This window comes from Streptomyces sp. DH24 (assembly GCF_029813775.1).
GTDB lineage: Bacteria > Actinomycetota > Actinomycetes > Streptomycetales > Streptomycetaceae > Streptomyces.
The window spans coordinates 1-107,314 of sequence record NZ_JARVKW010000027.1 but is presented as its reverse complement, the minus strand read 5'-3'; the positions used below and the strand labels follow the sequence as shown (position 1 = coordinate 107,314).

87 protein-coding genes, 2 tRNA genes and 2 pseudogenes are annotated in these 107,314 nt (G+C 72.7%); 26 read left to right on the top strand and 65 right to left on the bottom strand.

What is annotated here, in order from left to right; all coding sequences use genetic code 11:
• Positions 1-60: 60 nt before the first annotated feature.
• The gene (gene dusB, locus QC282_RS21840; protein ID WP_279551219.1) at positions 61-1,215 is read right to left on the bottom strand and encodes a tRNA dihydrouridine synthase DusB; all 1,155 of its coding nucleotides are present in this window, start codon (positions 1,213-1,215) and stop codon (positions 61-63) included.
• Between the two features lie 92 nt (positions 1,216-1,307).
• On the opposite strand from dusB, the gene QC282_RS21835 reads away from it, so the two are divergent.
• The 3 genes from QC282_RS21835 to QC282_RS21825 all read left to right on the top strand — a co-directional run bounded on the left by QC282_RS21835 (position 1,308) and on the right by QC282_RS21825 (position 3,977).
• Positions 1,308-2,750 (top strand): MFS transporter, encoded by a 1,443-nt coding sequence (locus QC282_RS21835; protein WP_279551218.1) that lies wholly within the window; start codon positions 1,308-1,310, stop codon positions 2,748-2,750.
• Positions 2,751-3,066: 316 nt separating this feature from the next.
• Entirely contained in the window at positions 3,067-3,273 is a 207-nt protein-coding gene (locus tag QC282_RS21830; RefSeq protein WP_279551217.1) for a hypothetical protein, read from the top strand.
• 71 nt (positions 3,274-3,344) lie between these two features.
• A complete protein-coding gene (locus QC282_RS21825; RefSeq protein ID WP_279551216.1) occupies positions 3,345-3,977 on the top strand; it encodes an N-acetyltransferase in 633 nt (210 codons plus the stop codon).
• A gap of 297 nt (positions 3,978-4,274) precedes the next feature.
• Here QC282_RS21825 and QC282_RS21820 read toward each other — a convergent pair whose 3' ends face one another.
• Positions 4,275-5,657 carry a glycine--tRNA ligase gene (locus QC282_RS21820; protein ID WP_279551215.1) on the bottom strand — a complete coding sequence of 461 codons (1,383 nt, stop codon included), beginning with the start codon at positions 5,655-5,657 and terminating at the stop codon, positions 4,275-4,277.
• A gap of 149 nt (positions 5,658-5,806) precedes the next feature.
• Here QC282_RS21820 and QC282_RS21815 point away from each other — a divergent pair, with 149 nt between their 5' ends.
• From QC282_RS21815 to QC282_RS21800, 4 genes are read left to right on the top strand one after another with little or no spacing between them, the layout of a single operon-like run.
• The gene (locus QC282_RS21815; RefSeq protein ID WP_279551214.1) at positions 5,807-6,787 is read left to right on the top strand and encodes a metal ABC transporter substrate-binding protein; all 981 of its coding nucleotides are present in this window, start codon (positions 5,807-5,809) and stop codon (positions 6,785-6,787) included.
• Between the two features lie 17 nt (positions 6,788-6,804).
• A complete protein-coding gene (locus tag QC282_RS21810) occupies positions 6,805-7,572 on the top strand; it encodes a metal ABC transporter ATP-binding protein (protein ID WP_279551213.1) in 768 nt (255 codons plus the stop codon).
• A complete protein-coding gene (locus QC282_RS21805; RefSeq protein ID WP_279551212.1) occupies positions 7,572-8,474 on the top strand; it encodes a metal ABC transporter permease in 903 nt (300 codons plus the stop codon). Before QC282_RS21810 ends, QC282_RS21805 begins: the two co-directional genes overlap by 1 nt.
• A gap of 60 nt (positions 8,475-8,534) precedes the next feature.
• Complete coding sequence (locus tag QC282_RS21800) at positions 8,535-8,957, top strand: transcriptional repressor (RefSeq protein WP_279551211.1); 423 nt, start codon at positions 8,535-8,537, stop codon at positions 8,955-8,957.
• Between the two features lie 95 nt (positions 8,958-9,052).
• Here the strand turns inward: QC282_RS21800 and QC282_RS21795 are convergent, their stop codons facing one another.
• The 3 genes from QC282_RS21795 to QC282_RS21785 form a co-directional block, all read right to left on the bottom strand.
• Positions 9,053-9,886 (bottom strand): isoprenyl transferase, encoded by an 834-nt coding sequence (locus tag QC282_RS21795; RefSeq protein ID WP_279551210.1) that lies wholly within the window; start codon positions 9,884-9,886, stop codon positions 9,053-9,055.
• A 22-nt stretch (positions 9,887-9,908) separates the two neighbouring features.
• Positions 9,909-10,655, bottom strand: coding sequence for a DNA repair protein RecO (recO, locus tag QC282_RS21790; RefSeq protein WP_279551209.1), 747 nt, complete (start codon positions 10,653-10,655; stop codon positions 9,909-9,911).
• A gap of 73 nt (positions 10,656-10,728) precedes the next feature.
• Positions 10,729-11,442, bottom strand: coding sequence for a FadR/GntR family transcriptional regulator (locus tag QC282_RS21785; protein ID WP_279551208.1), 714 nt, complete (start codon positions 11,440-11,442; stop codon positions 10,729-10,731).
• Between the two features lie 293 nt (positions 11,443-11,735).
• Here QC282_RS21785 and QC282_RS21780 point away from each other — a divergent pair, with 293 nt between their 5' ends.
• The 5 genes from QC282_RS21780 to QC282_RS21760 all read left to right on the top strand — a co-directional run bounded on the left by QC282_RS21780 (position 11,736) and on the right by QC282_RS21760 (position 18,540).
• A complete protein-coding gene (locus QC282_RS21780; RefSeq protein ID WP_279551207.1) occupies positions 11,736-13,367 on the top strand; it encodes an ABC transporter substrate-binding protein in 1,632 nt (543 codons plus the stop codon).
• Positions 13,368-13,389: 22 nt separating this feature from the next.
• Positions 13,390-14,349: an ABC transporter permease gene (locus tag QC282_RS21775; protein WP_279551206.1), complete on the top strand. Its 960-nt coding sequence runs from the start codon at positions 13,390-13,392 to the stop codon at positions 14,347-14,349.
• Positions 14,346-16,319, top strand: coding sequence for a dipeptide/oligopeptide/nickel ABC transporter permease/ATP-binding protein (locus QC282_RS21770; RefSeq protein ID WP_279551205.1), 1,974 nt, complete (start codon positions 14,346-14,348; stop codon positions 16,317-16,319). Before QC282_RS21775 ends, QC282_RS21770 begins: the two co-directional genes overlap by 4 nt.
• 281 nt (positions 16,320-16,600) lie before the next feature.
• Positions 16,601-17,608: an ABC transporter ATP-binding protein gene (locus QC282_RS21765; protein WP_279551224.1), complete on the top strand. Its 1,008-nt coding sequence runs from the start codon at positions 16,601-16,603 to the stop codon at positions 17,606-17,608.
• Positions 17,605-18,540, top strand: a complete 936-nt coding sequence (locus QC282_RS21760) for a dihydrodipicolinate synthase family protein (protein WP_279551204.1) — start codon at positions 17,605-17,607, stop codon at positions 18,538-18,540. Before QC282_RS21765 ends, QC282_RS21760 begins: the two co-directional genes overlap by 4 nt.
• Here the strand turns inward: QC282_RS21760 and QC282_RS21755 are convergent.
• From QC282_RS21755 to leuA, 6 genes are all read right to left on the bottom strand, one after another.
• Entirely contained in the window at positions 18,537-19,721 is a 1,185-nt protein-coding gene (locus tag QC282_RS21755) for a sialidase family protein (protein WP_279551203.1), read from the bottom strand. The two genes, QC282_RS21760 and QC282_RS21755, sit on opposite strands and share 4 nt — an antisense overlap.
• Before the next feature lie 76 nt (positions 19,722-19,797).
• Positions 19,798-20,457: a response regulator transcription factor gene (locus tag QC282_RS21750; RefSeq protein ID WP_279551202.1), complete on the bottom strand. Its 660-nt coding sequence runs from the start codon at positions 20,455-20,457 to the stop codon at positions 19,798-19,800.
• Complete coding sequence (locus QC282_RS21745; protein WP_279551223.1) at positions 20,454-21,626, bottom strand: sensor histidine kinase; 1,173 nt, start codon at positions 21,624-21,626, stop codon at positions 20,454-20,456. Before QC282_RS21745 ends, QC282_RS21750 begins: the two co-directional genes overlap by 4 nt.
• A gap of 336 nt (positions 21,627-21,962) precedes the next feature.
• Positions 21,963-24,047 carry an MMPL family transporter gene (locus QC282_RS21740; RefSeq protein ID WP_279551201.1) on the bottom strand — a complete coding sequence of 695 codons (2,085 nt, stop codon included), beginning with the start codon at positions 24,045-24,047 and terminating at the stop codon, positions 21,963-21,965.
• A gap of 191 nt (positions 24,048-24,238) precedes the next feature.
• On the bottom strand, positions 24,239-24,934 hold the full coding sequence (locus tag QC282_RS21735) for a TerB family tellurite resistance protein (protein ID WP_279551200.1): 696 nt from the start codon (positions 24,932-24,934) through the stop codon (positions 24,239-24,241).
• Between the two features lie 233 nt (positions 24,935-25,167).
• Positions 25,168-26,889: a 2-isopropylmalate synthase gene (leuA, locus tag QC282_RS21730; protein WP_279551199.1), complete on the bottom strand. Its 1,722-nt coding sequence runs from the start codon at positions 26,887-26,889 to the stop codon at positions 25,168-25,170.
• Positions 26,890-27,208: 319 nt separating this feature from the next.
• On the opposite strand from leuA, the pseudogene QC282_RS21725 reads away from it, so the two are divergent.
• Together QC282_RS21725 and QC282_RS21720 are read left to right on the top strand one after the other, a co-directional pair.
• Positions 27,209-28,281, top strand: a pseudogene (locus QC282_RS21725) (M4 family metallopeptidase).
• Between the two features lie 21 nt (positions 28,282-28,302).
• Complete coding sequence (locus QC282_RS21720; protein WP_279551198.1) at positions 28,303-28,569, top strand: protealysin inhibitor emfourin; 267 nt, start codon at positions 28,303-28,305, stop codon at positions 28,567-28,569.
• Positions 28,570-28,649: 80 nt separating this feature from the next.
• Here QC282_RS21720 and era read toward each other — a convergent pair whose 3' ends face one another.
• The 9 genes from era to QC282_RS21675 all read right to left on the bottom strand — a co-directional run bounded on the left by era (position 28,650) and on the right by QC282_RS21675 (position 37,355).
• Entirely contained in the window at positions 28,650-29,609 is a 960-nt protein-coding gene (era, locus tag QC282_RS21715) for a GTPase Era (protein WP_279551197.1), read from the bottom strand.
• Positions 29,610-29,757: 148 nt separating this feature from the next.
• Entirely contained in the window at positions 29,758-30,111 is a 354-nt protein-coding gene (locus QC282_RS21710; RefSeq protein WP_279551196.1) for a cytidine deaminase, read from the bottom strand.
• Between the two features lie 33 nt (positions 30,112-30,144).
• The gene (locus tag QC282_RS21705; protein WP_279551195.1) at positions 30,145-30,504 is read right to left on the bottom strand and encodes an MmcQ/YjbR family DNA-binding protein; all 360 of its coding nucleotides are present in this window, start codon (positions 30,502-30,504) and stop codon (positions 30,145-30,147) included.
• Positions 30,501-31,802, bottom strand: a complete 1,302-nt coding sequence (locus tag QC282_RS21700; protein WP_279551194.1) for a hemolysin family protein — start codon at positions 31,800-31,802, stop codon at positions 30,501-30,503. Before QC282_RS21700 ends, QC282_RS21705 begins: the two co-directional genes overlap by 4 nt.
• Positions 31,799-32,296, bottom strand: coding sequence for an rRNA maturation RNase YbeY (gene ybeY, locus QC282_RS21695; protein ID WP_279551193.1), 498 nt, complete (start codon positions 32,294-32,296; stop codon positions 31,799-31,801). The genes QC282_RS21700 and ybeY overlap by 4 nt, the downstream gene beginning before the upstream one ends.
• Before the next feature lie 12 nt (positions 32,297-32,308).
• Positions 32,309-33,382, bottom strand: a complete 1,074-nt coding sequence (locus tag QC282_RS21690; protein ID WP_279551192.1) for a PhoH family protein — start codon at positions 33,380-33,382, stop codon at positions 32,309-32,311.
• Positions 33,383-33,592: 210 nt separating this feature from the next.
• Positions 33,593-34,717, bottom strand: coding sequence for a carbohydrate kinase family protein (locus tag QC282_RS21685; protein WP_279551191.1), 1,125 nt, complete (start codon positions 34,715-34,717; stop codon positions 33,593-33,595).
• A gap of 449 nt (positions 34,718-35,166) precedes the next feature.
• A complete protein-coding gene (locus tag QC282_RS21680; RefSeq protein WP_279551190.1) occupies positions 35,167-36,462 on the bottom strand; it encodes a glucarate dehydratase family protein in 1,296 nt (431 codons plus the stop codon).
• Complete coding sequence (locus QC282_RS21675; RefSeq protein ID WP_279551222.1) at positions 36,459-37,355, bottom strand: 5-dehydro-4-deoxyglucarate dehydratase; 897 nt, start codon at positions 37,353-37,355, stop codon at positions 36,459-36,461. The genes QC282_RS21680 and QC282_RS21675 overlap by 4 nt, the downstream gene beginning before the upstream one ends.
• A gap of 159 nt (positions 37,356-37,514) precedes the next feature.
• On the opposite strand from QC282_RS21675, the gene QC282_RS21670 reads away from it, so the two are divergent.
• Positions 37,515-38,300, top strand: coding sequence for an IclR family transcriptional regulator (locus tag QC282_RS21670; protein WP_279551189.1), 786 nt, complete (start codon positions 37,515-37,517; stop codon positions 38,298-38,300).
• 258 nt (positions 38,301-38,558) lie between these two features.
• Positions 38,559-39,878, top strand: coding sequence for an MFS transporter (locus QC282_RS21665; RefSeq protein WP_279551188.1), 1,320 nt, complete (start codon positions 38,559-38,561; stop codon positions 39,876-39,878).
• A gap of 58 nt (positions 39,879-39,936) precedes the next feature.
• On the opposite strand, the gene QC282_RS21660 is transcribed toward QC282_RS21665, so the two are convergent.
• From QC282_RS21660 to QC282_RS21640, 5 genes are all read right to left on the bottom strand, one after another.
• Complete coding sequence (locus QC282_RS21660) at positions 39,937-40,929, bottom strand: adenosine deaminase (protein ID WP_279551187.1); 993 nt, start codon at positions 40,927-40,929, stop codon at positions 39,937-39,939.
• A gap of 20 nt (positions 40,930-40,949) precedes the next feature.
• A complete protein-coding gene (locus tag QC282_RS21655; RefSeq protein ID WP_279551186.1) occupies positions 40,950-41,855 on the bottom strand; it encodes a ribonuclease Z in 906 nt (301 codons plus the stop codon).
• 6 nt (positions 41,856-41,861) lie between these two features.
• Entirely contained in the window at positions 41,862-42,215 is a 354-nt protein-coding gene (locus tag QC282_RS21650) for a histidine triad nucleotide-binding protein (protein ID WP_279551185.1), read from the bottom strand.
• A 65-nt stretch (positions 42,216-42,280) separates the two neighbouring features.
• Entirely contained in the window at positions 42,281-45,547 is a 3,267-nt protein-coding gene (locus tag QC282_RS21645) for a S41 family peptidase (protein WP_279551184.1), read from the bottom strand.
• Positions 45,548-45,627: 80 nt separating this feature from the next.
• A complete protein-coding gene (locus QC282_RS21640) occupies positions 45,628-46,203 on the bottom strand; it encodes a hypothetical protein (RefSeq protein ID WP_279551183.1) in 576 nt (191 codons plus the stop codon).
• A 112-nt stretch (positions 46,204-46,315) separates the two neighbouring features.
• Between QC282_RS21640 and QC282_RS21635 the strand changes: the two genes are divergently transcribed.
• On the top strand, positions 46,316-47,980 hold the full coding sequence (locus QC282_RS21635) for a hypothetical protein (protein WP_279551182.1): 1,665 nt from the start codon (positions 46,316-46,318) through the stop codon (positions 47,978-47,980).
• Between the two features lie 30 nt (positions 47,981-48,010).
• Here the strand turns inward: QC282_RS21635 and QC282_RS21630 are convergent, their stop codons facing one another.
• Genes QC282_RS21630 through hrcA form a run of 4 tightly spaced genes read right to left on the bottom strand, consistent with a single transcriptional unit; the run spans position 48,011 to position 52,027 of the window.
• Complete coding sequence (locus QC282_RS21630; RefSeq protein ID WP_279551181.1) at positions 48,011-48,751, bottom strand: 16S rRNA (uracil(1498)-N(3))-methyltransferase; 741 nt, start codon at positions 48,749-48,751, stop codon at positions 48,011-48,013.
• The gene (locus QC282_RS21625; protein ID WP_279551180.1) at positions 48,748-49,818 is read right to left on the bottom strand and encodes a nitronate monooxygenase; all 1,071 of its coding nucleotides are present in this window, start codon (positions 49,816-49,818) and stop codon (positions 48,748-48,750) included. Before QC282_RS21625 ends, QC282_RS21630 begins: the two co-directional genes overlap by 4 nt.
• A gap of 55 nt (positions 49,819-49,873) precedes the next feature.
• Positions 49,874-51,010 carry a molecular chaperone DnaJ gene (dnaJ, locus tag QC282_RS21620; RefSeq protein WP_279551179.1) on the bottom strand — a complete coding sequence of 379 codons (1,137 nt, stop codon included), beginning with the start codon at positions 51,008-51,010 and terminating at the stop codon, positions 49,874-49,876.
• Positions 51,011-52,027 carry a heat-inducible transcriptional repressor HrcA gene (gene hrcA, locus QC282_RS21615; RefSeq protein ID WP_279551178.1) on the bottom strand — a complete coding sequence of 339 codons (1,017 nt, stop codon included), beginning with the start codon at positions 52,025-52,027 and terminating at the stop codon, positions 51,011-51,013.
• 159 nt (positions 52,028-52,186) lie between these two features.
• On the opposite strand from hrcA, the gene QC282_RS21610 reads away from it, so the two are divergent.
• Both QC282_RS21610 and QC282_RS21605 read left to right on the top strand, forming a co-directional pair.
• Complete coding sequence (locus tag QC282_RS21610) at positions 52,187-52,912, top strand: MBL fold metallo-hydrolase (protein ID WP_279551177.1); 726 nt, start codon at positions 52,187-52,189, stop codon at positions 52,910-52,912.
• A gap of 34 nt (positions 52,913-52,946) precedes the next feature.
• Positions 52,947-53,804 carry a DUF3097 domain-containing protein gene (locus QC282_RS21605; protein ID WP_279551176.1) on the top strand — a complete coding sequence of 286 codons (858 nt, stop codon included), beginning with the start codon at positions 52,947-52,949 and terminating at the stop codon, positions 53,802-53,804.
• Between the two features lie 127 nt (positions 53,805-53,931).
• Here QC282_RS21605 and hemW read toward each other — a convergent pair whose 3' ends face one another.
• The 4 genes from hemW to lepA form a co-directional block, all read right to left on the bottom strand.
• A complete protein-coding gene (hemW, locus tag QC282_RS21600) occupies positions 53,932-55,164 on the bottom strand; it encodes a radical SAM family heme chaperone HemW (protein WP_279551175.1) in 1,233 nt (410 codons plus the stop codon).
• 546 nt (positions 55,165-55,710) lie between these two features.
• On the bottom strand, positions 55,711-57,624 hold the full coding sequence (locus tag QC282_RS21595) for a SpoIIE family protein phosphatase (protein WP_279551174.1): 1,914 nt from the start codon (positions 57,622-57,624) through the stop codon (positions 55,711-55,713).
• A 256-nt stretch (positions 57,625-57,880) separates the two neighbouring features.
• Complete coding sequence (locus QC282_RS21590; protein ID WP_279551173.1) at positions 57,881-59,755, bottom strand: AMP-dependent synthetase/ligase; 1,875 nt, start codon at positions 59,753-59,755, stop codon at positions 57,881-57,883.
• A gap of 248 nt (positions 59,756-60,003) precedes the next feature.
• Positions 60,004-61,872 carry a translation elongation factor 4 gene (gene lepA, locus QC282_RS21585; protein ID WP_279551172.1) on the bottom strand — a complete coding sequence of 623 codons (1,869 nt, stop codon included), beginning with the start codon at positions 61,870-61,872 and terminating at the stop codon, positions 60,004-60,006.
• A gap of 253 nt (positions 61,873-62,125) precedes the next feature.
• Here lepA and rpsT point away from each other — a divergent pair, with 253 nt between their 5' ends.
• Entirely contained in the window at positions 62,126-62,392 is a 267-nt protein-coding gene (rpsT, locus tag QC282_RS21580) for a 30S ribosomal protein S20 (protein WP_279551171.1), read from the top strand.
• A gap of 293 nt (positions 62,393-62,685) precedes the next feature.
• On the opposite strand, the gene holA is transcribed toward rpsT, so the two are convergent.
• The 8 genes from holA to leuS form a co-directional block, all read right to left on the bottom strand.
• The gene (holA, locus tag QC282_RS21575; protein ID WP_279551169.1) at positions 62,686-63,675 is read right to left on the bottom strand and encodes a DNA polymerase III subunit delta; all 990 of its coding nucleotides are present in this window, start codon (positions 63,673-63,675) and stop codon (positions 62,686-62,688) included.
• An 88-nt stretch (positions 63,676-63,763) separates the two neighbouring features.
• A complete protein-coding gene (locus tag QC282_RS21570) occupies positions 63,764-64,009 on the bottom strand; it encodes a hypothetical protein (protein WP_279551168.1) in 246 nt (81 codons plus the stop codon).
• Between the two features lie 118 nt (positions 64,010-64,127).
• Complete coding sequence (locus QC282_RS21565) at positions 64,128-64,967, bottom strand: arylamine N-acetyltransferase (RefSeq protein WP_279551167.1); 840 nt, start codon at positions 64,965-64,967, stop codon at positions 64,128-64,130.
• Positions 64,968-64,971: 4 nt separating this feature from the next.
• Entirely contained in the window at positions 64,972-67,821 is a 2,850-nt protein-coding gene (locus QC282_RS21560; RefSeq protein WP_279551166.1) for a ComEC/Rec2 family competence protein, read from the bottom strand.
• Entirely contained in the window at positions 67,818-69,032 is a 1,215-nt protein-coding gene (locus tag QC282_RS21555) for a ComEA family DNA-binding protein (protein WP_279551165.1), read from the bottom strand. Before QC282_RS21555 ends, QC282_RS21560 begins: the two co-directional genes overlap by 4 nt.
• Before the next feature lie 113 nt (positions 69,033-69,145).
• Positions 69,146-69,991 carry a DegV family protein gene (locus tag QC282_RS21550; protein WP_279551164.1) on the bottom strand — a complete coding sequence of 282 codons (846 nt, stop codon included), beginning with the start codon at positions 69,989-69,991 and terminating at the stop codon, positions 69,146-69,148.
• 60 nt (positions 69,992-70,051) lie between these two features.
• Positions 70,052-70,789, bottom strand: a complete 738-nt coding sequence (locus QC282_RS21545; RefSeq protein ID WP_279551163.1) for a hypothetical protein — start codon at positions 70,787-70,789, stop codon at positions 70,052-70,054.
• Between the two features lie 139 nt (positions 70,790-70,928).
• Positions 70,929-73,820: a leucine--tRNA ligase gene (gene leuS, locus QC282_RS21540; RefSeq protein WP_279551162.1), complete on the bottom strand. Its 2,892-nt coding sequence runs from the start codon at positions 73,818-73,820 to the stop codon at positions 70,929-70,931.
• 393 nt (positions 73,821-74,213) lie between these two features.
• Here leuS and QC282_RS21535 point away from each other — a divergent pair, with 393 nt between their 5' ends.
• Positions 74,214-75,521, top strand: coding sequence for a cytochrome b/b6 domain-containing protein (locus QC282_RS21535; RefSeq protein ID WP_279551161.1), 1,308 nt, complete (start codon positions 74,214-74,216; stop codon positions 75,519-75,521).
• Positions 75,518-77,128: an NADH-quinone oxidoreductase subunit NuoF family protein gene (locus QC282_RS21530; protein ID WP_279551160.1), complete on the top strand. Its 1,611-nt coding sequence runs from the start codon at positions 75,518-75,520 to the stop codon at positions 77,126-77,128. Before QC282_RS21535 ends, QC282_RS21530 begins: the two co-directional genes overlap by 4 nt.
• Before the next feature lie 135 nt (positions 77,129-77,263).
• Here QC282_RS21530 and QC282_RS21525 read toward each other — a convergent pair.
• Positions 77,264-77,336 (bottom strand) — tRNA-Ala (locus QC282_RS21525).
• A gap of 101 nt (positions 77,337-77,437) precedes the next feature.
• On the opposite strand from QC282_RS21525, the gene QC282_RS21520 reads away from it, so the two are divergent.
• Entirely contained in the window at positions 77,438-78,658 is a 1,221-nt protein-coding gene (locus QC282_RS21520) for a glycosyltransferase 87 family protein (RefSeq protein WP_279551159.1), read from the top strand.
• On the opposite strand, the gene QC282_RS21515 is transcribed toward QC282_RS21520, so the two are convergent.
• The 9 genes from QC282_RS21515 to QC282_RS21475 form a co-directional block, all read right to left on the bottom strand.
• Positions 78,637-78,870 (bottom strand): hypothetical protein, encoded by a 234-nt coding sequence (locus QC282_RS21515; protein WP_006136074.1) that lies wholly within the window; start codon positions 78,868-78,870, stop codon positions 78,637-78,639. The genes QC282_RS21520 and QC282_RS21515 overlap by 22 nt on opposite strands.
• Before the next feature lie 3 nt (positions 78,871-78,873).
• Positions 78,874-79,047 carry a hypothetical protein gene (locus QC282_RS21510; RefSeq protein ID WP_279551158.1) on the bottom strand — a complete coding sequence of 58 codons (174 nt, stop codon included), beginning with the start codon at positions 79,045-79,047 and terminating at the stop codon, positions 78,874-78,876.
• Between the two features lie 234 nt (positions 79,048-79,281).
• Positions 79,282-79,354, bottom strand: a tRNA-Ala gene (locus QC282_RS21505).
• A gap of 128 nt (positions 79,355-79,482) precedes the next feature.
• Positions 79,483-80,145 carry a histidine phosphatase family protein gene (locus QC282_RS21500; protein ID WP_279551157.1) on the bottom strand — a complete coding sequence of 221 codons (663 nt, stop codon included), beginning with the start codon at positions 80,143-80,145 and terminating at the stop codon, positions 79,483-79,485.
• Positions 80,142-80,585: a ribosome silencing factor gene (gene rsfS, locus QC282_RS21495; protein ID WP_279551156.1), complete on the bottom strand. Its 444-nt coding sequence runs from the start codon at positions 80,583-80,585 to the stop codon at positions 80,142-80,144. The genes QC282_RS21500 and rsfS overlap by 4 nt, the downstream gene beginning before the upstream one ends.
• Positions 80,586-80,631: 46 nt before the next feature.
• The gene (locus QC282_RS21490; RefSeq protein ID WP_279551155.1) at positions 80,632-82,392 is read right to left on the bottom strand and encodes an LCP family protein; all 1,761 of its coding nucleotides are present in this window, start codon (positions 82,390-82,392) and stop codon (positions 80,632-80,634) included.
• A gap of 16 nt (positions 82,393-82,408) precedes the next feature.
• Positions 82,409-83,056, bottom strand: a complete 648-nt coding sequence (gene nadD / locus QC282_RS21485; protein ID WP_279551154.1) for a nicotinate-nucleotide adenylyltransferase — start codon at positions 83,054-83,056, stop codon at positions 82,409-82,411.
• Positions 83,057-83,120: 64 nt separating this feature from the next.
• Entirely contained in the window at positions 83,121-83,285 is a 165-nt protein-coding gene (locus QC282_RS21480) for a hypothetical protein (RefSeq protein WP_279551153.1), read from the bottom strand.
• A gap of 110 nt (positions 83,286-83,395) precedes the next feature.
• Complete coding sequence (locus tag QC282_RS21475; protein WP_279551152.1) at positions 83,396-83,557, bottom strand: hypothetical protein; 162 nt, start codon at positions 83,555-83,557, stop codon at positions 83,396-83,398.
• A gap of 151 nt (positions 83,558-83,708) precedes the next feature.
• Here QC282_RS21475 and QC282_RS21470 point away from each other — a divergent pair, with 151 nt between their 5' ends.
• On the top strand, positions 83,709-84,854 hold the full coding sequence (locus QC282_RS21470; protein ID WP_279551151.1) for a M48 family metallopeptidase: 1,146 nt from the start codon (positions 83,709-83,711) through the stop codon (positions 84,852-84,854).
• Positions 84,855-84,904: 50 nt separating this feature from the next.
• Here the strand turns inward: QC282_RS21470 and QC282_RS21465 are convergent, their stop codons facing one another.
• The 5 genes from QC282_RS21465 to proB form a co-directional block, all read right to left on the bottom strand.
• Entirely contained in the window at positions 84,905-85,978 is a 1,074-nt protein-coding gene (locus tag QC282_RS21465; RefSeq protein ID WP_279551150.1) for a hypothetical protein, read from the bottom strand.
• A 133-nt stretch (positions 85,979-86,111) separates the two neighbouring features.
• The gene (locus tag QC282_RS21460; RefSeq protein ID WP_279551149.1) at positions 86,112-86,690 is read right to left on the bottom strand and encodes a hypothetical protein; all 579 of its coding nucleotides are present in this window, start codon (positions 86,688-86,690) and stop codon (positions 86,112-86,114) included.
• 75 nt (positions 86,691-86,765) lie between these two features.
• A complete protein-coding gene (locus QC282_RS21455; RefSeq protein WP_279551148.1) occupies positions 86,766-88,052 on the bottom strand; it encodes a glutamate-5-semialdehyde dehydrogenase in 1,287 nt (428 codons plus the stop codon).
• Positions 88,053-88,133: 81 nt separating this feature from the next.
• On the bottom strand, positions 88,134-88,589 hold the full coding sequence (locus tag QC282_RS21450) for a hypothetical protein (RefSeq protein ID WP_279551221.1): 456 nt from the start codon (positions 88,587-88,589) through the stop codon (positions 88,134-88,136).
• Positions 88,590-88,793: 204 nt separating this feature from the next.
• Entirely contained in the window at positions 88,794-89,975 is a 1,182-nt protein-coding gene (proB, locus tag QC282_RS21445) for a glutamate 5-kinase (protein WP_279551147.1), read from the bottom strand.
• Between the two features lie 191 nt (positions 89,976-90,166).
• On the opposite strand from proB, the gene QC282_RS21440 reads away from it, so the two are divergent.
• Together QC282_RS21440 and QC282_RS21435 are read left to right on the top strand one after the other, a co-directional pair.
• Positions 90,167-91,600, top strand: coding sequence for a polysaccharide pyruvyl transferase family protein (locus QC282_RS21440; protein WP_279551146.1), 1,434 nt, complete (start codon positions 90,167-90,169; stop codon positions 91,598-91,600).
• A gap of 253 nt (positions 91,601-91,853) precedes the next feature.
• Positions 91,854-93,893, top strand: coding sequence for a hypothetical protein (locus QC282_RS21435; RefSeq protein ID WP_279551220.1), 2,040 nt, complete (start codon positions 91,854-91,856; stop codon positions 93,891-93,893).
• On the opposite strand, the pseudogene QC282_RS21430 reads toward QC282_RS21435, so the two are convergent.
• The 9 genes and pseudogenes from QC282_RS21430 to QC282_RS21390 form a co-directional block, all read right to left on the bottom strand.
• A pseudogene (locus QC282_RS21430) lies at positions 93,862-94,692 on the bottom strand (glycosyltransferase family 2 protein); the annotation flags it as partial. The gene QC282_RS21435 and the pseudogene QC282_RS21430 overlap by 32 nt on opposite strands.
• Before the next feature lie 129 nt (positions 94,693-94,821).
• On the bottom strand, positions 94,822-96,927 hold the full coding sequence (locus QC282_RS21425; protein WP_279551145.1) for a hypothetical protein: 2,106 nt from the start codon (positions 96,925-96,927) through the stop codon (positions 94,822-94,824).
• A 159-nt stretch (positions 96,928-97,086) separates the two neighbouring features.
• Entirely contained in the window at positions 97,087-98,586 is a 1,500-nt protein-coding gene (locus QC282_RS21420) for a bifunctional cytidylyltransferase/SDR family oxidoreductase (RefSeq protein WP_279551144.1), read from the bottom strand.
• Between the two features lie 751 nt (positions 98,587-99,337).
• Positions 99,338-100,888 carry an alkaline phosphatase gene (locus QC282_RS21415; protein ID WP_279551143.1) on the bottom strand — a complete coding sequence of 517 codons (1,551 nt, stop codon included), beginning with the start codon at positions 100,886-100,888 and terminating at the stop codon, positions 99,338-99,340.
• 206 nt (positions 100,889-101,094) lie between these two features.
• A complete protein-coding gene (locus QC282_RS21410) occupies positions 101,095-101,496 on the bottom strand; it encodes an FG-GAP repeat protein (RefSeq protein ID WP_279551142.1) in 402 nt (133 codons plus the stop codon).
• 224 nt (positions 101,497-101,720) lie between these two features.
• On the bottom strand, positions 101,721-103,157 hold the full coding sequence (gene obgE, locus QC282_RS21405) for a GTPase ObgE (RefSeq protein ID WP_279551141.1): 1,437 nt from the start codon (positions 103,155-103,157) through the stop codon (positions 101,721-101,723).
• Positions 103,158-103,261: 104 nt separating this feature from the next.
• Entirely contained in the window at positions 103,262-103,516 is a 255-nt protein-coding gene (gene rpmA / locus QC282_RS21400) for a 50S ribosomal protein L27 (RefSeq protein ID WP_010041940.1), read from the bottom strand.
• Positions 103,517-103,530: 14 nt separating this feature from the next.
• Positions 103,531-103,851 (bottom strand): 50S ribosomal protein L21, encoded by a 321-nt coding sequence (gene rplU, locus QC282_RS21395; protein WP_004931419.1) that lies wholly within the window; start codon positions 103,849-103,851, stop codon positions 103,531-103,533.
• Between the two features lie 255 nt (positions 103,852-104,106).
• A partial coding sequence (locus QC282_RS21390; RefSeq protein WP_279551140.1) for an Rne/Rng family ribonuclease occupies positions 104,107-107,314 on the bottom strand: 3,208 nt, incomplete at its 5' end.

The window sequence follows — 107,314 nt, the reverse complement described above, 5'->3', positions numbered from 1 at the left end:
CGGTACGGCGGCGGGCCCGTCCCCCACCGGGTCCGCCACCCGCGGCTTCGCCGGGGCCGGTCAGCCGCCGGAGGTGTCCAGTTCGGCGTCCTCGCCGACACCCGCGCAGTCGTACGGGTCCTTGAGCCAGCCGTCCGGCAGCACCACGCGGTTGTTGCCGGACGTACGGCCGCGGGGCCCGTCGGCTCCGGCGGGCCAGGGCTGGTCGAGGTCCAGCTCGTCGAGCCCGGCGCGCAGTTCGGCCAGCGAGGACGTGACGGCGAGCCGCTTGCGCATCTCGGAGCCGACGGCGAAGCCCTTCAGGTACCAGGCGACGTGCTTGCGGAAGTCGATGACGCCGCGCGACTCGTCGCCGATCCACTCGCCGAGCAGCGTCGCGTGCCGCACCATCACGTCGGCGACCTCGCGCAGGGGCGGCCGGGCGATGTCCTCGGTGCGGCCCTCGAAGGCGGCCACGAGGTCGGAGAACAGCCACGGCCGGCCCAGGCAGCCGCGGCCCACGACCACGCCGTCGCAGCCGGTCTCGCGCACCATGCGCAGCGCGTCCTCCGCCGACCAGATGTCGCCGTTGCCGAGCACGGGGATCTCCGGGACGTGCTCCTTGAGGCGGGCGATGGCGTCCCAGTCGGCGGTGCCGCCGTAGTGCTGGGCGGCGGTGCGGCCGTGCAGGGCGATGGCGGTGACGCCCTCCTCGACGGCGATGCGGCCGGCGTCGAGGTAGGTGATGTGGTCGTCGTCGATGCCCTTGCGCATCTTCATCGTCACCGGCAGGTCGCCGGCGCCGCTGACGGCCTCGCGCAGGATGGCCCGCAGCAGGTTCCGCTTGAAGGGCAGGGCGGAGCCGCCGCCCTTGCGCGTGACCTTCGGCACGGGGCAGCCGAAGTTCAGGTCGATGTGGTCGGCGAGACCCTCGTCGGCGATCATGCGGACGGCCTTGCCGACGGTCGCCGGGTCGACGCCGTACAGCTGGATCGAGCGGGGCCGCTCGCTCGCGTCGAACTTGATCAGCTGCATGGTCTTGTCGTTGCGCTCGACCAGCGCCCTGGTGGTGATCATCTCGCTGACGAACAGGCCCTTGCCACCGCTGAACTCCCGGCACAGCGTGCGGAAGGGCGCGTTGGTGATGCCGGCCATCGGGGCCAGCACGACCGGCGGCCGCACCGGGTGGGGGCCGATGGTCAGGGTCGAGGTCGTCGTCGGTGTCGGCGTGGGCATTCCCCCATTGTCACGCATGCGGCGGGGTACCCGCGCAGATGATCGTGTAACGGTCATTAGTTAACCGCACTATCGACGCTACGATGTGAGCCATGCCTGAGCTGAGCCACCGCCGACGGCTGCTGGTGCTCGCGATCTGCTGCATGAGCCTGCTGATCGTGAGCATCGACAACACCGTGCTCAACGTCGCCCTGCCCGCGATGCAGCGGGAGTTCCACGCGAGCACCTCCGGCCTGCAGTGGACGATCGACGCCTACACGCTGGTCCTCGCCTCGCTGCTGATGCTCGCCGGTTCCACGGCCGACCGGATCGGCCGCAGACGCGTCTTCATGGCGGGCCTGGTCGTCTTCACGATCGGCTCCGCGCTGTGCTCCGTCGCGCCGAACCTTCCGGCGCTGGTCGCGTTCCGGATGGTGCAGGCGGTCGGCGGCTCGATGCTCAACCCGGTCGCCATGTCGATCATCACCAACACCTTCACCGACCCGCGCGAGAGGGCCCGCGCGATAGGCGCCTGGGGCGCGGTCGTCGGCATCTCGATGGCCGCGGGCCCGCTGGTCGGCGGGCTGCTCGTGGAGTCGGTGGGCTGGCGGGCGATCTTCTGGATCAACCTGCCCGTGGGCCTCGCCGCGCTGCTGCTCACCCGGCGGTTCGTCCCCGAGTCCCGGGCGGCGAAGGCCCGCCGCCCCGACCCGTTCGGGCAGTTGCTGGTGATCGCCCTGTTCGGCGGCCTGACGTACGCGATCATCGAGGCGCCGAACGCGGGCCTCACGGCGGTACTGCCCTTCGCCGCACTCGCCGCCGCCGCCCTCGCCGCCCTGCTGTGGTACGAGCCGCGCCGCGCCGAACCCCTCGTCGACCTGCGGTTCTTCCGCTCCGCACCCTTCAGCGGGGCCACCGTGATCGCGGTCGCCTCCTTCGCGTCGATGAGCGGCTTCCTCTTCCTGTCCACGCTCTACCTGCAGAACGTGCGCGGGCTGAGCGCCCTGGACGCCGGGCTGTGGATGCTGCCCATGGCCGTCCCGACGTTCCTGTGCGCGCCGGTGTCCGGCCGGCTGGTGGGCGCGCGGGGCCCGCGGCTGCCCCTGGTGATCGCGGGCTGCGCGATGACGGCCGGCGGGCTGCTGTTCGCCCTGTTCGAGGCCGAGACGGCGAACGCCACGCTGTTCGCCGGATACGTCCTGTTCGGCATCGGCTTCGGCTTCGTCAACGCGCCCATCACCAACACCGCCGTGTCCGGCATGCCCCGTGCGCAGGCCGGGGTGGCCGCCGCCGTGGCCTCCACCAGCAGGCAGCTCGGCCAGGCCCTCGGTGTCACGGTGGTCGGCGCGGTGCTGGCCTCGGGCGTGGGTTCGGCGCCGTACCGGGACGTGTTCGTGGCGGCGGCGCGGCCGGGCTGGTGGATCCTCGCGGCGTGCGGGCTCGCGGTCCTGGTGCTGGGCGCGGTGACGACCGGACGCTGGGCCCGGCGCACGGCGGAACGGACGGCGGAGCGGCTGGAGTCGGCGGAGATCCGCGAGGCGGCGGGCGTGACGTGAACGCGAGACGACGGGCGTGAGGTGAGCGGCCGTCGGCGGAGACCCGCAAGGTGGCGGGCGTGACGTGAACGCGAGACGACGGGCGTGAGGTGAGCGGCCGTCGGCGGAGATCCGCGAGGCGGCGAGCGTGACGTGAACGGCAGTCGGCGGACGCCGGGGCCGTGCGGGCCGGGTGCCGCCGAGGGCCTGCCCTTGCCGGGCACGCCGACGGCACGACGCGGCCACGGCTCGGTCAACTCGCCCGGGCGGTTTCCCTGTTGATGTTGGTCTTGGGGCACACTCCTTCTCGTCCTTGTCCGCGGAAGCCGGAGGCGTCATGCCCCAGATCGACACGAGCAAGGTGAGCCGCTGGGACCAGCACGGCAGACAGCACGTGGTCCACGTCCGGCGCGCGGGGGTGCAGCGCACGATCCGGTGCGACACCTGCGGCTGGCACCGGGGCGCGCAGTTCCTGCCGTGGCTGAAGGCCGAGGAGCACCTGGCCGAGGCCCACCAGGCGACGGTGGACCCGACGGAGGGGTAGCGGCCCGGCGGCGCTGCCGCACCGCGGGAAACCCCTTGTGGGAGCGCTCCCAGCAGAGGCAGGATGCTGCGGTGACCACGTCTGCTTCCGTACGCGCCTACCGCCCCGGGGACCGGGCGGCCCTCGACGACATCTGCGTCCGCACCGCGCACAACGGCCAGGACAGCCGCCCGGTGTACGCGGACCCCGGCATCCTCCCCGCGATCTTCGCCGCTCCGTACGTCCATCTGGAGCCGGAGCTGGCCTTCGTCCTGGACGACGGGCACGGCCGGGCCGTCGGCTACATCATCGGCGCCGCGGACACCCCCGCCTTCGCGGCGGCCTTCCGCACCGAGTGGCTGCCGCTGGTCGCGGACCGCTACCCGGCGCCGACCCGGCCGCCGGTCACGCCGGACGAGGTCATGCTGGGACTGCTGCACGATCCGGAGCGGATGGTCGTGCCGGAGGTGGCCGCCTACCCGGCCCATCTGCACATCGACCTGCTCCCCGAGTGGCAGGGCCGCGGCCACGGACGGGCCCTGATGCGCACCCTGCTGCGGGCCCTGCGGGACAGGGGCGTTCCGGCGATCCACCTGTGCATGGCCACCGCGAACGTCAAGGCTCGCGCCTTCTACGACCGGATGGGCTTCCACGAGATCGACGTGCCGGACGCGGGTCCGGTCGCGTACCTGGGCCGGACGACGGCGGACGCCGACCTGCTCTGACGGGAGCCGGCCCAGCCGCCCGCGGGCCCCGCGCCCCCAGGTCCACGACCGCCTCGAACTCGTCCTCGATCCCGGGCTGTTCCCACTCCCGGGCGTGGGCGGGTCGTGGCGGCGCCCGGTGGCCTGGAAGGCCGTCGCGTCGGCGTGCAGCAGCCGCGCCGCCCGTATCGGGGGCCGACGCCCAGGCGATGTCGGGGACCCATGGCCGGGCGGCGCGACGCGAACGCCCACCCGGCTCCCGAACCCGTCGGGCGGCGGATGGGCGTCACAGATTCCGGGGCTCGGCCCCGGTGGCGGCTAGCAGCCGACGAGGCGGGAGGCCAGGTAGCCCTCGATCTGGTCGAGGGAGACGCGCTCCTGCTTCATCGAGTCGCGCTCGCGCACCGTCACGGCGTTGTCGTCCAGGGTGTCGAAGTCGACCGTCACGCAGTACGGCGTGCCGATCTCGTCCTGGCGGCGGTAGCGGCGGCCGATGGCGCCGGCGTCGTCGAACTCGATGTTCCAGTTCTGGCGCAGCGCCTGGGCCAGGCCCTTGGCCTTCGGGGACAGCTCGGGGTTGCGGGACAGCGGCAGGACCGCGACCTTCACCGGGGCGAGGCGGTGGTCGAGGCGCAGCACGGTGCGCTTCTCCATCTTGCCCTTGGCGTTGGGCGCCTCGTCCTCGATGTACGCGTCGAGCAGGAACGCCAGCATCGCGCGGCCGACACCGGCCGCGGGCTCGATGACGTACGGCGTCCAGCGCTCGCCGGCCTCCTGGTCGAAGTAGGAGAGGTCCTGGCCGGAGGCCTTGGCGTGGGCGCCGAGGTCGTAGTCGGTGCGGTTGGCGACACCCTCCAGCTCGCCCCACTCGCTGCCGCCGAACTGGAAGCGGTACTCGATGTCGGCGGTGCGCTTGGAGTAGTGGGAGAGCTTCTCCTTCGGGTGCTCGTACCAGCGCATGTTCTCTTCACGCATGCCCAGGCCGGTGTACCAGTTCCAGCGCTGCTCCATCCAGTACTCCTGCCACTTCTCGTCCTCGCCCGGCTTGACGAAGAACTCCATCTCCATCTGCTCGAACTCGCGGGTGCGGAAGATGAAGTTGCCGGGCGTGATCTCGTTGCGGAAGGACTTGCCCATCTGCGCGATGCCGAACGGCGGCTTGCGGCGCGAAGTGGTCTGCACCTGGGCGAAGTTGGTGAAGATGCCCTGCGCGGTCTCGGGGCGCAGGTAGGCGACGGAGCCGCTGTCCTGGGTGGGGCCGAGGTGGGTGGAGAGCAGACCGGAGAACTGCTTGGGCTCGGTGAACTGGCCCTTGTTGCCGCAGTTGGGGCAGTTGATGTCGGCGAGGCCGTTCTCCGGGGCGCGGCCCTTCTTCTCCTCGTACGCCTCCTCCAGGTGGTCCGCGCGGAACCGCTTGTGGCAGGAGGTGCACTCGGTGAGCGGGTCCGTGAAGGTGGCCACGTGGCCGGAGGCGACCCACACCTCGGGGGCCAGGATCACGGACGAGTCGATGCCGACGACGTCCTCGCGCGACGTCACCATGTAGCGCCACCACTGGCGCTTGAGGTTCTCCTTGAGCTCGACACCCAGCGGTCCGTAGTCCCAGGCGGCACGCTGGCCGCCGTAGATCTCACTACAGGGGAATACGAAGCCACGGCGCTTGCTCAGGCTGACGATGGTGTCGATCTTGTCGGCGGCCACGGTGCTCTCTTCATTACGACGACGGGCGACGAAGCGAGATGCTTCCAGCGAATGCTTCAGGTTACCGGCGGGGCCTGCCCTTCAATCAAATCGGTCCCCTGGCCAGCGTTTGTTGACAACGGTTTCCATATTTGTTGAAAATGACTGTCATGAACGTACGACGACACCACATATCCGGGTTGGCGACCGCCGCCGCCACCGCCCTCGCGCTCGGCACGCTCTCCGCCTGCTCCTCCGACAGCGCCGCCGCGGGCAACACGGACAAGTTCGACGTCGTCGCGTCGTTCTACCCGATGGCGTACCTCGCCGAGCAGATCGGCGGCGAGCACGTCAACGTCACCAGTCTGACCCGGCCCGGCCAGGAGCCGCACGACCTGGAGATCAGCACCCAGCAGCGCGCGCAGCTGGAGGAGTCCGACGCGGCGCTCTACCTCAAGGGCCTGCAGCCCACCGTGGACGAGGCCGTCGCCCAGTCCGGCATCAAGACGAAGATCGACGCGGCGACCCTCACGGAGCTGGAGGACCTCGGCACCGAGGACGGCCACGACCACGGCGGCGAGGAGGCGCACTCCGAGGAGCACGCCGAGGAGCACTCCGAGGAGGAGCACGCGCTCGACCCCCACGTCTGGCTGGACCCCACGAAGTACGCCGAGGTCGCCGAGGGCGTGGGCAAGGCCCTCCAGAAGGCCGACCCGGACCACGCGGCGGACTACCGGAAGAACACCGCGGACCTGGTCAAGAAGCTGACCGCCCTCGACACCGCCTTCGAGGAGGGCCTGAAGAACACCAGGACCAAGGTCTTCTTCACCAACCACGCCGCCTTCGGCTACCTCGCCCACCGCTACGGCCTGACCCAGGAGGCCATCTCCGGCCTCGACCCGGAGAGCGAGCCCAGCGCGGCCCGTGTGAAGGAGCTCCAGCAGGAGGCCAAGGCCGACGGCGTGACCACCGTGTTCTACGAGACACTGGTGTCCGACAAGACCGCCAAGACCCTCGCCAAGGACGCCGGCCTCAAGACGGACGTGCTGGACCCCGTCGAGGGCATCACGGACAAGTCCCGGGGCGACGACTACATCCAGGTCATGGAGGCCAACCTCAAGGCGCTGCAGAAGGCCCTGGGCAGCAAGTGACCGGACTGGAGGACGGCATGACCGAGCCCGTCATATCGATGCGCGGCGTCCGCGCCGAGCTGGGTTCGCGGCCCGTCCTGCGGGGCATCGACCTCACCGTGCGCCGCGGTGAGGTCGTCGCGCTGCTCGGCGCCAACGGCTCCGGCAAGTCCACGGCCGTGCGCAGCGTCATCGGCCAGGTCCCGGTGGCCGCCGGCGCCATCGAGCTGTTCGGCACGCCCCGGCACCGCTTCCGTGCCTGGGCGCGCGTGGGCTACGTACCGCAGCGCACCACGGCCGCGGGCGGCGTGCCCGCCACCGTCACCGAGATCGTCACCTCGGGCCGGCTGTCACGGGCCCGGTTCGGTCTGCTGCGCGGGGCCGACCACGAGGCCGTGCGCCGCGCCCTGGACCTGGTCGGCATGGCGGACCGGGCGAAGGACTCCGTGAACGCGCTCTCCGGCGGCCAGCACCAGCGGGTGCTGATCGCCCGCGCGCTCGCCGCCGAACCCGAGCTGCTGATCATGGACGAGCCGATGGCGGGCGTCGACCTGGCCAGCCAGGAGGTGCTCGCCGAGACGCTGCGCGAGCAGGTCGCGCGGGGCGTCTCCGTCCTGCTCGTCCTGCACGAACTCGGCCCGCTGGAGCCGCTGATCGACCGTGCGGTCGTGCTGCGCGACGGCTGTGTCGTGCACGACGGCCCGCCGCCGAAGGCCGTCGGCCAGCACGCGCTGCCCGGCCACGACCACGTGCACCCGCACGCACCCGCGGGCGCCGAACCGATCCGCACGGGACTGCTGAGCTGATGGAACTCCTCGACTACGACTTCATGCGGCGGGCCCTGCTGGCGGCCGTCCTGGTCGGCATCACCGCCCCGGCCGTCGGCATCTACCTCGTGCAGCGCCGCCAGGCCCTGATGGGCGACGGCATCGGGCACGTCGCGATGACCGGCGTCGGCCTCGGCTTCCTGCTGTCCTGGTCGCCGGTGTGGATGGCGACGCTGGTCTCCGTCCTGGGCGCGGTCCTCATGGAGCTGATCCGCTGGTACGGCAGGACACGGGGCGACATCGCCCTGGCGATGCTGTTCTACGGCGGCATGGCGGGCGGCGTGATGTTCATCAACCTCGCGCCGACCGGTTCCAACGCGAACCTCACCTCGTACCTCTTCGGCTCGCTGTCCACGGTGTCCGAGTCCGACGTGACGGCGATCTGCGTGCTGGCCGCGTTCGTGGTCCTCGTCACGCTCGGCCTGCGGCGGCAGCTGTTCGCGGTCAGCCAGGACGAGGAGTTCGCGCGCGTGACCGGCCTGCCGGTGCGGGTCCTGAACCTGCTGACGGCGATCACCGCGGCCGTGACGGTGACGGTCGCGATGCGGGTCGTCGGACTGCTGCTGGTGTCGGCGCTGATGGTGGTCCCGGTGGCAGCCGCGCAGCAGCTCACCCGCAGTTTCGCGGCCACGTTCGCGGTCGCCGTCGCCATCGGCGTGAGCGTGACCATCGGCGGCACCGTCACCTCGTACTACCAGGACGTGCCGCCCGGCGCGACGATCGTGCTGCTGACCATCGGCGCGTTCGTCGTGCTGACGGCGCTGGCGGCTCCGCTGGCGCGGCGCCGCGCCCGGGCCCTGGCCGGGGCGCACCCCGCCGGCGATCCCGCGGAGTGCGCGATTCCGGCCAGCCGGGGAGCGGCCGGGAAGGCCGGCGTCTGACCGGCCGTGGCACGGGCTGGCACAATGGCCCGGGCACAGGCAGACGTGAGGAGGCAACCGGTGACCACCGCTGGACCGCCCGTAAAGGGCCGCGCCACTCGGCAGCGTGCCGCCGTGGCGGCGGCCCTGGACGAGGTCGAGGAGTTCCGCAGCGCGCAGGAACTCCACGACATGCTCAAGCACAAGGGCGATTCGGTCGGGCTCACCACCGTCTACCGCACCCTTCAGTCCCTCGCCGAGGCCGGTGAGGTCGACGTACTGCGCACCTCCGACGGCGAGTCCGTCTACCGCCGTTGCTCGTCCGGCGAGCACCACCACCATCTCGTGTGCCGCTCGTGCGGCAGCGCGGTCGAGGTCGAGGGGCCTGCCGTGGAGAAGTGGGCGGAGGCCATCGCCGCGGAGCACGGCTATGTGAACGTGGCGCACACGGTGGAGATCTTCGGTACCTGCGCGGAGTGCGCCGCGGGCCGGACGCGTTCGTGAGCGCCCCGACGGCCCCTGTCCCTCGCGCACCGCGGGTGGTCGTCGGCTGATCGCGCAGGTCCCCGCGCCCCTTTCGGGGCGCGGTTCCCGGCCCGCTATTCCGACCGGCCCTCCATCGCCAGCAGCTCCTCGTTCGGGACAGCGCCGCCGAAGCGGCGGTCGCGGGAGGCGAATTCGAGGCAGGCGCGCCACAGGTCACGGCGGTCGAAGTCCGGCCACAGCACGTCCTGGAAGACCATCTCGGCGTAGGCGCTCTGCCACAGCAGGTAGTTGGACGTGCGCTGCTCGCCGCTGGGCCGCAGGAACAGGTCCACGTCCGGCATGTCCGGGTAGTAGAGGTACTTCGCGACCGTCTTCTCGTTCACCTTGGACGGGTCGAGCCGCCCCGCCCGCACGTCCTGGGCGATGGCCTGCGCGGCGTCGGCGATCTCGGCGCGGCCGCCGTAGTTCATGCAGAAGTACAGCGTGAGCCGGTCGTTGTCCTTGGTCTGCTCCTGGGCGATCTGGAGCTCCTTGGCGACGGACTTCCACAGCCTGGGCATGCGGCCCACCCAGCGGACCCGCACGCCGAGCTCGTCGAGCTGGTCGCGGGTCTTGCGGATGAAGTCGCGGTTGAAGTTCATCAGGAAGCGCACCTCGTCGGGCGAGCGCTTCCAGTTCTCCGTGGAGAAGGCGTACAGGGAGATGGCACCGACGCCCATCTCGATGGCGCCCTGCAGCACGTCCAGCACGCGCTCGGCGCCGACCTTGTGGCCCTCGGTGCGGGGCAGGCCGCGCTCCTTGGCCCACCGGCCGTTCCCGTCCATGATGATCGCCACATGGTTCGGGACCAGCTCACCGGGGAGCTTCGGGGGCCGCGCGCCGGAGGGATGCGGCTCCGGCGTCCTGTACTCCCGGCGCTGGCGCCCCAGGATCCCGCGTACGGCCATGTCTTTCTCGTCTCCTCGGTTGCTATTTCTCTACGTACCGCAGGGAGCGCAGTCCGCGCTCCAGATGCCAGTGCAGGTAGGCGGACACCAGTCCGCTGCCCTCCCGGACGTACCGCGCCTCGCACGCGTCCGCGGTCTCCCAGTCTCCCGTAAGCAGCGCGCCGAGGAGTTCCAGGGCCTGCGGCGAGGGTACGACGCTGCCGGGGACGCGGCAGTCGGCGCAGACCGAGCCGCCGGACGCCACGGAGAAGAACCGGTTGGGTCCGGGCATGCCGCACTTGGCGCAGTCGCCGAAGCTGGGGGCATAGCCGTTGACGGCGAGGGAGCGCAGCAGGAAGGCGTCGAGCACCAGGTTCGGGGCGTGCTCGCCGCGGGCCAGGGTGCGCAGGGCGCCCACCAGCAGCAGGTACTGCTGCACGGCCGGCTCGCCCTCGTGGTCGGTGAACCGCTCGGCGGTCTCCAGCATGGCGGTGCCCGCGGTGTAGCGGGCGTAGTCGGTGACGATGCCGCCGCCGTACGGCGCGATGGTCTCGCTCTGCGTGCACAGCGGCAGGCCGCGGCCGACCAGCTCGCTGCCCTTGGCGAAGAACTGCACGTCGACGTGTGAGAACGGTTCGAGGCGCGCGCCGAACTTGGACTTGGTCCGGCGCACTCCCCGCGCGACGGCGCGCACCCGCCCGTGGCCCCGGGTGAGCAGCGTGATGATGCGGTCCGCTTCGCCCAGCTTCTGGGTGCGCAGCACGATGCCGTCGTCGCGGAACAGGCTCATGGCGTCATTCTCCCGTATGGCGCGGGCAGGTGCGGTCGCCGGGGACGCACTGCCCCCGCCCCGGTCCGGTGTGTCAGCCCACGCCCCGTGACTCCTGTGCCGCCCTGGCCTCGATGCCGCGGAAGTGGACGGCCATGGCGCGCTGGGCGCCCTCGACGTCGCGGGCGCGCAGCGCGGTGACGATGTCGCGGTGGCGGCGGACGGTGACGTCGGGGGACGGGTCGTCGGTCCAGCCGCGGGCGCCGGCGACGCGGCGGAAGACGGTCCAGAAGGCGGCGAGGAGCTGCGGCACGAGCGCGTTGCCGAGCGGGGCGTAGAGCAGCTCGTGGAACTGCCGGTCGAGTTCGGCGAAGGGGCGGGCGGCGCGGCCCGCCTTCTCCATGCGGTCCACGACGGCTTCGATGCCGTCGAGTTCGGCCTCCGTGAGGGTGGCCGCGACCCGGCGGATCAGGCCCTCCTCCAGCACCTCCCGCACCTGGAGGATTTCGGCCAGGGCGCCCGCGTCGTCGTCCTGCCGGGCGAGGGTGCGGAAGGTGAGGCCGTCGACGAGCGGGGTGAGGGAGGCCTGGCCGACATAGGTGCCGTAGCCGTGCCGGATGTCGACGATGTCGAGGGCCTGGAGCGCCTTGAGGGCCTCGCGGACGGAGTTGCGGCTGGCGCCGAGGGCGTCCATCAGCTCGGCCTCCGTGGGCAGCGGGGCCCCGGCGCGCAGCCCGCGGTCCAGGATGAGCTGGACGACCTCGCGCTGGATACGGGTGGTCCTGGGCTCCTCCGCCATGCGCCGCATGCTACGCGCGGGGACATCCCACGTCCCACCTCCGGACGGCATCGGGTGGCGCCGTGGGGCGATATCGCGTCAACTCCGGCGCCGGACCGGCGACATTGGTCCGACCTGTGGCAGTTGCGCCATTGGTGCGCCATTCGTGCGCGATCTCTTGACCGCCCCCACGGGCGCTCCTACGGTCGCACTGAACCAGGACGTAGGACGTCGTATCTCCCCCTCGAAGCCCCCCACGGCTCCCGCCCTCGCCTCCTTCGCTTCTCTCGCCTCCCTCCCACTCCTTCTCCGCTGGAGGATCCGTGCGCGACGTGACCCACGACCTGCCGGTGCCGCGCCGCCGGTCGTTCCTGAAGTACACCGGCGCGCTGGGCGCCGCCGTCTCCGTCCCGGCGTCGCTGTCGGCCTGCTCGTCCGGGCCCCAGTCCACCAACGACACCGGGGGCGGCGGCGGGGGCGCGAACCGCACGCTGACGGCGGTGATCGGCTACGGCAACGACGGCAGCTGGGACCCGACGCAGACGGCGTCCGCGTTCTGCATGGCCGCCAACAACCACATCTACGAGGGGCTGCTCGACACCGACCCGATCTCCCGCGAGCCGTACGCGGCGCTGGCGACCGAGGTGCCGAAGGACGCGAGCGCCACGTCGTGGCGGTTCACGCTGCGGGCCGGGGCGACGTTCCACGACGGCAAGCCGGTGACGGCCGACGACGTGGTGTTCGTCTTCGACCGGATTCTCGACCCGGACACCCAGACCCTCGCCAAGGGCTTCTTCGCGAGCTGGCTGAAGGAGGTCCGCAAGGTCGACGCCCGCAGCGTCGAGCTGGTCCTCAAGTTCCCCTTCCCGGACGGGCTTTCGCGGCTGACGCTCGCCAAGATCATGCCGAAGCACGTGTTCTCGAAGCCGGGCGCCTGGGACGAGGCGATCAAGGGCCTGGCGGTCGGCTCGGGGCCCTACCGGCAGACCGCGCACCACCCGAAGTCCAACACCACCTTCGAGGCGTTCGCGGACTACAACGGCCCACGGAAACCCGCCTTCAAGAAGATGAACTGGCTGACGATCGTGGACGCGGCCCCCCGCGTCGCGAAGATCTCCGGCTCGGGCGCGGGCGCGCAGATCGCCGACAACATCCCGTACGCCAACATCGGGCAGCTGGAGAGCGGCGGGCTGACGGTCGCGGGCGGCGCCGGGATGAACAACCTGTTCCTGATGTTCAACACCCGGCACAAGCCCTTCGACGACGTGCGGGTGCGGCAGGCGCTGCACTACGCCATCGACACCGAGAAGATGGTGGAGGTGGCGCTCAAGGGACACGGCAAGCCGTCGACGTCGTTCCTCAACGAGGCCAACCCCAGCTACCGGCGCGCGAAGACGGTGTACGACTACGACCCCGACCGGGCGAAGGCGCTGCTGGAGGAGGCCGGGGTCAGCGGGCTGAAGGTCGACATCCTCGCCGTGAACGTCAGCTGGATCGTGGACTGCCTGCCCACCATCAAGTCGTCCTGGGACGCGATCGGCGTGCGGACGACGCTGTCGCCGCAGGAGACCACGGCCGTCTTCACGAAGATGGACCAGAAGCAGGACTACCAGGTCGTCGCCGCCGCCTCGAACCCCAACCAGTTCGGCCTCGACGCCGACCTGATCATGCACTACAACTACGGGCCCGGGAACCTGTGGATGCAGTACACGCGCTGGGCCGACAACTCCGTCGCCAAGGCCCTCTTCCGCGACATGGACCGGGCCACCCGGGAGCCCGACCCGGACCGGAAGAAGGCGATGGTCCAGGACTACATCGACGTCGTCGCCGAGCAGGCCGTGCTCTACCCGGTCGTCCACAACGAGCTGATGACGGCCTGGGACCCGGACGCGCTCGCCGGCATAAGGGCACAGCCGTACCCCGGCATCAACCTCCTCCAGGCCAAGTGGGCCTGACGACGTGGGGAGTTGACCGCGCGTGGTGGCCATCGCCCGTATTCTGCTGCGCCGCGTCGCGCTGCTGGTGCCGCTGATGCTCGGCATCGTGCTGTTCGTGTTCCTGGTGATGCGGTTCTCGGACGTCGACCCGGCGTCCGCGTTCTTCCAGGGCGCCAACCCGACGCCCCAGCAACTGCACGACTTCCGCGAGGAACACGGCCTGCTCGACCCGCTGCCGGTGCGCTACGTCGACTTCGTCGCCGACCTGCTGCACGGCGACATGGGCACCAGCGCCCTGACCCGGGCGCCGGTGATCGACCAGGTCACCACCGCCCTGCCGCTCACCCTCCAGCTCACCTTCCTGGGCCTCGGCCTGGCGGTGGTGCTGGCGCTGGTCGGCGGGGTGACCGCCGCGATCTACCGGGACCGGCTGCCCGACCAGATCATCCGGGTCGTGTCGCTGACCGGCGTCGCCGCGCCCGGCTTCTGGCTGGCGCTGCTGATGATCCAGTACCTGGCGGTCGACCTGGGCTGGTTCCCGACCGGCGGCTACATCAACCCGGCGGACTCCCTCACCGGCTGGCTGAAGACGATGACCCTGCCGGCGGTCGCCCTGTCGCTGCCGGTGGCGGCGCAGCTGACCCGGATCGTGCGCACGTCCGTCGTGGAGGAGCTGGACAAGGACTACGTCCGTACGGCGATCGGCAGCGGGCTGCCGCCGCGCGTGGTGGTCGGACGGAACGTGCTGCGCAACGCCCTCATCAACCCGCTGACCGTGCTGGGCCTCAGGGTCGGCTATCTGCTGGGCGGCGCGGTCGTCATCGAGACGATCTTCTCGCTGCCCGGCATGGGCAAGCTGATGATCGACGCCGTGAAGAACGGCGACCCGGCCGTGGTGCAGGGCGTCGTCCTCACCACGGCGACCGGGTTCGTCGTCGTCAACCTCGTCATCGACCTGCTGTATCTGCTGGTCAACCCGCGCCTGAGGGAGGCCGCGTGACGCGTACCCGCAAGAGCCTCGCCGAGGCGCTGTCCCGGCCCGGCGTCCGGCTGCGCGGCTGGCGCCGGCTGCCGCCGCTGTCGAAGGTGGCGGTCTGCTTCCTGGCGGTCGTCGTGTTCGTGGCGCTGTTCGCGCCGCTGCTCGCGCCGCACGACCCGCTGGACCAGCAGCCGCCGGTCGACGGCACGGGCCATCCGTCCGCCGGGCACTGGATGGGGCAGGACAGCCTCGGCCGGGACATCCTGAGCCGGCTGATGTACGGGGCGCGCTGGTCGCTGGCGATCGGGCTGGGCGCGACCGCCCTGGCCCTGGTCGTCGGCGCGCTGCTGGGCGCGGTCGCGGCGACCTCCCGCAAGGCCGTGGACGAGACGCTGATGCGGTGCCTGGACGTCGTGATGGCGTTCCCGGGCATCGCGCTGGCGGCCGTTCTCGTCGCCGTGTTCGGCGGTGGCATCACGGTGCTGATCTGCGCGATCGCGTTCCTGTTCACACCGCCGGTGGCGAGGGTCGTACGGGCCAATGTGCTGGACCAGTACGGCGAGGACTACGTGACGGCGGAACGGGTGATCGGCGCCCGCACCCCGCACATCGTGCTGCGGCACGTGGCGATCAACTGCGCCGCGCCGGTGCTGGTGTTCTGCACGGTGCAGGTCGCGGAGGCCATCGTGTTCGAGGCGTCGCTGTCCTTCATCGGCGCGGGCGTCCGGCCGCCGGACCCGTCGTGGGGCAGCGTCATCGCGGACGGCAAGAACATGGTGCTGACCGGCGGCTGGTGGGCGACCGTGTTCCCGGGGCTGCTGATGCTGGTCACCGTGCTGTCGCTGAACATCCTGTCCGAGGGCGTGTCCGACGCGTGGGCGGCCCCGCCGGCGCGGGAGGTGGAGGTCCGCGACGACGACCGGCTGCGGACGCCCGAGCCCGGCGGCGACGTCCTGGCGCTCCCGGGGCTCACCGAGGCGGCGCGGCGGCTGCGCGCCCGGGCCCGCCCGGTGCCGCGCGACGGACAGCCGGTGCTCGCGGTGGAGAACCTGGCGATCGGCTTCGACCAGCGGCACGGCGGCGTCGACGTCGTGGACGGCATCAGCTTCGAGGTGCACCCCGGTGAAGTGCTGGGCCTGGTCGGCGAGTCGGGCTGCGGCAAGTCGCTGACCGCGCTCGCCGTGATGGGTCTGCTGCCCAAGGGCGCCCGGGTGCGCGGCCAGGTCCGCTTCCGGCAGCGGGACCTGCTGGCGGAGCCGATGCGGGTGCGGCGCAGGCTGCTCGGCCACGAGATGGCGATGGTCTACCAGGACGCCCTGTCGTCGCTGAACCCGGCCATGACGATCCGGGCGCAGCTGAAGCAGGTCGTCCGGCGCGGCGGCAGGCGCGGCCCCACCGAGCTGCTCACGTTGGTCGGCCTCGACCCGGAACGCACCCTGCGCAGCTATCCGCACGAGCTGTCCGGCGGCCAGCGGCAACGCGTGCTCATCGCGATGGCGCTGTCCCGCGACCCGAGCCTGATCGTCGCCGACGAGCCGACCACGGCCCTCGACGTGACCGTGCAGGCGCAGGTCATGGAGCTGCTGCTGAGGCTGCGGGCGGAGCTGGGCTTCGCGCTGGTCCTCGTCTCGCACGACCTGGCGCTGATCGCGGACGTCACGGACCGGGTGGCGGTGATGTACGGCGGGCAGATCGTGGAGACCGGGGTGACCGCCGACCTGGTGGAGGCGCCCGCGCACCACTACACGCGCGGCCTGCTCGGCAGTGTGCTGTCGCTGGAGTCGGCCGAGGAGCGGATGACGCAGATCAAGGGCGTCGTGCCGTCCCCCGCCGACTTCCCGGCGGGCTGCCGCTTCGCCGACCGGTGCCGGCGGGCGAGCGCGGTCTGCCGGACGACGACGCCCGTCCTGGCGGGGCCCCCGCAGCACACGGCCGCCTGCCACCACCCGGCCGTCGACCTGGCCGGCACGGAGACGGAGACGGTGACGTGACGACCGACGGGGACGAGGACCGGGGGCGGACGACCGACCGGGACGAAGACCGGGGCCGGGCGACCGACCGGCACGGAGACCGGAACCCGACGACCGACCGGGACGAAGACCGGGGCCGGGCGACCGACCGGCACGGAAACCGGAACCCGACGACCGACCGGCACGAAGGCCGGGGCGGGACAACCGACCGGGACGGAGACCGGAACCCGACGACCGACCGGCACGAACACCGGAACCCGACGACCGGCAAGGACGAGGGCCCGGACGCCCGGGGCCCGCTGGTGGAGTTGTCCGGCGCGCACGTCGTGCACAAGGCGCGCAGCGGTGGTGTGTTCTCCCGGGACCGGGTCTACGCCCTGACCGGCGCCGACCTCGCCGTCGCGCCCGGCGAGACGGTCGGCGTGGTCGGCGAGTCCGGCTGCGGCAAGTCGACGCTGGCGAAGGTGCTGGTCGGCGTGGAGCGGCCGACGGCCGGGACGGTGTCGTTCCGCGGCCGGGACCTGTGGACGATGCCGCCCGCCGAGCGCCGCGCCACCGTCGGCCGCCACACCGGCATGATCTTCCAGGACCCGTCCACCGCCCTGAACCGCCGTCTGACGATCCGGCAGATCCTGCGCGACCCGCTCGACGTGCACCGGCAGGGCACCCCCGAGCAACGGGACGCCCGCGTGCGGGAGTTGATGTCGCTGGTGGGCCTGCCGCGCGCCCTCGCCGACGCCCTGCCCGGCCAGTTGTCCGGCGGGCAGCGGCAGCGCGTCGCCATCGCCCGCGCCCTGGCCCTCGGCCCGGACCTGGTCGTCGCGGACGAGCCGACGAGCGCCCTGGACGTGTCCGTACGGGCGCAGATCCTCAACCTGCTGCTCGACCTGAAGGAACGGCTCGGCCTTGCACTGGTGTTCGTGTCGCACGACATCCAGACGGTGCGGCGGATGAGCGACCGCGTGATCACCATGTACCTCGGCCGGATCGTCGAGGAGTCCCCCGCCGGCCGGGTCACCGACCGGGCCCGGCACCCGTACACCCGCGCCCTGTTCTCCGCCACGCCCGGACTGCTGGACCCGATCGAGCCGATCCCGCTGGCCGGTCCGGTGCCGTCGGCGACCCGCCCGCCGAGCGGCTGCCCGTTCCGCACCCGCTGCTGGAAGGCGGACGAGGAGTGCGCGCAGGTGATGCCGGGCTTCCAAGACGCGTCGGTGCCCGGTCACCGCTTCCGCTGTCACCATCCTGTCGAGGAGGACGAGTCCACCCGCGACCTCGTACGCCAGACGCACTCAAGGGAGCCTTCATGACCTTGCCCGCCCCGCTGACCGGTGTCGTCCCGCCCGTCTGCACGCCCCTGACACCGGACCGCGAGGTGGACGTGGCCTCGCTGACCGCACTGGTCGACCATCTGGTGGACGGCGGTGTGGACGGCCTGTTCGTGCTGGGCTCCACCTCGGAGGCGGCCTATCTGACGGACCGGCAGCGCAGGTCGGTCGTGGAGGCGGTGGTGTCCCACGTCGGCGGGCGGCTGCCCGTGCTGGCCGGGGCGATCGACATGACGACACCGAGGGTTCTGGACCACGTCCGGGACGTCACCGCGGCGGGCGCGGACGCCGTCGTCGTCACCGCCCCGTTCTACGCCCGCACCCACCCGGCCGAGATCGCCCGGCACTACCGGCTGGTCGCCGAGCGCAGCCCGGTCCCCGTGATCGCCTACGACCTGCCGGTGGCCGTGCACACCAAGCTGCCCGCCGAGCTGGTGCTGGAGCTGGCCGCCGACGGTGTGCTGGCCGGCCTGAAGGACTCCAGCGGCGACCTGGCCGGTTTCCGCGCGGTGGTGACCGGTGTCCGCGCGGACCCCGGCATCACCGGCTTCAGCGTGCTGACCGGCTCCGAGCTGGTCGTGGACGCGGCGCTCGCGATGGGCGCCGACGGGGCGGTGCCCGGCCTCGCCAACGTCGACCCGCACGGCTACGTCCGGCTCGACCGGCTGTGCCGGGCCGGCGACTGGGAGCAGGCGCGGGCCGAACAGGAGCGGCTGTGCGCCCTGTTCGGCCTGGTCGGCGCCGGCGACCCGGCCCGTATGGGCCCCGGTTCCTCGGCCCTCGGCGCCTTCAAGGCGGCGCTGCGGCTGCGGGGCGTCATCGCCTGCCCGGCGACGGCGGAACCCCAGGTGCCGCTGTCGCCGGACGAGGTGGAACGGGTCGGCAAGTACCTCGCCGCCGCGGGCCTTCTCTAGAGGTCCGTCACCGGCAGCCGGCGGAACTCGATCGTCTCGTACGTGCCCGTCACGCCGGTCTCGTAGAGGACGCCGACCGTGTTCCGGTCGACGCGGACCAGGTCGGAGTAGGCGGCCCGCCGGTCGGAGAGGGTGACCGCCTTGCTGAAGGTGGCGCCGCCGTCGGTGCTGCGCCAGATCGCCATGGCCTGCCGCGCGGTGGGCACCGACGGCCCGGAGAACAGCAACGGCGCCCCCGCCCCCGGCAGTTGCAGGACGCTGCCCTGGACGACCGGCACGTCGTTCAGGCCGGGCTGCACGGCGTAGGGCCGGTCCAGGCTCTCGCCGCCGTCGCTCGAATAGGTGTCGAGGCGGTTGCCGGTGCTGGTGCCGTTCTGGTCGCGGGCGCTGAAGTAGATCCGGCCGTCGGGCAGCTGGGCGGCGCTGGACTCGTTGGCGTTGTCCTGCCCGTCGTAGGAGTCGTCGAGGTAGCCGAGCCGCCAGGTGCGGCCGGAGTCGTCGCTGTAGAGGGCGTGGGCGCCGTAGTAGCGGGCCTCCTGGCCGGTGTCGGTGGAGCCGTCCGGCGGGGCGGCGGAGTGGTTGGCGGGGACGACGAGCCGGCCGGCGTGCGGGCCCCGGGTGAGGGCGATCGCGTGGCCGGGGCCGGTCGCGTACCAGCGCCAGTGCGGGAGCTTGACGTCGGCGGTGATCTCGCGCGGGGGCGTGAAGTGCCGTCCGTCGTCCCGGCTGCGCTGCACGAACACGCGGCGGCTCCGCTCGGGCGTGACCTCGCCGCGCATGATCTGCGCCTCCGTCGCGTCGCCGCCGTTGAAGCAGGTGACGAGGACGACGTCACCGGTGCGCGGGTCGACGACGGGCGCCGGGTTGCCGCGGGTGTCGCCGTCCCCGGCGGCGACGACCGACAGCGGGCCCCAGGTGCAGCCGCCGTCGGTGGAGCGGCGCACGACGACGTCGATGGCGCCGGTGTCGCCCGCGCCGCCGCGGCGGCCCTCGGCGAACGCCAGGACCGTGCCCTTCGGCGTGCTGACGGCGGCCGGGATGCGGTAGGTGTCGTAGCCGCCCTCGCCCGAGACGTACGGGACGGAGGACGCGCAGCGCGGGGCGGCCGAGGCGGGGCCGGTCGCGGTGAGCGGGGTGAGGAGGACTGCGGTGACGAGGAGGCTGCGGGTCAGGAGTGTCATCCCTCTCCTTCGCGGAGGTCTCCCGGGCGGGGGCCGCCCGTGGGCGGCACCCGTGCGGGACGGTGACCGGTGTCGGTCACATGCTCCCCGGTCTGACGAGCCCCGACTCGTAGGCCACGATGACCAACTGCGCCCGGTCCCGCGCCCCGAGCTTGCCCATGATGCGGCTGACGTGGGTTTTCGCGGTGAGCGGGCTCAGCCCCAACACGTCGGCGACTTCCGTGTTGTTGAGGCCTCGCGCGACCAGGGCGAGCACCTCGCGCTCGCGTTCCGACAGGCACTCGGGCCCGCCCGCGACCGGCGCCGCGGGGGTGCGCAGAAACCGCTCTATCAGCCGTGCCGTCGGCCCCGGCGACAGCAGCGCCTCACCGGCCGCCACCGTGCGGATCGCGTCGAGGAGTTCGGCGGGCCGGGTGTCCTTGACGAGGAATCCGGAGGCGCCCGCGCGCAGCGCCTCCACGATGTTCTCGTCGGTGTCGTACGTCGTCAGCACGAGGACCTTCACACCGGCGAGGTCCTCGTCGGCGGCGATCAGCCGGGTCGCCTCGATGCCGTCCACGTCGGGCATGCGGACGTCCATGACGACGAGGTCGGCGCGTGCGCTGCGGGCCAGTTCGACGGCCTCGCGGCCGGTGCCGGCCTGCCCGACGACCGCCATGCCGGGCGCCGACTCGACGAGCATGGCGAACGCGGCCCGCACCAGCGTCTGGTCGTCGGCGAGGAGCACGCGGATCACCGGGTCCCCTCCGTCCGGACCGGCAGCACGGCGCTCACCGCGAAGCCGCCCTCCGGGCGCGGTCCGGCGTCGAGTGTGCCGCCCACGCTGCGCACCCGTTCCCGCATGCCGACCAGTCCGAAGCCGGGTGGCCTGCCGGGGGTGGGTCCGGTGCCGTCGTCGGTGACCGTGAGCCGCAGCGCGCCGTCCGCCTCGTGGACGTGCACCCGGACGACCGGTCCGGGTCCGGCGTGCCGTACGGCGTTGGTCAGCGCCTCCTGCACGACGCGGTAGACGGCGGCGCCGACGGCGGGCGGCACCTCGCAGTCCGGGACGGTCAGTTCGACGTCGGCCCCGGCGACGCGGGCGGACTCGGCGAGGTCGGGCAGCCCGTGCAGGCCGGGCAGCGGGCCGCGGGTGTCGGCCGGGCCGGGCTCGCGCAGTACCTCCAGTGTGGTGCGCAGTTCGCCGCGCGCGGTGCGGCAGGTCTCGGCGATGTCGTCCAGGGCCCTGGCGACGGCGGCACGGTCCAGTCGCGCGGGGTCGGCGTGCAGGACGTGCGCGGCGACGGAGGTCCGCACGCCGATCAGGGTGATGCTGTGCGCGAGCAGGTCGTGCAGGTCGCGGGCGATACGCAGGCGTTCCTCGGCGACGCGGCGGCGGGCCTCCTCCTCGCGGGTGCGTTCGGCGCGCTCGGCGCGCTCGACGATGGCGGCGACGTACTGCCGGTAGAAGCGGACGTCGACGCCGCAGAACAGCACGGCGACCACCCAGCCGGAGATGCGGAGCAGTTCGAGGGCCTGCTTGGTGTCGACGGTGAGCATCACGCTCACGGAGACCCCGACGACGACAACACCGGTCAGCAGCGTGCGCATCGGGCGGCCGGTGACGGCGACGGTGTAGAGCGCGACGTACGCCGCGGGGGTGGGCGCGGCGTGGTTGAAGTCGAGGGCGTGGTACGGGGCGACGAGCGCCACGACGGCGGCCAGGACCAGCAGCGGGCGACGCCGGCGCCACACGATCGGCACCTGCGCGGCGAGCAGCAGCACCCAGCCGACGGGGTCGGGGCGGCGGCCCTCGTCGGTGAACAGCGCCAGGCACACCGCCGCCGCCGCGAGGGCGACGGCGAGCAGCGCGTCGTTGCGGGTGCCGTGCGGGGCGGTGCGGGGGTCGCGGCCGATCGCGGCCATGATCCGCTCGCCGACGCGCGGCCGGGCCGCTGCCCCGGCCGCCGGGGTCGCGGGCCGCCGGGACTCGGCTGCGCGGGTCGCCGGGGTCGCCGGCACGGGCGTCACCTCTGTCCGGGTTGGCTGCACGGGTTCATCCTCGGGCACGGGCCCGCCGTTGGACACGGCGGTCCTCGTCGGTCACGGCGGTCCTCGTCCGTCACGGCGGTCCTCGTCCGTCACGGCGGTCCTCGTCCGTCACGGCGGTCCTCGTCCGTCACGGCGGTCGTCCTCGGTCACGGCTGTTGTCCGCCGGCGCGGGGCGCCCCGTCCGGGAGGGGAGGGACGCCCCGCGCACGGTCACACCGGCTCCGGCCGGCGTTCGGCCGGGGCGGGCAGGGGTGCCGGTGCCTTGGACAGCCGGCCCGGCCACCAGACCCGGCGGCGCAGCAGCACGCTCGCCGTGGTCACCAGGTAGGTCCGCACGAGGAAGGTGTCGAGCAGGACGCCGACGGCGATGACGAAGCCGAGTTCGACGAGCGGCACCAGGGGCAGCGTGGTGAGTACGGCGAACGTCGCGGCGAGCACGACACCCGCGGAGGCGATGACGCCGCCGGTGGTGCGCAGCGCGGTGAGGGCCGCCGCCTCGGGTTCGGCGCCGTTCACGCACTCCTCGCGCATCCGGTGCATCAGGAAGATGCCGTAGTCGACGCCCAGGGCGACCAGGAACACGAACGACAGCAGCCCGAGCCCGGGGTCGGTGCCCTCGAAGCCGAGCAGCGGCTCGAAGACCAGGCCGCCGATGCCGAGGGCGGCGCCCCACACCGCGACCACCGCCGCGAGCAGCAGCAGCGGGGCGACGAGACTGCGCAGCAGCGCCACGAGGATGAGGAAGACGGCGGTGAGGACGAGCGGCACGATCACCGCGCGGTCCCGGGCCTCGCTGTCGGCGAGGTCGAGCTGCTGGGCGCTGGTGCCGCCGACGTGGGCGCCGGTGCCGTCGAGCAAGTCGCGCAGGGTCTCGATGGTCCGGGTCTCGGCCGGGGTCTGCGGGGCCGCCGTGGCGAACACCGAGATCTCGGTCCAGCCCGCGCCGCTGCGGCCCGCCACCGCGTCGGCCACCCCGTCCGTGCCGCGCGCCTCTCGCAGTACGGCGTCGGCGCGGCCCGTGGGCGCCATGACGGTGAGGGGTTGGCTGCTGCGGCCGGGATAGTCGCGGGCCAGCGTCTCCAGCGCGGCGATGGACTCGGGCTTCTCGGTGAAGGAGTCCTCCTGCTTGAGGCTGCCGGGCAGGTTGAACGCGCCGAGCGCGAGCGCCCCGAGCAGTACGGCACCACCGGCGAGGACGGCGGCGGGCCGGCGCGCGGCCGAGGTGCCCATCGCGGCGAACAGCGACCTGCGGGCCCTGGGCACGCTGCCGAACGCCGGGATCAGCGGCCAGAAGACCCGGCGGCCGAGCAGCACCAGCACGGCGGGCAGCAGCGTCGTCATGGCGACCAGCGCGGCGAGCACCCCGACCACGCCGACCGGACCCATGCCGCTGCTGCTGTTGAGGTCGGCGGCGAGCAGGCACAGCAGCCCGGCCGCGACGGTGCCGGAGGACGCGAGGATCGCCGGGCCGCAGCCGCGCAGGGCGGCGCGCATGGCGTCGTACGGCCGCTCGTGGCGCCGCAGCTCCTCGCGGTGGCGGGAGATGAGCAGCAGGGCGTAGTCGGTGCCGGCGCCGAGCACGAGGACGGTCATCACGCCGCCGCTCTGGCCGGTGATGGTGACGTCGAACAGCTCGTGCAGCCCGTACGCGGCGGCCATCGACACGGCGGCGGCGGCCCCGGCGACGGCGAGCGGGACCAGCCACAGGAACGGGCTGCGGTAGATGAGGATCAGCAGCACCGTGACGACACCGAGCGTGGCCAGCAGCAGCGTGCCGTCGATCGTCTCGAACACCTTGCCCATGTCGGCGTTGAGGGCGCCGGGACCGCCGACGTCGACGCTCAGCCCCGCGCCGCCCTCGGCGATCTCGCGCACCGCGTCCACGAAGGCGTCCCGGGCCTCCTCGTCCTGGCCGGGCCCGGTGCTGGAGACCGGGTACATCAGCGTGGCGCCGTCCGCGGAGGGGACGCCCCGGGGCTCGGCCGTCAGCGGGTGGACGTCGGCGACCTCGGCGACCTGCCGCGCGGCGGTGCGCCGGTCGTCGGCGGTCAGGCCGCCGTCGCGGTGGTAGACGAGGACGAGGTCGGTCGACTCGCCGCCGGGCAGCGCGTCCTGGATGCGGGCGACCTGCGTCGAGTCGGCGCTGTCGGGGAGGTAGTCGACGGCGCGGTTCTGCTGCGCGTCGCCGAACTTCCCGGCGAGCGGTCCGGCCAGCACGAGCGCGGCCAGCCACAGGCCGACCACCGCCCAGGGCACGGCACGCCGTCGCCCGGTACCTGTCCTTGCGGCCCCCATGGACGGGCCTCCCTCCGGTCGGGTGTCTGGGTCGGTTCCAGACTCCCGGCGGTCGGGCCCGGTTTCGTCGGGCGCGAGGGCGAGGCGCGCGCTACTGCGTGGGGCGTCATGGGGCCCGGACTACTCCCCGGGGAGTACCGGCGCACTACTCCGCACTCCGCCCGCACCCGTCTCCTGCGGCCGCACGCCCGCTACGACGGCGTGCGTGCCTCGGCCAGCAGCCGGTTCACGTCGTCGGCGCAGATGGTGAGCGCGGCGCCGACGGTGGCGAGGACGTCCCGCTCGGCGGTCGTGTACGGGCCGTCGGCGAGGGCGATGCGGGCGCCCTGGAGCAGGATCGACTCGCGGCCGGGGGCGGCGAGGTGCGGGGCCAGCGGGTCCAGCGCCTCGTGCAGCTCTATGGCCAGACCGGGACCGCAGGGCTCGCCGCAGACCCGCCCGGTGTCCGCCTCCAGCGCCTCCACGAGGGCGCCGAGCCGGCCGGCGGTGCAGTCGTCGAACCCGGCCGCGCGGACCGCGCCGACGGCCGTGTCCAGGGCCGTACGGGATCCGGCGCCGCCCGCGGCGAGGACGGCCAGGGCGACCGTGTGCACGGCGTCGCGGAGCATCGCCGAGAAGCGGGTGGTGGTCGGATGGTCGAGGACGTCGGTGCCGAAGTGCCGGCGGCAGGCCGCGCACTCCACGACCGGGCCGGTCTCGCCGCGCGGCAGCACGGGCGCGCCGAGGACGGTGAAGCGGCGGCGGCCGGTCAGCCGCTGGTAGTTGCGGTCGCCTCCGCAGCCCGGGCAGAAGAACTCGCCGTCGCCGACGGCCGTCCACACGGTACGGGTGCCCAGGATGCGCGCAAGCGGGGCAGCACGGCCGTCTCGTCTCCGTCCAGGCAGCACGTCGCAGCACCTCCGTAACGCCACGGCAACATCGCCGCGCCTGCGTGATGTTAGCCACATTGTTGCGCCGGAGTCAGTACCCGGAAGAGACCTTTCCGTGACCTCCACAGTGAAGTGGCCGGTATCCGACGCTCCGTGGCCGCCCCGGAACGGCGGACCGGGCACGTTCGGGTACGACGGGGCCCCGCCCGCCGGCGTGCGGCGAACGGGGCCCCGGAGCACCCGTCGGGTGATCAGCGAGCCGCGCGGTTGACGGCGGAGACGACCGCCTTCAGCGAGGCACGGGTGGTGTTGGCGTCGATGCCGATGCCCCACAGCACCTTGTCGTCGATCGCGCACTCGATGTACGAGGCGGCCTGCGCGGAGGCGCCCTCGCTCATCGTGTGCTCCTGGTAGTCCAGCAGTCGTACGTCGATACCGATGGACTGCAGGGCGTCGAAGAAGGCCGAGATCGGACCGTTGCCGGTGCCGGTCAGCACGGTGTCCTCGCCGTCGACGGCGGCCTCGACGGTGAGCGTGTCGACGCCGTCCCGGTCGGTGGTGGACTGGCCGTTCTTGACCTGGATGCGGCCCCAGGGGTTCTCCGGGTTCGGCAGGTACTCGTCCTGGAAGACCGACCAGATGTCCTTCGGCGTGACCTCGCCGCCCTCGGCGTCCGTCTTCGCCTGGATGATCTTCGAGAACTCGATCTGCATGCGGCGCGGCAGGTCCAGCTTGTGCTCGTTCTTCAGCACGTAGGCGACACCGCCCTTGCCGGACTGCGAGTTGACGCGGATGACGGCCTCGTAGGACCGGCCGACGTCCTTCGGGTCGATCGGCAGGTACGGCACGGCCCACTCGATGTCGTCGACCGTGACGCCCTTGGCCTTCGCGTCGGCCTCCATGGCGTCGAAGCCCTTCTTGATGGCGTCCTGGTGGGAGCCGGAGAAGGACGTGTAGACCAGGTCGCCCACGTACGGGTGGCGCGGGTGGACCTCCATCTGGTTGCAGTACTCCCACGTGCGACGGATCTCGTCGATGTCGGAGAAGTCGATCTGCGGGTCGACGCCCTGCGAGAACAGGTTCATGCCCAGGGTGACCAGGTCGACGTTGCCGGTGCGCTCGCCCTGGCCGAACAGGCAGCCCTCGACGCGGTCGGCGCCGGCCATCAGCGCCAGCTCGGCGGCGGCGACGGCGGTGCCGCGGTCGTTGTGCGGGTGGACCGACAGGCAGACGTACTCGCGGCGGGACAGGTTGCGGCCCATCCACTCGAAGCGGTCGGCGTGCGTGGACGGCGTCGAACGCTCCACGGTGGCGGGCAGGTTGAGGATGATCTCGCGGTCCGGGCCGGGCTGCCAGACGTCCATGACCCCCTCGCAGACCTCCAGCGCGAAGTCCAGCTCGGTGTCGGTGAAGATCTCCGGGCTGTACTGGTAGCCGAACTGCGTTTCCGGGTCCAGCAGCTTCTCCGCGTACTCCATCACCAGGCGCGTGCCGTCCACGGCGATCTGCTTGATGTCGTCCCGGGAGCCGCGGAAGACGACCCGGCGGAAGACCGGCGCGGTCGCGTTGTACAGGTGGACGGTGGCCCGCCTGGCGCCCTTCAGGGACTCCACGGTGCGCTCGATCAGGTCCTCGCGGGCCTGGGTGAGGACGGAGATCGTGACGTCCTCGGGGATGGCGCCCTCGTCCTCGATGATCGAGCGGACGAAGTCGAAGTCGGTCTGGCCGGAGGCCGGGAAGCCGACCTCGATCTCCTTGTAGCCCATCTTGACCAGCAGGTCGAACATCGCGCGCTTGCGGGCGGGCGACATGGGGTCGATCAGGGCCTGGTTGCCGTCGCGCAGGTCGGTGGAGAGCCAGCGGGGCGCGGCGGTGATCCGGTTGGCGGGCCAGGTGCGGCCGGGGATGTCGACCTGCTCGTATCCACGGTACTTGTGGATCGGCATGGAACTGGGCTGCTGGCGGTTGGCCATGATGCGGAGGGCTCCTCGTGTGTCCGGATGGACGGCCGACGGCGCAACGCCAGACTCCGCGGGGAGGGGGTCGGCCTCGACTACAGGCCCTCGCCGCGGCAGCTAAGGAGAAGCAGCCCGAAACGCATGATGCTCCGCAGCCTAGCCGAGCCGTGCCGGATGCGCGGTCCTGTTCCAGTATGCGGGACCGGCGGGACGAAGCGGACGAAAAGTGCCGTATACCACCCGGCGACACCTCACCGGGCACTCCGGGCCCGCTTTTCCCCCATCATGGTTGCGTGCCGCGACAAGTCCGTCACCGGCTGCGATGGTGCCTGGCATGACGACGCCCCACGGAGACTTCCAGTCCGTCTTCTGCACCATCGTTCCGCCGCACGTCCTCGACCGGCTCTCGCAGGCCGGCGACCCGGCGCTCGCCGCCCCGCCCGCCGCACCCTCCAGCGCGACGCCTACGAGCGCACCCGGCGGCGGCTGACCACCGTCGCCGGCGCCCCCGCCGCCGCCCCGCTCGCGGGCGCCGAGCCCGGGAAGCCGCAGCGCACGATCCACGACGCCGGGCACCGCACCGAACTGCCCGGCGAGAAGGTCCGCGGCGAGGGCGACGAACCCGGCAGCGACGCCACCGTGAACCGCGCCTACGCGGGCCTCGGCGCCACCTTCGAGCTGCTGCTGAAGGCGTACGGCCGCGACTCCGTCGACGGCGCCGGGCTGCCGCTGAACGCGACGGTGCACTACGACCGCGAGTACAACAACGCCTTCTGGAACGGCGAGCAGATGGTGTTCGGCGACGGGGACGGCGAGATCTTCCTCGACTTCACGAACGCCATCGACGTCATCGGCCACGAACTCGCCCACGGCGTCACCCAGTACACCGCCAACCTCACCTACTTCGGCCAGCCCGGCGCGCTCAACGAGTCGGTGTCGGACGTGTTCGGCGCGCTCATCAAGCAGTACACGCTCGGGCAGACCGCCGCCGAGGCCGACTGGCTGATCGGCGCGGGCCTGCTCGCCCCGCGCGTCACCGGCAAGGCGCTGCGCTCCATGAAGGAGCCGGGCACGGCGTACGACGACGACGTCCTCGGCAAGGACCCGCAGCCCGCGACGATGGACGGCTACGTGCGCACCGGCCGCGACAACGGCGGCGTGCACATCAACTCCGGCATCCCGAACCGGGCGTTCCACCTCGTGGCCACGGCGCTCGGCGGGCACGCCTGGGAGCGGGCCGGACAGATCTGGTACGACGTGCTGACCGGCGGCGAGCTCCAGCAGGACGCGCTGTTCGCGGACTTCGCGGCACTGACGGCGAAGGCGGCGCGCGCCCGGTACGGGGAGGGCGACGAACTGCGGGCGGTCACCAAGGCCTGGGAGCAGGTCGGGGTGCGGACCGCGTAGTTCCGTACTACACAGGGACCCATGCGTATTCAGGTGAGGCGCACGGGCGGCTTCGCGGGCATCGAGCGCCATGCCGAGGTGGACACCTCGGGGCGTGCCGACGCGCGCGAGTGGCAGGCCCTGGCCGAACGGGCGATGGCCGAAGGCCGGGGCACGCCGCCGATCGGCGTGCCGGACGGCTTCAGTTACCAGATCACGGTGGACGGCAGGACGGTGTACTGCGCGGACCCCCGGCTGACCGAGGAGCAGCGCAGTCTGATCTCGCGGGTCCTCAAGGAGGGCGCCTGACCCCTGGGCGAGGCCTGGGCGTTGACGGCTGGTACCGCCGGTGAGGATGAACCGGCGGCCGGCGCCCGGGGTGAGGCGGCTCAGAAACCGAGACGGCGCAGCTGCTTGGGGTCCCGCTGCCAGTCCTTGGCGACCTTCACGTGCAGGTCGAGGAAGACCGGTGTGCCCAGCAGGGCCTCGATCTGCTTGCGGGACTTGATGCCGACGTCCTTCAGGCGCTTGCCCTTGGGGCCGATGATGATGCCCTTCTGGCTGGGGCGCTCGATGAAGACGTTGGCGTGGATGTCCAGCAGCGGCTTGTCCGCGGGACGGTCCTCGCGCGGCAGCATCTCCTCGACCACGACGGCGATGGAGTGCGGCAGCTCGTCGCGCACGCCCTCCAGGGCCGCCTCGCGGATCAGCTCGGCGATCATGACCTGCTCGGGCTCGTCCGTGAGGTCGCCCTCCGGGTAGAGCGGCGGCCCCTCCGGAAGCATCGGGATCAGCAGGTCCGCCAGCAGGTCGACCTGCTTGTTCGCCGTCGCCGACACCGGGACGATCTCCGCCCAGGTGATGCCCAGCTCCTTGCCGAGCTGGTCGACGGCGATGAGCTGCTGGGCCAGGGTCTTGGAGTCGACGAGGTCGGTCTTGGTGATGATCGCGACCTTGGGGGACTTCCTGATCCCCGCGAGCTCCTTGGCGATGAAGCGGTCGCCGGGGCCCAGCTTCTCGTTCGCCGGCAGGCAGAAGCCGATCACGTCGACCTCGGCCCAGGTGGTGCGCACGACGTCGTTCAGCCGCTCGCCGAGCAGCGTGCGCGGCTTGTGCAGGCCCGGGGTGTCCACCAGGATCAGCTGCGCCTCCGGCCGGTGCACGATGCCGCGGACGGTGTGCCGCGTGGTCTGCGGCTGGTTGGCGGTGATCGCCACCTTCTGCCCGACCAGAGCGTTCGTGAGGGTGGACTTGCCCGCGTTGGGGCGGCCCACGAAACAGGCGAAGCCCGACCTGTGGGCGGCCTCCGGCAATTCCGACGGCTCGGATGACTGGCTGCGAACGCTCATGGCGCCCATTGTCCCTGATCCACAACGCCCCGCCGCACACCCGTGCCCACCGGTCGCCCCGGTGGGCTCCCGGAAACATCCGCGTACCGGGGAGCGCGGGCCGGACGCGCTGTAGCGCACCCGCCGGGGCGGCGCCCGGCCCCGGGAGTCAGCCCGCGGTGACGGTGGCGCGGACGGTGCCGTCCGGGCCGGCCAGCAGCACCGGGGTCCCCGGGCCGCCGAGGTCGCGCACGGCCGCCAGGTCCTGCTCCGACGCCGACTCGGCATCGGTGACCACGGCCGCCGCCTCCAGCGACTTCGCGCCCGACGCCACCGCCATCGCCACCGCGGTCCGCAGGGCGCTGAGCTGCAGGGAGTCCAGGGCGACGGTGCCCGCGACATAGGTGCGGCCGGTCTCGTCGCGCACGGCGGCGCCCTCGGGCACGCCGTTGCGGGCCCGGGTGGAGCGGGCCAGGGTGACGATCTTGCGGTCCTCGGGGTCGAGCGCGTTGCTGTCGGTCATGACCTTGAGCATACGTAGCCGGGCGCGGACCGGTCAGGGGCGGTCCAGGCGCAGCCGGTCGGCGCGCGGCAGGCCCGCCACGACCAGGTCGTAGGAGTCCTCGATCAGCTCGCGCACCAGCCGGTCGGGGAGCCCGCCGTCGGCCGTGACCGTGTTCCAGTGCCGCTTGTTCATGTGCCATCCCGGGACGATCAGGCCGCCGTACTCGCCGCGCAGCCTGATCGCGTCGTCCGGGTCGCACTTGAGGTTGACCGTCAAGGGCCGCGCGTCCAGGTTCGTCAGGGCGAACATCCTGCCGTGCACCTTGAAGACCGAGGTCTCCGGGTTGAACGGGAAGTCCTCCACCGCCGCGTTGCACGACAGGCAGAAGGCGCGCAGCTCCTGAGGGGTCATGCCGGCTCGCCCTCCTCGCCGTCGGCGGGTCCGGCCGGCTCCGCGAGCACCGTGACGATCTTGTTGCGGCGGCCGGCGGCGGCCTCCGCGGTCAGTCGCAGCTCGCGGCCGTCCGGCAGTTCGACCAGGGACGAGGCACCCGCGATCGGGACGCGGCCGAGGGCCTTGGCGAGCAGGCCGCCGACCGTCTCCACGTCCTCGTCGTCGAACTCCTCCAGGCCGTACAGCTCGCCGAGGTCGCCGATGCCGAGGCGGGCGGTGACCCGGTAGCGGTCCTTGCCGAGGTCCTCGACGGGCGGCAGCTCGCGGTCGTACTCGTCGGTGATCTCGCCGACGATCTCCTCGAGGATGTCCTCGATGGTGACGATGCCGGCCGTGCCGCCGTACTCGTCGATGACGACGGCGACGTGGTTGCGTTCCTTCTGCATCTCGCGCAGCAGGTCGCCGGCGTTCTTGGTGTCCGGCACGAAGACCGCCGGGCGCATCGCCGTGGACACCAGCTCGCTCTCCGTCTCCCGGCTGATGTGCGTCTTGCGGACCAGGTCCTTCAGGTACACGATCCCGACGATGTCGTCCTCGCTCTCGCCGGACACCGGGATGCGGGAGAAGCCGGAGCGCAGGGCGAGGGTGAGGGCCTGGCGGATGGTCTTGTACCGCTCGATGACGACGAGGTCGGTGCGCGGGACCATCACCTCCCGCACGAGCGTGTCGCCCAGTTCGAAGACCGAGTGCACCATGCGGCGCTCCTCGTCCTCGATGAGGGACTCGGCCTCGGCGAGGTCGACCATGGCCCGCAGCTCCGCCTCGGACGCGAACGGGCCGCGGCGGAAGCCCTTGCCGGGGGTGAGGGCGTTGCCGATGAGGATCAGCAGCGACGGGATCGGCCCCATCACGCGCGCGAGCGGCAGCAGCACGTACGCCGCGGCCGTCGCCGTGTTCAGCGGGTGCTGCCGGCCGATGGTGCGCGGGGAGACGCCGACCGCGACGTAGGACACCAGGACCATGACGCCGATCGCGGCGAGCAGCGCCTGCCAGGTGCCGTCGACCTCGCGGAGGCAGGCGTACGTGACCAGCGCGGCGGCGGCCATCTCGCAGGCGACGCGGACCAGCAGCGCCACGTTCAGGTAGCGCGTCGGGTCCGCGGCGACCTGTTCGAGCTTGGCGCTGCCGCGCCGGCCGGAGCGTACGGCCTCCTCGGCGCGGAAGCTGGAGACCCGGGCGAGGCCCGCCTCCGCGCACGCGGCGAGCCACGCGACGACCACCAGGGCGATCGCTCCGGAGACGAGCGGGAGACTCATGAGACGGTCGGTGCCGGGGACGGGCCGGTCAGGCCCTTCTCCGCGCGCCAGCCGTCCACGATGGCGGCCTGCAGGCCGAACATCTCGGCCTTCTCGTCCGATTCCTCGTGGTCGTAGCCCAGCAGGTGCAGCACACCGTGGACGGTGAGCAGCTGGAGCTCCTCGTCCATGCTGTGCTGCGTCGGCGCTTCCTCGCCCTGCTTCTTGGCGACCTCGGGGCACAGGACGATGTCGCCGAGCAGGCCCTGCGGCGGCTCGTCGTCGTCCTTCGACGGCGGGCGCAGCTCGTCCATCGGGAAGGACATGACGTCCGTGGGCCCCGGCAGGTCCATCCACTGGATGTGGAGCTGCTCCATGGCGTCGGCGTCCACGACGATCACCGAGAGCTCGGAGAGGGGGTGGATGCGCATCCGTGCGAGGGCGTAGCGGGCGATGTCGAGGATCGCCTGCTCGTCGACCTCGGTGCCGGACTCGTTGTTGACGTCGATCGACATGGTCGTGCTGGTCTACTTCCCCTTGTGCCCGTGCCCGGACTTGCCGCGGCTCTTGTGCGTGCCGTTCTCGGTGCCGTGCCTGTTGTCGTACTCCTCGTACGCGTCGACGATACGGCCCACCAGCTTGTGCCGGACGACGTCGTGGGAGGACAGCCGGGAGAAGTGGACGTCGTCGACGCCCTCGAGGATGTCCTGGACCTGGCGCAGGCCGGACTTGGTGCCGTCGGGCAGGTCGACCTGCGTCACGTCACCCGTGATCACGATCTTCGAGTCGAAGCCGAGGCGGGTGAGGAACATCTTCATCTGCTCGGGGCTCGTGTTCTGGGCCTCGTCCAGGATGATGAACGCGTCGTTGAGCGTCCGGCCGCGCATGTAGGCCAGCGGCGCGACCTCGATCGTCCCGGCCGCCATCAGGCGCGGGATGGAGTCGGGGTCGAGCATGTCGTGCAGCGCGTCGTAGAGCGGGCGCAGGTACGGGTCGATCTTCTCGTAGAGCGTGCCGGGCAGGAAGCCGAGGCGCTCGCCGGCCTCCACGGCGGGGCGGGTCAGGATGATGCGGTTGACCTGCTTGGACTGCAGGGCCTGCACCGCCTTGGCCATCGCGAGGTAGGTCTTGCCGGTGCCGGCGGGGCCGATGCCGAAGACGATGGTGTGCTTGTCGATCGCGTCCACGTAACGCTTCTGGTTGAGCGTCTTGGGGCGGATCGTGCGGCCGCGCGAGGACAGGATGTTCTGCGTGAGCACCTCGGCCGGGGTCTCCTGGCCGTCGCTCTCCCCGTTCTCGCTCGCCTTGAGCATGGCGATCGAGCGTTCCACTGCGTCCTCCGTCATCGGCTGCCCGGTGCGGAGCACCAGCATCATCTCGTCGAACACGCGCTGAATGAGGGCGACCTCACCCGGGTCGCCGGTCGCGCTGATCTCGTTGCCCCGGACGTGGATGTCGGCCGCCGGGAAGGCCCTCTCGATCACGCGCAGGAGGGAGTCGCCGGATCCCAGTACGGTCACCATGGGGTGCTGGGCGGGGACGGTGAACTGCGCTCTCGCCTGGTCCTGCGCGGGGGTGTGAGCTGTGGGTGTGTGAGTCATGGGCCGGCGCTGAAGGCCTGCGGTTCCTCCTCTTCACGGCCGCGTAGCTGAGGGCGGCCTCGCGCTTCAAGGGTACGACGGTGCACGGACAACGCCGTAGGGCTTTTCGTGGGGGCGGAGGGGGGAGCGCGTTCCCGGGCCGGGTCCGCGCGGCGGGCGTCACTTCGCGGACACGGCACTTCGCGGACACGGCACTGTGCGGTCACGGGCCTAGACCGGGTGCCGGAAGCCGATCGTCGGGACCGCCCGGCGCAGGGGCCAGGGTCTGGCCAGTTCTTCGGGGACCAGGTCGGCGAGGAAGGCGTAGCGGCGCAGGGCCGCCGGGTCCTGGGCGTCGACCGACTGGACCTTGCGCCACCAGGCGGCGATCTCGGACCAGCCCGGCGCCGACAGGGAGCCCCCGAACTCCTGCACCGACAGCGCCGCGGTCAGGCCGGCGAAGGCGAGGCGGTCGGCGAGCGGCCAGCCCGCCAGGGAGCCGGTGACGAATCCGGCCACGAAGACGTCTCCGGCGCCGGTCGGGTCGAGGGCCTCCACGGCGATCGCGGGCACGTCGGCGGTCTCCCCCGTGCGCCGGTCCACGGCGTACGCGCCCTCCGCGCCGAGGGTGACGACGGCCACCGGCACGTGCTCGGTGAGGGCGTGGGCGGCGGCGCGCGGGCCGTCGGCGCCCGTGTAGCGCATCGCCTCCGCCGCGTTGGGCAGGAAGGCCTCGCAGTGCGCCAGGTCGGTCAGCCCGGCCAGGTCCCAGGCGCCGGTGTCGTCCCAGCCGACGTCGGCGAAGACGCGGGCGCCCTTGGCGGCGGCCTGTGCGATCCAGGGGGCGCTCTTGCCGGGCGTGAGGGAGGCGATGGCGGCACGCGCGCGGGGCGGGCAGTCGGGGGCGGGCTCCTCGGGCGGCGGTTCGTGGCCGTGGGAGACCATCGTGCGCTCGCCCTCGTAGGCCATGGAGACCGTGACCGGCGAGTGCCAGCAGGGCACCGTGCGCGACGGGGTCTGGTCGATGCCCTCGCCCTGCTGGAGGGCGTCCCAGCAGTAGTCGCCGTAGTGGTCGTCGCCGAAGGCCGCGGCGAGGCAGGTGCGCAGGCCGAGGCGGGCCAGGGCGGTGGCCATGTTGGCGACGCCGCCGGGGCTCGACCCCATGCCGCGGGCCCAGGACTCGGTCCCGCGCACCGGGGCGGAGTCGAGCCCGGTGAAGATGATGTCGAGGAAGACGGTGCCCGTGAGGTAGACGTCCCAGGGCGGGTCGTCCGGGGCGCGCAGGTCGGCCAGGGGGTCGACCTGGGCTCGGCAGGTGGGTCGTCCCTCTCCCGGGGACGAGGCGGACGCGGTCACGGTGCGCTCTCCCTGACATGGTGCGGATCAGGCCAGTGTGCACCAGGTCACGGACAACCGGGCAGCCACGCGCGTGCGGTGGCCGCCCGGGTCGCGGATCAGGCCGTCGCAGGTCCGGGGTGTGCCCGGCGGGCGGCGCCCGGCAGGGGCCGGGGTTGGGCGGCGGCCGGGGACCGCACCGCGCGGGTGCGGACGGCGAAAAAGACGCCCTCGATGAAGAACGTCCACTGCCGGCCGGCGTGGCCCCGGACGCCGCGCATCTCCGTCGGGGCGCCGGAGACCGGGCCGACGACGAGGTGGCGGTGCCGGAGCCCATCGCCTGGCGGGCGGTGCCGCCGGCACCAGCGGCACTCCTCTGTGCGGCTGAACCGCCGCCGTTCTCGCGGAGGTGGCGGCTCTCCGTCGTGGCGGCTCGGCCGACGGTGGCGGTCGTGGTGGGCAGGAGGTGGCTACCAGCGCGGGACGGCGGGGGCGACCCACGCGGGGTCGGCGACGCGCATGGCGGCCGCGTCGTCGCGCTCGCGGAGCGTGCCGTCGTCGTCGAGCCACCGCCGGTGCAGGGACTCCAGGCGGTCCCGGTCGAGTTCGACGCCGAGGCCGGGCGCGTCGGACACGGTGACCTTGCCGCCGTCGAAGGTGAGGCGCTCGGTGAGCACGTCCTCCGACTGCCAGGGGTAGTGGGAGTCGCAGGCGTGGTGGAGGTCCTGGACGGTGGCCGCGACGTGGGTCATCGCGGCGAGGCTGATCCCGAGGTGGGTGTTGGAGTGCATGGACACGCCGACACCGAACGTGCGGCAGACGGCGGCGAGTTGCTGGGTGTTGCGCAGCCCGCCCCAGTAGTGGTGGTCGGACAGGACGACCTGGACGGCGTCGCTGGTGAAGGCCTCCTTGATCTCGGCGAACGTCGTCACGCACATGTTGGTCGCGAGCGGCACGTCGGTGCGCCGGGCGACGTCGGCCATGGCCCGGGTGCCGAGCGCGGGGTCCTCCAGGTATTCGAGGACGTCGCGGAGGGCGTCGGCGACCCCGACGGAGGTCTCCACGGACCAGGCACCGTTGGGGTCGAGGCGCAGCGGGTGGCCGGGGAACGCCTCGGCGAGAGCGCGTATCGCGGCGATCTCCTCGTCGGGCGGGAAGACGCCACCCTTGAGCTTGAAGGAGGTGAAGCCGTACCGCTCGGTGAACCTGCGGGCCTGCTCTACCACGCCGGCCGGGTCGAGGGCGGCGCCCCAGTCGTCCTTCTCGGCCGGGACGCCCGCCGGGTGGTCGGCCCACTTGTAGAAGAGGTAGGCGCTGTACTCGACGGCGTCGCGGACCTTGCCGCCGAGCAGCGCGTGCACGGGCAGGCCGAGCGCCTTGCCGAGGGCGTCGAGGCAGGCGACCTCGAAGCCGGAGACGACGGACAGGCGCAGTTTGTCGGCGGTCTGGACGCCGCGCAGCCCGCCGACGTCGACGGCGTCCTGTACCCGGGAGTCGTCCACGGCGACCTCGTCGGCGACCGTGAACAGGCCGTTCAGGTCACTGACCTGACGCCCCTTCAGTTTCCTGGCGAAGGGGCGGGCGAGTTCGAGGTACTTGGTGTCGCCGTAGGTCTCGCCGACGCCGGTGATCCCGTCGGCGGTGACGACCTCGACGATCAGCCGGGGCGTGTACGGCTGGTGGACGCCCTGCGTGTTCAGCAGCGGCGGGTCGGCGACCAGGATCGGCGTCAGACGGACGTCCGTGACGGTGAGGTCGCGGGTCACAGGGCGGCTCCTACGAGGTCGAGTCCGGTGGCGAGCAGGGCCTTGAGGTCGGCCAGGTCGGCGGGCGAGGGGTCGGTGAGCGGGGCGCGGACGGGTCCGACGGGCAGGCCGCGCAGCCGGGCGGCGGCCTTCACGAGGGACACCGCGTAGCCGGGGACCCGGTCGCGCAGTTGCACGAACGGCACGTAGAAGCCGCGCAGCAGCCTGTCGACGGCGCCGGTGTCGCCGGCGCGGAACGCGGCGAAGAACGCGTCCGCGATCTCGGGCGCGAAGGCGTGGACGGCGGAGGAGTAGGCGGGGACGCCGACACCGGCGTAGGCGCGGGCCTGGATCTCGGCGGTGGCCGCGCCGTTGAAGAACAGGAAGCCCTCGGGGGCGGCGAGGGTGAGGCGCTGGAGCCGGTCGAGGTCGCTGTGACCGTCCTTGAGGCCGATGACGTTCGGGATGCCGGTGATGCGGCGCAGCGCGTCGGGGGTGTAGGCGACCTGGTCGCGCTGGTAGGCGACGAGCGGGAGCCGGGTGCGGTCCGCGAGGTGCTCGAGCTGGGCGACGAGGCCGTCCTGCGGGGCGGTGACGAGGTAGTGCGGCAGGACGAGGAGGGCGTCGGCCCCGGCGTCCTCGGCGAGGCGGGCGAAGCGGGCGGCCTGCGCCCAGCCGTAGCCGACGCCGGCGACGACCGGGACGCGGCCCGCGGCCTCCTCGACGGCGATGGCGACGGTCCGCCGGTACTCGTCCTCGTCCAGTGAGAAGAACTCGCCGGTGCCGCAGGCCGGGAAGAGGGCGCCGGGCGCGGCGGCCAGCCGGCCGGCGACGTAGGCGCGGTAGCCGTCGGGGTCGAGGGCGCCGTCGGCGCGGAAGCTGGTCAGCGGGAACGACAGGACGCCGTTCGCCATGCCGTCGCGCAGCCGCCACGCCACGGCCCGCGGTCCTGCGCCGGTGTCGGGACTCACCGTTCGTCTCCCTATGTAGATGCCATCCACGTATGAGGATGGAGGTTATATACGCGAACGCGGGGCGTCAATGGTTGCGCGCCTCCCGTTTACGATCGGCACATGTCGGAGACTGGGGGCGTCCGCGAGGTGAAGTCCGCGGCGCGGACGGTCGAGCTGCTGGAGGTGCTGGCGGCGCGCGGCGACCGCCCGGCGCGGCTCCAGGAGTTGGCGGACGAGCTGGAAGTGCCGCGCAGCTCGATGTACGCGCTGCTCCAGACGCTGATCTCGCGCGGCTGGGTCCGCACGGACGTCACCGGCTCGCTGTACGGCATCGGCATCCGCGCCCTGCTCACCGGCACCGGCTACCTCGACTCCGACCCGCGCGTGCGGCTGGTGCGGCCGTTTCTCGACGAGGCGTCCCAGACCCTCGGCGAGACGATCCACCTCGGCCGGCTGGACGGCCGGAACGTGGCCTATCTGGCGACCCGGGAGTCGCACGAGTACCTGCGCACCATCAGCCGCGTCGGGCGGCGGCTGCCCGCGCACGTGGGCGCGCTCGGCAAGGCACTGCTGGCGGAGCGGCCCGACGAGGAGCTGCCCGAGGGCCCGTACGAGGCGATGACCCCCCACTCGCACACCGACCGGGCCGCACTGGCGGCCGACCTCGCCGGCGTGCGGGCGCGCGGCTACTCCGTGGACCGCGAGGAGGGCGTCCTCGGCATCGTCGGCTTCGGTTTCGCGCTGCGCTACGACGCGCCCGCGCAGGACGCGATCAGCTGCTCGGTGCCGGTGGCCCGGCTGACCGGCGAGCACGAGGCACGGATCGTCGCGGTGATGCGGGAGACCCGGGCCAGGATCGAGGCAACGGCACCGGCCGGGGGCACCACGACGGTGCAGTGGCGCTAGGACCTGTCGTCACCTTCCCGCCTGCCGCGCGACGCCCGGCACGCCCCTTCCCGGCGCCCTCCACCCCTCGGCGATCTTGAAAAAAGCGCCCTCTTACCCGACCATCACGGACCCAAACGCAAGAGTGGCTTAGATCACAGCTTCCCGCCTCGCTTGCGCCGATACGTGCTTGATACAAATTGGCCGCGCGTTCCTGTCCGTCGACGGTCGGCGCCCCTCCCCCATCAACGCTTCATTACGCATGCTCTGGGAACGCCCGTGTTCGCCCCTCGCACCATTCCCCGGCCCCTCGTCGCCCTTTTCACGGCCGGGTACCTCGCCCCGTACCTCCTGCCGACCACCGTCGGCAGGCTCGACTCGGGACTTCCGCTCTCCGCGACGCAGTCCGGCGCCATCGGCAGCGCCCTGCTGCTGAGTTCGGCGACGGCCGGTTTCCTGTGGGCCTCCCGCGTCGAGCGGATCGGCGCCCGCACCCTGGCCCGCGCCGGGCTCGTCCTCGCCGTCCTCGGCTACGGCACCGCCGCCCTGACCACCGCCGTCCCGGCCGTCGTCGTCGGCGCGGTCCTCGGCGGGTTCGGCTCGGGCACGGTCACCACGGTCGCCGCCACCGGCATCGCCGGACAGCGCGATCCGCACCGGACGACCACGCTCGGCCTGCTCAGCGTCTCCGCGCTGGCCGGCGCCGTCTATCTGACGGTGCCGCGGCTCGGCCCCGGCCACGGGCTGCCGTTCGCCGCGATCGCCCTCACCGCGCTCGCCGTGTGGCCGACGACCGGCCGCCTGCCCGCCCGCACCGCCCCGGCCCACGCCCACGTGCACCCGGCCGGGCTCCCCCACCTGCGCGCCGGAGTCGTCCTCGCCGCCGCCATGGTGTGCTGGTCCCTCGCGCAGAACTCCCTGTGGGGCGTCAGCGGCCGGATCGGTCTGACGCAGGCCGGCCTCGGCGAGGCCACCGTCGGCGCCGTGTTCGCGGTGGCACTCGGCGCCGGACTGCTCGGCGTCCTCGCGGCGGGCGCGCTCGGGACGCGGCTGGGCCGGGCGGTCCCGGTCGGCGGCGGCACGGTCGTCATCGCCGGCTGCATCGTGCTCAGCGCCTCCGCGACCGACCTGGCCGGCTTCGCGGCGGGCGAGATCGCCTGGAACACCTTCTACCCGGTGGTCCTGTCGTACCTCATCGGGCTCGCCGCCACCCTCGACCCGCGCGGTCGCTGGGCGGTGCTCGTCGGCTCGGCGTCCTCGCTCGGCACGGCGGCCGGACCGCTGGTGGGCAGCCTGCTGTCGGCGTCGGCCGGATTCGCCGGCATGGGCCTGGTCCTCGCGGCCGGACTTCTGGTGATCGCCGTGCCGATGACCGCGGTGGCGCTGTTCGCCGGACGGCTGCCGCAGCCGGCCGAACAGGTTCCCGCCGGTCAGGTGCCGGTCGTGGACATCCCGGTCGCCGAGCACCCGGACGACGCGCAGCCCACGCTCGCCGACATCCCCGTCGTGGAGTTCCCCGTCGACGCCCGGGCCGTGCCCGCCCAGCGCGAGTACGGCACCGCGGCGGCGACGACCGCGCCGGGCGCCGCGAGCGACTGACGGCCGCACGCCGGGCGTACGCCTCCCGGACGACGACCGGGAGGCGTACGCCCGGGGGCTACCCGAACTCGTACGCCTCGACCTCGGCCAGGTACCGGGCCCGCAGTTCCTCGTCGTCGTCCAGGAAGGACGCCAGGAAGGAGTTGCGGGCCAGCTCGCGCAGCCGGTCCTCGGTGAGACCGAGGCCGGCGCGCACCGCGTCCAGGTTGTCGCCCGCGTAACCGCCGAAGTAGGCCGGGTCGTCGGAGTTGACCGTGCAGACCAGGCCCGCCTCCAGCATCGCGGGCAGCGGGTGGTCGGCCAGGGTGTCCACGGTGCGCAGCCGCACGTTCGACAGCGGGCACAGGGTCAGCGGCACCCGGTCCCGCACCAGCCGCTCCACCAGCCGCGGGTCCTCCAGGCAGCGCAGGCCGTGGTCGATCCGCTCCACGCCGAGCACGTCCAGCGCCTCGGTGATGTACTCCGGCGGGCCCTCCTCGCCGGCGTGCGCGACCCGCCTGAGGCCCAGCGCGGCGGCGGCCTCGTACACCTCGCGGAACTTCACCGGCGGATGCCCGACCTCCGCCGAGTCCAGGCCGACGCCCGTGATCCGGTCGAGGAACGGCTCGGCCTCCTTCAGCGTCCGCATCGCCGACTCGGCGGACTCGTCCCGCAGGAAGCACATGATGAGCCGCGTGGACACACCGTGGTTCTCCCGGCTGCGGCCCAGCGCCCGCCACAGGCCCTCCACCACCGTCGCCATGGGAACGCCGCGCGCCAGGTGGGCCTGCGGGTCGAAGAAGATCTCCGCGTGCCGCACGCCCTGCGCGGCGGCCCGGGCCAGATAGGCGTTCGCCAGGTCCTCGAAGTCCCGCTCGGTGCGCAGCACCGCCATCAGCGCGTAGTACAGGTCGAGGAAGGACTGGAGGTCCTGGAAGCGGTAGGCCTCGCGGAGCTCGCCGGTGTCGGCGTAACCCAGCGTCACGCCGTTGCGGGCGGCGAGCTCGAAGGCCAGCTCCGGCTCCAGCGTGCCTTCGATGTGCAGGTGCAGTTCAGCTGTCGGCAGGGGCATCACAGCATCGTACGAGCCGTTTACCGACGTTTCGGAACCGGCACCCGCAACAGGTCGCGCGCCACGGTCAGCTCGCCCTCGAAGCCGGCTGCCCTGGCCTGCCGCTCGAACTCCTCCGGTTCGCTGTAGCGCTGGCTGAAGTGCGTGAGCACCAGATGCCGTACGCCCGCGTCCCGCGCCGCGCGCGCCGCCTGCCCGGCGGTGAGGTGGCCGTGCTCCACCGCGAGGCCGGTGTCCTCGTCGAGGAACGTCGACTCGATGACGAGCATGTCGCAGCCGTCGGCGAGGGCGTGCACGCCGTCGCACAGCCGGGTGTCCATCACGAACGCGAACCGCTGCCCGCGCCGCACCTCGCTCACGTCCTCCAGCGTGACCCCGTCGAGGACGCCCTCCCGCTGGAGACGGCCCACGTCGGGCCCCTCGATGCCGTGCGCGGCGAGCCGCTCGGGCAGCATGCGGCGGCCGTCGGGCTCGGTCAGCCGGTAGCCGTAGGACTCGACGGGGTGGGAGAGCCTGCGCGCCTCCAGGGTGTAGCCCGGGGTGGCGGCGAGGACGCCGTCGGCGGCGACCGGGACCTCGGTCAGCCGCACCGTCTCGCGGTACGCGGTGGCGTACCGGAGCCGGTCGAAGAACCGCTTGCCGGAGCGCGGGTAGTGGGCGGTGACCTCGTGCGGCACCTGGTCCAGGTTGATGCGCTGGATCACGCCCGCCAGGCCCAGGGAGTGGTCGCCGTGGAAGTGGGTGACGCAGATCCGGTTCAGGTCGTGGGCGGCGACCCCGGCGCGCAGCATCTGGCGCTGCGTGCCCTCGCCGGGGTCGAACAGGATGCCCTCGCCGTCCCAGCGCAGCAGGTAGCCGTTGTGGTTGCGGTGCCGGGTCGGGACCTGGCTGGCGGTGCCGAGGACCACCAACTCGCGTACGGACACGGCTGCTTATCCCGGCGGCCAGTTCAGGCCGCGGCCGCCGAGGACGTGGGCGTGGGTGTGCCAGACCGTCTGGCCGGCGCCGCCGCCGGTGTTGAAGACGACGCGGTAACTGTCGAGCTTCTCCTCGTCGGCGACGGCCTGGGTCTCGCGCAGCACGTCGGCGGCGAGCTCCGGGGCGCCGGCGGCGAGGGCCGCGGCGTCCCGGTAGTGCGCCTTGGGGATGACCAGGACGTGGGTCGGGGCCTGCGGGTTGATGTCCCGGAAGGCGACGGTGGTCTCCGTCTCGCGCACGATCGTCGCCGGGATCTGCCCTGCGACGATCTTGCAGAACAGGCAGTCGTCCTGCGGTTCCCCTGCCATGTGTCCTCCGGCGGTCGATCGGGATACGGGGGGCATCGTATCGGGTGGGTGCGCGGCGCCCGCGGCTACGGCAGGCCGGGCGGGGTCCTGGCGGGGGTGTGCTCCAGGGCCTCAAGGGCCAGGCGGACCGCCTCGTCCAGCTGGGGGTCCCGGCCCGCCGCGTAGTCCTGGGGACGCTGCGGAACCTCCACGTCCGGGTCCACGCCGTGGTTCTCCACGCTCCACCCGTAACCCTCGAGCCAGAACGCGTACTTCGGCTGGGTGATCAGCGTGCCGTCGACCAGGCGGTAGCGGCTGTCGATGCCGATGACACCACCCCACGTGCGCATGCCGACGACCGGTCCGATGCCCAGCGCCCTGATCGCCGCGTTCACGATGTCGCCGTCGGAGCCGGAGAACTCGTTGGCGACGGCGACGACCGGCCCGCGCGGCGCGTCCATCGGATAGCTGTACGGCCGCATGCCGCGCGGCGAGCACCAGCCGACGATCCGCCGCGCCAGCTTCTCCACCACCAGCTGGGAGGTGTGGCCGCCGCGGTTCTCGCGGACGTCGACGACCAGGCCCTCGCGGGCGACCTCGACGCGCAGGTCCCGGTGGATCTGCGCCCAGCCGGGCGCCTGCATGTCGGGCACGTGCAGGTAGCCGAGCCGGCCGCCGGACTTCTCGTGGACGTAGGCACGCCGGTCGGCGACCCAGGCGTGGTAGCGCAGCGGCTCCTCGTCGTCCAGCGGGACGACCACCGCGTGCCGGGGCTCGCCGCCGCCGGACGGCAGGACGGTCAGCTCCACGGGCTTGCCGGCCGTACCCACCAGCAGCGGGCCGGGGCCGGTCACCGGGTCGACCGGCTGCCCCGCGACGGCGACGATCGCGTCCCCGGCGCGGACCGCGACGCCGGGCGCGGCGAGCGGGGAGCGCGCGTCCGGGTCGGACGTCTCGGAGGGCAGGACGCGGTCGATGCGCCAGGTGCCGTCCTCGTGGCGGGAGAGGTCCGCGCCGAGCAGGCCCTGCCGGGCGCCGCCGCCGAAGCCGCCGCGCGGGGTGACGTAGGCGTGCGAGGTGCCGAGTTCGCCGTGCACCTCCCACAGCAGGTCGACCAGGTCGTCGTGGGTGGCGACGCGCTCCAGGACGGGCCGGTAGCGGTCCAGGACCCCGTCCCAGTCGACGCCGCTCATGTCGGACCGCCAGAAGTGGTCCCGCATGACGCGGCCGGTCTCCTCGTACATCTGCCGCCACTCGGCCGCCGGGTCGATCAGGTGGCGTACGCGGGACAGGTCGACGGTGATGTTGGTGTCGCTGTCGTCGTCGCCGGAGGCTCGCCGGTCGCTGGGGACGACCTTCAGCCGGCTGTCCGTCCACAGCAGGACCCGCTTGCCGTCGCCGCTGACCTCGAAGTGGTCGGCGTCGGCGGCGAGATGCTCGACGCGCTGCTGGGCGAGGTCGTAGCGCTCCAGCTCGGTGTGCGGGTCGGCGTCGTCGGGCGTGGCGCGGGAGTGGCCGAGGACGCCGTGCACCGGGTGCCTCAGCCACAGCACGCCGTCCTTCGCGGCGCGCAGGTTGGAGTAGCGGGCGGCCTCGACCGGGAAGGGCACGATGCGGTCGGCGAGGCCGTCCAGGTCGATGCGCGTGGTGGGGGTGCCCTCGCTGTCGGGGGTCTCCTCCCGGTCCGGCGTCTCGAAGGGGCGGCCGTGCCGCTGCGGCCCGAACGGGGACGGCGTGGTCGCGGCCAGCGTTATCAGGTACGGGCGGACGCCCTCGACGAACGCGAGGTCGAAGACGTGCTCGTCGTAGACCGGGTCGAAGGACCGCGCCGACAGGAAGGCGAGGTGCTTGCCGTCCAGGGTGAACGCGGGCGCGTAGTCCTGGAAGCGCAGCGGGGTGGCCTCCGTGACGGACAGGTCGGTGGTGTTGGCGAGCTTGAGCTGGCACAGCGGGCGCGGGCCGGGGTGGGACCAGGCGAGCCAGGACGAGTCCGGCGAGAACACCAGCCCGGAGGCGTCGCCGTCCTCGCTGCGGTCCACCTCGCGGACCTCGCCGGTCTCCCGCTCGACGAGCAGCACCCGGCCGTCGTGCGAGGCGACGGCGACGCGGCTGCCGTCGGGGGCCATGGCGAGGGAGAGGACGCGGCCGAGCTGCCCGGCGGCGAGCCGGCGCGGGGTGGCGCCGGGGGCCAGGCCGGTGGCGGGCGCGAACTCCAGCGCGTCGTCGCCCTCGGCGTCGGTCACCCACACCACCCACTCCTCGCCGTCGGCGCGGAAGGTGCGCGGCAGCCGGGCCCGTACGCCGGGCCGCGCGGCGAGCGCGCGGGCGGGTCCGGAGCGGTGGGTGACCCAGTGCACGGAGCCGCGTACGGAGACGGCGCTGCCGCGCGCGGTGTGGTCCGGGGACGCCGCGCCGAACCAGCGGGCGGCGTTGACCGGGAACGGGTTCAGGTCGACGCGCTGCCCGCCGAGCCGGATGTCGAGGGGGCGCGGCTCGGCGCCGTCGAGGTCGTCCAGCAGCCACAGCCGGCCGGCGCTCGAGTACACGACGCGGGTGCCGTCGGTGGCGGCGTGCCGGGCGTAGAAGCCTCCCCCACTCTCGGCTTCGCCGGAGCGGGAGGTGCCCCCAAGCGGGGTGTGGCGGCGCAGGTCGGAGCCGTCGGCGAGGGAGGAGTACACGGCGCCGGTGCCCTCGTGGTCGGAGAGGAACGCGATGCGCTCCCCGACCCAGAACGGGTACTCGATGTTGCCGTCCAGGTCCTCGTGCAGCCGGACGAACTCCCCGGCGCCGTCCCCGTCGGGGGCGTCCCGGTCGATCCACAGCTTGCCGGCCGTGCCGCCCCGGTAGCGCTTCCACCAGGCGGCCTCCCGGCCCATCGTGGCGGACAGCAGCACGGTGCGCGGCCCGTACGCGACGTCGCCGACCGGCCCGTACGGCAGGGTGGCCGCCGGTCCGCCGTCCAGGGGGACGGCGCGGGCCCAGGTGCGGCGCAGGCTGGCCTGGCCGTGGGTGGTGATCGCGAGGACGTCGCCGTCCGGGGTCCAGCCGCGCACCTGCGTCTTCCAGCTGCCCCAGTACGTGAGGCGTCTGGCGGGGCCGCCGTCGACCGGCGCGACGTGCACCTCGGGGGCGCCGTCGCGGGTGGAGGTCCAGGCGACGGTCGTGCCGTCCGGCGAGATGCGCGGCGTGGTCACCGGAATGTTCTCGGCGCTGACCCGCCAGGCGCGTGAGCCGTCGAGCGGCGCGACCCACACGTCGTCCTCGGCCGTGAAGGCGACCAACTCGCCGTGCAGGTGCGGGAACCGGAGATACGCAGGCGAGGCCGCCGGTGCTGTCGTTGCAGGCTGAGTCACCCGATCACCCTATGCAGCGGCGGCGCCCGCGGACAGGGGTTCCGATCACTTGACCGGGAGCGCACACCCCTCTGACCGGTTCACTTGCCCTCGACGGGCGCGCAGTCGGGGTCCTCGCGGCACCAGACGGTCCGCGTGACGGTCACCGTGACGGTGGGCTCGGCTCCCCCGCCGCCCGGTTCGCCGCCCGGTTCGCCGCCCGCGGGCGGGGCGCTGGTGGCGGCGTCGCAGTTGCCCAGCCCGTCGACGCGGAACCACACCTTGCCGTCGACCTTGGCGGTCAGACTCCCGCGCACACAGGCGCCGTTGACGACCCGGGTGATCCTGCCGGTGACGGTGATGTCCCGCCCGTCGCCGGTCTCGCCCTCGCAGTCGACGTCGGCGACGGCCTTCTCGGTCGCGGTGGACGACGCCGTACCGCCGCCGCCCTCCCCGTAGGAGGCCGTGCAGGTGAGCCACCGCACGTCCGTCTTCTGCCGCTGAAGCTCCCGGGTCACCGCCTGGTCCGTCGTGAAGGCCACCGCCCCGGTGTTCAGCCCGCCCGGCTCACACGCGACGACACCGGCCACGGCCACCACGGCGAAGCCGGCCACAGCACCGGCCCGCCGACGGCCCCGGACGCCGGGCGTCCGCCAAATCCGCCTCGAAGCCCCCATGGACGGCAGCCTGCCACCGCTGGGGCTGCGGCGGTAGGGCGCATACGGCCACTCCGCGTCGCGCGCTGACACAATCGGGCGGTCCCGACCTCCCGCACCCGGAGAAGCGTTGATGCCCTCGCCGACCCCGCGGATCCGCACCCGCAGGAACACCCGGCCCGTGCCGGCCCCGCGCGCCTCGTCCGAGGCCGAGGAGTTGCCGGCCGGACCCGCCGAGCAGGCGGCGGGCCCGCCGCAGCCGCCGCACCGGCGCCGGGTGCGCATGCTGGTCGACGTGGTGGACCACCCCGACGAAGTCGCGTACGCCACCGTCCTGTTCGAGGAGCGCGGCTGGTCCGTGCGCCCCGCCGAGCCCGCCGAGGCGGCACCGCGCGCCGAGCACCGGGCCGCCCTCATCGTCGAGGTCCGGCTGCACGGGGCCCGCCTGGGCGCGGTCCGCACGGCGGTCGCCCAGCTGGAACTGCTCGCCCGGCAGGCCGAGTTGGGCGCGTGGGTGCGGGACGCGGCACTGGTCGAGCACGAGCGGGGGCCGCGCACCACGTACCACGTACACCGGGCCCCGCCCTCCGGCGGGCGGCTCCGGCCGGCCGCCGCCCGGCTGTGGGCCCGGCTCGGCGGGGCGGACGAGCAGCGGGCCGTGACCGTGCCCGCGGGGCCGAACTCGCGGGAGGCGGCCGGGGCGGAGCTGGCGGCCCGTGACCTGGGCGGCCGGGCCTTCGACCCGGCGCGGCACGCGCTGCGGGTACCGGGCCACTCGGACGAGAACCCGCCGCTCGCCCGCACGCCGCAGGAGCGCCGCGTCCACCGCGCCTGGCTGGTCGCGGGCGCCGTGGGCATCGTGCTCGCGGTGGCGTGCGGCATGTACGTGACGTGGGCGGACGGCTGGTGGAAGCTGCCGCCCGCGCTGCTCAGTACGGCGGGCGCGCTGCCGCTGGGCCGGACGGCCAAGGAGACCCGGGACCGCTCGCGTGCCGCGCAGTGGGCCACGGGTGTCGCGGGCACCACGGCGCTGGCCGGTTTCGGCGCGCTCGTGGGACACGACGTCCGGCCCGGCACGATGTGGGCGACGCTGCTGGTGCTGGCCCTGGTCGCGTTCACCGGTACCGGTGTGGCCCTCGCGCTGCGCCGGACCGTCTTCACCCGGCACGCGGCCTGGCTGGTGCCGGCGTCGGTCCCCGTGGTGTGGTCCATGGTCGCGTGGCTCGGCGGGCAGATGCACGACACCTATCTGTCCCTTTTCCACATCCCCCCGAATGTGGTGCCCGCCCCGGTCACGGGCAGGTACCTGGCCGCCGCCGAGCCGATGGTGCTCGCCCTGGGCAGCACCCTGTTCTTCGTCGCGCTGGTGGGCTGGCTGCGCCACTTCCACCTGACCCGGGACACCACGTACCGGCTGTTCGCCGTCGTGCTGGCCACGCTGCTGGCCGTGGGCTACGCCCTCACCGCCAAGATCCTCGGCAACGACAACGCCTGGGACGCGGCTCGGGACGCCGCGCGCGACGTCATGGTGCGGGGCGTCACACCGTCCGATTACTACGGCCTGCAGGGCAGGCTGGTGTGCGTGCGCCCGCTGAAGCCGGACGAGCCGCTGGCCGTGGACAACGGCCCGGTCCCCACCGACCAGGCGGTGCTCTCCTTCGGCTCCACCGGCGAGTGGATCTGGCTGTGGGCCCCCCACCGCCGTTCACAGGACGAGCTGCACTCGTTCGCGGTGCGCCGCGAGGACGTCCAGCTCATACCCGCGCTCCAGCCGAAGCCGCGGTGCCCGGCCGGGTGAGGCCCGGCGGTGCCCGGCCTCCGGGGGCCGTCAGGACCAGCGGCCCGAGCGCCCCAGCAGCAGGGCGGCGGCGGCGGTGCCGGCCGTCGAGGTGCGCAGCACGCTGCGGCCCAGGCGGTAGGCCCTCGCGCCGGCCTCCTCGAACAGCGCCAACTCCTCGGGGGACACGCCGCCTTCGGGACCGACGACCAGCACGATGTCGCCGGACGCGGGCAGTTCGGCGGTGGCCAGCGGCTCGTCGCCGCTCTCGTGCAGTACGGCGGCGAAGTCGGCGTCCGCGAGCAGCGCGGCGACCCGCTTGGTGGTGGCCGCGTCCGCGACGTCCGGGAACCGCACGCGGCGGGACTGCTTGCCGGCCTCACGGGCGGTGGCCCGCCACTTGCCGAGCGCCTTCGCGCCGCGCTCGCCCTTCCACTGCGTGACGCAGCGGGCCGCCGACCAGGGCACGATCGCGTCGACCCCGACCTCCGTCATGGTCTCGACGGCCAGTTCGCCCCGGTCGCCCTTGGGCAGGGCCTGCACGACGGTGATGCGGGGCGACTCGGCGGGCTCCTCGGCGACCTCGCCCAGCCGCACCACCAGCCGGTCCTTGCCCTCCGTGTCGACCACCTCGGCCTCGGCCCAGCGCCCGGCGCCGTCGGTGAGGACGACGCCCTCGCCGGGGCGCAGCCGCTTGACGGAGACCGCGTGCCGCCCCTCGGGTCCGGCCAGGACGTAACGCCCGTCGGCACCGGCGTCGAAGTGCTCGACCACGAACACCGGCGCGGTCATCGCGCGCCGCCCGCCAACACCGCCCGCGCGGCGGCGAGTTCGGCGGCCAGCACCTCCACGAGCTGGCCCGCGGGCAGCTCCCGCGCCATGCGGTGCCCCTGGCCCGCCCACAGGGCCATGCCCTGCGCGTCACCGGCCTTGGCGGCGGCCTTGCGCAGCGGCGAGGTCAGGTGGTGGATCTCCGGGTACGCGGCGGGCGCGTAGGGGCCGTGCTCGCGCAGGAAGCGGTTGACCAGGCCGCGCGCCGGCCGGCCGGAGAACGCCCGGGTCAGCTCCGTCCGCACGAACAGGGGGTTGGTCAGCGCCTGCTTGTGCAGCGGGCTGGCGCCGGACTCGGGCGTGACGAGGAACGCGGTGCCGAGCTGGGCGGCGCTCGCGCCGGCCGCGAGGACGGCGGCGATCTGGCCGCCGCGCATGATGCCGCCGGCGGCGACGACGGGGATACCGACGGCCTCACGGACCTGGGCGACCAGGGAGAGCAGCCCGAGCCCGGAGCCGTCCGTCTCCGGGATGTCCCGGTGGGTGCCCTGGTGGCCGCCCGCCTCCACGCCCTGCGCGATCACGCCGTCGGCCCCGGCCCGTTCGACGGCGCGGGCCTCGTCGGCGGTGGTGGCGGTGACCAGGGTGCGGGTGCCGACGCGGCGCAGGGCGTCCAGGACGTCCCGCGAGGGGCAGCCGAAGTGGAAGGACACCACCGGCACCGGGTTGTCCAGCAGCACCGCGAGCTTGGCGTCGAAGCCGTCGTCGCGGCCGCTGTCCGGGTCGCCCAGCTCGGTCTCGTACCAGCCGGCCTCACCGGCGAGCTGGTGGGCGTAGACGTCGACCGCGGCCCGGTCGGCGTACTCGGGCTGCGGCATGAAGAGGTTGACGCCGAAGGGCCGGTTCGTCAGTCCCCGCAGTTGCTTGATCTCCTGGTACATGCCGTCGGCGGTCTTGTACCCGGCGGCGAGGAAACCGAGCCCGCCCGCCTCGGACACGGCGGCGGCGAGCTGCGGCACGGAGACGCCGCCCGCCATGGGGGCCTGCACGATCGGGTGACGGAAGAGATCGGTCAGCGCGGAGGACATGACGGCATGTTGTCACGTCCTCCGAACAAGTCCGAATCGGGCCGTCCGTTGACCGTCAGCGACCGTTGAAGGCGTCCTTCAGACGCGAGAACAGTCCCTGCTGCCCGGGCTGGAACTGCCCCTGGGGCCGCTCCTCACCGCGCAACTTGGCCAGTTCCCGCAGGACACGCTCCTGCTCGACGTCCAGCTTGGTCGGCGTCTGCACCTCGACGTGGACGATCAGGTCGCCCCGGCCGCCGCCGCGCAGATGCGTGACGCCCCGGCCGTGCAGCGGGATCGACTGCCCGGACTGCGTGCCGGGACGGATGTCGACCTCCTCCATGCCGTCGAGGGTCTCCAGCGGCACCTTCGTGCCGAGGGCCGCCGCCGTCATCGGGAGCGTGACCGTGCAGTGCAGGTCGTCGCCGCGCCGCTGGAACTGCGAGTGGGGCAGCTCGTGGATCTCCACGTACAGGTCACCGGCGGGACCGCCGCCGGGCCCGACCTCGCCCTCGCCGGCGAGCTGGATGCGCGTGCCGTTGTCGACGCCGGCCGGGATCTTCACGGTCAGCGTGCGGCGGGAACGCACCCGGCCGTCGCCCGCGCACTCCGGGCACGGCGTCGGGACGACCGTGCCGAAGCCCTGGCACTGCGGGCAGGGCCGCGAGGTCATGACCTGGCCCAGGAAGGACCGGGTGACCTGGGAGACCTCACCGCGGCCCCGGCACATGTCGCAGGTCTGCGCCGAGGTGCCCGGGGCGGCGCCCTCGCCGCTGCACGTGGTGCACACGACGGCCGTGTCGACCTGGATGTCCTTGGTCGTGCCGAACGCGGCCTCGTCGAGCTCGATCTCGATGCGGATCATCGCGTCCTGGCCGCGGCGGGTGCGCGAGCGCGGTCCGCGCTGCGACGCCGTACCGAAGAACGCGTCCATGATGTCGGAGAAGTTCCCGAAGCCGCCGGCCCCGAAGCCGCCCGCGCCGCCGCCCCCGGCCTGCGAGAGCGGGTCGCCGCCGAGGTCGTAGACCTGCTTCTTCTGCGGGTCCGACAGCACCTCGTAGGCGGCGTTGATCTCCTTGAACCGCTCCTGGGTCTTCGGATCGGGGTTGACGTCCGGGTGCAGCTCGCGAGCGAGCCGCCGGAAAGCCTTCTTGATCTCTTCCTGCGACGCGTCGCGGCGCACGCCGAGAACGGCGTAATAGTCCGTGGCCACTTACGACTCCGCCAGGATCTGTCCGACGTACCGTGCCACTGCGCGTACCGCTCCCATCGTTCCCGGGTAGTCCATGCGGGTCGGTCCGACCACGCCGAGCTTGGCAACCGCCTCGCCGCCCGAACCGTAGCCGACCGACACGACGGACGTGGAGTTGAGTCCTTCGTGGGCGTTCTCGTGACCGATTCGGACGGTCACGCCCGGATCCTGCGCCTCGCCGAGCAGCTTCAGGAGCACCACCTGCTCCTCCAGCGCCTCAAGGACGGGCCGGATCGTGAGGGGGAAGTCGTGCCCGAAGCGCGTCAGATTGGCGGTGCCGCCGATCATCAGCCGCTCCTCGTTCTCCTCGACGAGCGTCTCCAGGAGGGTCGACAGCACCGTCGAGACCGTACCGCGGTCCTCGGCCTCGAAGGCCTCCGGCAGATCCTCCACCAGGGTCGGCACGTCCGTGAAACGACGGCCCGCGACCCGGCTGTTGAGCCGCGCCCGCAGATCCGCGAGCGCCATCTCGCCGAACGGCGCCGGGCAGTCCACGACCCGCTGCTCGACCCGGCCGGTGTCCGTGATCAGCACGAGCATCACCCGCGCCGGCGCGAGGGACAGCAGCTCCACGTGCCGCACGGTCGAACGGGTCAGCGACGGGTACTGCACGACGGCGACCTGCCGGGTGAGCTGCGCGAGCAGCCGCACCGTGCGGGCCACGACGTCGTCGAGGTCGACGGCACCCTCCAGGAAGTTCTGGATGGCGCGCCGCTCGGGCGGGCTCATCGGCTTGACGCCGGCGAGCTTGTCCACGAACAGGCGGTACCCCTTGTCGGTGGGGATGCGCCCCGCGCTGGTGTGCGGCTGCGCGATGAACCCCTCGTCCTCCAGGGCCGCCATGTCGTTGCGCACGGTGGCCGGGGAGACGCCGAGGTTGTGACGCTCGGTGAGCGCCTTGGAACCGACGGGCTCCTCGGTGCCGACGTAGTCCTGGACGATCGCGCGCAACACCTGAAGCCTGCGTTCACTGAGCACCGCGCACACCTCCAGCTGTCGTCCGCCGCCGCCCCTGGCACTCGGCGCGTGCGAGTGCCAGACTTCCCCGGCCAAGTGTACGGCCGTGGGGTGCACCGGGGGCAAGGCCGGTCCCACGCCGCCGTGCCGGAGCGTGACGTCAGCAGCTAGCGTCGCCGTATGACGGTGACTTGGGAAGAGCTGGGGTGGGAGCACCTGGCCGGCGGAGTGGGCCGGTGCCGGCTGCCGGGCTGGGACTGCACGGCCGGGCTCGTCGTCGGCACCGGCGCCGCGCTGCTGATCGACGCCGGGTCCCACCTCGCGGAGGGCGCCCGGCTGCGGGAGCAGGCGGAACGGCTCACCGGTCACCGTGTGACGCATCTCGCGCTGACCCACCCGCACTTCGACCACGTCCTCGGCGCCCCGGCCCTCGCGGGGGCGGAGGTGTACGGCGCGGTGGGCGTGGACGCGCTGTTCGGGCCGCGCGGACGGGAGGAGCTGCGCGCGGACGCGGTGCGCCACGGGCTGGACGCGCCGACCGCGCAGGAGGCCGCCGACGCGCTCGCCCCGCCCCGTCACCTGGTCAGCGGCGAGTGGACGCTCGACCTGGGCGGCGGCCGGCAGGTCCTGCTGGCGAACGTGGGCCCGGGCCACACGGCGCACGACCTCGTCGTCCTGGTCCCCGGCGACCGCGAGGTGGTCTTCTGCGGCGACCTCGTCGAGCAGTCCGGCGAACCGCAGGCCGGCCCGGACGCCGTGCCGGCGCGGTGGCCTGCCGCGCTGGACCGGCTGCTCTCCCTCGGCGGCGAGGACGCGCTGTACGTGCCCGGTCACGGAGCGGTGGTGGGCGCGGCGTTCGTGCGGGCGCAGCGCGACGAGCTGGCGGCGCGTTTCGGCGTGTCGTGATCGCCGGACGGCCGCTTCTCCTATCGTCGTTCGAATGCGCCCACCCGTCTCCCACCACCGCCCTTCCGGTGAGGGCCCTTCGGGCCCGCGCCCTCGCCGGTATTCGCCGGACCTGACCCCGCCGTGGAAGAAGCCCAGGCCCGTCCCGGAGGTCCCCGCGGAGCCCGGTCTGGTCGTGGAGGAGCCCGGCACCGGTTTCTGCGGCGCGGTGATCGGCTGCGAGGCGGGCACGGTGACCCTGGAGGACCGCTTCGGCAAGCACCGGGTGTTCCCGCTGGAGCCGCGCGGCTTCCTGCTGGAGGGCAGGGTGGTGACCCTGGTGAAACCGGCCGGCGGTCCCGTACGGCCCACCCGTACGGCGTCCGGCTCGGTGGCCGTCCCCGGCGCACGCGCGCGCGTGGCCCGCGCCGGCCGCATCTACGTCGAGGGCCGGCACGACGCCGAACTGGTCGAGAAGGTGTGGGGCGACGACCTGCGCATCGAGGGCGTGGTCGTGGAGTACCTGGAGGGCGTGGACGACCTGCCGTCGATCGTCGCGGACTTCTCCCCCGGCCCCGACGCGCGCCTCGGCGTCCTGGTGGACCACCTGGTCCCGGGCTCGAAGGAATGGCGCATCGCCCAGTCGGTGACCAGCGAGCACGCCCTGGTCGTGGGCCATCCGTACATCGACGTCTGGGAGGCCGTGAAGCCGTCGGCCCTGGGCATCGGGGCGTGGCCCCGCGTGCCGCACGGCCAGGACTGGAAGAAGGGCGTGTGCCGCGCCCTGGGCTGGCCGGAAAACACCGGTGCGGCATGGCAGCACATCCTGTCCAAGGTCCGCTCATACAAGGACTTGGAGCCGGAACTGCTGAGGTGTGTGGAGCACCTCATCGATCACGTGACCGTGCCCTGAAGCCGGGCGAGTCATTGACCCACCGGACCTGGCGGACTGCTCTGCGCCCACGCGGAGATGGTCCGTCGGTCAACTCGTCGACCCGGCCGAGCAGGTCGGGCTCCCCGCTCGTGCGGGGACTCACCCCTCAGTCCACCAGGTCCCGCACCACCGCGTCGGCCAGCAGCCGCCCCCGCAGGGTCAGCGCCGCGCGCCCCTCCTCGTAGGGCCCGGCGTCCAGGAGCCCGTCCGCCAGCGCCCGCCGGGACGCCGCGAGTCCGGCCTCCCGCAGCAGGGACAGCGGCACCCCGTCCCGCAGCCGCAGCTCCAGCAGGACCCGCTCGACCCGGCGGTCCTCGTCCGTCAGCAGTTCCCGGCCCGCGCCCGGCGAGCGCCCCGCCGCCAGCGCCGCCGCGTACGCCCCGGGATGCTTCACGTTCCACCAGCGCACGCCGCCCACGTGGCTGTGCGCGCCGGGGCCCGCGCCCCACCAGTCGGCCCCGCGCCAGTACAGCTCGTTGTGCAGACACCGGCCCGCCTCGGACCGCGCCCAGTTCGACACCTCGTACCACTCGAAGCCCGCCGAGGACAGCGCCTCCTCGGCCATGAGATACCGGTCGGCGTGGACGTCGTCGTCGGTCATCGGGATCTCGCCCCGCCGGATCCGCCGCGCGAGCTGCGTCCCCTCCTCGACGATCAGCGCGTACGCCGACACGTGGTCCGGGCCGGCCCCGAGCGCCGCGTCCAGCGAGGCCCGCCAGTCGTCGTCGGACTCGCCGGGCGTGCCGTAGATCAGGTCGAGGTTGACGTGCTCGAACCCGGCCGCGTGGGCCTCGGCGACGCAGCGCTCGGGGCGGCCGGGCGTGTGCGTGCGGTCCAGGACGCGCAGGACGTGCTGCCTCGCGCTCTGCATGCCGAAGGAGATCCGGTTGAAGCCGCCGGCCCTCAGCGCCGCCAGGTAGGCGGGGTCGACGGACTCGGGGTTGGCCTCCGTCGTGATCTCCGCGCCCGCGGCCAGCCCGAACTCGTCGCGGATCGCCGCCAGCATCCGTACGAGATCGGCGGCGGCCAGCAGCGTCGGGGTGCCGCCGCCGACGAACACCGTGCTGACCTGGCGCGGGTCGTCGCCGAGGACCTTGCGGGCGAGGCGGATCTCGTCGGTCAGCGTGACCGCGTAGTTGTCGCGGGAGGCGAGGACGCCGCCGGTGCCGCGCAGCTCGGTCGCGGTGTAGGTGTTGAAGTCGCAGTAGCCGCAGCGGGACGCGCAGTACGGGACGTGCAGGTAGAACCCGAGGGGGCGGTCCGCGGCCCCGGCGAGCGCGTGCGGGGGCAGTGCGCCGTCGTCGGGGACGGGCTCGCCGTCGGGGAGTGCGGAAGGCATGTACTCCATTGTCCAGCACCGGGCGCCATGGCCCGGCGGTCGGCGGCACCACACGCCGCGGGGCGGCTGCCACCGTCACGCGGACCGGCCGCCCTCCGGACCGGCCACCGTGTCCGGTGCCCGCCGCCGCTCGGACCGGCCGTCCCCCGGGCCAGCCCTCGCTCGCACCGGCCGTCTCCCGCGCCCGCCGTCGCTCGCACCGGCCGTCGTCTCCAGGACGGCCGCCGTCCCCAGCACCGGCCGCCGTCCCCGGGCCCGCCGCCCCGGATCGGGAACCGTGCCCAGTGCCCGCCGCCACTCGGACCGGCCGTCCCGCGGGCCCGCCGCCACTCGGACCGGCCGTCCCGCGGGCCCGCCGCCGCTCGCACCGGCCGCCGTCCCCAGCACCGGCACCGGCCGCCGTCCCCAGGACCGGCCGCCGTCCCCGGGACCGGCCACCGCCGCCAGGGCCCCGCCCCCGAGACCTGCCACCGTCCCCCGGACCAGCCGCCGCCCCCGGACCCGACACCGTCGCCCGGACCCGACACCGTCCCCCCGGACCCGCCCTCACTCGGCCTGGAGCACCAGGAGGGCCAGGTCGTCCTCCGGTGGGCGGGTGCCGAAGTCGTGGACCAGGCCGCGGATGCGCTCCGCGATCAGCTCCGCGTCCAGCCCGGCGCAGCCCGCGAGGGCGACCGCCAGCCCGTCCTCGTCGTCGAACTGGCGTGATCCGCAGCGCCGCTCGGTCACGCCGTCCGTGACGCACAGCAGCGTGTCGCCGGACCGCAGCTCGAAGGTCTCGCTGACGTACGTCTCGTCCTCCACGACGCCGAGCAGCGTCTGCGGCCTCGCCGCCGTGTGGACCCGGCCGTCGGCGCCGAGGAGCAGCGGCAGCGGGTGCCCGGCGGAGGCGAGGGTGCAGCGGATGCCGGGCCCGGCCGCCGTCTCCACGAGCACCAGCTCCCCGTAGAGAAGGGAGAGGAACCGGGTCTGCGGGCCGTCGCCGGGGCCCGCGGGCCGGCCGCCGGCCAGGGCGCGGGCCGCCGCGTCCGCGGCCTCCGTCGCGTCGTCGAGGAGGAGCTGGTTGAGGCGGTCGAGGACGTCGGCGACGCCGTACCCCTCGCGGGCGAGCAGCCGCAGCCAGGGCCGGGCGAGCCCGATGACGACGGCGGCCTCGGGCCCCTTGCCCTGGACGTCGCCGACGGCGAAGCACCAGCGGCCCTCGCCGGCCGGGAACAGGTCGTAGAAGTCGCCGCTCGGCCCGCCCTGGTCGCACGGCTCGTGGACGAGGGCGCTGCGCACGCCCGGTATCTCGGCGACCGCGCCGGGCAGCAGGCCGCGTTGCAGGACGGAGCTGATGGTGACCTGCCGGGCGTACTGCCGGGCCGCCCCGACGGCGAGCGCCACCCGGCGGCCGAGGTCCTCGACCAGGCCGGTGATCTCGTCAGGGAAGCGGGGCGTGCCGGCCCGCCCGATGACGAGCGTGCCCAGCGGCCGACCGCCCGCGACGAGCCGGTACGCCAGTGCCGTGCCGTAGACGCCGTGCGGGCCGAGCGCCTGCGCGGGCCACGGGTGGGGGACGGGTCCGGAGGTCATCGGGTCGGGCAGCCGGGGCGGGTCCTTCTCCAGGGCGGCGCGCAGTTCCTCGATGCGGTTCTCGCTGCCGTGCCACACGCGGGCCAGCCGCGCGCCGGGCGCCCAGGGGCCGTCGGCCCTGCCGCCGCGGCCGGTGGACTCGTCCTCCAGCCACACCGCGCACCAGTCGGCGAGCCGCGGCACGATCAGCTGGGCGGTGAGGGAGGCGACGAGGTCCTCGTCGAGCTGTCCGGCGAGCAGTCCGGACGCCTCGGCGAGGAAGGACAGGGCGCCCCGGTTCAGCCAGTCCGCGTCGCGGCTCTCCTCGGCGGCCCGCCAGTCGCGGGGCGGCTCGGGCGCGAGCAGGCCCGCGGCACCGAGTCCGCCGGGGTCCACCGGGAACACGCCGTCCTCGTCCCGGGCGGTGACGGGCAGCCGGGCCCACACGGTCTTGGTGTCCGGGCGGTAGGTGATGCCCCAGCTCTCGGCGAGCGAGGCGACCAGGCGCAGGCCGCGCCCGTACTCGGGCGGCTCGTCGGGCGGTTCGGCGTGGCCGTCGCGCGGGGCGCGCGAGGGGTGGTGGTCGCTGACCTCCAGCAGCAGGGTGCCGGTGTCCTCGTCCAGCTGTAAGGAGAGCTCGACGTCGGTGCCGGCGTGCACGACCGCGTTGGTGACGAGCTCGCTCACGACGAGGCCGGCGTCGTCCGCGAGCCGGTCGGTGAGCCGGTCGGCGCCGGGCAGACCGCGGTCGGCCCAGTCGGCGAGGGCGCCGCGCACCAGGGCGCGGGCCGAGCCGGGGGCGAGGCTGCTGCCGGGCAGGCCGGCGTGCGCCCGCGCGTGGTGCTGCGGCGCGGGCGCCTCGGCGGTACGGGAGAGGATCTCCCGTTGCGTCGGAATGGCCCCCATGGACAGCTCCCCGGACGATCGGTACGAGTGCGCCTCGGTCGTTGCCGACAGCGTGACAGACCGACTGCGCCCATACGCGGGGAGTTACCAAAAGTGGGTGGTCATGGGCGGAAAACGTGCTACGGGTGTGCTTGCACCGGTCGGAAACCGGCACGGAAGCGCCTGATTCGGCCAGGACCCGGCCCCGGGGTTGCGTGAGGGGAGAAACGGGCGCGGGCGGCGCCCGGGGGGTGTGCGCCGCCCGCGCCCGCGGGAGTCACGCTTCGCGCGATCCCTCGTACATCTCCTCGATGAGGTGCTTGTACTCGCGCTCGACCACGGGCCGCTTCAGCTTCAGGCTCGGGGTGATCTCGCCGTGCTCGACGTCGAGGTCGCGCGGCAGCAGGCGGAACTTCTTGATGGTCTGCCAGCGCTGCAGGCCCTCGTTGAGCTGCTTGACGTAGCCGTCGACCATCTCGACGGTGACCGGCGCGGCGACGATCTCGGCGTACGGCTTGCCCTCCAGGCCGTTCTCCTTGGCCCACTCGGTGATCGCCATCTCGTCCAGGGCGATGAGGGCGGTGCAGTAGTTCCGGTCGGCGCCGTGCACCAGGATGTTGGAGACGTACGGGCAGATCGCCTTGAACCGGCCCTCGACCTCGGCGGGCGCCACGTACTTGCCGCCGGAGGTCTTGATGAGGTCCTTCTTGCGGTCGGTGATCCGCAGGTAGCCGTCCGGGGAGAGCTCGCCGATGTCGCCGGTGTGGAACCAGCCGTCCGCCTCCAGGACCTCGGCGGTCTTCTCGGGCAGCCCGTGGTAGCCCTCCATGATGCCGGGGCCGCGCAGCAGGATCTCGCCGTCGTCGGCGATGCGCACCTCGGTGCCGGGCAGCGGCTTGCCGACCGTGCCGGTGCGGTAGGCCTCGCCGGGGTTGACGAAGGACGCCGCGGAGGACTCGGTGAGGCCGTAGCCCTCCAGGATGTGGATGCCGGCGCCGGCGAAGAAGTAGCCGATGTCGGGGGCGAGCGCGGCCGAGCCGGAGACGCAGGCGCGCAGGTTGCCGCCGAAGGCGTCGCGGATCTTGGCGTAGACGAGCTTGTCGGCGACGTTGTGCTTGGCGGTCAGCCCGAAGGGGGCGCTCGCGACGCCGGTGCGGCGGAAGTTGTCCTGGGTGACCTTGGCGTACTCGCGGGCCACGCCGGCCGCCCACTGGAAGATCTTGTACTTGGCGCCGCCGCCCGCGCGGGCCTTGGCCGCGACCCCGTTGTAGACCTTCTCGAAGATGCGCGGCACGGCCGCCATGTACGTCGGCCGCACGACCGGCAGGTTCTCGATGATCTTGTCGACGCGGCCGTCGACGGCGGTGACGTGCCCCACCTCGATCTGGCCGGAGGTGAGCACCTTGCCGAAGACGTGCGCGAGCGGCAGCCACAGGTACTGCACGTCGTCGCCGCCGACCAGCCCGGTCGCGGCGATCGCCTTCGCCATGTACGACCAGTTGTCGTGCGGCAGGCGCACGCCCTTGGGACGGCCGGTGGTGCCGGAGGTGTAGATGAGGGTGGCGAGCTGGTCCTTGGTGATCGCGCCGACCCGCTGCCTGATCAGCTCGGGGTCCTTGTCCAGGCGGGCCGCGCCACGGGCCTCCAGCTCGGCGAGCGTGAGAACCCAGTCGCTGGTCTCCACGCCCGCCCCGTCGATCACCACGACGTGGGTGAGCTCGGGCAGCTCGCCGCGCTTCTCGCGGGCCTTGGCGAGCTGGTCGGCGTTCTCGGCGATCAGCACCCGGCTCTCGGAGTCGGAGAGGATGTACGCCGACTCCTCCGCGTTGGTCTGCGGGTAGACCGTCGTCGTGGCCGCGCCGGCGCACATGATGCCGAGGTCGGCGAGGATCCACTCGATGCGGGTCGAGGAGGCGAGCGCGACGCGCTGCTCCGGCTGCACGCCCAGCTCGATGAGTCCGGCCGCGATGGCGTGGACCCGCTCGGCGGCCTGCGCCCAGGTCAGGGACTTCCAGTCGTCCGGGCCCGCACCGGATGCGGCGGGCACCGGATAGCGGTAGGCCTCGGCATCGGGCGTGGCCGCCACGCGCTCCAGGAAGAGGCCCGCCACGGACGGCGGACGGTTCTCGATCAGTGTCTGTGCGTCGCTCACGACATCCTCCGGGGCCCGCGGCAGTGCGGCTGGCTCAGTGCGGCTGGTTCTCCCCGCGAGCTTGTTTAACTCGCGAGTAACTATCGAGCAGGCATCAGGGTAAAGCGCATCCGGCCAGTACGTAAGGGCCTGCGCCCTGTCACTTCCTACAGACAGCCACCCGGTGAATGCACAGGGGCCCGCCGCACTTTCGTACGACAGGCCCCTGTTCCGCCCGGTTCGGGTGGACGATCAGCCGTAACCGGCGGTCACTTCTTGCCCTTGGCCGATGCCGCGCCGTCGTCGCTGGAGAGGACGGCGATGAAGGCCTCCTGCGGGACCTCCACGGAACCCACCATCTTCATCCGCTTCTTGCCTTCCTTCTGCTTCTCCAGCAGCTTCCGCTTACGGGAGATGTCACCGCCGTAGCACTTGGCCAGGACGTCCTTGCGGATGGCGCGGATGGTCTCGCGGGCGATGACCCGGGAGCCGATGGCGGCCTGCACCGGCACCTCGAAGGCCTGCCGCGGGATCAGCTCCTTCAGCTTGGCCACCAGCCGCACGCCATAGGCGTACGCCTGGTCCCTGTGGGTGATCGCGGAGAACGCGTCCACCTTGTCGCCGTGCAGCAGGATGTCGACCTTGACCAGGCTGGAGGTCTGCTCGCCGGTGGGCTCGTAGTCGAGGGAGGCGTAGCCGCGGGTCTTCGACTTCAGCTGGTCGAAGAAGTCGAAGACGATCTCCGCGAGCGGCAGGGTGTAGCGGATCTCCACCCGGTCCTCGGACAGGTAGTCCATGCCGAGCAGGGTGCCGCGCCGGGTCTGGCACAGCTCCATGATCGAGCCGATGAACTCGCTCGGCGCCAGGATGGTCGCGCGCACGACCGGCTCGTACACCTCGCCGATCTTCCCCTCGGGGAACTCGCTCGGGTTGGTGACGGTGTGCTCCGAGCCGTCCTCCATGACCACGCGGTAGACCACGTTCGGCGCGGTGGCGATCAGGTCGAGGCCGAACTCGCGCTCCAGGCGCTCACGGATCACGTCGAGGTGCAGCAGACCGAGGAAGCCGACGCGGAAACCGAAGCCGAGGGCGGCGGAGGTCTCCGGCTCGTAGACCAGCGCGGCGTCGTTGAGCTGGAGCTTGTCCAGCGCCTCGCGCAGCTCGGGGTAGTCGGACCCGTCCAGCGGATACAGCCCGGAGAAGACCATGGGCTTGGGGTCCTTGTAGCCGCCGAGCGCCTCCGTGGCGCCCTTGTGCTGGCTGGTGACCGTGTCACCGACCTTGGACTGGCGGACGTCCTTCACACCGGTGATGAGGTAGCCCACCTCACCGACGCCGAGGCCGTCGGCCGACAGCATCTCCGGCGAGTTGGTGCCGATCTCCAGCAGCTCGTGCGTCGCGTTCGTGGACATCATCCGGATCCGCTCACGCTTGTTGAGCTGGCCGTCGATGACACGGACGTACGTCACGACACCGCGGTAGGAGTCGTAGACCGAGTCGAAGATCATCGCGCGGGCCGGGGCGTCCTTGACGCCGACCGGGGCGGGGATCTCGGCGACGACCTTGTCCAGCAGCGCCTCGACGCCCAGGCCGGTCTTGGCGGACACCTTGAGCACGTCGTCGGGGTCGCAGCCGACCAGGTTCGCCAGCTCCTCGGCGAACTTCTCCGGCTGCGCCGCCGGCAGGTCGATCTTGTTGAGCACCGGGATGATCGTGAGGTCGTTCTCCATCGCCAGGTAGAGGTTGGCGAGGGTCTGCGCCTCGATCCCCTGGGCGGCGTCGACGAGGAGGATGGTCCCCTCGCAGGCGGCGAGCGACCGCGAGACCTCGTACGTGAAGTCGACGTGCCCCGGGGTGTCGATCATGTTGAGAATGTGCGTGTTGCTCTTGTCGTGGGTCGGGGCCCACGGCAACCGCACCGCCTGGGACTTGATCGTGATGCCGCGCTCGCGCTCGATGTCCATGCGGTCGAGGTACTGGGCGCGCATCTGCCGCTGCTCGACCACTCCGGTCAGCTGGAGCATCCGGTCGGCGAGCGTGGACTTGCCGTGGTCGATGTGCGCGATGATGCAGAAATTGCGGATCAGAGCCGGGTCGGTACGGCTCGGCTCGGGCACATGGCTAGGGATCGCGGGCACGCAGGGTCCTGATTCTTGAGGCGTCCGCAGCCGTCTGCGGTCTCGGGTCGGAACGATCGGGTCTATACGTAGGCTCCATGGTCCCACGGTTGCGGAGCCGCGACGGGTTTGGGCCACTCTCCGGCCCGCTGGTAGGCTGGGTGGCTGTGTCTCATGCCCTCTCGCAGGAGGCACAGCTTCAAGAAATCACCGGTACCAAATCATCGGCGCGGGACCCGTGCGGCCCCGTGCCAGAACCTGTAGAGGCTCATTCGTGGCGAACATCAAGTCCCAGATCAAGCGGATCAAGACCAACGAGAAGGCCCGGCTGCGCAACAAGGCCGTCAAGTCCTCCCTGAAGACCGCGATCCGCAAGGCCCGCGAGGCCGCTGCCGCGGGTGACGTCGAGAAGGCCACCGAGTACCAGCGCAATGCCGCGCGTCTGCTCGACAAGGCCGTCTCGAAGGGCGTCATCCACAAGAACCAGGCCGCCAACAAGAAGTCGGCGCTTGCTTCCAAGGTCGCGTCCGTCAAGGGCTGACTCTCTCCTTGATCTGACCGCCGGAAGGACCCAGAGCGGGCCCTCTCTCATCCGCTCCCGACCGGCACCCCGGAGCCGCACGCGGCCTGCGTTCGCCACGCGGGTGCGGCCCCAGAAGCCTGACGCGAAGGCCCCGTCCACCGCTCTTCCCCAGAGCGACCGGACGGGGCCTTCGCCGTGCGGGCGTTCGCCGTGCAGGCGTTCGCCGTGCAGGCGTTTGCCTTGCGGGCGTTTGCCGTGCGGGCGTTCGCCGTGCGGGCGTTCGCCGTGCGATGAGGGCTTGGGGTGTGGGGTTACGCGCGTCCTCGGGAACGGGCCGCCCGAGCGATCGCGACGACCGCCTTCTCCAGCGCGTACTCGGGGTCGTCGCCGCCGCCCTTCACGCCCGCGTCCGCCTCGGCGACCGCCCGCAGCGCGACCGACAGGCCGTCCGGCGTCCAGCCCCGGCTCTGCTGGCGCACCCGGTCGATCTTCCACGGCGGCATGCCCAGCTCACGGGCCAGGTCGGCGGGACGGCCGCCGCGCGCGGAGGACAGCTTGCCGATCGCGCGCACGCCCTGCGCCAGCGCGCTGGTGATCAGCACCGGCGCGACGCCCGTCGCCAGCGACCAGCGCAACGCCTCCAGCGCCTCCGCAGTCCGGCCTTCGACGGCCCGGTCGGCGACGGTGAAGCTCGACGCCTCGGCCCGGCCGGTGTAGTAGCGCCCGACGACGGCCTCGTCGATCGTCCCCTCGACGTCCGCGGCCAGCTGCGACACCGCCGACGCCAGCTCCCGCAGATCGCTGCCGATGGCGTCGACCAGCGCCTGGCAGGCCTCCGGCGTCGCCGAACGCCCCAGCGCCCGGAACTCGCCGCGCACGAACGCCAGCCGGTCCGCCGGCTTCGTCATCTTCGGGCAGGCCACCTCACGAGCGCCCGCCTTGCGCGCCGCGTCCAGCAGGCCCTTGCCCTTGGCGCCGCCCGCGTGCAGCAGCACGAGCGTGATCTCCTCGGCGGGCGCGCCGAGATACGCCTTGACGTCCTTGATCGTGTCGGCCGAAAGATCCTGTGCGTTGCGTACGACCACGACCTTGCGCTCCGCGAAGAGCGACGGGCTGGTGAGCTCGGCGAGGGTGCCGGGCTGCAACTGGTCCGAGGACAGGTCACGTACGTCCGTGTCGGCGTCGGAGGCCTTGGCGGCGGCCACCACCTCCTGCACGGCACGGTCGAGCAGAAGGTCCTCCTGGCCCACGGCAAGGGTCACCGGGGCGAGAGGGTCGTCGTTCGCAGTCTTCCTGGCCATCGCGACAAGCATCGCACGCGCCACTGACAACGCCGCCCGAGCCCGGGTGCCGGGGGGCGGCTCGTCCCGCTCGCCCCCGGTCTCCGGGTCACGGCTCCTCGCGCCAGCCGTCCCACTCGCCCGCGAACTCGTCCAGCTCCGCGGGGTCCAGCCGGTCCTTCTCGTCCCGCAGGACGACCAGCCACTGCGCGTCCTCGGCGTCGTCCTCGCCGGCCAGCGCGTCCCGGACGAGCTGCGGCTCCTCGTCCAGCCCGAACCGCTCCCCGAGTGCCTCGGCCGCCTCCTGCGCGGCATCTCGGTCGGGCAGCACCAGCACATGTCTCACGTCGCTCACGACAGCCATTGTCCGCTACCGCCCGGCGCCCGAACGGCCAGGTCAGGCCCCGGGACACGAGCCGCCGGGTCCAGGGATGCCCGGCGGTGGGAGACAGGCCCGGCCTTGCCTGGCCCGATCAGCCGCCCCAGGCCGACTTGCGCACCACCGGCACCCTGTCGAGCACGATCCCGAACCGTTCCCGGTACACCGCCAGCACCTCCTCGTCCCCGTCCAGCTCACGCTCCTCGCGCCCGCCGCCCGGCGCCGTCTCCGTCAGCCGACGGCCGCCGAGCGTGATCCGCCCGCCGTCCTCCCTGACCCGCGAGCACACCAGCGACCGCGTGAAGTGCGACCTGGGCGACGTGCTGTGCCACCACGCCCCGGCCACGAAGTCGTCGAGTACCCGCGGCCGTACCTCCACGCGATACTCGGGACTGCCGTCACGGCTCACCTCCAGATCCGCGGCCACCGCCACCTCGTGCCCGCCGCGCACCCCGGCCGCGTCCGGCGCCGCCTCGACAATCCTGAACGTGCCGCCCGGGTCCGGCTGTTCACCCCGGTCACCGAACTCCAGCGGGTAGTGGCTGTGCGCCCCGAAGCCGACGTCGGCCAGCCAGTCGCCCCCGTCCACCGTCCGCACCCGCAGCGCGAGATGGTCGTACGGAATCCCGAGCCGCTCCTCGTCGATCCGCACCCGCCCCGCGAGCAGCGTCACCTCGAAACCGAGCGCGGTCAGCAACGCCCCGAACGCGCCGTTGAGTTCGTAGCAGAAACCGCCCCGGTGCTCGGCCACCACCTTGTCCAGCAGCCGCTGCTCCTCGAGCACGATCTCCTCACCGAGGTGGATGGAGAGGTTCTCGAAGGGCACGGTCTGCAGGTGGCGCAGGTGCAGTTCGCGCAGAACGTCGACGGTGGGCCACGCCGGCCGGGCGACTCCCAGCCGCTGGAGGTAGGCATCGACCTGTTCGGGTTTCATGACCTCAGTCTCGCGCCACCTCCAGACGCCCGCCCGCGCTGCCCGTGACGGCCAGCGCACCGTCGCGGTCCGTCCGCAGCACCACCGCTCCCCCGGCACGCAGCGCGGCCAGCGTGCTCGGAGCCGGGTGGCCGTACGAGTTGTCCGCCCCGGCTGAAATGAGTGCCAGTCGCGGGGCCGCCCTGCGCATGAGGTCCGGGTCCTGATGGGCCGAGCCGTGATGGGCGACCTTGAGCACGTCCACACCCTTCAGTTCCGCGCCCGCCGGGGAATCCGCCAGCGCCCGCTGCGCCGGGGGTTCGAGGTCCCCGAGCAGGAGCAGACGGAGCCCGGCGATCCGGACGAGCAGGGTCACGCTGGCGTCGTTCGCTCCTTCGGGGGTGTGGGTGGGGCTCGGACTGCTGCCCGGTGGGAAGCGGGCTGGGGGCGGGTGAGGCGGGCGCGGGCTTCCGTCCGGTGGGAAGCGGTCCGGTGGGAGGTGGGCTGGTGGGGAGTGCGGTGGGCCCGGGTTTCGGTCCGGCGGGGCATGCGTGGGCGGAGGCCACAGGACCTGCCAGGACAGCTCGCCGACGCGGCGTTCCAGTCCGGCGGCGGCCGGCGTCACGGGGACTCCCCGGGCCGCCGCCACCCTGTGGCCGAACGCCGCCTGGCCGGCCGGCTCGGCGAACCCCGTCGTCTCCACGGCCCCGACCGAGCGTCCCCGCAGCACGCCGGGCAGGCCCGCCACATGGTCCGCGTGGAAGTGGGTCAGCACGACGAGCGGGACCCGGGTGACGCCCAGCGAACGCAGACAGCGGTCGACGAGCACCGGGTCGGGACCGGCGTCCACGACCACGCCGGTGCCCTCGCCCGCCGACAGCACCATCGCGTCGCCCTGCCCCACGTCGCACATCACCATCCGCCAGCCCGGCGGCGGCCAGCCCGTGACCACCCTGGTCAGCGGCGCCGGCCGCAGCACCACCAGGACCAGCAGCAGCACACAGGCCCCGCACCACCAGGGGTGCCCGAGCAGCCGCCGCCCGGCGAGCAGCAGGGCCACGGTGGCGGCACCCAGCAGTGCCGCCCCGGTCCAGCCGCCGGGCCAGTCCACTCCCGACCCGGGCAACGCCGCCCCGGTACGGGCCACCGCCGCCAGCCCCTCGGCGGGCCAACTCCCGCACCACGCCAGCGCCTTCGCCACCGGCATGGCCAACGGTGCCGTCCCCAGCGCCGCGAAACCCAGCACCGTGGCCGGGGCGACCGCGAACTCCGCGAGCAGGTTGCACGGCACGGCCACCAGGCTCACCCGTGCCGACAGCACGGCGACGACCGGCGCGCACAGGGCCTGGGCGGCGCCCGCCGCGGCCAGCGCCTCGGCCAAGCCGGGCGGCACCCCGCGCCGGCGCAGCGCCGCGCTCCACCGGGGCGCGAGCGTGAGCAGGGCGCCGGTGGCCAGCACGGAGAGCAGGAAGCCGTAGCTGCGGGCCAGCCACGGGTCGTACAGCACCAGCAGCAGGACGGCCGTCGCCAGCGCCGGGAGGAGGGTCCGGCGCCGTCCCGTGGCGAGTGCCAGCAGCGCGACGGAACCGCAGGCCGCGGCCCGCAGCACGCTCGGGTCGGGTCTGCACACGACGACGAACCCGAGCGTGAGCACTCCGCCGAGCACGGCCGTCTGACGCAGGGAGATACCGAGGCGGGGCGCCAGACCGCGGCGCTCGGCACGCTGGGCGAGGCCCGGTGGTCCGAGGAGCAGGGCGAGCAGGATGGTGAAGTTGGCCCCGGATACGGCGAGCAGGTGTGTGAGGTCGGTCTCCTTGAAGGCCGCGTCCAGCTCCGGTGTGACCCGCGAGGTGTCCCCGACGACCAGGCCCGGCAGCAGCGCCCGCGCGTCGGCCGGCAGACCGTCGGTGGCCTCCCGCAACCCGGCGCGCAACCGGCCCGCGAACCGCTGCGGCCTCGACGGCTCGCCCACCACGTCCGGCGCCGCCCGCGCCCGTACCCGCAGCACGGCGGCGACGCGGTCACCGCCTTCCCTCGCGGGCGCGAGGCGCGCGGTGACCCGGAGCCGGGTCGACGGCAGCAGCCCGAGCCAGGGCGAACCCGCAGGTCCACCGTGGGAAGCCCGCGAGCCGTCGGGCTCGTCCTCCGCCCCCGCGTCGCCCGCTCCGACGTCCACGATGATCAGCACCGGCGCCCGGGTCGCCACCGCCGTCCCGCCCGCCTCCTCGACGCGGCGCACGTCGGCTCCGATCAGGGCGGCCGTCGGTGCGATGCGAGGGCCGTCGACCCGCGGCCGGGTGAGCCGGGGGTCGGCGGTGACCTCTACCTCGGCGGTCACGGTCGCGTACCGCCGCGCCAGGTCAGGGACGGGCCCCCGGCGCACATCCGCCCCGTGCAGCCCCGCCGACGCGGCCGACGCCGCGACACAGAGCAGCAGCGCGGCAACTGTCGTACGGGTCCAGGAGGTTCGGGGTGGGCGGAGGCCGACAACGCGGGGCGGGCCGTCGCCGGACGCGGGACCACCGGGCGGGCAGGCGCCAGACCCCGAGCCGTCGAACTCGCGCCTCTGGGCGACCCGCCCCCCACTACCACCACCCCGCCCCCCAAGCCCCCAACGCACACGCCCCCTGGACACCACCAGCACGCCACCGAGAACCGCACAGACCGCGGCCACACCCCCGACCCACCCGGGCGGTGCATCCACCAGCAGCGCGGCCGTGGCCCATGCCCCGAGCGCGGGCGGCACCAGACGCAGGTCCGCCGGCCCTTCCTGCCGGGGGCGGGCCGCGCCGAGCCGTTTCCCGGACGCGGCGTGTACGGCGCGGCGGCGAGCGGCGGGTCCCGGGCCACCCGGCGGGGCGAGGGCGCCACTCATGGCCGTACGAGGTTCCGCAGGTCGGCGAAGCGGCGCTCGCCGATGCCGGTGACCTCGCGCAACTCGTCCACCGAGCGGAAACCGCCGTGCTGGGTGCGGTAGTCCACGATGTGCTGAGCGAGGACGGGGCCGACACCCGGCAGGGTGTCCAGCTGCTCGACGGTGGCCGTGTTGAGGGAGACGGGAGCCGTCGGGACCTGCCCCGCCCCACCAGCCGCGCCCGCCGCTCCCGCCGAGCCGCCGCCGGTGGTGGACGCGCCGCCCGGTCCGGCGCCCGCGGGGACCGGACCGCCCACGACGACCTGTTCCCCGTCCACGAGGAAACGAGCACGGTTGAGGGTGTCGGTGTTGGTGCCGGGCCGCACTCCGCCCGCCGCGCGCAACGCGTCCGCGACCCGGGAGCCGGCCGGCAGCCGGTGGATGCCTGGCTCGCGCACCTTGCCGCTGACGTCGACCACGATCTCCGCGCCTGCCGTGGCGGGGGCCTTGGGAGCGGCTGTCCCCGGGCCGCCTTTCGCGGGCGGTTCTCGGTCGTCGTAGGGCGCCGCCGCCCGCACCACCTCGGGCGCCCGCACGGTCTGCGTGCGGCCGGCCCAGAAGTGCTGTGCGGCGAAGGCCGCGGCGACGACGAGCAGGGCCGTGAGCGCCAGCACGCTCCGCCGCTCCACACCGCACCTCGCCTGCAACCACACGGGCATCCGCTCCCGTAGGGCGGGCCCGACCCGCTCCCGCAAGGTCAGACCGGCAGCATCCGGCTCGTCGCCGTCGTCCGCGCCGTCCACCACACGCTCCCCGGCTCCGGTGCGCCCACGGACGCCCTCAGGACCGGTCCCAGCACCCGAGCACTCCGGCGGCCTCTCCGACAGCCGCGCCAACTCGTCCGGCACGGGCGACCCGGTCGGCACGATCGACCCGGTCGGCACGAGCGACCCGGGCGGCACGGCAGCCCCATCAGATGACGCCCCTGACACCTCTGACGCCCATGCCACCCCCGAACGCCCCCCAGCGTCACCCACCCCCTCCCCGAACAACACCTCCGCCCGCCGGCGGACCTCCTCCGCCGACGCCTGCTCGTGCCGGTGCCGGTACCGGTGCCGCAGCCGCCCGCGCGGAAGGTGTGAACGGCGGTGTCGGGTGCGGCCGTCGGAGGCAGGTCCCCTGCCCGGGCCGCTGGTCGCGGTCGCTGCGCGTGGACGTGATCGAAGTGCCATGCGACGAGGATCGGGCAGACCGCACCCACCGCGATGATCTTGGTCGATTCCCGGGGACTACCGCCCGGTTGTGGAAAACTCCGTCACCCGTACGAGTGGCTCGGCCGCCCGCGTCACCGCGCCGAGACCACAACCCCCAGCAGCCCGGGGCCGGTGTGCGCCCCGATCACCGCACCCACCTCACTCACATGCAGGTCCACCAGGCCGGGCACCCGGGTCCGCAGGCGGTCCGCGAGGGCCGACGCCCGGTCGTGGGCGGAGAGATGGTGCACGGCGATGTCGACCTCGGCGCTGCCCGCCCGGTCCGCCACGATCTCCTCCAGGCGGGCGATCGCCTTCGACGCCGTCCGTACCTTCTCCAGCAGGTCGATGCGCCCGCCGTCGAGTTTCAGCAGCGGTTTCACGGCGAGCGCCGATCCGAACAGGGCCTGGGCGGCGCCGATCCGGCCGCCCCTGCGCAGATAGTCGAGGGTGTCGACGTAGAAGTAGGCGGAGGTGCCCTCCGCCCGTTTCTCCGCTGCCGTGACGGCCTCGTCCACCGTGCCGCCCGACTCCGCCGCCTCCGCCGCGGCCAGCGCGCAGAACCCGAGGGCCATCGCGACCATCCCGGTGTCCACGACCCGCACCGGCACCGGCGCCTCGCGTGCCGCGACAAGCGCGGCGTCGTACGTGCCGGACAGTTCGGCGGAGAGGTGGAGGGAGACGATGCCGGTGGCGCCGGACTCGGCGACCTCGCGGTAGGTTCGCGCGAACACCTCGGGGCTCGGGCGCGAGGTGGTGACCGAGCGTCGCTTCTGCAACGCCTGGGCCAGAGAACGGGTCGAGATCTCGGTGCCCTCTTCCAGTGCCTGGTCGCCGAGGACCACGGTCAGCGGTACCGAGGTGATGCCGTGGCGCTCCATCGTCCGGGCCGGCAGGTAGGCCGTGGAATCGGTGACGATGGAGACATGACGGGACATGTGCTGGAGGTTACCTGGCGTAGTGCCCGTGCGGCAGCCCGGCCCCGTTCACACCACGGCTCAAGTGGTGCTCTCGGGGCGGGCCTTCTTCTGCCAGGGGTAGGTGGGGCGGCGGCCCGGCGGGTCGAGGGCGGGCCGGGCCGGTTCCTCAGGGGTGTCCGACCGCGGTGTCTCCGGCCAGGTCTGCCGCGGTGCGGGGCCGTCCGCGGCGGCCGGGGCCTCGGGCCACGGGGGCGGTGCGGCCGACGGCTCCGCCGCGTCCCAGTGGCGCAGGGCGCCCGCCTCCATGTCGATCTGGGTGCTCAGGGAGTCCAGGTCGTCGTCGGCGAAGCGGCGGGCGCGGTCGCGGGCGGCCCAGCGCAGGGAGTCCGCTGACTGTGTGATGCGCTCGGTGCGCTCGCGCAGCGCGGGCAGCCGCTCGGCTAGCGCGGCCCGGTCCGGCTCGGACTCCAGTCGCCGCAGTTCGCCGTCCAGCTCGTGTCCGTGCGCGCTGAGCCGCTCGAAGAGGCCGAGGGACTCCTTCAGCGACGCGTCCTCGGCGGCGCTCGCCTGCAGCGCGTCCTGCGTGGCGCGCATCGACGTGCGCAGCTTCAGCCGCAGTTGCGCGATCTCGCCCGCCGGGCCGGGCTGGGTGAAGGACTTGGCCCGCAGGGTGTGGTCCTCGACCGTGCGGCGGGCCTGCGTGAGGGTGCGGTCCACGCCGCGCTTGGCGGCGCCGACGGCCTTCACGGTGGCGTACGCGCCGAGCGCCACGAGCAGCACGAAGAGCAGGGCGAACACGGCGATGACTGCTTCCACGATGCTCCTCCTCGGCGGCCACGGCCCGTATCGCGCCGCTCTTCAACGGTAAACGCAACGGGCAGGTCCGGAGTTCCGGCAGAACCCCGAACCTGCCCGTAGGGGATCACCCCGAGCTCGGGCGGGCGACCGCCCGGCATCACGCCGGAACGATGTTCACCAGCTTCGGCGCGCGCACGATCACCTTGCGGATGCCGGCGTCGCCCAGCGCCGCGACCACCTTCTCGTCGGCCAGCGCGACCTTCTCCAGCTCGTCGTCGGAGATCGCCGGGGACACCTCCAGACGGGCCTTGACCTTGCCCTTGATCTGCACGACGCAGGTCACGGTCTCGTCCAGGACGTACGCCGGGTCGGCGACCGGGAAGTCCTGGTGGACGACCGAGTCCGGGTGCCCCAGCTTGCGCCACAGTTCCTCGGCGATGTGCGGGGCCAGCGGCGCGACCATCAGCACCAGCGGCTCGGCGACGGACCGCGGCACCGGGGCCGCCGCCTTCGTCAGGTGGTTGTTCAGCTCGGTGACCTTGGCGATGGCGGTGTTGAAGCGCATGCCCTCCAGGTCGCCGCGCACCCCGTCGATCGCCTTGTGCAGGGCCCGCAGCGTGTCCTCGTCGGGCTCGGCGTCGACGACGGTGACTTCGCCGGTGTTCTCGTCGACGATGTTGCGCCACAGCCGCTGCAGCAGCCGGAACTGGCCGACCACCGCGCGCGTGTCCCACGGCCGGGAGACGTCCAGCGGGCCCATGGCCATCTCGTACAGGCGCAGCGTGTCGGCGCCGTACTCGGCGCAGATCTCGTCCGGGGTGACCGCGTTCTTCAGGGACTTGCCCATCTTGCCCAGCAGCCGGGAGACCTTCTCGCCCTGGTAGTAGTACGCGCCGTCGCGCTCCTCCACCTCGGCGGCCGGCACGGCGATGCCGCGGCTGTCGCGGTACACGTAGGCCTGGATCATGCCCTGGTTGAACAGCTTGTGGAACGGCTCGGCGGAGGAGACGTGCCCCAGGTCGTACAGCACCTTGGACCAGAAGCGCGCGTACAGCAGGTGCAGCACGGCGTGCTCGGCGCCGCCGACGTACAGGTCGACGCCGCCGTGCGGCTGACCTTCGCGCGGGCCCATCCAGTACTGCTCGACGGCCGGGTCGACCAGCTTCTCGGAGTTGTGCGGGTCCAGGTAGCGCAGCTCGTACCAGCAGGAACCGGCCCAGTTGGGCATGGTGTTGGTCTCGCGCCGGAACGTGCGCGGGCCACGGCCGTCGCCCAGGTCCAGCGTGACGTTGACCCAGTCCTCGTTGCGGGACAGCGGCGTCTCGGGCTGGGTGTCGGCGTCGTCCGGGTCGAAGGTGCGCGGCGAGTAGTCCTCGACCTCGGGCAGCTCCAGCGGCAGCATCGACTCGGGCAGCGCGTGGGCGATGCCGTCCTCGTCGTAGACGATCGGGAAGGGCTCGCCCCAGTAGCGCTGGCGGCTGAACAGCCAGTCGCGCAGGCGGAAGTTGACGGTGCCCTCGCCGACGCCGGACCGCTCCAGCCACTCGGTGATGCGGGCCTTGGCCTCCGCGACGCCCAGGCCGTCCAGGGAGACCTGGTCGTTGGAGGAGTTGATGATCTTCGCGTCGTAGGAGGAGAAGGCGTCCTCCCACGTCGAGGTGTCGGTGCCGCGGCCGTCGGTCGGCTCGACGATGCAGTGGATCGGCAGCTCGAAGGCGCGCGCGAACTCGAAGTCGCGCTGGTCGCCCGCCGGGACGGCCATGATCGCGCCGGTGCCGTAGCCCATCAGGACGTAGTCGGCGATGAAGACCGGGATGCGCGCGCCGTTGACCGGGTTGGTGGCGTAGGCGCCGATGAAGACGCCGGTCTTGTCCTTGGCCTCGGCCTGCCGCTCCACGTCGGACTTGGAGGCGGCCTGCGCGCGGTACGCGGCGACGGCCTCGGCCGGGGTGGCGTGGCCGCCGGTCCACACGTCGTGGGTGCCCTCGGGCCAGGCGGCTGGGGTGAACTTCTCGACCAGCGGGTGCTCGGGCGCCAGCACCATGTAGGTCGCGCCGAACAGGGTGTCCGGGCGCGTGGTGAACACGGTGATGCGCTCGCCGTCGATCGGGAAGTCGACGCGGGCGCCCTCGGAGCGGCCGATCCAGTTGCGCTGCTGCAGCTTGATGGCCTCGGGCCAGTCCAGCGCGTCCAGGTCCTCCAGCAGCCGGTCGGCGTAGGCGGTGATGCGCATGTTCCACTGGCGCAGCTTGGCCTTGAAGACCGGGTAGTTGCCGCGCTCGGAGCGGCCGTCGGCGGTGACCTCCTCGTTGGCCAGCACGGTGCCCAGGCCGGGGCACCAGTTGACCGGCGCGTCGGAGGCGTAGGCCAGCCGGAACTCGCCCAGCACGTCGGCCTGCTCGGCGGCGCTCAGGTCGCTCCACGCGCGCGTGGGGTGGCCCGGAACGGTGCGCTCACCGGAGGCGAACTGCTCGATCAGCTCGGCGATCGGCCGGGCCTTCTTCGCCTCGTCGTCGTACCAGGAGTTGAAGATCTGCAGGAAGATCCACTGGGTCCACTTGTAGTAGTCCGGGTCGATCGTGGCGAAGGACCGGCGCTTGTCGTGGCCCAGGCCCAGCCGGCGCAGCTGGGACTTCATGTTCTCGATGTTGGCCTCGGTGGAGACACGCGGGTGCGTGCCGGTCTGCACGGCGTACTGCTCGGCGGGCAGGCCGAAGGCGTCGAAGCCCAGGGTGTGCAGGACGTTGTGGCCGGTCATGCGCTGGAACCGGGCGAAGACGTCGGTGGCGATGTAGCCCAGCGGGTGGCCGACGTGCAGCCCCGCACCGGAGGGGTACGGGAACATGTCCATGATGAACTTCTTGGGCCTGGCGACCAGCTCCGGGTCGCCCGCCAGGTCGCCGCTCGGGTTCGGCGCCGCGTAGGTGCCCTCGGCGTCCCAGAAGTCCTGCCAGCGTGCCTCGATCTCGGCCGCGACGGCGGCCGTGTAGCGGTGCGGCGCGGCCTCCGCCGCCCCGGCGGCGGTGGCAGCGGGGTTCGTCTCGCTCATGTCCTCAAAGCTCCATCGATCGTCTCTGCCGACTGCTGCGACTTCTCGAGAAACGAAAAATCCCCTCGCACAGGAGGGGATGCCGCGCCGATTCCGGCACCCGGTTCTCGCGGGTGGCCGGGACTGATCAGCGCGGCTCGCTAAGCAGGAGGCGTACGGCACGCATGGCGCTAGGGTACCGCAGCCGTCGAGCGGGCCGCGACGGCGTTGTTCTTGAGCCACACTCGCGACCGCCACCTAGGGTTACTTCGCGTAACAACCGCAACGGGACAACACAACGAGCGCATTGTCATTTGATAACAGCCCAATAACTCAAACCTCCTACCGATCGGTATGGCGGCGCTTAGAGTGCGGCAGCGGGACCGCTTACCCGAACTGCTCGGAGTTGCCCCCATGAACCCTCGTAGTAGTCATCGTTCGCTCCCCCGCTCGGGCCGCTCGGCCTACGGGACGGCGTCGGCCGTCGTGCTGCTCCTCACGCCCGTGATCGTGCTGGCCGGAGGTGACGGCGTCCGGGAGTTCCTGAACTTCGGCGCGGGCGTCCTCTCCCTCGTCTCGCTCAGTTGCTCGGTGGTCTGGGGCCTCGTCGCCCAGGACCGGATCTTCCTCGACGCGCGCCAGCGGATCATCGGGCAGGCGGTCCACCGGACGACCGCGGTCGCCTCGATCGCGTTCCTGCTGCTGCACGTCTTCACCAAGATCGCGCTCGACCACACGGAGCCGATCGCCGCGGTGCTCCCCTTCGCGCTGGGCGTCACCGGCAGTGAAGGCCTGATCGGGCTCGGTTCCGCCGCGGGGCTCCTCATGGTCTTCGTGGGCGTCACCGGCGCCCTGCGCAGCGCCTTCGCCTCCCCCGCCCCGGTCGCCGCCCGCTGGCGGGCCATGCACATGCTGGCCTACCCGGCCTGGTGCGCCGCCCTGGTCCACGGCCTCTACGCGGGCCGGGCCGCCAAGCCGGTCTTCGTGTTCCTGTACGGGCTGTGCGTCCTCGGCGTGCTGGCGGCCCTCGCGCTGCGCGCGGCGCCCCGCCCGGTCAAGCGCCGGGTCGCGGACCGGATCGCCGAGTTTCTGAGCGGCGGCGAGCAGTCCGCCAGGGAGGACAGGGAGGACAGGGAGGACCTGGACGCGAGCCGCGCGAGGGCGGCGGAACCGGCGCTGCCGGGATACGCACCCACCGCGCGGGCGCGCACGGGGGCTTCGTACGCGGCACGCGCGCAAGGCGGGTACGACACGGCCGGACGGGAGCCCGTGAACGGCTTCGCCGCCGCCTACCGGGCCGTCTCGTCCTCCGCGCGCGGGCAGCGGCGGCAGCCCTTCGCGGCCGAGCGGACCACGCGCGTGGACGTGCCGCCGGACCCGCGCCCCGCGGAGGCGATGCCGTACGCCGACAGCGGCACGAGCGCCTCGGGCAACTGGCCCGTCCCGTCCCCGCCGCCGGTCGGCGAGGCCCCGCCGTCGTCCTACGACCCGCTCAACGACACGGGACACACCATCCCGGCCTACGACAATCCGGGCGCCGCCGGCCACGGACCGAGTGACGTGTACGACACCGGTGAGACGAACACCCGCTACGGCACGTACTACCCGGACGACACGTACAACAGCGGTCCCGCCACTGAAACACTGCCCGGTGCCTCCTACGACTTCGGCGCACCGGGTCCGGGCGAACCTTGGAACACGCCTTCCGGAGGCAACGAGTGAACGAGGCCCTGCCCGACGTACCCGAAGTCCGCGTGGTCGGTCTTCCCCAGCTCACGTCGGGCTTCGACCTTGTCGAACGACTTGACCTGCCCATGCACCTGAAGGTGCACGGGCCGCTCGAACCGATGGGCGGCGAGCAGCTCGCGCGGCTCGCCGACCGCATCAACCTCAGGGGACGCGGCGGCGCCGGGTTCCCCTTCCACCAGAAGCTGCGGTCGGTCGCCGAGTCGGCGATCAAACGCGGGGTACGGCCGGTCGTCGTCGTCAACGGCAGCGAGGACGAACCGGCCTGCCGCAAGGACACGGTGCTCATCAACCGCGCCCCGCACCTCATCCTGGACGGCGCGCTGCTGTGCGCCGAGGCCCTCGGGGCACGCCGGCTCGTGATCGGCGTGACCCGGGAGTCCACCCAGCGCTCGATGGAGGCCGCGCTGGCCGAGCGCGGGCTCAGCAACGGACGCCGGTCCGTGCTCCGCGCGCGCGTGCAGCGCAACCCGGTGCGCATGGTCACGGGCGCGGCGGCCTCGCTGGTCCGCTCCATCGACGGCGGCCCGGCGATCCCGCCGGGCCGCAAGGTCAGCGCCTCCCGGAGCGGCGTCGGCGGCGCGCCCACCCTGCTGTCGAACGCCGAGACGTTCGCGCAGCTCGCGATCGCCGCCCGCATCGGCCCGGACCGCTACGGCAACACCGGCCTGTACGACGAGCCGGGCACCGTCATGCTCACGGTCGCCGGCGCGGTCGCCCGCCCGATGGTGATCGAGGTCCCCACGGGCGTGCCACTGCGCTACGTCCTCCAGCTCGCCGGCGCCCCGCCGCTGCCGCAGGGCGTGCTGACCGGCGGCTACCACGGCAAGTGGATCGACTCGGCGACCGTCGGCGAGGCGATCGTCTCCCGCAACTCCCTCGACCAGGTGGGCGGTTCGCTGGGCGCCGGCGCGATCCTGCCGATCGGTCAGGACACCTGCCCGCTGGGCGAGTCGCTCAGGGTGGCGCAGTGGCTGGCCGAGGAGAGCGCGGGCCAGTGCGGTCCCTGCTACCTGGGCCTGCCGGCGGCGGCGCGCGGCCTGGCGGACATCCTGGACGGCGGCGGCCCGGCCGCCCTGGAGGCGCTGAAGCAGGTCACGCGGAACGTGAAGCGGCGCGGGGCGTGTTCGCACCCGGACGGCTCGGCGATGTTCATCGAGTCGACCCTCAAGGCGTTCACCGACGACCTCGCCGCGCACGTCCTCGGCAACGGCTGCGGACGGCCCGTGGAGGGCGTTCTGCCGCTCTTCAACGGGGGCAGGGCACCGACGGGCGTCCCGGGCGGCGGCGCGGCCGGTGAGAACGGCCTCGGTCGTCAGAAGATCTACGTCGACTGGACGCTGTGCCGGGGCCACGGCCTGTGCGCGGACATCCTCCCGGAGGTCTTCCAGCTCGGCGCCGACGGCTTCCCGACGGTGGCACAGGCGGAGATCCCGCGCTACGCGGAGGCGAAGGCGATGCGCGCCGTGCGGCGGTGCCCCGCGCTCGCCCTGCGCATCGAGGAGGACACCCGCGCGCAGGCGCCGACCCGCAACCTGCCGGTGCTGTCCCAGGGCCGGGGCCGCCGCGCCCTGGGACGCTGAGACCCGTGGCCCGGCCCGGCTCGTCCGGGCCGGGCGTCCTACTGGCCGAGCAGCCGAACCAGCTGAACCAGTCGAACCAGTCGAGGGAACGACGAAGGCGGGTCATCCGATCGGATGACCCGCCTTCGACTGCTGTGGAGCTAAGGAGAATTGAACTCCTGACCTCCTGCATGCCATGCAGGCGCTCTACCAACTGAGCTATAGCCCCTTGCCCTGCTCCGCCCGGTCTCCCCGGCGGCGACAGCAACATTACACGGTCCCCCCGGGACAACACCAAATCGTTTCCGTTCCGGACGGATTCGGCCGCTAATGTCGCCTCCCGTGTCCGTGATCGCTTTCTCCGCCGTCCACCGCCGCGTCCCGGTCCCGCTGACGGCGTGCCTCGTCTCCTTCGCGGCGTTCTGGGCGGCGCAGCGGGCGGCGGACGTCTCGATGATCGACCTGCTGGTCTACCGGGCCGAGGGCGAGGCCGTACGGGCGGGCGGGGATCTGTACGGCCTGCGCGTGACCGACGCCGATCTGCCGCCCACCTACCCGCCGTTCGCCGCGCTGCTGTTCGTCCCGCTCACGCTGCTCGACACGGAGAGCATGCGCGTGCTGGCGACCGCCGGGAACCTCGCGCTGCTGGTGCTGTTCGTGCGGCTGTCGCTGCGGCTCGTGGGGCACACGCGCGTGGAGAGCGTCTGGTGGGCCGCCGCGGTGGCGGTGTGGTGCGAGCCGGTGTGGACGACGCTGCGCTACGGACAGATCAACCTGCTGCTCGCCGTCCTGGTGCTGTGGGACCTGTCACGGCGCCCCGGCGACCGCTGGGCCGGGGCCGGCATCGGGCTCGCGGCGGCCGTGAAGCTGACGCCCGCGCTGTTCGCGGTGTTCCTGTTCGCCACCGGGGTCGCGGCTCTCGTCCGGGGCGGCTCCGGCGGGCCCTGGCTGCGGCACGCGCGCGGGGCGGTGGCCTGGTTCGCCGGGGTGACGCTGGTGACGGCGGCGGTCCTGCCGTACGACTCGTGGCGGTTCTGGGCGGGCGTGATGTTCGAGGCCGACCGGGCCGGACACCCGGAGCAGACCGCGAACCAGGCGCTGCGCGGTGTTCTCGCCCGCCTGCTGCACACGCCCGATCCCGGCGGCTGGTGGCCGGCGTGCGCCGTCCTGGTCGCGCTCGCGGGGCTGGCCGTGGCGGTGGCGGCGGAACTGCGCGGGCTGCGGGACGTGGCGGTGGTCGCCTGCGCGATGACGGCGCTGCTGGTCAGCCCGGTGTCGTGGTCCCACCACTGGGTGTGGTGCGTGCCGCTGGTGCTGCTGCTGGCGGCGCGCGGGCACCGCCGGGCCGCGCCGGCGGCGCTGCTGGTGTTCTCCTCGTACGCCCTGTGGTGGGTGCCGCACGGGGACGGGCGGCCCGAACTGCGTCAGGGCGCCGTCGAGTTGACGCTGTCGGGGCTGTACGCGGGTGCCGCCTGCGCGTTCCTGGCGTACGCCGGGACCGCCCGGCGGACCGGGGCTCCCGCCCGGCGTCAGGCCGTGACGAACGAGTAGAACCGCTTGAGGGTGCAGTGCTCCTCCAGGAGGCGGCCGTAGATCGGCTCACCCTCCAGTTCGCGGTACGTCTCGATCGGGTCGCCTTTTATGATCAGCGCCCGCGCGCATTCCTCGCACCAGTACTGGTAGTCGGGATTGATCGGCTCCATGTCCCGCACGATCGGCGTCCCGCTGCCGCACCAGTCGCACTTTCGCCTGTGTGCACCCATCGATCAGCTCCAGCTGTGGCCGCAGGCCGTGCACACGTAGGAAATCCCGCCGTTGTCGCCGAGCACTTGGGCCACGTGGGCGGAACCGCAGGAAGGGCAGCTGAGGCGAGTGGTCGTGTCCCTTGTCACGCCGGCGTCGAGGAGATGGTCGACCTCCTCGAGGATGCTGGCAGGCATCGCAACTCCCTCCCGTCGGGCCGCGCCCCCTTCGGCCGTTTGATTCTGCCACGGCGGGACCAATACGGTCAGCGACGCCTCAGTACCAGTCCGGACACGGCACCCTCGGCGCCCCCGGTTCGCGCACGTCGGCACGCCCGCCGGTGTCGTCGCAGAGGTATACGCCCGCCGGGCGCCGGCTGCTCAGGCGGACAACGAAAAATCCCGCCCCCCGGAGGGGACGGGATTCGTCCGTGGAGCTAAGGAGAATTGAACTCCTGACCTCCTGCATGCCATGCAGGCGCTCTACCAACTGAGCTATAGCCCCTTGCGCCGCGCGGCCGGGCCGCTTGGCTTTCGCCCCGCTCGGCGGGGCGAACAAGAAGAACTTTAGCCTGCGACCTGCCAGAAAGTGAAATCCGGGTCCGGCCCCTGCCGCGCAGGTCGGGCGGCCCCTCAGTCGTCGTCGCCGAGGACCGCCTCCGGCAGGGTGCCGGCGTTGTGCTCCAGCAGCCGCCAGCCCCGGCCGCCCTCGCCGAGGACGGACCAGCAGCAGTTGGTGAGACCGCCCAGGCTCTCCCAGGCGTGGGGCGGCAGACCCAGCAGACGACCGATGGTGGTGCGGATCGTGCCGCCGTGGCTGACGACGACGAGCGTGCCGTCGTCGGGCAGCTTCTCGGCGTGCCGGAGCACCACCGGGGCGGCGCGGTCGGCGACCTCGGTCTCCAGTTCGCCGCCGCCGCGGCGCACCGGCTCGCCGCGCTTCCACGCGTCGTACTCGGCGCCGTACCGGGCGATGATCTCGTCGTGCGTCAGGCCCTGCCACACGCCCGCGTAGGTCTCGCGCAGGTTCTCGTCCAGGGTCACCGCGAGGCCGGTACGCGCGGCCAGCTCGGCCGCCGTGTCCGCGGCGCGCCGGAGGTCCGAGGCGACGATCGCGTCGGGCTTCAGGGAGGCGAGCAGCCGGGCGGCGCGGCGGGCCTGGCCGACGCCGGTCTCGGTGAGCGGGACGTCCGTGGTGCCCTGGAAGCGGCGTTCCACGTTCCACGAGGTCTGGCCGTGGCGCCACAGGATGACGCGGCGGCCCCGGCGGGCGCCCACCTCACCGGTGGCGCTCACCAGTCACCGCCCAGATCCGCGGCCTCCTCCTCGGCGCGCAGCCTGGCGTGCTCCTCGGCCTTGCCCCGGGTGGCCCGGGCGTCCTCGGGCAGCTCCAGCTCGGGGCAGTCCTTCCACAGCCGCTCCAGGGCGTAGAAGACCCGCTCCTCGCTGTGCTGGACGTGGACGACGATGTCGACGTAGTCGAGCAGGACCCAGCGGGCCTCGCGGTCGCCCTCGCGGCGGACCGGCTTGGCGCCGAGTTCCTTGCTGAGGCGTTCCTCGATCTCGTCGACGATGGACTTGACCTGGCGGTCGTTGGGCGCGGAGGCCAGCAGGAAGGCGTCCGTGATCGACAGTACGTCGCTGACGTCGTAGGCGACGATGTCGTGCGCGAGCTTGTCGGCAGCCGCCTGGGCGGCGGTGTTGATCAGCTCGTGAGAGCGGTCCGTTGCGGTCACTACAAGGCTTTCGATCGGCGGTCGGTTGACATCAAGGGTCTCACGGTCAGCCGGAAGCACCCGACGGCTCGTAGTCCTGGCCCAGGACGACCGAGACGGTCGCGTTCGCGGAGACCTTGCCCTGGGTGACGGAGCTGGTGGGCAGCCCCAGGGTCTTGGCGACCTCGGTGGCGTTCTCCTTGTCGGCGGCGTCGGCGTAGGTGACGGTGGACGTCGCCGCGGCGTCGGCCGTGCCGCCCTCCAGGAAGGTGAAGCCGCCGTTGAGGAGGACGACGCGGGCCTTCTCGGTGTTGGCCTTGTCGCCGGTGGCGTTGCGTACGGAGACGCTGACGGCGGCGTCCTTGTCGGGGCTCTTGGCGGTGCCGCCGAGGACGTCCTCCACGACGCCGTCGCTCGCCTGCCGGTCGAGTGTGCCGTCCGTCCGCACGGGCAGCAGGGCCGTTTTGTAGTCGCCGCCCTTGGCGCGGTCGGCGAGTCCGGCGAGGAAGGTGCCGAGGTCCTTGTCGGTCAGCGACGGGTCGAGGATCTGGCCGAGGGTCTGGACCGTGGTCGTGGCGGCGCCCGGGTCGGACGTCATCTTGCGCAGCACGCCCTGCATGACCTGCCCGAACCGCTCCAGCTGGGCGTCCGACGCCTCGCCGGGGTCCTGGTACGTGGCGTAGGCGACGGCCATCTTGCCGCTGAGGGTCTGGTTCTCGCCGGCGCGGACGAGCGGGCTCGCGCCCTTCTTGTCCTTGGCGGCGGGGTCGGGGACGTCGGCGTTGGTGTCGACCTCGATGTTGCCGACGATGTCGACCAGGTTCTGCAGGTAGGGCGTGTCCAGGCGCCAGGTGCCCTGGATGCTGGTGCCGAGGACGGTGTCCAGGGCCTGCCGGGTGCCGTCGGTGCCGTCGTCCTCGACGGACTTGGCGAGCGTCGTCGTGGTGCCGTCGTCGCCGGTCAGGGCGAGGGAGTTGGGCAGCAGGACGGTGGTGCCCCGCTTGGTGGTGGTGTTGTCGACGAGCAGGGCGGTGGCGGTGCTGCCGCCCTTGGTGTCGTGCAGGTGGACGACGATCACGTCGCGCTTCTGCGCGCCCGCGGCCGTGGCGCCGCCGTTGCCGGAGCCGGAGGAGGACAGGCCGGGCAGCTTCCCCGCGTACCAGAGGTAGCCGACGCCGCCGGCCGCGCACAGGGCGAGGACGACGACCAGGGCGATCACCCGCGCCCGTGCCCGGCGCTTGGCCTCCTCGCGGCGCTCGGTGCGGTTCTCGGTGAACTTCAGCCAGTCGATGACGTCCTCGGAGTCGTTGTCCGGGTCCTCGACGAAGGCGAACTGTTCGGTGCGGTACTCCCCCTCGTCCCGCCGGCCGGTCTCCGGCTCGGGGTCGTCGGCCGGGCCGCCCTGCTGCGGGATGTACGCGGTCTGCTGCTCGGCAACCCGGGACTGCTGTCCGCTCGCGGCAGCCGGGTCGTGGGGCGCCGCGGCGGGGCCGCCCTGCTGTCCGCCGCCGTAGGAGCCGTAGGAGTCGTAGGAGGCGTAGGGGTCGTAGGAGCCCGGGGACTGCTGCCCGGTGCCGTACGGGTCGTGCGGCGGGACCGGCTGCTGGTTGCCGGTGTCGTAGGGGTCGTACGGCGGCGCGGGCTGCTGCTGGGTGCCCGCGGCGTACGGGTCGTAGCCGTAGCCCTGCTGGGCGTACGGGTCGTGGGCCTGTTGCTGCTGCGGCTGCTGCTGCGCCGGGACCTGCCGGTACACAGGTTGGCCGTACTCGTCGTAGCCGACGAGTACGTACTGGTCGCCCCCGTAACCAGCGTCGTATCGGTCGTTCACCGGTGCCCCTCTCGGCTCACTCGCCGCGGTACAGCTCGCGCTTGTCGATGTAGCGCACGACTCCGTCCGGCACCAGGTACCAGACGGGGTCACCCTTGGCGACTCTCGCACGGCAGTCCGTGGAGGAGATGGCGAGGGCCGGGACCTCGACGAGCGAGACGCCGCCCTCCGGAAGCCCGGCGTCCGTCAGATGGTGGCCGGGCCGGGTGACTCCGATGAAGTGTGCCAGGGAGAACAGTTCCTCGCTGTCGCGCCAGGTGAGGATCTGGGCGAGGGCGTCGGCACCGGTGATGAAGAACAGGTCCGTGTCCGGGTTGAGGACGCGCAAGTCGCGCAGGGTGTCCACGGTGTAGGTGGGGCCGCCGCGGTCGATGTCGATGCGGCTGACGGAGAACTGCGGGTTCTCGGCGGTCGCGATGACCGTCATCAGATAGCGGTCCTCGGCCGGGGAGACCGCGCGGTGACTCTTCTGCCACGGTTGGCCGGTCGGGACGAACACCACCTCGTCGAGGTGGAACTGCGCGGCGACCTCACTGGCCGCCACGAGGTGCCCGTGGTGGATCGGGTCGAAGGTGCCGCCCATGACGCCGAGACGCCGCTTGCCCGACCGCGCGGGGCCGTCCGTGTCGTTCACCGGACCGGTAGGCATGTCCTGCTCTCCCATGCGTGCAGACCCTACCGGCCCGGTCCGGGGACCTCCCCGGGCGCCCGGGGAGGGCGTCCGGGACTCAGCGGTCGCGGTTGAAGAGGGTGGTGATCCACAGCAGGATCAGCAGGACGAGGAGCGCGCCGCCGCCCGTCACGTACGGGTTGAGGCTCTCGTGGTTTCCGCCGTGCTCTCCGCCCTCGGCGGCGAGGGTGACCAACTGGGCAGCGGTGCTGTGGAAGCTCATCTTCGGCAGGACCTATCCGGTGTGGGCGGGATAAAGACGTCGACACATCGTATGCGGGCGCCTCGGCGGCGCTCACGCCGACTCCACCGTTGGGGAACCTTCGGGCGGCGTCAGTCGTCCTTCCGCTTGTAGCCCCGCAGCAGGAACCACGCAGTGAGCACGCAGCCCACCACCATCACGATCAGGACGACCCGGAGCAGATTCCCCGCCCCTTGCTGTTCGGCGGCGTGCGCGGCCTCGGCGAGCCAGGCGGCGCGAGGGGTGTGCTCCATGGCGTGGGCTCCGTTCGCTGTACTGCGCTTCCACGGTAGCTCCGCCTAGGCTGGAGCCGGCCTCGGGGGCGCGAAGGACACGCAAGGGCCGCCCAGGGCCGGTGAGGGCCGGGCACGAGACGCGGCCATACAGACGCACATGGGGGAAGACATGTCCGACGGCCAACAGCACAGCGGGCACGAGCGCGTGCCGAGCAGGCAGCGCAGGCGCTTCCCGGAGATCTCCTCGCGTGCGTACGAGCATCCGGCCGACCGTTCCGCCCTGGTGGCGCTGCGCAAGCTGAGCGGCTTCGACACGGTGTTCAAGGCGCTGAGCGGCCTGCTGCCCGAGCGGAGCATGCGGCTGCTGTTCCTCTCCGACTCGGTGCGCGTCTCCGACCAGCAGTTCTCGCACCTGAACGACATGCTGCGGGACGCCTGTTACATCCTGGACCTGGAGAAGGTCCCGCCGATGTACGTCAACCAGGACCCGCAGCCCAACGCGATGTGCATCGGCCTGGACGAGCCGATCATCGTCGTCACCACCGGTCTGGTGGAGCTGCTCGACGAGGAGGAGATGCGGGCCGTCGTCGGGCACGAGGTGGGGCACGCGCTGTCCGGCCACTCGGTGTACCGGACGATCCTGCTGTTCCTGACCAGCCTCGCCGTCCGGGTGGCCTGGATCCCGCTGGGCAACCTGGCGATCACGGCGATCGTGACCGCGCTGCGCGAGTGGTTCCGCAAGTCGGAGCTGTCAGCGGACCGCGCGGGTCTCCTCGTCGGCCAGGACCTGGCGTCCTCGATGCGCGGCCTGATGAAGATCGCGGGCGGCAACCACCTGCACGAGATGAACGTGGACGCGTTCCTGGCCCAGGCCGACGAGTACGAGGCGGGCGGCGACCTGCGCGACTCGGTGCTGAAGATCATGAACGTGCTGCCGCGTTCCCACCCGTTCACCACCGTCCGCGCGGCCGAGCTGAAGAAGTGGGCCGAGTCCCGCGACTTCCAGCGGATCATGGACGGCCACTACCCGCGGCGCGGCGAGGACGGCGACGCCTCGGTGCGGGACTCCTTCCGGGAGTCGGCGGCGAGCTACGCGAGCCAGGTGAAGAACTCGAAGGACCCGCTGATGAAGCTGGTCAGCGACATCACCGGCGGCGCCGGGGACCTGGGCGACCGGGTGCGGCGCGGCTTCGGCGGTTTCTCGGGCGCGGCGCCGAAGGACCGACCGACCGACTCGTCAGGCTCCTCCGGCTCGTCAGGCTCCTCCGGCTCCTCCGGCTCCTCCGACGACATTCCGCCCCGCGACCAGGGCTGACGGCAGCGCCCGTCACGGCCGCGCACCGGCGCTGACGCGCCGGGCGTCCGTCACACCCGGGGCAGCGCGCTCCTGGCCAGCGATCCGCACAGGGCGGTGGTGCTGCCCGTCGCGTACGGGTCGGTGTCGGCCGGGCCGCCCTCCTTCGCGGTCTGGCCGGCGAGCAGCGGGCGCAGCCGGTTCGAGGCGTCCTCGGCGCAGGACAGCGGCCCGGCCCGGACGTAGGAGACGAGCACCTGGGCCTGGTGCAGGCGCAGGTCCTCGCGGTCGAAGCGGAAGTGCAGCTCGCGGCGGACGGTGAACAGGGAGGCCTCGGCCCGGTCGTCGGCGCCGGCCGGCCGCAGCGCGTAGACGGTGGTGTGGTCGGCGGTGACCTCAAGGGTCGCGGCGTCCGCCTCGGTGGCCTCCAGGTTGCCCTGGACGCGGATCCCGCGGTCGGCGAGCTCGGCGCGGGCGGGGTCGAGGCGGATCAGCCAGCCGGTCGGCGCGTGCCGGCCGTCGGCGGCGGGGCGCTGGAAGCTCTGGTCGAACTGGTCGAGCTGGTCGGGGTCGAGCAGCACCCGCACCGAGCGGACGTCGCCGCCGGTGAGCACGGCGGGGTCGAGCGCGGACCGCACGATGTAGTCCTTGGCGGTGCTCAGCGCGGTGATGACCTGGCCGTCGGAGAAGTGGGCGGTGCGCCGGGCGGGCGGCAGCGGTATGCCCTCGGCGCCCACGCGGAACTGCGCGGCGGGGCTGTGCTCGTACAGGAAGTCCGGGTCGGCGGCCCCGGGCACCTCGCCGCCGGGGGCCAGCGGTACGACGGTCATCCGCAGCGGCTCGGCGGGTTCCCGGGCGGCCGGGGTCTGGTAGGGGTGCCGGACGCCCATGTAGATGGCGGTGCCGAAGGCGACGGCGATCAGCAGGACGAGGACCAGTGCCTGCCGGGGCAGGCCGCCGCGGCGCAGGGGCGGGCGGCTGCGGACGGCGGGCGCGTGGTCGGTGATGCGTTCCTGCGCGGAGTACTCCTGGAGGCGGGCAGCACGGACGAACGACTCGTCGAAGACGACGGACCGGTACTCGTCCTCGCCGCCTCCGGGGCCACCCTCGGGCGTCCCCTCAGGCGGGTCTCCAAGCCCTCCCATACCTTCAGGGTAGGTCTCCGGGGGGCGGGGTAAACGCGGCCGTACGCGTCAAGTCCTGTCAGGTTCTCACCAAGGTCGCGGACCGCCCTCCCGGCCGGTGCGGGTCCGGGCCCCGGCGCCGCCCGGCGGCTGTTCAGGGGGTGCGCGGCAGCACGGGGACGGCCGGCGGGGAGTGGTCGGCGGACGCGGAGGGGGAGGCCCCCGTGCCCTGCTCCAGGCCGGTCGAGGCCGGTGGCGGGATCTGGTCGCGGCTGCCCGAGGAGGCGCCCCGGTAGACGGCCGTGAAGGCCAGGGCGACCATGCCGACGCCCATCAGCACGGCGAGCACCCAGGCCACGGGGCGGTGCCAGCGGATCTGTCTGCCGTGGCCCGGTCCGCCGTGGCGGCCGCCGGGGAAGTCCGGGTCGAGGTCGTCGCCGTCGTCCCAGTCCTGGTCGTGGTCGAAGTCGCCGTGGTCGTCGGGTCCGTATCCGTCGCCGTAGTGCTCGCCACGGGCCCGGTCGCGGCGCGCCTCGGCCTCGGCGGCCTCGCGTCTGGCGCGGGCGGCGGCCAGGAGGCGTTCGACGGCGGTCGGCTCGTGCACCTCGGCCGCCCGTACGAAGGCCTCGTCGAAGACCACGGAGGCGAACTCTTCGTCCGACACCCCGCGGTCGTGGTCGTCGTCGGGCTCCCAGCCGTCAGGGAACGGCGAACCCCCCACGTCCTCCGGCACGGGTCCAGAGTAGACCTGGGGGGTCGTTTTGGGCAGACGGTACGGAATTTCGTCCGTATGCCGAGAGGGCCGGTGTCAGCGGCGTACGTGCCCGTCGCCGGTGACGATGTACTTGGTGCTGGTGAGCTCGGGAAGGCCCATCGGGCCCCGGGCGTGCAGCTTCTGGGTGGAGATGCCGATCTCGGCGCCGAAGCCGAACTGGCCGCCGTCGGTGAAGCGCGTGGAGGCGTTCACGGCGACGGTGGTGGAATCGACCAACTGGGTGAAGCGGCGGGCGGCCTGCTGCGAGGTCGTCACGATCGCCTCGGTGTGGCCGGACGTCCACAGCCGGATGTGCTCGACGGCCTTGTCGAGCGAGTCGACCACGGCGGCGGCGATGTCGTAGGAGAGGTACTCGGTCTCCCAGTCCTCCGGCGTGGCCTCGACCACGGTGGCCCGGGACTCCTTGGCGTACGCCGTCACGCGCTCGTCGGCGTGCACGGTGACCCCGGCGTCGGCGAGGGCGTCCAGGGCACGCGGCAGGAACTCGGGGGCGATGTCCTGGTGGACCAGGAGCGTCTCGGCGGCGTTGCACACGCTGGGCCGCTGCGCCTTGGAGTTGATCAGGATGTCGATGGCCGTGTCGAGGTCGGCGTGGGCGTCGACGTAGACGTGGCAGTTGCCGGTGCCGGTCTCGATGACCGGGACGGTGGACTCCTGGACGACGGTGTTGATCAGGGAGGCGCCGCCGCGCGGGATGAGCACGTCGACCAGGCCGCGGGCCCGCATCAGCTCGCGCACGCTGTCGCGGCTCTCGCCGGGCACCAGCTGGACGGCGTCGGCGGGCAGGCCGGCGCCGCCGACGGCGTCCCGCAGGACGCGCACCAGGGCGCTGTTCGACTCGTAGGCGGAGGCGGAGCCGCGCAGCAGGACCGCGTTGCCGGACTTCAGGCACAGGGCGGCGGCGTCGACGGTGACGTTGGGGCGGGCCTCGTAGATGATGCCGACGACGCCGAGCGGGACGCGGACCTGGCGCAGGTCGATGCCGTTGGGCAGGGTGCCGCCGCGCACGACCTCGCCGACCGGGTCGGGCAGCGCGACGACGTCCCGCACGTCGGAGGCGATGGCGCGGACGCGCTCCGGGGTGAGGGTGAGCCGGTCGACGATGGCCTCGCTGGTGCCGGCCTCGCGGGCCTTGGCGACGTCCTTGGCGTTGGCCTCGACGATCTCGCTCGTACGGACCTCCAGGGCGTCCGCGATGGCGAGCAGCGCGTCGTCCTTCTCGGCGCGCGGGAGCGGCGCGAGGGTGGCGGCGGCGGCCTTGGCACGGTAGGCGGCCCGGGTGACCGGGGACATCGAGTCGTACGGCGAGAGCGTGGTCATGAGGGAAGGGTAGTGCGCCGGGAGCCGACGTTCACCGGTCATCCCAAACCGCGAGACAGGTGATGAACGGGGGCAAGCGCGTCAAAAGGGGTGGACGCCGACCGGGCTCGCGGGCGGCGGGCCGTACCCCTCGGCGAGGCGCTGGTGGTAGGTCGCGCGGTCGATGACCTCCAGGCCGACGATCTCCCAGGGCGGCAGGCCCGCGCTCTGGCGGTGCTCGCCCCACAGGCGCAGGGCGACCGCGGCCGCGTCATGCAGGTCGCGGGCCTCCTCCCAGTACCGGATCTCGGCGTGGTCGCCCGCGTATCTGCTGGTCAGCAGGAAGGGGTGGTCGTGGGCGAGCTGTTCGAGGGAACGCCGGACCTTCTCGATCGGGGCCTCCTCGCCGGAGACGCTGAGCGTGACGTGCCACAGGCGGGGCAGGTCCTTTGCCTCGCCCTCGAACCGGTCTCCCGCCGCGACGCTCGTCAGGGCCCGCTCCCGGCCGTTCGCGCGGGAGCCCGCGGCACCGCGGGACGCGGCCGCCCCAGGGCGCACTCGTCTCACGACGGCCTCCTTTACGCATGGGCTCGCACGGTGCACGCGCACCGCGCACGAGCGGAACGTGTCGCCGAGACAAAGTTGAGCAGGCCGCAAGAGTCCGCGGGGCGGGTTTTACGGAACGTCCACCGAGGAGGGCCGACGTTTCGGAACATATTCGGAACATAAGGGGCGCCTTGGCCGAGGCGCCCACGGACGTCCTTACGGGTGCAGGACGACCAGGTCGTCCCTGTGTACGACCTCGCGTTCGTATGCGGCGCCGAGCTCGCGGGCCAGCTCCCGGGTGGAACGGCCGATCAGCCGGGGGATCTCCTTGGCGTCGAAGTTGACCAGGCCGCGGGCCACCGCCCGCCCGGTGCCGTCGCGCAGCTCCACCGGGTCACCGGCGCTGAACTCGCCCTCCACGGCGGCGATTCCGGCCGGCAGCAGCGACTTGCGGCGCTCGACGACCGCGCGCACGGCACCGTCGTCGAGGGTGAGCGAGCCCTGCGGGGTGGAGGCGTGCTGGAGCCACAGCAGCCGGTCGGCGGAGCGCTTGCCGGTGGGGTGGAAGTAGGTGCCGGTGTCGTTGCCGGCGAGGGCGTCGGCCGCGCGGACGGCGCTGGTCAGCACGACGGGGATGCCGGCGGCGGCGGCGATCCGGGCGGCCTCGACCTTGGTGACCATGCCGCCGGTGCCGACGCCGGCCTTGCCCGCGCTGCCGATCTCGACGTCAGCCAGGTCCTCCGGGCCCCGGATCTCGGCCATCCGGGAGGTGCCCGGCCTGCTCGGGTCGCCGTCGTAGACGCCGTCCACGTCGGACAGCAGCACCAGCAGGTCGGCGCGGACGAGGTGGGCGACGAGGGCGGCGAGCCGGTCGTTGTCGCCGAAGCGGATCTCGTCGGTCGCCACGGTGTCGTTCTCGTTGACGATCGGGAGGGCGCCCATCGCGAGCAGCTTGTCCAGCGTGCGGGAGGCGTTGCGGTGGTGGGCGCGGCGGCTCATGTCGTCGGAGGTGAGCAGGACCTGGCCGACGCGGACGCCGTAGCGGGCGAAGGAGGCCGTGTAGCGGGCCACGAGCAGGCCCTGTCCGACGCTGGCGGCGGCCTGCTGGCGGGCCAGGTCCGTCGGCCGGCGCCGCAGCCCCAGCGGGGCGAGCCCCGCGGCGATGGCGCCGGACGAGACCAGGACGATCTCCCGCTCGCCTGCGCCCGCCCGCCTCCCACCGCCGCCCTCGACCGGGGCCTTTCGGGCCACCCCTTCGTTCCGCACCTTGGCGAGCACGTCGACGAGCGCGTCGACCCGGTCGGCGTCCAGTCCGCCCGACGCGGTGGTCAGCGACGAGGAACCCACCTTGACGACGATCCTGCGGGCTTCTCTCACGCCCTGCCTTGCCCCTGCCACCTTGGCTTCTTTCCCCTCGTGCGCGTTCGTGCCCCGCTCGGCAATCTACGCGAACGGGCCCCGGCGCCGCGCGCCGGTCCACCACCCGGGACACACGCCGTGTGACGTGCCGCTCACCGGCCGCACACGGCGAAAAGGTTGTGCTGGTTGCCTGTAGAAATCAAATGAGCGGTGAACCTACGTTGAACGGCGTGGCACCCAAAGATCGCGACGTTCGTTCCGCGCTGCCCCCGAAGCGCGTCCTCCTCCGTTCGGGAAAGAGCCCGTACGACGTCGTTCCGGTGGAGGAGGCCCTGCACCGGGACGTGATCGCCACCAACTCCGGCAACCTGATCTTCAGTGACGCCGCGCACAAGATCCTCCAGACGCCGCACACCGAGGTCGTCTCCAACGGCATCCGCAGCGACGTCTCGGCGGCGAGCCGCATCAACCAGGAGTACGACGCCTTCGTCGTGCCGCTCGCCAACGCCTTCCGCCCGTCGTTCGAGCCCCAGCTGAAGCGGCTCACACGGCTGATCAGCAGGCTGCGGATACCCGTCGTCGTGCTGGGCGTCGGCGCGCAGACCGGGCTGGGCTACGACCCGGCCCGGCTGAAGCCCATGGAGCCGGCGGTGCGCGAGTTCGTCTCCGCGGTGCTCGACCGCAGCGCCTCGATCGGGGTGCGCGGCGAGTTCACCGAGCAGTACCTCAAGGACATGGGCTTCCGGGACGTCGAAGTCATCGGCTGCCCATCGCTGTTCCTGCACGGCAAGGACCTCACCGTGCGCAAGCGGGTCCCGGAACTGACCGCCGACTCCCGGATCGCCGTCAACGGCTCGCACAACGCCGTGCGGAAGCAGGGCATGGGCCGGATCATCGACCGCGCCCACGCGCGCTACCCGCACCTGCGCTACATCGGCCAGAACCTCAGCGACGCGCGGCAGTTGCACTGGCGGGACCTGTCCGACCCGAACGCGCGCGTGACCGCGATGCCGACGCACCCCGACCACCCGATGTACCGGGAGGACAAGGTCCGCGTCTACATCGACCCGGTCACCTGGATCGACGACCTGCGCGCCTTCGACTACTCCTTCGGCTCCCGCATCCACGGCAACATCGCGGCCCTGCTGGCCGGCACGCCCGCGACGGTGCTGTGCGGCGACTCCCGGACGCTGGAGCTGTGCCGCTACTTCGAGATTCCGCACCGGCGGATCGACGAGCTGCCCGCCGACGTCGACCCGGCGACGCTGTACGAGGAGGCCGACTTCGGCGCGCTGACGGGCAACCACCACCAGCGGTTCGAACGGTTCACGGCGTTCCTGGACCGCAACGGGCTGCAGAACACCTTCACCCACGGCGACGGCGGCGCCGCCTTCGACCGGCGCATGCGGTCACTGGCGTTCCCGCCGGGTATCCGGCCCTGGAACGACACCGGCATCGCCGAGCTCGGCGCCCGCTTCGGCTGGCTCAACAGCAGGGTCACGGAGCTGACCGCGGACAACGCGCGGCTGAAGCGGGAGCTGGCCCGCGCCAGGACCGGCGCGAAGGCCGCCGCGGCGGCGCCGGTGACCGCCTCGGTGTACCGCAAGGCGCGCCGCGTGGTCGGCCGGCCGCTGCGCAGGGCGCTGCAGGGCGGCCGCCCGTAGTCGGTGGAGGGGCACCCCCGCCGGCGCTGGGGGGAGGGGACTGGAACGGGGTCGATTCGGAGCCGTAGACTCCGCGACACCTCCCAGGCATGTACACGCGCGTGTCGTCCGATGGCCGGCCGGCGTTAACCCTGGAGCACGTCTCGCGACGACCCCTGGAGTTCCCGCAGTGCCCCTACCCTCCGCCCGCCGGCGTCCCGGACGCCGGACCTCGATAGCCCCGACCTCGTCGGAGCCCACGACGAGACGGCGGCTGCCCCACCGGCAGACCGTCGCCAAGCTGCTCGTCATCGCCACCCTGGCCGCCGCCTTCGCCGCGCAGGCGCTGGCCGCCCTCCGCCCGGACATCGCGCTCCTGGTGACCGCGACCGTCGTGTCCCTGGCGGTCGAGGGCGTCGTGTACCGCTGGCAGCGCGGCATGCTGACGCTGTTCGCCAAGTCGCACGCGGACGTCACCGTGCGGCACGTGCTGCGCGACCTGCTCATCGTGGCCGGCCTGCTGCGCCTCGGGGAACAGGACCGGGAGACCGAGTACGCCGTCCTCCTCGTCGGCCTGCTGTTCTTCTACGGGCTGCACTGCGCCGTCCAGGCGGTCTCCGTCCTGGTACGCCGCACCCGCACGCTGCCCGTCGTCACCCGCAACATCGACGCCTCGGCGCTGCGCCTGACCCCCGCACCGCACCGCCTGCTGCGCCGCCCCGGCGAGCGGCTGCTCCTCTTCGGCCTGCCCGCGACCGCGGGGCTGCTGGTCACGGCCGTGACCGACGCCGCGTACCAGGCGGCGATCGGTGTCTCGCTGTCCCTCGTGCTCACCCTGGCGGGCCTGGCCGCGCTGCTGGTGCGGCTGCTGCCGAGCCGCCGTCCGGCGGGCGAGCAGGAAGTGCTCGATTGGTTCGACGCGTGGCTCGCGGAGTACCGGCCGACCGTCGGGCTGTACTTCTCCGGCGGCGCCTCCTCGGCGTACCAGGCGAACATGTGGCTGGATCCCATCGCCAAGCTGGACGGGCGGCCGGTCATCGTGCTGCGCGAGCGGTTCATGGTGGACAAGATCGCGGCGACGGACATCCCCATCGTCTGCCTGCCGAAGGTGGCCACGCTGATGCGCCTGGAGCACTCCACGCTCCAGGTCCTCATCCACCCGTCCAACTCGGGCAAGACCTCGCAGGTGCTGCGCATCCCCACGATCCGGCACACCTTCGTCAACCACGGCGAGAGCGACAAGCTGTCCTCCTGCAACCCGTACGCGAAGGCGTACGACGAGGTGTGGGTGGCCGGTCCCGCGGCGCGTGAGCGGTACGCGCTCGCCGACGTCGGCGTCGAGGACAAGGACGTGGTGGAGACCGGCCGCCCGCAGCTGGACGCGGTACGGCCGTACGCGGGCCCGCCGACCGGTGCCTACACGACGGTGCTGTACGCGCCGACCTGGGAGGGCTGGGACGGCAACCCGGGCAACACGTCGGTGATCGAGGCCGGCGAGAACCTGGTGCGGGCGCTGGTCGCCGACCCGGGCGTGCGGCTGCTGTACAAGCCGCATCCGCTGACGGGGTCGGTCGACCCGCGTGCGGGCGCCGCCGACCAGCGGATCCGGGAGCTCATCCGGGCGGCGAACCGGGGCCGGACCGGACCGCGCCCCTCGGCCGACGCCGAACTCGAACTGGCGCGCCGCACCGAGGAGCTGGACCGGCTCACCGTGTCCGCGTTCCGCCGGGGCGCCGACCAGCTGGAGCGGATGCTGATCCAGTCCACGCCGGAGCCGGGCCGCGCGGACGCCGTGACCCGGGCGACGGCCGCCTGGGAGGAGGCGTACTGGGCGTCGCTGCCCGAGTGGGAGCACCAGATCGTCACCGCCGCCCGGCCCGCGCTGTACGCCTGCTTCAACAGGGCCGACCTGCTGATCAGCGACGTGTCCAGCGTGATCAGCGACTTCCTGGCGAGCGGCAAGCCGTACGCCGTGGCGAACACCAGCGGGCTGGACGAGGACGCGTTCCGCGCGGCCTTCCCGACGGTGGCGGCGGCGACCGTGCTGACGCCGGACGCGGCCGGGGTGCCCGCGCTGCTGGAGACGGTCCGCCGGCCCGAGCTGGACGAACTGGCCGAGGAGCGCGCCGCGTTGAAGCTGCGCCTGCTGGGCCCGGCCGAGCCGTCGTCGCAGGAACGGTTCAACGCGGCCGTCCAGGCGCTGTGCGCCCAGGCCCGGGAGCACCGGGCCCGCATGGCGGCGCGCCTGGCGGCGGACCTCCCCGGCCAGCGCCGGGAGGAGGTCATGCCGCAGCAGCCGTCCCTCCCGGCGTGACGTCGTCCTTCGGCGGCAGCAGTCGGCGCGCCCTGCGGGCGGCCCGCCGCACGAAGGAGTCGAACCCGCCCTCGCGGTAGCCCGGGTAGGCGCGGGCCTCCCGCGGCGCGGCGAGGTAGACGGCGTCGGGTATGCCGGCGCGGCGGTCACGGAAGTGCGGATAGGCAAGGTAGAGGCGGCGGCCCTTCTTCTCCAGGAGGGCCGCCGCCCGCTTCTTCGCCGCCACGAACGCCACGACGTCCGCCAGCAGGTCGGGCCGCCGCTCGGCGACCAGATGCAGCCGCAGCCGCTCGTGCACCTTGAGGTGGCGGGCGACGCCCTCGGTCCAGTGGGCGTCCATCAGCGGCCCGGCCAGCTCCAGCTTCCGGCGCCGTACGTCCTCGCCGTCCTTGAGGTACTTCGGCCCGAACTGCCCCAGCAGCGTGACGACGAACGGCCGCACCATGAGCAGGTCGCGCCGGTCACCGGCGGGCACCAGTTCGGCGATCAGGTTCATCAGGGCCCGCGCGGAGTCGAAGCGCAGGGTGTGGTCGCCGCTCTTGGTGACGTGTTTTCCGTCGGTGCGGCCCACCAGGTAGTAGCAGGTGTGGTCGGCGATCACGGACACCCCGTCGGCCCGCAGATACGCCTCCATCGTGAACAGCGCGTCCTCGCCCGTGAACAGCGACTCGTCGAACCGCATGCCGTGCCGGGTCAGCAGCTCGCGGCGGAACAGCTTCTGCGCGCTGAGCGTGAACTTGATGGCGGACGAGAACACGTCCGTGCGCTCCAGCGTGCGGCCCCACATCGACTTCGGCGCGCCGAGACGGGCGTTGGACGGCCGGGGTTGGGTGGACATGCCCGTGAATACGGTAAGAAGGCCGAAAAGGCCCGGTCCCCGGCGAGATCTCTCGCCGGGGACCGGGCCCTCCGTGTGAGTCCGGGCGGATCAGCCCGCGGGCAGGTCGGTGTCGCCCGTCGCGGTCACCCGCTGCGCGGGCATCGCCTCGGCCAGCCCGGTCTCCGCCTCGGCGGCGGCGAGCCGGGTGGCCTGGCCGACATTGCGCGTCTCGGCCTTCAGGGCGAGGTTCGCCACGGCGGTGTTGAACTGGTCGATGGACTCCGGCTCGTCCGGGCCCAGCAGGTACTGCTTGAGCTCCTTGCGGTCCTCGGCCAGCGCGTCGGCGGCCGGGTCGCGGACGGCGGCGAGCAGCGCGTCCAGCTCGACGGCGCTGTTGGACAGGATCACGGCGGCCCGCACCGCGGTGTTCTGCCGCTTGAACTCCTCCACACCCAGCTCGGCGGAGTCCGTGACCGCGTACGGCTTGCCGCTGGCGATGAAGTCCGAGACCACGCTGGAGATGTCGGAGACCATCGCGTCGGACACGTTGAAGCAGTCGTACAGGCGGGGCTGGGCGCCCGTGATGACGCGGTGCTCCCAGGTCGGGAAGGAGCGCCAGTAGGCGTCGTTCCACTCGGCGCGCAGCCGGGCGGTCTCCTCGTGCCGGGCCACGTCCACGATGCCGTCCCGGGAGGCCTCGGCCTCGTCGCCCTTCTCGGTGCCGCCGGCCAGTTCGGCGAGGCGGGCCTCGATACGGGCCAGCTCGGCCCGTGCGGCGGTCTGCGCGGCCGTGTCGGCGACGAAGCGGGGGTCGGCGGCGCGCTCGGCGGCGGCCTGCGTCACGAGGTCGGTGATCCGCTGGTGGGCGGCCTTGGCGAGCGGGCTGCGGGTGCCGGTGAACGGGTGCGGCTTGTACAGCACGCGGACCGGCGGGTCGGCGGTCACCAGCCGCCGCACGATGTTCTCGCCGGCGAGCAGGATCGAGGTGTTGCCGGGGTTGTCGTCCCAGCCCTCCCAGGTCGGCGCGTACAGCACGGTGGGGCAGCGTCCGTCGGGGGCGGTGCCCTGCCAGGTCTCGATCGGCGCGAGCTGCGGGCGGCCGACCTCCACGATGTCGTCGTCGCGGACGCCGACGTCGGCGATGGCGTAGCGGTCGCGGCCCGCGCGGCCGGCCGTCCACACCTCGTCGTAGACCTTGCTGTACGGGTTGACGCTGGCCAGCTTGTCGCTGTCGCCGTGGCCGATGAAGACGTGCTTCATGGTGGGCACGCGCAGCAGGTGGATGTTCTTGCCGACGTTCGCCGCGTAGAGCGCCACCCGCACCGTGGACAGGTCCATGTTCATCAGGTGCACCCCTCCGGGCACGCAGATGACGGGGACCGTGGTGGGCGCGAGGTTGTTCAGTATGGCCCGCTCGCGGAGGATGATCAGCGGCCTGGTGTCCAGCTGCTCCATCGTTTCCAGCCACATGTTGACCTGGTACGCGGAGTCCCTGGAACCGGAGAAGTAGAGCACCGTCTCCGGCCGGTACTCGGCCAGCCAGTCGTCGACCGCGGCGAGGACGATCTCGGCGCGCGGCGGGATCCGCGTGGCCCGGACGAACGGCAGCAGCGCGGCGACGTACGCCACGGCCAGCGCCACCGTGAGACCGATGCCCACGAACCCGGGCACGGACGTCTCCAGGCCCGCGGCGGTCACGATGCCGGCCACCGCGAAGAGGTCGAGGTGGAGCATCTTCTCGGCGGAGCGGTGCAGCAGCCGGCGCGGCGGGGCGTCCGGGATGCGGAGCCGGGCGGCCAGGTCGACGTTGCGGGTGGCGACCGGCATCTTGCGGCGGTTGCGGATCAGCGTGACCAGGGCGCCGTGCGGTGCCTGGAGGCCGTAGAAGGCGATGAAGCACGCTATGGCGCCGTAGTAGATCAGGTTGTCCGCGAGGGACAGCCGGGCCAGCAGCAGGATCAGCAGCAGCTGGCGGATCAGGAAGCGGATCGACAGACCGGCGCGCACCTTGCTGAGGCGGTTGACCAGGTAGCTGCCCCTGCGGTGCAGATAGTGGTCCGCCAGGTACGTCACGGCGGCCGCGGCCGCGAAGGCGGGAACGCTCGGGACGAGCGCGGCCAGCATGAGTGCCGGGAAGCCCAGCATCATGAGGGCCGCCGCGGCCAGCTCGGCCGCGCTGCCCACGCGGGCGACGCGAATAGCGGTGGATATCACGGAGAACCTGCTCTGAGAGGGGTGCCGGTTGTCAAAGCCGAGAAAGTCCGGAAAAGACCCTGTGAACGCTCCGGGAAATTTACGGACTCAGGCCCCTGTGAATGCTCCGCGAACGGGCAGCCACAGAGGCCTGAATATCAGAAGGCTATTTGAAGTTGATTATGCCACGCCGTCCTGCCGGTCAAGAACACTGGCCAGGGCCTGCTCGAAGCCGGAGGCCTTCCCGGCCGCCGCCGTCGGGTCCTGCTGTCGGACGTCGATCACGTGCCCGGTGAGCTCGGAAAGCAGCACGTCGAGCGAGGTACGGGCCACGGCCGCGGAGGACAGCAGGCTGCCCTGCGGCTCCTGGCCGAAGGCCTTGGTGCGCATCGGCGTGGCCGTGCGCTCCGGGTTGACGCAGTTCACACGAACGCCCTCGCCTGCCCACTCGTCCGAGAGCGCCTGGGTGAGATTCACCATGGCGGCCTTGGTCGAGGAGTACAGGCTGTACTCGGCCCGGCCCCGCGTGTAGCTGCTGGAGGTGTACAGCAGCAGCTGGCCCTTGGTCTCGGCCAGGTACTTGTACGAGGAGCGGGCGATCTGCACCGGGGCCAGGTAGTTGACCTTCAGCGCCTCCTCGATGGTGGCGTTGTCGGTCTCGGCCAGCTTGCCGATGCGCAGCACGCCCGCGGTGTTGACGACGAAGTCGATGCGCCCGGTCTCGGCGTACGCCTTGGACAGCGCGTCGTCGACCTCCTCCGGGTTCTCCACGTGGGTGCCGGTGGTGGAGCGGCCCAGCGCGTACACCGTGGCCCCGTAGGACTCGGCGAGTTCGGCGATGTCCTTGCCGATGCCGTACGAACCGCCGAAGACGACCAGGGTCTTGCCGGTCAGCAGCTCGCGGTAGGCCTCCTCGCCGTTCTGCTCGGGCGTGGCCGTGGAGGCCAGCTGGAACAGCTTGTCGGCGATGAAGACGTCGACGGGCTGGGTGACCTTCATGTTGTACTCGTCACCCGCGACGACGTGGATCGGCACGTCCGGCAGGTACTTGAGCACGACCGAGCAGTCGTCCGTGGCCTGGAAGTTGGGGTCGCCGGCGGCGACCTCGTAGGCGCGGCGGATCGTGGACAGCTTGAAGGCCTGCGGCGTCTGGCCGCGGCGCAGCCGGGAGCGGTCCGGGATCTCGGTGATGAACTCGCCGTCCTCGCCGTGCGTGCGGGTCACGATGATGGTGTCCGCGGACGGGATGGCGACGTCGACGGCCTGGTAGCGGTCCAGCGCGGCGACGCAGTCGTCGATGACGCGCTGCGACAGCAGCGGGCGCACGGCGTCGTGGAAGAGGACGTTGAGGTCCTCGCCCTCGCCGAGGCCCTCGCGCAGGGCGGAGATGGCGCGCTCGGTGGTCTCGTTCCGCGTGGCGCCGCCCTCGATGACCCTGGAGACCTTCTTGAACCCGGCCTTGGCGACGATCTTCTCGACATCGGGCACGTAGCCCGGCGCCATCAGGACGATGATGTCGTCGATCGAGTCGGCCTTCTCGAAGGTGGTCAGGGTGTGCTCGATGACTGCCTTGCCGGCGATCTTCAGCAGCTGCTTGGGGATCGACAGACCCACGCGCTGACCGGTACCACCAGCCAGGATCACTGCGGTGGTACGGGGCTTGTCTATGTGCTGGGACACAGGTGACCTACCTTGGGGCGACAGGGAACCTGGAAATGGTCCCACTTGTGGTTACCGCAGTGCAAGGTGAGCGCCCTTCGCTGCAAATGTGCGCGCAACCTGTCATTCACCTTGCACTCCTGATGATGGCGAGTTCTCCCCGTGAACGAGCGCAGCCACCTCTGACAATTGCTGTGAGTAACTCCACAGGAGTACGGCACCGCGCTGGTGACGCCGTGTCGGTTCAACACTGTCGCAGTTTCTTCGGGCAGCGGTGCCCGAGCACTTTCACGGGCTCCTTCGACGGAGTCCGATGAACCGTACGCGTCTTCGCGGGGCTCGTGTGCCACCCGGTGTGCCGACCACCGCGGCGAGCGCCCCGTAGAGCGCCTGGGCGGCCACCTCGGGGGCGAGACGCGGCTCGCCGTGCGCCGGAGCCGCGGGTATCCCGCGAGACCGCGCCGCCCCGCACGAGCCGTGAATACGGCTCACCGGGAAGGCCATTGCGGCGGAATTCCTTGTTCAGGTGCCGCGGCATTTCGGTTTCGGCCGGAGTGAGAGAACGGTTCGCCGCGTCGGGTCGTGTGCGGGCCGCTGTGCGGCAGCCGGATGTCGGCCGGGCAGCGGGGCGGTCACGGCCGTCCCGTCACCCCGGCGAGTCTTGCGAACAGATCCGTCTCCATGGTCACGGGACGCCGGGAGAACGGTCTGAGGACGGGCCGGGAGGAGTCCGGGACGGCGACGAGTCCCGGGCTCCTCCCGCGCCGCGGTGTCAGGCCAGCCGGACGCCGGGCCGCCCCGCGTCCACGCGCAGCCGGGCGAGGGTGCTCGCGGCGGCGCGCGGCGCGCGGACCGTGTCGACCACCCGGACCTGGGCGTCGATGCCGTCGCGGCGGATGTCGAACAGGTGGTAGCCGCGGTGGGCGTCGAGCAGCTTCCAGTGCGGGTTGTCCGCGCGGCGCGGGTCCCACTCGGCCCGGAAGGCGGCCTGGTCCTGGTCGCCGTTGCTGGAGATGGAGGTGCCGACGAACTCGGCGCCCACGACGGCGGAGTCCGGGTCCGCGTAGTCCTCCTTCAGGTCACTGATCATCGTCAGATGGCGGTCTCCGGTGAGCACGACCGGGTTGCTGACCCTCTTGAACTCCCGCATGAACGCGTTGCGTTCGGCCTGGTAGCCGTCCCAGGCGTCGTAGAACCAGAGCTTGCCCTCGCCGACCTTGAGGTCGGTCTCGGCCATCATGATCTGGGAGGCGATCAGGTTCCAGCGGGCGGGCGAGTCGTGCAGCCCGTCCAGCAGCCACCGCTTCTGCTCGGCGCCGAGCATCGTGAGCTTCGGGTCCTGGGCGCCGGCCTGGCTGGTGGCCTGGTCGCTGCGGTACTGCCGGGTGTCCAGCACGTTGAGCCGGGCGAGGCGGCCGAAGTCCAGGCGGCGGTACATCCGGATGTGCGGGCCGTTCGGGACGGCGGTGGCACGCACCGGCATGTGCTCGTAGTACGCCTGGTAGGCGGCCGTCAGCCGGGCCACGAACGCGTCGTGCGGCTGCTTGGCCGGGTCCTGCGGGATGTCGCCGGCGAAGTCGTTGTCGACCTCGTGGTCGTCGAAGGTGACCACGAACGGGGCGTTGGCGTGCATCGCGGCCAGGTCGGGGTCGCTGCGGTACTGGGCGTACCGGTTGCGGTACTGGGTCAGGCTGTACGGCTCGCCGGTCCCCTCGTGGCGGCGGACGCCCGTCGAGGAGGGCGTGGACTCGTAGATGTAGTCGCCGACGAAGACCACGACGTCCGGGTCCTGCTCCAGCATGTCGGCGTACGGCGTGAACCAGCCGTGCTGCCAGTTCTGGCAGGACGCGAGGGCCACGCGCAGCCGTCCGCCCGCGTCGAAGCGCCGGGGCGCGGTGCGGGTGCGGCCGGTCCGGGAGAGCTGTCCGCCGACGCGGAAGCGGTACCAGTACTCGCGGTCCGCGCGCAGCCCGCGTACGTCCACGTGCACGCTGTGGCCGTACTCCGGCCGGGCCTGGGAGGTGCCCCGGCGGACGACCCTTCTGAACCGGGCGTCCTCGGCGAGCTGCCACTCCACCGGCACCGCCCGGTCGGGCATGCCGCCCCCGTTCAGCGGGTCGGGGGCGAGCCGCGTCCACAGCACGACGCCGTCGGGCAGCGGGTCGCCGGACGCGACGCCGAGACTGAACACGCCGTCGGACAGCGGGGTCTCGGCCGCCCGGGCGGAGCCCGGCAGCCACAGCTGGGCGGAGGCGGCGGCGCCGAGGGCGGCGGCACCGGCGGTCAGAAAGCGGCGTCGGTCGGGCGATACTGCACCGGTCATCGGCGAACTCCCTTGCCTCGCGTACCTCTTGGACACCCCACGAGGTGACGCGTCCGGGCGGTCCACCGGCTGAACGACGAGGTTCGCGTGCATGACAACTAGGCAGACAAGAGAGGACCCGTTGCGGCGGGGGAACGACGCGAGGAACGCGACGTGGCCGCAACGGGTCCGAAGGCCCGCCAACCGGCGGACGGGGGCGGGGTAGTTCAGTACGCGAAGCCCAGGCCGAGCCGGGCGTTCGTGCCGGTCGTGCCGGTCGTGCCGAGCACCGAGTGGCCGAACACGGTCGTCGCGTTCGGCGTGCCCACCGTCGTCGGGCCGGACCGGAAGGTCCACACGGACCCGGCGTCGCCGTTCTCCCCCGGCGCGCCGACGGCGAGGTCCGCGAGAGCGTCGTGGTGGGCGTCGGCGAGGTGCACGGACCTGCCGAAGTGGTCGTCCCGCTCGGCCCTGCCCGGGACGTCGGCGGTGTCCTGCGTGACCGTCGGGACGCCGGAACCGCTCGGGCCCGTGGCGCTGTCGTCCTGCGGTCCGGCGGTCGTGGCGGGCCCCGCCTGCGCCGCGGGGGCCGCCGCACCCAGCGCGGCGAGCAGCCCGACCGCGACCACCAGGGCGCCCCGGCTTCGCGGCCGTACGGACCGCCGCGGGCGCGGGGAGTGGGGGGACGGCGGCGACAGGGGCACGTCGACTCCGGGAACCTGGACGGCAGTTGAGCTACGGAAAAGCTCTCCGTGCCGCCCAGTACGACTCACCGGAAGGCGGGGTGGTGGCCCCGGGACACGCCGGGACTCTCCCCGTCGTCAGCCCGGGACCACTGCCGCGGCCGGTGCGGTCAGAACGGCTCGAAGCCGTCGAACTCGCGGTCCGCGTCGTCCAGTTCCGCCTGCTTGTCGCGACGCCGCTGCGCCGCCGGGCGGGCGCCGTCCAGCCGGTGGTCCTCGCCGCGCCGCCCGAGCATCTCGGCACCGGCCATGACGGTCGGCTCCCAGTCGAAGACGACCGCGTTGTCCTCGGGGCCGATCGCGACGCCGTCGCCGGACCGGGCACCGGCCTTGAGCAGTTCGTCCTCGACGCCGAGCCGGTTGAGCCGGTCGGCGAGGTAGCCGACGGCCTCGTCGTTGTTGAAGTCGGTCTGGCGCACCCACCGCTCGGGCTTCTCGCCGCGCACCCGGAACAGCCCGTCGTCCTCGCGGGTCACCGTGAAGCCGGTGTCGTCCACGGCCTTGGGCCGGATCACGATCCGCGTCGCCTCTTCCTTCGGCTTCGCGGCACGCGCCTTGGCGACCAGGTCGGCGAGCGCGAAGGACAGCTCCCTCAGGCCCAGGTGGGCCACGGCCGACACCTCGAAGACGCGGTAGCCCCGGGCCTCCAGGTCGGGCCGCACCATCTCGGCGAGGTCCTTGCCGTCCGGCACGTCGATCTTGTTCAGGACGACGATCCGGGGCCGCCTGTCGAGCCCGCCGTACTGCCGCAGCTCCTCCTCGATGACGTCGAGGTCGGAGACGGGGTCGCGGTCGGACTCCAGGGTGGCGGTGTCCAGCACGTGCACGAGCACGCTGCACCGCTCCACGTGGCGCAGGAACTCAAGGCCCAGGCCCTTGCCCTGGCTGGCGCCCGGGATCAGCCCCGGCACGTCGGCGATGGTGAAGACCGTCGAACCGGCCGTCACCACACCGAGGTTCGGCACGAGCGTCGTGAACGGGTAGTCGGCGATCTTCGGCTTGGCGGCGCTCAGCACCGAGATCAGCGAGGACTTGCCGGCGCTCGGGTAGCCGACCAGGGCCACGTCCGCGACGGTCTTCAGCTCCAGGACGATGTCCTGGAGGTCACCGGGCTCACCGAGCAGCGCGAAGCCGGGCGCCTTGCGGCGCGCGGAGGCCAGCGCGGCGTTGCCGAGCCCGCCCCGGCCGCCCTGCGCGGCGACGTACGAGGTGCCCTGGCCGACGAGGTCGGCGAGGACGTTGCCCGCCTTGTCCAGGACGACCGTGCCGTCCGGCACCGGCAGGATCAGGTCCTGGCCGTCCTTGCCGGAACGGTTGCCGCCCTCGCCGGGCTTGCCGTTGGTCGCCCTGCGGTGCGGGGAGTGGTGGTAGTCCAGCAGCGTCGTGACGGACTGGTCGACGGTGAGGATCACGTCGCCGCCCCGGCCGCCGTTGCCGCCGTCCGGGCCGCCGAGCGGCTTGAACTTCTCACGGTGGACGGAGGCACAGCCGTGGCCTCCGCTACCCGCGGCGACATGGAGCTCGACGCGGTCCACGAAGGTGGTCATGGGATGTGCCTCCAGTTACGTGCGTGAATGTCTTCAGGTCAACACGCGAAAGGCGGACCCGCTTCCCCGGGGGGAAGTGAGGTCCGCCTCGCGAATGCTTCCGGTCAAGCGACCGGAACGATGTTCACGACCTTGCGGCCACGGTGGGTGCCGAACTGCACCGAACCGGCCTGCAGCGCGAACAGCGTGTCGTCGCCGCCGCGGCCGACGCCCGCGCCCGGGTGGAAGTGGGTGCCGCGCTGGCGGACCAGGATCTCGCCCGCGTTGACGACCTGACCACCGAAGCGCTTCACGCCGAGGCGCTGAGCGTTGGAGTCACGACCGTTACGGGTGGACGATGCGCCCTTCTTGTGTGCCATCTCTCCTCAGTCCCTTACTTCGCAGCCGCGGGGATCTCAGTGACCTTGATCGCCGTGTACTGCTGGCGGTGGCCCTGACGACGGCGGTAGCCGGTCTTGTTCTTGTAGCGCAGAATGTCGATCTTCTGGCCCTTGTGGTGGTCCACGACCTCGGCCTGGACCTTGATGCCGGCCAGCACCCACGGGTCGCTGGTCACAGCGTCGCCGTCGACAACGAGCAGGGTCGAGAGCTCGACCGTGTCGCCAACCTTGGCAGTGGAAATCTTGTCAACCTCAACGATGTCGCCGACAGCAACCTTGTGCTGGCGACCACCGCTGCGCACGATGGCGTACACGCGGATCTCACTCTCTCGCTCGGGAACGGCACCCCCGCAGTCCAGCCGCCCGGCAACGGACGGCCTCTCCCGGCCAACCCTGTGACCGGGAGGAAGAGGTTTACGGGGATGTGGCCTGCCTATGGACACGCCGACGGTCAAGGTTACGGGGGACCGGCCTGAAGGGTCAAACCGGGCCCCTGCGGCGAGAAAGCGCGGGACCCCGAACCGCTCGGGGTCCCGCGCCTTCACCGGTACGGCAGAGGGCCGGGCGGGTCAGTCCTCCGTGGACGCCGTGACCGAGGACGGCGCCTGCTGGGCGGCCGCCGCGGTCTTCTTCGACGTCGTCTTCTTGGCGGCCGACTTGGTGGTCTTCGCCGTCGCCTTCTTGGCCGTCGTCTTCTTCGCGGCCGTCTTCTTGGCCGCGGTCTTCTTGGTGGCGGCCTTCTTCGCCGTCGCCTTCTTCGCCACCTTGCGGGCCGTCTTCTTGGCCGGGGCGGCCTCGTCGGCCGCCTCGCCCTCGGTGACGCCCTCGGCGGGCGTCTCCGCCTGCTCCGCCGCCGGCGCCGACGGGACGACCACGACGGCCGCCTCCTCGGACGCGGTGGGCGTCGTGGGCTTGCGCACGGCACGGCGCCTCGGGCGGGCCGGGGCGGCGCTCGCGGCGGGCGCCTCGGCCTCCGGGGCGGCCGGTGCCGCGACGGGCTCCTCGGCCTGCGGCTCGGACACCGGGGCCGGCTCGGACACGGTCACCACGGCGGCCTCGGCACCGGCGGGCGAACCGGCCGGCGCGGTGGCCTTGCGGGTCGCGCGACGGCGGGTGCGGCCCTTGGGCGCGGCCTCCTCGGCGGGCCGGGACGCGGGCTGCGGGGCGCCGGAGACGGCGTCCTCGACGGCCGCGGGCTCGGCCAGCGCCTCGGTGGCCGACTCGGGCTGCACCGGACGTTCGGCAGCCTCCTCGGCGGTCACGTCCTGCGCGGTCGGCGCCTCCTCGGCGGCGGGAGCCTCGGTCCTGGCCGGCTCCGGCTTCGCGGGCTCGGGCCTGACCGTCTCGCCGCGCGGTGCGCCCGCCGGGGCGGACGCCCTGCGGCTCGACCGACGACGCGAGCGGCCCCGGCCGGCCGCGGCCTCCGCCTCGGCGACGCTGCTGTACAGCTCCTCGTCCGGCGCGAACTCCGGCTCGGGCAGCGCCACCGGCTCGGCGACCTCGGCGACGACCTCGGCCTCGCTCTCCGCCTCCTGCTCGGCGGTCTCCACTGCGACGGCCGCCTCGTGCTCGTGCGGCTGCTCGGCCCCGGCCCGCGCACGCTTCTTGCGCTTGCCGCCGCCACCGGCCGCGGTCGGCTGGTCCAGGTGGACGATGACACCGCGGCCGTTGCAGTGCACGCAGGTCTCGGAGAACGACTCCAGCAGGCCCTGGCCGACCCGCTTGCGGGTCATCTGCACGAGGCCCAGCGATGTCACCTCGGCGACCTGGTGCTTCGTACGGTCCCGGCCCAGGCACTCCAGCAGACGGCGCAGCACCAGGTCCCGGTTGGACTCCAGCACCATGTCGATGAAGTCGATGACGATGATGCCGCCGAGGTCGCGCAGCCTGAGCTGGCGCACGATCTCCTCGGCCGCCTCCAGGTTGTTCCTGGTGACGGTCTCCTCGAGGTTGCCGCCCTGGCCGGTGAACTTGCCGGTGTTGACGTCGATGACGACCATCGCCTCGGTCCGGTCGATCACCAGCGAACCGCCGCTCGGCAGCCAGACCTTGCGGTCCAGCGCCTTGGCGAGCTGCTCGTCGATCCGGTACGTGGCGAAGACGTCGACCTCGGAGGTCCACTTCGACAGCCGGTCGGCCAGGTCGGGCGCCACGTGCGACACGTACCCGTGAATGGTCGACCAGGCCTCGTCGCCGCTGACGACGACCTTGGAGAAGTCCTCGTTGAAGATGTCGCGGACGACCCGGACGGTCATGTCCGGCTCGCCGTACAGCAGCGTCGGCGCGTTGCCGCTCTTGGCCTTCTTCTGGATGTCCTCCCACTGCGCCTGCAGACGCTCGACGTCGCGGCGCAGCTCGTCCTCGCTCGCGCCCTCGGCGGCGGTGCGCACGATGACGCCCGCGTCCTCGGGGACGATCTTCTTGAGGATGGTCTTCAGACGGGCCCGCTCGGTGTCGGGCAGCTTGCGGCTGATGCCGGTCATCGAGCCCTCGGGCACGTACACGAGGTAGCGGCCCGGCAGGGAGACCTGGCTGGTGAGGCGGGCGCCCTTGTGGCCGATGGGGTCCTTCGTGACCTGCACGAGGACGGACTGGCCGGACTTCAGGGCGGACTCGATGCGGCGCGGCCCGTTGGCCATGCCCAGCGCCTCGAAGTTGACCTCACCGGCGTACAGGACGGCGTTGCGGCCCTTGCCGATGTCGATGAAGGCGGCCTCCATCGACGGCAGGACGTTCTGCACCTTGCCGAGGTAGACGTTGCCGACGTACGACGTCGACTGCTCCTTGTTGACGTAGTGCTCGACGAGCACGTTGTCCTCGAGGACGCCGATCTGCGTGCGGTCGCCGTGCTGCCGGACGACCATGACGCGCTCGACGGCCTCGCGCCGGGCCAGGAACTCGGCCTCGGTGATGATCGGCACGCGGCGGCGGCCCTGCTCGCGGCCCTCGCGGCGGCGCTGCTTCTTCGCCTCCAGACGCGTGGAGCCCTTGATGGACTGCACCTCGTCGGACGGCTCGGCGGCCTTGCGGGGCTCGCGGACCTTGACGACGGTGCGCTCGGGGTCGTCCGGGGTCGGCTCGGCGTCGGTGCCGGTGTCACCGGCGCGGCGACGACGGCGACGGCGGCGACGGCTGCTGCTGGAACCCGCGCCCTGGTCGTCGCGGCCCCCGGAGGACTCGGCGTCCGCGAACTCCTCGGCGTCCTCCTCGGCCTGCTCGGCGGTGTCCTCGGCGTCCTGCGCGGCCTGCTCGGCGGCGGTCTCCTCGACGTCCGCGGAGTCGGACTCGGCCGACTCGCTGTCGGCGGCCTCGCCCCGGCGGCGGCGACGGCCGCCCCGGCGACGACGGCGGCGTGAGCCGGTCTCCTCGGAGTCCTCGCCCTCGGCGTGGTCCTCGGCCGACTCGTCGGCCTCCTCGGACTCGTCCTCGGCGGCGGGCACCTCGGCGGTCCGGCTCTCGGCGGTCCGGCTCTCGGCCTCGTCGGAGGCGGCACCGCGGCGGCGACGCCGGCGGCGGGACGCGGCGGGCTGCTCCTCCTGGAACGCCTCGGCCTCGGCCGTCTCCTCGGGCTCCTCGGGCTCCTCGGGCTCGTCGACCCCGGTAACCCCGGCCGCGGCCTCGGCGGCGGCGCGCTCGGGCGTCTGGAACCTGGGCTCGGTGAACACCGGCGGCTGGAACACGGCGACCGCGGGGCGCGCCGGGCGACGCGGCGACTCGGCCTCGTCGGACGCCGACGCCGACGCCGACGCGGATGCCGGTGCGGCGGGCTCGGGCTGC

Excerpts from the sequence above, each read along its gene's own strand:
- dusB (WP_279551219.1), bottom strand. The coding sequence starts at position 1,215 with ATGCCCACGCCGACACCGACGACGACCTCGACCCTGACCATCGGCCCC.
- QC282_RS21835 (WP_279551218.1), top strand. The coding sequence starts at position 1,308 with ATGCCTGAGCTGAGCCACCGCCGACGGCTGCTGGTGCTCGCGATCTGC.
- QC282_RS21830 (WP_279551217.1), top strand. The coding sequence starts at position 3,067 with ATGCCCCAGATCGACACGAGCAAGGTGAGCCGCTGGGACCAGCACGGC.
- QC282_RS21815 (WP_279551214.1), top strand. The coding sequence starts at position 5,807 with ATGAACGTACGACGACACCACATATCCGGGTTGGCGACCGCCGCCGCC.
- QC282_RS21810 (WP_279551213.1), top strand. The coding sequence starts at position 6,805 with ATGACCGAGCCCGTCATATCGATGCGCGGCGTCCGCGCCGAGCTGGGT.
- QC282_RS21805 (WP_279551212.1), top strand. The coding sequence starts at position 7,572 with ATGGAACTCCTCGACTACGACTTCATGCGGCGGGCCCTGCTGGCGGCC.
- QC282_RS21795 (WP_279551210.1), bottom strand. The coding sequence starts at position 9,886 with ATGGCCGTACGCGGGATCCTGGGGCGCCAGCGCCGGGAGTACAGGACG.
- recO (WP_279551209.1), bottom strand. The coding sequence starts at position 10,655 with ATGAGCCTGTTCCGCGACGACGGCATCGTGCTGCGCACCCAGAAGCTG.
- QC282_RS21785 (WP_279551208.1), bottom strand. The coding sequence starts at position 11,442 with ATGCGGCGCATGGCGGAGGAGCCCAGGACCACCCGTATCCAGCGCGAG.
- QC282_RS21760 (WP_279551204.1), top strand. The coding sequence starts at position 17,605 with ATGACCTTGCCCGCCCCGCTGACCGGTGTCGTCCCGCCCGTCTGCACG.
- QC282_RS21755 (WP_279551203.1), bottom strand. The coding sequence starts at position 19,721 with ATGACACTCCTGACCCGCAGCCTCCTCGTCACCGCAGTCCTCCTCACC.
- QC282_RS21745 (WP_279551223.1), bottom strand. The coding sequence starts at position 21,626 with ATGGCCGCGATCGGCCGCGACCCCCGCACCGCCCCGCACGGCACCCGC.
- QC282_RS21740 (WP_279551201.1), bottom strand. The coding sequence starts at position 24,047 with ATGGGGGCCGCAAGGACAGGTACCGGGCGACGGCGTGCCGTGCCCTGG.
- leuA (WP_279551199.1), bottom strand. The coding sequence starts at position 26,889 with ATGGCCAACCGCCAGCAGCCCAGTTCCATGCCGATCCACAAGTACCGT.
- QC282_RS21720 (WP_279551198.1), top strand. The coding sequence starts at position 28,303 with ATGCGTATTCAGGTGAGGCGCACGGGCGGCTTCGCGGGCATCGAGCGC.
- era (WP_279551197.1), bottom strand. The coding sequence starts at position 29,609 with ATGAGCGTTCGCAGCCAGTCATCCGAGCCGTCGGAATTGCCGGAGGCC.
- QC282_RS21710 (WP_279551196.1), bottom strand. The coding sequence starts at position 30,111 with ATGACCGACAGCAACGCGCTCGACCCCGAGGACCGCAAGATCGTCACC.
- QC282_RS21705 (WP_279551195.1), bottom strand. The coding sequence starts at position 30,504 with ATGACCCCTCAGGAGCTGCGCGCCTTCTGCCTGTCGTGCAACGCGGCG.
- QC282_RS21700 (WP_279551194.1), bottom strand. The coding sequence starts at position 31,802 with ATGAGTCTCCCGCTCGTCTCCGGAGCGATCGCCCTGGTGGTCGTCGCG.
- ybeY (WP_279551193.1), bottom strand. The coding sequence starts at position 32,296 with ATGTCGATCGACGTCAACAACGAGTCCGGCACCGAGGTCGACGAGCAG.
- QC282_RS21690 (WP_279551192.1), bottom strand. The coding sequence starts at position 33,382 with ATGACTCACACACCCACAGCTCACACCCCCGCGCAGGACCAGGCGAGA.
- QC282_RS21675 (WP_279551222.1), bottom strand. The coding sequence starts at position 37,355 with ATGGCGAACGGCGTCCTGTCGTTCCCGCTGACCAGCTTCCGCGCCGAC.
- QC282_RS21670 (WP_279551189.1), top strand. The coding sequence starts at position 37,515 with ATGTCGGAGACTGGGGGCGTCCGCGAGGTGAAGTCCGCGGCGCGGACG.
- QC282_RS21660 (WP_279551187.1), bottom strand. The coding sequence starts at position 40,929 with ATGCCCCTGCCGACAGCTGAACTGCACCTGCACATCGAAGGCACGCTG.
- QC282_RS21650 (WP_279551185.1), bottom strand. The coding sequence starts at position 42,215 with ATGGCAGGGGAACCGCAGGACGACTGCCTGTTCTGCAAGATCGTCGCA.
- QC282_RS21640 (WP_279551183.1), bottom strand. The coding sequence starts at position 46,203 with ATGGGGGCTTCGAGGCGGATTTGGCGGACGCCCGGCGTCCGGGGCCGT.
- QC282_RS21635 (WP_279551182.1), top strand. The coding sequence starts at position 46,316 with ATGCCCTCGCCGACCCCGCGGATCCGCACCCGCAGGAACACCCGGCCC.
- QC282_RS21630 (WP_279551181.1), bottom strand. The coding sequence starts at position 48,751 with ATGACCGCGCCGGTGTTCGTGGTCGAGCACTTCGACGCCGGTGCCGAC.
- QC282_RS21625 (WP_279551180.1), bottom strand. The coding sequence starts at position 49,818 with ATGTCCTCCGCGCTGACCGATCTCTTCCGTCACCCGATCGTGCAGGCC.
- QC282_RS21610 (WP_279551177.1), top strand. The coding sequence starts at position 52,187 with ATGACGGTGACTTGGGAAGAGCTGGGGTGGGAGCACCTGGCCGGCGGA.
- QC282_RS21605 (WP_279551176.1), top strand. The coding sequence starts at position 52,947 with ATGCGCCCACCCGTCTCCCACCACCGCCCTTCCGGTGAGGGCCCTTCG.
- hemW (WP_279551175.1), bottom strand. The coding sequence starts at position 55,164 with ATGCCTTCCGCACTCCCCGACGGCGAGCCCGTCCCCGACGACGGCGCA.
- QC282_RS21595 (WP_279551174.1), bottom strand. The coding sequence starts at position 57,624 with ATGGGGGCCATTCCGACGCAACGGGAGATCCTCTCCCGTACCGCCGAG.
- holA (WP_279551169.1), bottom strand. The coding sequence starts at position 63,675 with ATGGCCAGGAAGACTGCGAACGACGACCCTCTCGCCCCGGTGACCCTT.
- QC282_RS21565 (WP_279551167.1), bottom strand. The coding sequence starts at position 64,967 with ATGAAACCCGAACAGGTCGATGCCTACCTCCAGCGGCTGGGAGTCGCC.
- QC282_RS21560 (WP_279551166.1), bottom strand. The coding sequence starts at position 67,821 with ATGAGTGGCGCCCTCGCCCCGCCGGGTGGCCCGGGACCCGCCGCTCGC.
- QC282_RS21555 (WP_279551165.1), bottom strand. The coding sequence starts at position 69,032 with ATGGCACTTCGATCACGTCCACGCGCAGCGACCGCGACCAGCGGCCCG.
- QC282_RS21550 (WP_279551164.1), bottom strand. The coding sequence starts at position 69,991 with ATGTCCCGTCATGTCTCCATCGTCACCGATTCCACGGCCTACCTGCCG.
- leuS (WP_279551162.1), bottom strand. The coding sequence starts at position 73,820 with ATGAGCGAGACGAACCCCGCTGCCACCGCCGCCGGGGCGGCGGAGGCC.
- QC282_RS21535 (WP_279551161.1), top strand. The coding sequence starts at position 74,214 with ATGAACCCTCGTAGTAGTCATCGTTCGCTCCCCCGCTCGGGCCGCTCG.
- QC282_RS21520 (WP_279551159.1), top strand. The coding sequence starts at position 77,438 with ATGTCGCCTCCCGTGTCCGTGATCGCTTTCTCCGCCGTCCACCGCCGC.
- QC282_RS21515 (WP_006136074.1), bottom strand. The coding sequence starts at position 78,870 with ATGGGTGCACACAGGCGAAAGTGCGACTGGTGCGGCAGCGGGACGCCG.
- QC282_RS21510 (WP_279551158.1), bottom strand. The coding sequence starts at position 79,047 with ATGCCTGCCAGCATCCTCGAGGAGGTCGACCATCTCCTCGACGCCGGC.
- nadD (WP_279551154.1), bottom strand. The coding sequence starts at position 83,056 with ATGGGAGAGCAGGACATGCCTACCGGTCCGGTGAACGACACGGACGGC.
- QC282_RS21480 (WP_279551153.1), bottom strand. The coding sequence starts at position 83,285 with ATGAGCTTCCACAGCACCGCTGCCCAGTTGGTCACCCTCGCCGCCGAG.
- QC282_RS21475 (WP_279551152.1), bottom strand. The coding sequence starts at position 83,557 with ATGGAGCACACCCCTCGCGCCGCCTGGCTCGCCGAGGCCGCGCACGCC.
- QC282_RS21470 (WP_279551151.1), top strand. The coding sequence starts at position 83,709 with ATGTCCGACGGCCAACAGCACAGCGGGCACGAGCGCGTGCCGAGCAGG.
- QC282_RS21465 (WP_279551150.1), bottom strand. The coding sequence starts at position 85,978 with ATGGGAGGGCTTGGAGACCCGCCTGAGGGGACGCCCGAGGGTGGCCCC.
- QC282_RS21455 (WP_279551148.1), bottom strand. The coding sequence starts at position 88,052 with ATGACCACGCTCTCGCCGTACGACTCGATGTCCCCGGTCACCCGGGCC.
- QC282_RS21415 (WP_279551143.1), bottom strand. The coding sequence starts at position 100,888 with ATGACCGGTGCAGTATCGCCCGACCGACGCCGCTTTCTGACCGCCGGT.
- obgE (WP_279551141.1), bottom strand. The coding sequence starts at position 103,157 with ATGACCACCTTCGTGGACCGCGTCGAGCTCCATGTCGCCGCGGGTAGC.
- rpmA (WP_010041940.1), bottom strand. The coding sequence starts at position 103,516 with ATGGCACACAAGAAGGGCGCATCGTCCACCCGTAACGGTCGTGACTCC.